Source organism: Xanthobacter lutulentifluminis (assembly GCF_043194675.2).
Lineage (GTDB): Bacteria > Pseudomonadota > Alphaproteobacteria > Rhizobiales > Xanthobacteraceae > Xanthobacter.
The window spans coordinates 1807580-1918577 of sequence record NZ_CM195525.1 but is presented as its reverse complement, the minus strand read 5'-3'; the positions used below and the strand labels follow the sequence as shown (position 1 = coordinate 1918577).

General features: G+C 70.5%; 103 protein-coding genes and 1 other RNA gene (2 of these 104 cut by a window edge). 35 read left to right on the top strand and 69 right to left on the bottom strand.

Annotated elements, in window-relative coordinates:
• On the bottom strand, positions 1–101 hold the 5' end (the start) of the coding sequence (gene rpmA / locus V5F49_RS08680) for a 50S ribosomal protein L27 (protein ID WP_394118185.1). It extends 172 nt beyond the left edge of the window; 101 of the gene's 273 nt are visible here — the first part of the coding sequence; its start codon is at positions 99–101; its stop codon lies off the left edge, out of view.
• A 21-nt stretch (positions 102–122) separates the two neighbouring features.
• Positions 123–470 carry a 50S ribosomal protein L21 gene (rplU, locus tag V5F49_RS08675; RefSeq protein WP_394118184.1) on the bottom strand — a complete coding sequence of 116 codons (348 nt, stop codon included), beginning with the start codon at positions 468–470 and terminating at the stop codon, positions 123–125.
• Between the two features lie 801 nt (positions 471–1271).
• Here rplU and V5F49_RS08670 point away from each other — a divergent pair.
• Both V5F49_RS08670 and V5F49_RS08665 read left to right on the top strand, forming a co-directional pair.
• Entirely contained in the window at positions 1272–2402 is a 1131-nt protein-coding gene (locus V5F49_RS08670; protein ID WP_394118183.1) for a type III PLP-dependent enzyme, read from the top strand.
• 259 nt (positions 2403–2661) lie between these two features.
• On the top strand, positions 2662–3216 hold the full coding sequence (locus tag V5F49_RS08665; protein ID WP_394118182.1) for a GNAT family N-acetyltransferase: 555 nt from the start codon (positions 2662–2664) through the stop codon (positions 3214–3216).
• Between the two features lie 47 nt (positions 3217–3263).
• Here V5F49_RS08665 and V5F49_RS08660 read toward each other — a convergent pair whose 3' ends face one another.
• Positions 3264–4019 (bottom strand): SDR family NAD(P)-dependent oxidoreductase, encoded by a 756-nt coding sequence (locus tag V5F49_RS08660; protein ID WP_394118181.1) that lies wholly within the window; start codon positions 4017–4019, stop codon positions 3264–3266.
• 132 nt (positions 4020–4151) lie between these two features.
• Between V5F49_RS08660 and V5F49_RS08655 the strand changes: the two genes are divergently transcribed.
• Positions 4152–5042, top strand: a complete 891-nt coding sequence (locus tag V5F49_RS08655; RefSeq protein WP_394118180.1) for an AraC family transcriptional regulator — start codon at positions 4152–4154, stop codon at positions 5040–5042.
• Between the two features lie 54 nt (positions 5043–5096).
• On the opposite strand, the gene V5F49_RS08650 is transcribed toward V5F49_RS08655, so the two are convergent.
• The 3 genes from V5F49_RS08650 to V5F49_RS08640 all read right to left on the bottom strand — a co-directional run bounded on the left by V5F49_RS08650 (position 5097) and on the right by V5F49_RS08640 (position 9322).
• Positions 5097–6527, bottom strand: coding sequence for a homospermidine synthase (locus V5F49_RS08650; protein WP_394118179.1), 1431 nt, complete (start codon positions 6525–6527; stop codon positions 5097–5099).
• A gap of 232 nt (positions 6528–6759) precedes the next feature.
• On the bottom strand, positions 6760–8013 hold the full coding sequence (locus tag V5F49_RS08645) for an MFS transporter (protein ID WP_394118178.1): 1254 nt from the start codon (positions 8011–8013) through the stop codon (positions 6760–6762).
• A 91-nt stretch (positions 8014–8104) separates the two neighbouring features.
• Entirely contained in the window at positions 8105–9322 is a 1218-nt protein-coding gene (locus tag V5F49_RS08640) for a polyhydroxyalkanoate depolymerase (RefSeq protein WP_394118177.1), read from the bottom strand.
• A 373-nt stretch (positions 9323–9695) separates the two neighbouring features.
• Between V5F49_RS08640 and V5F49_RS08635 the strand changes: the two genes are divergently transcribed.
• Entirely contained in the window at positions 9696–10346 is a 651-nt protein-coding gene (locus V5F49_RS08635; RefSeq protein WP_394118176.1) for a glutathione S-transferase family protein, read from the top strand.
• A gap of 61 nt (positions 10347–10407) precedes the next feature.
• Positions 10408–11112, top strand: a complete 705-nt coding sequence (locus V5F49_RS08630) for a TSUP family transporter (RefSeq protein WP_509210781.1) — start codon at positions 10408–10410, stop codon at positions 11110–11112.
• A gap of 79 nt (positions 11113–11191) precedes the next feature.
• Here the strand turns inward: V5F49_RS08630 and V5F49_RS08625 are convergent, their stop codons facing one another.
• From V5F49_RS08625 to V5F49_RS08610, 4 genes are all read right to left on the bottom strand, one after another.
• Complete coding sequence (locus tag V5F49_RS08625; RefSeq protein WP_394118174.1) at positions 11192–12352, bottom strand: patatin-like phospholipase family protein; 1161 nt, start codon at positions 12350–12352, stop codon at positions 11192–11194.
• Between the two features lie 79 nt (positions 12353–12431).
• The gene (locus V5F49_RS08620; RefSeq protein ID WP_394118173.1) at positions 12432–13181 is read right to left on the bottom strand and encodes an acetoacetate decarboxylase; all 750 of its coding nucleotides are present in this window, start codon (positions 13179–13181) and stop codon (positions 12432–12434) included.
• A 166-nt stretch (positions 13182–13347) separates the two neighbouring features.
• Positions 13348–14352, bottom strand: a complete 1005-nt coding sequence (locus V5F49_RS08615) for a WD40 repeat domain-containing protein (protein ID WP_394118172.1) — start codon at positions 14350–14352, stop codon at positions 13348–13350.
• Between the two features lie 130 nt (positions 14353–14482).
• Entirely contained in the window at positions 14483–15685 is a 1203-nt protein-coding gene (locus V5F49_RS08610) for an ABC transporter substrate-binding protein (protein ID WP_394118171.1), read from the bottom strand.
• 144 nt (positions 15686–15829) lie between these two features.
• On the opposite strand from V5F49_RS08610, the gene hrpB reads away from it, so the two are divergent.
• The gene (hrpB, locus tag V5F49_RS08605) at positions 15830–18541 is read left to right on the top strand and encodes an ATP-dependent helicase HrpB (protein ID WP_394118170.1); all 2712 of its coding nucleotides are present in this window, start codon (positions 15830–15832) and stop codon (positions 18539–18541) included.
• A gap of 51 nt (positions 18542–18592) precedes the next feature.
• Here the strand turns inward: hrpB and V5F49_RS08600 are convergent, their stop codons facing one another.
• A complete protein-coding gene (locus tag V5F49_RS08600; protein ID WP_394118169.1) occupies positions 18593–18997 on the bottom strand; it encodes an acyl-CoA thioesterase in 405 nt (134 codons plus the stop codon).
• Between the two features lie 298 nt (positions 18998–19295).
• On the opposite strand from V5F49_RS08600, the gene V5F49_RS08595 reads away from it, so the two are divergent.
• The 3 genes from V5F49_RS08595 (at position 19296) to V5F49_RS08585 (ending at position 22773) form a co-directional block, all read left to right on the top strand.
• Positions 19296–20444 (top strand): linear amide C-N hydrolase, encoded by a 1149-nt coding sequence (locus tag V5F49_RS08595; protein WP_394118168.1) that lies wholly within the window; start codon positions 19296–19298, stop codon positions 20442–20444.
• 242 nt (positions 20445–20686) lie between these two features.
• A complete protein-coding gene (hemA, locus tag V5F49_RS08590) occupies positions 20687–21970 on the top strand; it encodes a 5-aminolevulinate synthase (RefSeq protein WP_394118167.1) in 1284 nt (427 codons plus the stop codon).
• A gap of 23 nt (positions 21971–21993) precedes the next feature.
• Complete coding sequence (locus tag V5F49_RS08585; protein WP_394118166.1) at positions 21994–22773, top strand: HAD family hydrolase; 780 nt, start codon at positions 21994–21996, stop codon at positions 22771–22773.
• A gap of 16 nt (positions 22774–22789) precedes the next feature.
• Here V5F49_RS08585 and V5F49_RS08580 read toward each other — a convergent pair whose 3' ends face one another.
• The 14 genes from V5F49_RS08580 to V5F49_RS08515 all read right to left on the bottom strand — a co-directional run bounded on the left by V5F49_RS08580 (position 22790) and on the right by V5F49_RS08515 (position 34357).
• Positions 22790–23614 (bottom strand): phosphodiesterase, encoded by an 825-nt coding sequence (locus V5F49_RS08580; RefSeq protein ID WP_394118165.1) that lies wholly within the window; start codon positions 23612–23614, stop codon positions 22790–22792.
• Positions 23615–23619: 5 nt separating this feature from the next.
• Positions 23620–24690: an ABC transporter ATP-binding protein gene (locus V5F49_RS08575; protein ID WP_394118164.1), complete on the bottom strand. Its 1071-nt coding sequence runs from the start codon at positions 24688–24690 to the stop codon at positions 23620–23622.
• The gene (locus tag V5F49_RS08570) at positions 24687–25493 is read right to left on the bottom strand and encodes an ABC transporter permease (RefSeq protein WP_394118163.1); all 807 of its coding nucleotides are present in this window, start codon (positions 25491–25493) and stop codon (positions 24687–24689) included. Before V5F49_RS08570 ends, V5F49_RS08575 begins: the two co-directional genes overlap by 4 nt.
• Before the next feature lie 4 nt (positions 25494–25497).
• Positions 25498–26316, bottom strand: a complete 819-nt coding sequence (locus V5F49_RS08565) for an ABC transporter permease (RefSeq protein WP_394118162.1) — start codon at positions 26314–26316, stop codon at positions 25498–25500.
• Positions 26317–26467: 151 nt separating this feature from the next.
• Positions 26468–27490, bottom strand: coding sequence for an ABC transporter substrate-binding protein (locus V5F49_RS08560; RefSeq protein WP_394118161.1), 1023 nt, complete (start codon positions 27488–27490; stop codon positions 26468–26470).
• Positions 27491–27500: 10 nt separating this feature from the next.
• Positions 27501–28559, bottom strand: coding sequence for a substrate-binding domain-containing protein (locus V5F49_RS08555; RefSeq protein ID WP_394118160.1), 1059 nt, complete (start codon positions 28557–28559; stop codon positions 27501–27503).
• Between the two features lie 212 nt (positions 28560–28771).
• Complete coding sequence (locus tag V5F49_RS08550; RefSeq protein WP_394118159.1) at positions 28772–29653, bottom strand: 3-hydroxybutyryl-CoA dehydrogenase; 882 nt, start codon at positions 29651–29653, stop codon at positions 28772–28774.
• A 195-nt stretch (positions 29654–29848) separates the two neighbouring features.
• Complete coding sequence (locus V5F49_RS08545) at positions 29849–30793, bottom strand: FAD-binding protein (protein ID WP_509210686.1); 945 nt, start codon at positions 30791–30793, stop codon at positions 29849–29851.
• Positions 30793–31542, bottom strand: a complete 750-nt coding sequence (locus tag V5F49_RS08540; RefSeq protein WP_394118571.1) for an electron transfer flavoprotein subunit beta/FixA family protein — start codon at positions 31540–31542, stop codon at positions 30793–30795. Before V5F49_RS08540 ends, V5F49_RS08545 begins: the two co-directional genes overlap by 1 nt.
• Positions 31543–31674: 132 nt before the next feature.
• Positions 31675–32406, bottom strand: a complete 732-nt coding sequence (locus V5F49_RS08535; protein ID WP_394118481.1) for a rhomboid family intramembrane serine protease — start codon at positions 32404–32406, stop codon at positions 31675–31677.
• A gap of 113 nt (positions 32407–32519) precedes the next feature.
• Positions 32520–33101 carry a cob(I)yrinic acid a,c-diamide adenosyltransferase gene (locus tag V5F49_RS08530; protein WP_394118482.1) on the bottom strand — a complete coding sequence of 194 codons (582 nt, stop codon included), beginning with the start codon at positions 33099–33101 and terminating at the stop codon, positions 32520–32522.
• Between the two features lie 8 nt (positions 33102–33109).
• Complete coding sequence (locus tag V5F49_RS08525) at positions 33110–33304, bottom strand: twin transmembrane helix small protein (RefSeq protein ID WP_394118483.1); 195 nt, start codon at positions 33302–33304, stop codon at positions 33110–33112.
• Positions 33305–33339: 35 nt separating this feature from the next.
• Positions 33340–33846 (bottom strand): TspO/MBR family protein, encoded by a 507-nt coding sequence (locus V5F49_RS08520; protein ID WP_394118484.1) that lies wholly within the window; start codon positions 33844–33846, stop codon positions 33340–33342.
• Positions 33847–33910: 64 nt separating this feature from the next.
• On the bottom strand, positions 33911–34357 hold the full coding sequence (locus V5F49_RS08515; protein WP_394118485.1) for a host attachment protein: 447 nt from the start codon (positions 34355–34357) through the stop codon (positions 33911–33913).
• A 260-nt stretch (positions 34358–34617) separates the two neighbouring features.
• Here V5F49_RS08515 and V5F49_RS08510 point away from each other — a divergent pair, with 260 nt between their 5' ends.
• A complete protein-coding gene (locus tag V5F49_RS08510; RefSeq protein ID WP_394118486.1) occupies positions 34618–34938 on the top strand; it encodes a hypothetical protein in 321 nt (106 codons plus the stop codon).
• A 109-nt stretch (positions 34939–35047) separates the two neighbouring features.
• Here V5F49_RS08510 and V5F49_RS08505 read toward each other — a convergent pair whose 3' ends face one another.
• The 18 genes from V5F49_RS08505 to V5F49_RS08420 all read right to left on the bottom strand — a co-directional run bounded on the left by V5F49_RS08505 (position 35048) and on the right by V5F49_RS08420 (position 53196).
• A complete protein-coding gene (locus V5F49_RS08505) occupies positions 35048–37417 on the bottom strand; it encodes a Tex family protein (protein WP_394118487.1) in 2370 nt (789 codons plus the stop codon).
• Positions 37418–37595: 178 nt separating this feature from the next.
• A complete protein-coding gene (locus V5F49_RS08500; protein WP_394118488.1) occupies positions 37596–38195 on the bottom strand; it encodes a HupE/UreJ family protein in 600 nt (199 codons plus the stop codon).
• A 42-nt stretch (positions 38196–38237) separates the two neighbouring features.
• Positions 38238–39305, bottom strand: coding sequence for a hydrogenase expression/formation protein HypE (hypE, locus tag V5F49_RS08495; RefSeq protein ID WP_394118489.1), 1068 nt, complete (start codon positions 39303–39305; stop codon positions 38238–38240).
• Positions 39302–40426 (bottom strand): hydrogenase formation protein HypD, encoded by a 1125-nt coding sequence (gene hypD, locus V5F49_RS08490; protein WP_394118490.1) that lies wholly within the window; start codon positions 40424–40426, stop codon positions 39302–39304. The genes hypE and hypD overlap by 4 nt, the downstream gene beginning before the upstream one ends.
• An 11-nt stretch (positions 40427–40437) precedes the next feature.
• Positions 40438–40740, bottom strand: coding sequence for a HypC/HybG/HupF family hydrogenase formation chaperone (locus V5F49_RS08485; RefSeq protein ID WP_394118491.1), 303 nt, complete (start codon positions 40738–40740; stop codon positions 40438–40440).
• Between the two features lie 11 nt (positions 40741–40751).
• Positions 40752–42227, bottom strand: a complete 1476-nt coding sequence (locus V5F49_RS08480; protein WP_394118492.1) for a sigma-54-dependent transcriptional regulator — start codon at positions 42225–42227, stop codon at positions 40752–40754.
• Entirely contained in the window at positions 42224–43258 is a 1035-nt protein-coding gene (hypB, locus tag V5F49_RS08475) for a hydrogenase nickel incorporation protein HypB (protein WP_394118493.1), read from the bottom strand. Before hypB ends, V5F49_RS08480 begins: the two co-directional genes overlap by 4 nt.
• Positions 43258–43599: a hydrogenase maturation nickel metallochaperone HypA gene (gene hypA / locus V5F49_RS08470; protein ID WP_394118494.1), complete on the bottom strand. Its 342-nt coding sequence runs from the start codon at positions 43597–43599 to the stop codon at positions 43258–43260. The genes hypB and hypA overlap by 1 nt, the downstream gene beginning before the upstream one ends.
• Positions 43592–44743, bottom strand: coding sequence for a nickel-dependent hydrogenase large subunit (locus V5F49_RS08465; RefSeq protein WP_394118495.1), 1152 nt, complete (start codon positions 44741–44743; stop codon positions 43592–43594). Before V5F49_RS08465 ends, hypA begins: the two co-directional genes overlap by 8 nt.
• Complete coding sequence (locus tag V5F49_RS08460) at positions 44740–45651, bottom strand: [NiFe]-hydrogenase assembly chaperone HybE (RefSeq protein ID WP_394118496.1); 912 nt, start codon at positions 45649–45651, stop codon at positions 44740–44742. Before V5F49_RS08460 ends, V5F49_RS08465 begins: the two co-directional genes overlap by 4 nt.
• Positions 45652–45659: 8 nt before the next feature.
• A complete protein-coding gene (locus V5F49_RS08455) occupies positions 45660–46517 on the bottom strand; it encodes a hydrogenase expression/formation protein (RefSeq protein ID WP_394118497.1) in 858 nt (285 codons plus the stop codon).
• A gap of 10 nt (positions 46518–46527) precedes the next feature.
• Positions 46528–46932: a thioredoxin domain-containing protein gene (locus V5F49_RS08450; RefSeq protein WP_394118498.1), complete on the bottom strand. Its 405-nt coding sequence runs from the start codon at positions 46930–46932 to the stop codon at positions 46528–46530.
• Positions 46932–47273 carry a HypC/HybG/HupF family hydrogenase formation chaperone gene (locus tag V5F49_RS08445; RefSeq protein WP_394118499.1) on the bottom strand — a complete coding sequence of 114 codons (342 nt, stop codon included), beginning with the start codon at positions 47271–47273 and terminating at the stop codon, positions 46932–46934. The genes V5F49_RS08450 and V5F49_RS08445 overlap by 1 nt, the downstream gene beginning before the upstream one ends.
• A 3-nt stretch (positions 47274–47276) precedes the next feature.
• Entirely contained in the window at positions 47277–47900 is a 624-nt protein-coding gene (locus V5F49_RS08440; protein ID WP_394118500.1) for a HyaD/HybD family hydrogenase maturation endopeptidase, read from the bottom strand.
• Between the two features lie 406 nt (positions 47901–48306).
• Positions 48307–49056: a Ni/Fe-hydrogenase, b-type cytochrome subunit gene (gene cybH / locus V5F49_RS08435; protein WP_394118501.1), complete on the bottom strand. Its 750-nt coding sequence runs from the start codon at positions 49054–49056 to the stop codon at positions 48307–48309.
• A gap of 13 nt (positions 49057–49069) precedes the next feature.
• Positions 49070–50884 (bottom strand): nickel-dependent hydrogenase large subunit, encoded by a 1815-nt coding sequence (locus V5F49_RS08430; RefSeq protein WP_394118502.1) that lies wholly within the window; start codon positions 50882–50884, stop codon positions 49070–49072.
• A complete protein-coding gene (locus tag V5F49_RS08425; RefSeq protein ID WP_394118503.1) occupies positions 50881–51999 on the bottom strand; it encodes a hydrogenase small subunit in 1119 nt (372 codons plus the stop codon). Before V5F49_RS08425 ends, V5F49_RS08430 begins: the two co-directional genes overlap by 4 nt.
• Before the next feature lie 225 nt (positions 52000–52224).
• Positions 52225–53196, bottom strand: a complete 972-nt coding sequence (locus tag V5F49_RS08420) for a DUF4917 family protein (protein WP_394118504.1) — start codon at positions 53194–53196, stop codon at positions 52225–52227.
• A gap of 116 nt (positions 53197–53312) precedes the next feature.
• Between V5F49_RS08420 and ffs the strand changes: the two genes are divergently transcribed.
• From ffs to V5F49_RS08395, 5 genes are all read left to right on the top strand, one after another.
• Positions 53313–53411, top strand: an RNA gene (gene ffs / locus V5F49_RS08415) — signal recognition particle sRNA small type.
• Between the two features lie 194 nt (positions 53412–53605).
• Positions 53606–53890, top strand: a complete 285-nt coding sequence (locus V5F49_RS08410; RefSeq protein WP_394118505.1) for a hypothetical protein — start codon at positions 53606–53608, stop codon at positions 53888–53890.
• A 216-nt stretch (positions 53891–54106) separates the two neighbouring features.
• Positions 54107–54673 carry a hypothetical protein gene (locus V5F49_RS08405; RefSeq protein WP_394118506.1) on the top strand — a complete coding sequence of 189 codons (567 nt, stop codon included), beginning with the start codon at positions 54107–54109 and terminating at the stop codon, positions 54671–54673.
• Between the two features lie 108 nt (positions 54674–54781).
• A complete protein-coding gene (locus V5F49_RS08400; RefSeq protein ID WP_394118507.1) occupies positions 54782–56662 on the top strand; it encodes a DNA polymerase III subunit gamma/tau in 1881 nt (626 codons plus the stop codon).
• A gap of 90 nt (positions 56663–56752) precedes the next feature.
• A complete protein-coding gene (locus V5F49_RS08395) occupies positions 56753–57073 on the top strand; it encodes a YbaB/EbfC family nucleoid-associated protein (RefSeq protein ID WP_394118508.1) in 321 nt (106 codons plus the stop codon).
• Positions 57074–57084: 11 nt separating this feature from the next.
• Here V5F49_RS08395 and V5F49_RS08390 read toward each other — a convergent pair whose 3' ends face one another.
• From V5F49_RS08390 to V5F49_RS08335, 12 genes are all read right to left on the bottom strand, one after another.
• Positions 57085–57579 (bottom strand): DUF6790 family protein, encoded by a 495-nt coding sequence (locus V5F49_RS08390; protein WP_394118509.1) that lies wholly within the window; start codon positions 57577–57579, stop codon positions 57085–57087.
• Positions 57580–57768: 189 nt separating this feature from the next.
• Positions 57769–59952: a polyribonucleotide nucleotidyltransferase gene (pnp, locus tag V5F49_RS08385; RefSeq protein ID WP_394118510.1), complete on the bottom strand. Its 2184-nt coding sequence runs from the start codon at positions 59950–59952 to the stop codon at positions 57769–57771.
• Between the two features lie 233 nt (positions 59953–60185).
• The gene (gene rpsO / locus V5F49_RS08380) at positions 60186–60455 is read right to left on the bottom strand and encodes a 30S ribosomal protein S15 (RefSeq protein ID WP_282891333.1); all 270 of its coding nucleotides are present in this window, start codon (positions 60453–60455) and stop codon (positions 60186–60188) included.
• A 333-nt stretch (positions 60456–60788) separates the two neighbouring features.
• Positions 60789–62396: an ABC transporter substrate-binding protein gene (locus V5F49_RS08375; RefSeq protein ID WP_394118511.1), complete on the bottom strand. Its 1608-nt coding sequence runs from the start codon at positions 62394–62396 to the stop codon at positions 60789–60791.
• 163 nt (positions 62397–62559) lie between these two features.
• A complete protein-coding gene (gene truB / locus V5F49_RS08370) occupies positions 62560–63684 on the bottom strand; it encodes a tRNA pseudouridine(55) synthase TruB (RefSeq protein ID WP_394118512.1) in 1125 nt (374 codons plus the stop codon).
• Positions 63681–64130, bottom strand: a complete 450-nt coding sequence (gene rbfA, locus V5F49_RS08365) for a 30S ribosome-binding factor RbfA (RefSeq protein WP_394118513.1) — start codon at positions 64128–64130, stop codon at positions 63681–63683. The genes truB and rbfA overlap by 4 nt, the downstream gene beginning before the upstream one ends.
• Before the next feature lie 16 nt (positions 64131–64146).
• Complete coding sequence (locus V5F49_RS08360; RefSeq protein WP_394118514.1) at positions 64147–64740, bottom strand: YcxB family protein; 594 nt, start codon at positions 64738–64740, stop codon at positions 64147–64149.
• A gap of 239 nt (positions 64741–64979) precedes the next feature.
• Positions 64980–68213, bottom strand: a complete 3234-nt coding sequence (gene infB, locus V5F49_RS08355; RefSeq protein ID WP_509210764.1) for a translation initiation factor IF-2 — start codon at positions 68211–68213, stop codon at positions 64980–64982.
• The gene (locus V5F49_RS08350) at positions 68210–68962 is read right to left on the bottom strand and encodes an RNA-binding protein (RefSeq protein WP_394117800.1); all 753 of its coding nucleotides are present in this window, start codon (positions 68960–68962) and stop codon (positions 68210–68212) included. Before V5F49_RS08350 ends, infB begins: the two co-directional genes overlap by 4 nt.
• 31 nt (positions 68963–68993) lie before the next feature.
• A complete protein-coding gene (gene nusA, locus V5F49_RS08345) occupies positions 68994–70589 on the bottom strand; it encodes a transcription termination factor NusA (RefSeq protein WP_394117799.1) in 1596 nt (531 codons plus the stop codon).
• Positions 70589–71416 (bottom strand): ribosome maturation factor RimP, encoded by an 828-nt coding sequence (rimP, locus tag V5F49_RS08340; protein ID WP_394117798.1) that lies wholly within the window; start codon positions 71414–71416, stop codon positions 70589–70591. The genes nusA and rimP overlap by 1 nt, the downstream gene beginning before the upstream one ends.
• Positions 71417–71961: 545 nt before the next feature.
• A complete protein-coding gene (locus V5F49_RS08335) occupies positions 71962–72465 on the bottom strand; it encodes a universal stress protein (RefSeq protein ID WP_394117797.1) in 504 nt (167 codons plus the stop codon).
• Between the two features lie 241 nt (positions 72466–72706).
• On the opposite strand from V5F49_RS08335, the gene V5F49_RS08330 reads away from it, so the two are divergent.
• On the top strand, positions 72707–73162 hold the full coding sequence (locus tag V5F49_RS08330; RefSeq protein WP_394117796.1) for a GlcG/HbpS family heme-binding protein: 456 nt from the start codon (positions 72707–72709) through the stop codon (positions 73160–73162).
• A gap of 77 nt (positions 73163–73239) precedes the next feature.
• Here the strand turns inward: V5F49_RS08330 and V5F49_RS08325 are convergent, their stop codons facing one another.
• Positions 73240–73830, bottom strand: a complete 591-nt coding sequence (locus tag V5F49_RS08325; RefSeq protein WP_394117795.1) for a malonic semialdehyde reductase — start codon at positions 73828–73830, stop codon at positions 73240–73242.
• A gap of 240 nt (positions 73831–74070) precedes the next feature.
• Here V5F49_RS08325 and V5F49_RS08320 point away from each other — a divergent pair, with 240 nt between their 5' ends.
• From V5F49_RS08320 to V5F49_RS08310, 3 genes are all read left to right on the top strand, one after another.
• Entirely contained in the window at positions 74071–75294 is a 1224-nt protein-coding gene (locus V5F49_RS08320; protein WP_394117794.1) for a pyridoxal phosphate-dependent aminotransferase, read from the top strand.
• Positions 75291–76382, top strand: a complete 1092-nt coding sequence (locus tag V5F49_RS08315; protein WP_394117793.1) for an AbrB family protein — start codon at positions 75291–75293, stop codon at positions 76380–76382. Before V5F49_RS08320 ends, V5F49_RS08315 begins: the two co-directional genes overlap by 4 nt.
• Before the next feature lie 96 nt (positions 76383–76478).
• A complete protein-coding gene (locus V5F49_RS08310) occupies positions 76479–76889 on the top strand; it encodes a DoxX family protein (RefSeq protein WP_394117792.1) in 411 nt (136 codons plus the stop codon).
• A 50-nt stretch (positions 76890–76939) separates the two neighbouring features.
• Here the strand turns inward: V5F49_RS08310 and V5F49_RS08305 are convergent, their stop codons facing one another.
• Both V5F49_RS08305 and V5F49_RS08300 read right to left on the bottom strand, forming a co-directional pair.
• Positions 76940–77713 (bottom strand): M48 family metallopeptidase, encoded by a 774-nt coding sequence (locus V5F49_RS08305; RefSeq protein WP_394117791.1) that lies wholly within the window; start codon positions 77711–77713, stop codon positions 76940–76942.
• 60 nt (positions 77714–77773) lie between these two features.
• Positions 77774–79201, bottom strand: a complete 1428-nt coding sequence (locus tag V5F49_RS08300) for a polyhydroxyalkanoate depolymerase (RefSeq protein ID WP_394117790.1) — start codon at positions 79199–79201, stop codon at positions 77774–77776.
• A gap of 186 nt (positions 79202–79387) precedes the next feature.
• Between V5F49_RS08300 and V5F49_RS08295 the strand changes: the two genes are divergently transcribed.
• On the top strand, positions 79388–80737 hold the full coding sequence (locus V5F49_RS08295; protein ID WP_394117789.1) for an ActS/PrrB/RegB family redox-sensitive histidine kinase: 1350 nt from the start codon (positions 79388–79390) through the stop codon (positions 80735–80737).
• Between the two features lie 85 nt (positions 80738–80822).
• A complete protein-coding gene (locus V5F49_RS08290; protein WP_394117788.1) occupies positions 80823–81377 on the top strand; it encodes an ActR/PrrA/RegA family redox response regulator transcription factor in 555 nt (184 codons plus the stop codon).
• Between the two features lie 281 nt (positions 81378–81658).
• Here V5F49_RS08290 and V5F49_RS08285 read toward each other — a convergent pair whose 3' ends face one another.
• Positions 81659–82135: an MmcB family DNA repair protein gene (locus V5F49_RS08285; RefSeq protein WP_394117787.1), complete on the bottom strand. Its 477-nt coding sequence runs from the start codon at positions 82133–82135 to the stop codon at positions 81659–81661.
• Positions 82132–83001, bottom strand: coding sequence for a YihY/virulence factor BrkB family protein (locus V5F49_RS08280; protein ID WP_394117786.1), 870 nt, complete (start codon positions 82999–83001; stop codon positions 82132–82134). Before V5F49_RS08280 ends, V5F49_RS08285 begins: the two co-directional genes overlap by 4 nt.
• A gap of 695 nt (positions 83002–83696) precedes the next feature.
• Between V5F49_RS08280 and V5F49_RS08275 the strand changes: the two genes are divergently transcribed.
• From V5F49_RS08275 to V5F49_RS08265, 3 genes are all read left to right on the top strand, one after another.
• A complete protein-coding gene (locus V5F49_RS08275; protein WP_394117785.1) occupies positions 83697–84821 on the top strand; it encodes an FUSC family protein in 1125 nt (374 codons plus the stop codon).
• A 241-nt stretch (positions 84822–85062) separates the two neighbouring features.
• Positions 85063–86754 (top strand): acyl-CoA dehydrogenase family protein, encoded by a 1692-nt coding sequence (locus tag V5F49_RS08270; RefSeq protein ID WP_394117784.1) that lies wholly within the window; start codon positions 85063–85065, stop codon positions 86752–86754.
• Positions 86755–86925: 171 nt separating this feature from the next.
• Positions 86926–87372: a GNAT family N-acetyltransferase gene (locus V5F49_RS08265; RefSeq protein ID WP_394117783.1), complete on the top strand. Its 447-nt coding sequence runs from the start codon at positions 86926–86928 to the stop codon at positions 87370–87372.
• Between the two features lie 47 nt (positions 87373–87419).
• On the opposite strand, the gene V5F49_RS08260 is transcribed toward V5F49_RS08265, so the two are convergent.
• Positions 87420–88256, bottom strand: a complete 837-nt coding sequence (locus V5F49_RS08260) for an SDR family oxidoreductase (RefSeq protein ID WP_394117782.1) — start codon at positions 88254–88256, stop codon at positions 87420–87422.
• 243 nt (positions 88257–88499) lie between these two features.
• Here V5F49_RS08260 and V5F49_RS08255 point away from each other — a divergent pair, with 243 nt between their 5' ends.
• Positions 88500–88832 carry a winged helix-turn-helix transcriptional regulator gene (locus tag V5F49_RS08255; protein WP_394117808.1) on the top strand — a complete coding sequence of 111 codons (333 nt, stop codon included), beginning with the start codon at positions 88500–88502 and terminating at the stop codon, positions 88830–88832.
• Between the two features lie 4 nt (positions 88833–88836).
• Here V5F49_RS08255 and V5F49_RS08250 read toward each other — a convergent pair whose 3' ends face one another.
• Together V5F49_RS08250 and V5F49_RS08245 are read right to left on the bottom strand one after the other, a co-directional pair.
• Positions 88837–89064 carry a helix-turn-helix domain-containing protein gene (locus V5F49_RS08250; RefSeq protein ID WP_394117781.1) on the bottom strand — a complete coding sequence of 76 codons (228 nt, stop codon included), beginning with the start codon at positions 89062–89064 and terminating at the stop codon, positions 88837–88839.
• A 22-nt stretch (positions 89065–89086) separates the two neighbouring features.
• Positions 89087–89671 (bottom strand): DUF2975 domain-containing protein, encoded by a 585-nt coding sequence (locus V5F49_RS08245; RefSeq protein WP_394117780.1) that lies wholly within the window; start codon positions 89669–89671, stop codon positions 89087–89089.
• A 72-nt stretch (positions 89672–89743) separates the two neighbouring features.
• On the opposite strand from V5F49_RS08245, the gene V5F49_RS08240 reads away from it, so the two are divergent.
• Complete coding sequence (locus V5F49_RS08240; protein WP_394117779.1) at positions 89744–90385, top strand: hypothetical protein; 642 nt, start codon at positions 89744–89746, stop codon at positions 90383–90385.
• A gap of 45 nt (positions 90386–90430) precedes the next feature.
• On the opposite strand, the gene V5F49_RS08235 is transcribed toward V5F49_RS08240, so the two are convergent.
• Complete coding sequence (locus V5F49_RS08235; RefSeq protein ID WP_394117778.1) at positions 90431–90955, bottom strand: prolyl-tRNA synthetase associated domain-containing protein; 525 nt, start codon at positions 90953–90955, stop codon at positions 90431–90433.
• Positions 90956–91347: 392 nt separating this feature from the next.
• Here V5F49_RS08235 and ppc point away from each other — a divergent pair, with 392 nt between their 5' ends.
• Positions 91348–94110: a phosphoenolpyruvate carboxylase gene (gene ppc, locus V5F49_RS08230; protein WP_394117777.1), complete on the top strand. Its 2763-nt coding sequence runs from the start codon at positions 91348–91350 to the stop codon at positions 94108–94110.
• Between the two features lie 112 nt (positions 94111–94222).
• The gene (gene otnK / locus V5F49_RS08225) at positions 94223–95512 is read left to right on the top strand and encodes a 3-oxo-tetronate kinase (protein ID WP_394117776.1); all 1290 of its coding nucleotides are present in this window, start codon (positions 94223–94225) and stop codon (positions 95510–95512) included.
• Between the two features lie 179 nt (positions 95513–95691).
• Here otnK and V5F49_RS08220 read toward each other — a convergent pair whose 3' ends face one another.
• From V5F49_RS08220 to V5F49_RS08205, 4 genes are all read right to left on the bottom strand, one after another.
• A complete protein-coding gene (locus tag V5F49_RS08220; RefSeq protein ID WP_394117775.1) occupies positions 95692–95970 on the bottom strand; it encodes a hypothetical protein in 279 nt (92 codons plus the stop codon).
• Positions 95971–96273: 303 nt separating this feature from the next.
• Positions 96274–99465, bottom strand: a complete 3192-nt coding sequence (locus V5F49_RS08215; RefSeq protein WP_394117774.1) for an efflux RND transporter permease subunit — start codon at positions 99463–99465, stop codon at positions 96274–96276.
• A gap of 239 nt (positions 99466–99704) precedes the next feature.
• Positions 99705–101003, bottom strand: a complete 1299-nt coding sequence (locus V5F49_RS08210; protein WP_394117773.1) for an efflux RND transporter periplasmic adaptor subunit — start codon at positions 101001–101003, stop codon at positions 99705–99707.
• A gap of 39 nt (positions 101004–101042) precedes the next feature.
• Positions 101043–101882 carry an alpha/beta hydrolase gene (locus V5F49_RS08205; protein ID WP_394117772.1) on the bottom strand — a complete coding sequence of 280 codons (840 nt, stop codon included), beginning with the start codon at positions 101880–101882 and terminating at the stop codon, positions 101043–101045.
• A 140-nt stretch (positions 101883–102022) separates the two neighbouring features.
• Here V5F49_RS08205 and V5F49_RS08200 point away from each other — a divergent pair, with 140 nt between their 5' ends.
• On the top strand, positions 102023–102991 hold the full coding sequence (locus V5F49_RS08200) for a LysR family transcriptional regulator (protein ID WP_394117771.1): 969 nt from the start codon (positions 102023–102025) through the stop codon (positions 102989–102991).
• On the opposite strand, the gene V5F49_RS08195 is transcribed toward V5F49_RS08200, so the two are convergent.
• A complete protein-coding gene (locus V5F49_RS08195) occupies positions 102976–103653 on the bottom strand; it encodes a sulfite oxidase-like oxidoreductase (RefSeq protein WP_394117770.1) in 678 nt (225 codons plus the stop codon). The two genes, V5F49_RS08200 and V5F49_RS08195, sit on opposite strands and share 16 nt — an antisense overlap.
• A 129-nt stretch (positions 103654–103782) precedes the next feature.
• Between V5F49_RS08195 and murB the strand changes: the two genes are divergently transcribed.
• The 6 genes from murB to lpxC all read left to right on the top strand — a co-directional run.
• Positions 103783–104742: a UDP-N-acetylmuramate dehydrogenase gene (gene murB / locus V5F49_RS08190; RefSeq protein WP_394117769.1), complete on the top strand. Its 960-nt coding sequence runs from the start codon at positions 103783–103785 to the stop codon at positions 104740–104742.
• Positions 104743–104855: 113 nt separating this feature from the next.
• On the top strand, positions 104856–105776 hold the full coding sequence (locus V5F49_RS08185) for a D-alanine--D-alanine ligase (RefSeq protein ID WP_394117768.1): 921 nt from the start codon (positions 104856–104858) through the stop codon (positions 105774–105776).
• Positions 105777–105841: 65 nt separating this feature from the next.
• A complete protein-coding gene (locus V5F49_RS08180) occupies positions 105842–106750 on the top strand; it encodes a cell division protein FtsQ/DivIB (RefSeq protein ID WP_394117767.1) in 909 nt (302 codons plus the stop codon).
• On the top strand, positions 106747–108072 hold the full coding sequence (gene ftsA / locus V5F49_RS08175; protein ID WP_394117766.1) for a cell division protein FtsA: 1326 nt from the start codon (positions 106747–106749) through the stop codon (positions 108070–108072). The genes V5F49_RS08180 and ftsA overlap by 4 nt, the downstream gene beginning before the upstream one ends.
• 85 nt (positions 108073–108157) lie before the next feature.
• Positions 108158–109939, top strand: coding sequence for a cell division protein FtsZ (gene ftsZ, locus V5F49_RS08170; protein ID WP_394117765.1), 1782 nt, complete (start codon positions 108158–108160; stop codon positions 109937–109939).
• 459 nt (positions 109940–110398) lie between these two features.
• Positions 110399–110998, top strand: the 5' portion of a protein-coding gene (gene lpxC, locus V5F49_RS08165; RefSeq protein ID WP_394117764.1) for a UDP-3-O-acyl-N-acetylglucosamine deacetylase. The gene runs 336 nt beyond the window's last position; the window shows 600 of its 936 coding nt (coding positions 1–600); it begins with the start codon at positions 110399–110401; its stop codon lies off the right edge, out of view.

The window sequence follows — 110998 nt, the reverse complement described above, 5'->3', positions numbered from 1 at the left end:
CCAGCCACCACGTCCTGGCCGCCGAAGCGCTTCACGCCAAGACGGCGACCATCGGAATCGCGACCGTTACGGGACGAGCCGCCTGCCTTTTTATGAGCCATTGTTGCTCTCCTCGTTCCTGATCAGGCGCCAGTGGCGGCCTCGGCCTTGGCGGTCTCGCCCAGGCCGGAAATCTCGGTGATGCGCACGACGGTGAGGTCGGCACGGAAGCCGCGCTTGCGGCGGGAATTCTGCCGGCGGCGCTTCTTGAAGGCGATCACCTTGTCGCCGCGGGTCTGCTCGACGATCTCGCCGGTGACGGTGGCGCCGTCCACGTGCGGGGCGCCGACGGCGACCTGCGAGGACGAGCCCAGCAGCAGCACCGGGAACGTGAAGATGGAGCCAACCTCGGCGTCGAGGTGGTCGATGGTGATCTCGTCGGCGGCGGCAACGCGATACTGCTTGCCGTTTGCCTTGATGACCGCGAACATTCTTGTCTCGCTTTCGTGTTCCGCCAGCCTCGAAGGGCGGGCTTCTTCCGGTCGGTCGGGGGATGCGGGCATCAGATACCCGCGCGAAGCGGACCCGATACACCAGGCATGCCGGCAAAGTCAATGTCGCCCGGGCCGGCGGCGCGGGGTGGAGCGGGTGCCGTGCCGCCTCCCGGCGCGCCTGTCGCCGCCTGCGCCGGCGGCGCGTGCGGGGTGCCGCTCGGGGAGGCAGATTCTGCGGCGCATTTTTCCTCAAGATGCCCCTTGCGTGGGCGGGTCGAATCCCCTACATCCCCGTTGCCCAAATTCGCACGTGCCTGTGGTCGCGTGTCGGTCGGTAGGATCTCCGGACAAGAGGCCGGAAAGCTGCCAGGACGATCGACAAGCCGGAGGGAACCGGCCCACCCCGCTCCTCAATGCGGGGGACGTGACTTGAAGCAACGACGTAAGGGCTTTTTTGGTCTCGGTCGCCCCTCCAAAGGGCGGCGTTACTGAAGAGGCACTACATCTTGCCGGCCGTGCGGAGCGGGATATCCCTCTCCAATCGTGCGCAGTTGTCTCGCCCCTGCTTCGGCTTGTCCGGATGCGGGCGCTTCGGCTGCCGTTCGGTCCGATGATGCGGCCGGGTTAGATGCCCGGCGAAGCGGGTACGGCCCGCAGGCGCGTCGGCGTGTCCACAACGCCGCGATCCTGCGCGCGCGTGCCCCGGCCAGCCCGCGTTTTGGGCTGCCGTCCCTGTCGTCGTGCTCCGGAATGCCCCCCGGCGCGCTTCACGAGGCTTCAGGTCACGGGGAGGACACCATGACCGATCGCATCCGCGAATTCCTGCGTACCCGACGTGAGGACGGCCCCTGCGTCGTCGTCGATCTCGATGTCGTGCGCCAGAATTACCAGACGTTCGCCCGCGCCCTGCCGGACACCCGCGTGTTCTACGCGGTGAAGGCCAACCCCGATGCCGCCATCCTGAAGGCGCTCGAGGAGCTCGGCTCGTCGTTCGACTGCGCCTCCACCGGCGAGATCGACATGGTGCTCGCCACCGGCGCGACCGCCGACCGCATCTCGTTCGGAAACACCATCAAGAAGGAGCGCGACATCGAGCGCGCCTACCGCGTGGGCGTGCGCCTGTTCGCGGTGGATTCCTACGAGGAGGTGGAGAAGATCGCCCGCGTGGCGCCGCGCGCCCGGGTGTTCTGCCGCATCCTGTGCGACGGCGCGGGCGCCGAATGGCCGCTCTCGCGCAAGTTCGGCTGCGAGCCGGAGATGGCCGCCGACGTGCTGGAGCACGCCCACCGCCTCGGCCTCGTGGCCCATGGCGTGTCCTTCCACGTGGGCTCCCAGCAGAAGAATGTGCACGCCTGGGATACGGCGCTCGCCTCGGCCGCGGCCATCTTCCGCGACTGCGCGCTGCGCGGCATCTCGCTGTCGATGGTGAACCTCGGCGGCGGCTTCCCCACGCGCTACCTGCAGGACGTGCCGGCGGCCCAGTCCTATGGCGAGGCGATCTTCTCCTCCCTGCGCAAGCACTTCGGCAACGCCATCCCGGAGACCATCATGGAGCCGGGCCGCGGCATGGTGGGCAACGCCGGCCTGATCGAGGCCGAGGTGGTGCTCATCTCCCGCAAGTCGGAGGCGGAAGCCCTGCGCTGGGTGTTCCTCGACATCGGCAAGTTCGGCGGCCTCGCCGAGACCATGGACGAGGCGATCCGCTACCCGTTCCGCACCCCGCGCGACGGCGACGACACCGCCCCGTGCGTGCTCGCCGGCCCGACCTGCGATTCGGCCGACGTGCTCTACGAGAAGACCCCGGTGGAGCTGCCGCTGTCGCTGTCCATCGGCGACAAGGTCATCATCGAGGCGTGCGGCGCCTATACCACCACCTATTCGGCGGTGGCGTTCAACGGCTTCCCGCCGCTGCGCTCGTATGTGATCTGAGGCGTTCGACGCCCTGGAGTCCGACCCGCGCGGCGTTTGAGCGAAGCCACGCGAGTTCTGCCCGCGCGGCGTCCGAGCGTTGATCCGCGACCCGGCCGCACAAGGTCCCCCCGGCACCGGCGATCCCGCCGTCCGGGGCCTGAGGAGGGGATTGTCCCCTCGTCTTCCGCACCCGTCCCCAGACCGGCTTTGAGCCTTGGCCGCCACGCGCGGCCGGGACGGGCTTCTTCACCTCTCAGCCTTGGCGCAGGAGCTGCCGATGACCGAGATCGTGCTGGAATCCGTGGAAGATATCGCCCCCCGCGAGGCCCTGCTGGACCTCTGCCTGGGGGAGCAGCGGCGCGCCAAGTCGTCGGAGCGCCTGCGGGAAGGTCGCCTGCCGGCGGACGGACTCGCGTTTTCCGCCCATGGGCCGGACGGGCGCCTCGTGGGCACCGTGCGGCTGTGGAACGTGGCGGCGGGGCCGGGCAAGCCGGCGCTGCTGCTCGGTCCGCTCGCGGTGCATCCGTGGTTCCAGGCCGGCGGGCTCGGGGCTAGGCTGATGCGCACGGCGCTTGCGGCAGCGCAGGCGCAGGGAAACGGCGCCGTAGTGCTGGTGGGTGACGCCGCCTATTACGAGCGCTTCGGCTTTTCCGCCCGCAAGACCTCCGGGCTCTGGATGCCTGGCCCCTACGATCGCGCCCGCCTGCTGGCGGTGGAGCTGGCGCCCGGCGCGCTCGACGGCGCCCGCGGCCTCATCAGCCCCACCGGCGCCCGCGTCGCGCAGCCTTCCCTTGCGGAGCTGGTGGCCGGCGAGCTGCGCCGCACCGCCTGAGACGAGCGCCCCGGCCGCATGCCGGCCGGGGCCTCTCCGGCGCGCGATCAGATCGCCTGACCGCCGGATACCTCGATGCGCTGGGCGGTGACCCAGCCGTTGCCCGGCCCCAGCAGGCTCGCGATCATCGGCCCGATATCGTCCGGCAGGCCGACGCGGCCGAGGGCGGTGATGGCGGCGATCTCGCGGTTGATCTGGGCATTGTCGCGCACCGCTCCGCCGCCGAAATCGGTCTCGATCGCGCCCGGGGCCACCGTGTTCACGCAGATGCCGCGCGGGCCCAGCTCCTTGGCGAGGTAGCGGGTGAGCACCTCCACGGCCCCCTTGGCGGCGGAATAGGCGGCATAGCCGGGCAGGGCGAAGCGGGTGAGGCCGGACGAGATGTTCACGATCCGCCCGCCGTCGGCGATCAGCGGCAGCAGCGCCTGGGTGAGGAAGAACACGCCCTTCACGTGCACGTCCATGAGCCGGTCGAACTGGACCTCGGTGGTGTCGGCGAACGCGGCGTAGTCGCCATGACCGGCATTGTTGACGAGGTGATCGAAGGTCTCGCGGCCGAAGCCGTCGCGCAGGGCCGCCTTGAGGCTGGCGGCGAAGGGCGGGAAGGCGGCGGTATCGCCGGTGTCCAGCTGCAGCGCCACGGCCTGTCGGCCCATTGCCTGAATCTCGCCCACCACCTCCGCCGCCTCGGCCGCGTTGGAGCGATAGGTGAGCGCCACATCGCCGCCCTGGCGCGCGACGGCGAGGGCGGTGTTGCGGCCGAGGCCTCGGCTGCCGCCGGTGATGAGGGTGATCGTGGTCATGTCCGTCTCCCGTGATCTGGTGGCGCCATATGGCACCGGTGGGGGCCGGCGGTGTTGCCGGAACCTCGCGAATGCTTGCCTGATCCTCCAGATGCCGGTGCAGACGCGCCGGCGATGGGTTAGGCTTGCCTTATGACTGCTCTTCTCGAGGCGGTGCGCCGCCACGTCCGCGCCGGGGGCGAGGCCCAGGGCCCTTCGCCCACCGCCATTCCCGGCCTGCAGACGGTCTGCGCCACCGCGCCGTCCGGTCTGCTGCATGCCATCTCGCGTCCGATGGTGTGCCTGGTGGTGCAGGGTGCCAAGCATGTCAGCATGGGCACGCAGGGCTTCTCCTTCGCCGCGGGGGATTCCCTGCTCATCACGGCGGACGTGCCCATCGTCAGCCAGATCACCAAAGCGAGCCCGGCCGCGCCCTATCTCTCGCTGGTGCTGGAGCTGGACCCGGCCGTGATCGAGGAATTGTCGGCGCAGATGCGGCCTGATCCGGCCGGCGACCATGCCGCCGTGCGCGTCGATCCCACCGATGCGGAGGTGGAGGAGGCGGCGCTGCGCCTGATGCGGCTCCTCGACCGGCCGGCCAGCCTGCCGGTTCTACAGGCGCAGATGGTGCGGGAGATGCACTACTGGCTGCTCGCCGGGCGGCACGGATCGGCCATCCGTCGCCTCGGCTGGTCGGATGGTCATGCGCAGAAGGTGGCGAAGGCGGTGAACCTGCTGCGGACGGAATTCGCCCGTTCCATCCCGGTGGAGCGCCTCGCCGCGATGGCGGGCATGAGCCTGTCCGCCTTCCACCACCACTTCCGGGCCGCGACGTCCCTGTCGCCGCTCCAGTTCCAGAAGCAGCTGCGCCTGATCGAGGCGCGCCGGCTGATGGTGTCGGAAGGGGTCTCGGCGGCGAATGCGGCGTTCGCGGTGGGCTACGAGAGCGTGCCCCAGTTCACCCGCGAGTACGGGCGCATGTTCGGCCTCTCCCCCGTGCGGGACATCAAGGCCCTGCGCGCCGGCGCCCAGGCCGCGGCCTGACCCCGGGCGGAAAGGCTGCCCCCGCCGCCTCTGCGACGGCGGGGGCGGGACGCATCAGCGCACGATGATGTTCTTGAACTGCCAGGGGTCCTCGAGGTCGATGTCCTCGGGGAACAGCTTCTGCCGGCCCGTCAGCGGGGTCCAGTCGGTGTAGGTGCCGATCATCGGGCCGAGATAGGGCAGCTGCACTTCGAGGCAACGGCGGAAGTCCATCTCGTCCGCCTCGACGATGCCCGCCTCGGGGTTCTCCAGCGCCCACACCATGCCGGCGAGCACGGCCGAGGTCACCTGCAGGCCGGTGGCGTTCTGGTAGGGGGCGAGCTCGCGCGTCTCCTCGATGGAGAGCTGCGAGCCGAACCAGTAGGCGTTCTTCGCGTGGCCGTAGAGCAGCACGCCCAGCTCGTCGATGCCGTCGACGATCTCGTGCTCGTCGAGGATCTTCCACTTCTCCTGGAAGTGCCCGCCATTGCCGAACATCTCGTGCAGCGACAGCACCGCGTCGTTGGCCGGATGATAGGCATAGTGGCAGGTCGGGCGGTAGACCACCTCGTTGCCGTCGCGCACCGTCAGGTAGTCGGCGATGGAGATGGCCTCGTTGTGGGTCACGAGGAAGCCGTACTGGGCCTTGGGCGTGGGCGTCCAGGAGCGCACGCGGGTGGCGGCGCCGGGGGAGAGCAGGTAGATGGCCGCGCCGCAGCCGGCCTCATGGGTGCGCGCGTCCGGCGGCAGGGTCTTCTCGTGGGTGCCCCAGCCCAGCTCGGCCGGCTGCAGGCCCTCGGAGACGAAGCCCTCCACCGACCAGGTGTTCCAGAACTCGCCCATCACCTTGGGCTCGCGGGCGCGCTGGGTGTCGCGCTCGGCGATGTGGATGCCCTTCACGCCGACCGCGCGGGCGAGCTGCGCCCATTCCTCGCGGGAGGTGGGCTCGGGCCGGTCGAGGCCGGTGTCGTGGGCGACGTTCAGCAGCGCCTGCTTCACGAACCAGGACACCATGCCCGGATTGGCGCCGCAGGTGGATACGGCGGTGGGCCCGCCCGGATTGCGGCGGCGGGCGGCGAGCAGGCTCTCGCGCAGCGCATAGTTGGTGCGCGCGGCGGTGGGCATGGCCTCGTCGAAATAGAAGCCCTTCCACGGCTCGACGACGGTGTCGATGTAGAGCGCGCCGAGCTCGCGGCACAGCTCCATCACCGCCACCGAGGACACGTCCACGGAAAGGTTCACGCAGAAACCCTGGCCGCCGCCATTGGTGAGCAGGGGGGTGAGCAGGTCGCGGTAGCTCTCGGCGGTCACTTCCGCCTGGATGAAGCGGATGCCGCGGGCATCCAGCAGCTTGCGGTGCGTGTCCACCGGGTCGATGACCACCATGCGCTCAAGATCGAAATCGAAATGACGCTCGATCAGCGGCAGGGTGCCCCGGCCGATGGATCCGAAACCGATCATCACGATGGGGCCGTCGATCTTCGCGTGGACCGGCCAGTCGCTCATGGTGCACAACTCCTCGTCGGGCGCGGCGCGATCCGCGCTTCAGGGCGGCGCGCCGTGGCTTCATGGTCCCGGGCAGGGGCGCGCGGCCGGAATGCGCTGGGCATCGCGTCCTCGCCGCCGGCTCGGGGCAGGTGCCCGCCGGGGGCGGGCGGGGCACCATGGGAAAAGCGTGGCCGCGCGTCAACAAAAGACGCATGCGGAAGCCGGCAAACCAAATGCCTGCCGCGCTTTTTCAGCCGCGGCGGGTCTCGCGCGCCGGCATCCGGTCCACCCGCAGCAGGCCGGGGAACAGCCGGGTCCAGGCGAGGGCCACCAGAAGCGTGCCGATGCCGCCCAGCACCCCCGCGCCCACCGGGCCCAGCAGCGCGGCGGCCATGCCGGATTCGAACTCGCCCAGCTGGTTGGAGGTGCCGACGAACAGGGAGTTCACCGCGCTCACCCTCCCGCGCATCTCGTCCGGGGTGGAGAGCTGCACCAGCGAGGAGCGGATCACCACGCTCACATTGTCCGCCGCCCCCAGCACGAACAGGGCGCCGAGCGACAGGCCGAAGCTGCGCGACAGCGAGAACACGACGGTGGCGAGGCCGAATGCCGCAACGGCGGCGAACATCTTGGCTCCCACCCGCCGGTCGAGCGGCACCCGCGCCAGCACCACCGACATGAGCACCGCCCCCACGGCCGGCGCGGCGCGCAGGGCGCCGAGCCCTTCCGCGCCCACGTGCAGGATGTCGTGGGCGAAGATGGGCAGCAGCGCCGTCACCCCGCCGAGCAGCACCGCGAACAGGTCAAGCGAGATGGAGCCGAGCACCACCGGATGGGCGCGGATGAAGGCGAGCCCCTGCAGCAGCGTCCTCAGGCGCGGCCCGCCGCCCCCCGCGGCGCGCGTAGGCGCATGGACGTGGCGGATGGCGGCCATGGCGAGGGCCGCGCAGGCATAGCAGGCGGCGGCGCCGGCCAGCGGCACGGTCGGCCCGAGCACATAGGCGAAGCCGCCCGCCGCCGGGCCGGCGATGGTGGCCATCTGCATGGCGCTGGAGGAGACCGCCAGCGCGCGCGGCAGCACCGGCCCGGGCACGAGGCGCGGCAGCAGGGCGGCCATGGTGGGGTGCTCGAAGGCGCGGCAGGCGCCGATCATCGTCACCGCGGCGTAGATGGCGACGATGCCGGCCGCCTCGCGCGCGATGCCGAGGGCCAGCAGCGCCAGCGTGAAGGCGGCGAGCGCCTGGCACGCCAGCACGATGCGGCGGCGGTCGAGGGTATCGGCCGCGTGGCCGGCCAGCAGCGTCAGCAGCAGGATGGGCAGGAACTGCGCCAGCCCCACCAGCCCGAGCGCCACGGCGCTGCCGGTGAGGGCATAGATGAGCCAGCCCACCGCCACCCCCAGCATCTGGAAGGCGAGGGCGGAGGCGACCCGGCTGATCCAGAACAGCAGGAAGGCGGGATGGTCCCGCAGCCGGTCGGCGGCATGGGATGGGGATGCGGTCACGGGCGGTCACGAGCGGGGGGAGGGGCCCCGCTGCCTACCTGCGGCGCCGGGGGGCCGCAAGGCTTTCCCCTGCGGCGCCCGTCCCGCCGGCTCAGTCGCTGGCGAGAATGTGATTGCGGACGATGGGATAGACCTGTCCCGCCCATTTGCGGCCGGAGAAGACGCCGTAATGGCCGACGCCGGCCTGCATGTGGTGGCGCTTCTTGTGCGGCCTGAGGCCGGAGCAGATGTCCTGCGCCGCCATGGTCTGGCCGATGGAGCAGATATCGTCCCGCTCGCCCTCCACCGTCAGCAGCGCGGTCTTGCGGATGGCGTGGAAATCCACCGGCTCGCCGCGGAAGGTCAGCTCGCCCTTGGGCAGACGGTATTCCTGGAACACGTAGCGCACGGTCTCCAGGTAGAAGTCCGCCGAGAGGTCCAGCACGGCGAAATATTCGTCGTAGAAGGTCTTGGTGGCCTCGGCCTTCTCCTCGTCGCCCTCGGCGAGGGCGTTGTAGAGGTCGAAGTGCGCCCGGATGTGCCGGCCGAGGTTCATGCTGACGAAGGCGGTCAGCTGCATGAAGCCGGGATACACGCGGCGCCCGGCGCCGGCGAAGCCCTTGGGCACGGTGGTGATCAGGTTGCGCTCGAACCAGGAGATGGGCTTCGAGGTGGCGAGTTCGTTCACCTTGGTGGGGTTGCTGCGACAGTCGATGGGGCCGGCCATCAGCGTCATGGAGCTGGGAGCGGCCGGGTTCTTGGTCTGGGCCATCACCGCCGCGGCCACCAGCGACTGCACGCAGGGCTGGCAGACGGCGACCAGATGCGCGCCGGGTCCCATGATCTCGAGGAAGCGGATCACGTGGTCCACATAATCGTCGAAGGCGAACGGGCCGGCGTCCAGCGGCACGTCGCGGGCGTTGTGCCAGTCCGTGATGTAGACGTCATGATCCGGCAGCATCGTCTTCACGGTGTTGACGAGCAGCGTCGCGAAATGGCCGGAGAGGGGCGCCACCACCAGCACGCGGGGCTGGGGCACGTCCACGTCCTTCTTGAAGCGCAGCAGGGTGCCGAACGGCAGGACCGCGGTCTTTTCCTCGGTGACCTGCACCTCGCGGTTACCGACCTCCACCGAGCGGATGCCGAAATCGGGCCGGCCATGGCTGAGGCCGGCGCGCTCCACCAGCTCGTAGGCGGCGGCGAGGTGGCGCAGCCCGGCGTGGCCATAACCGTTGACGAGGGGGCCGGTGAGGGTCTGCCGTGCGAGCCCCGCCAGCAGGCGGATGGGCCCCATCAGGTCGGACTGGGTCTGGTACGCCCAATACATCATGGCTGCCCGTGACGAGAGACGCGGCCGCTGGGCCGCCGGGTGGAGGACTGGAGAGATGTCTGCAGCATGATGCCGTAAGGTCCTTTCGTTCCGCGTCCCCCGACAGCCGACGCCCCCCACGGACGGCGGAACCCGATAAGTAGTTGTCGCAGGCCCGGCTTTCCGCTTTGCAGCAGGCCCGAAGAATTGTACCTGTTATGGATATTGGAGCGGCGCGTGGTGCATTGCAACACGCATCCTTATGTAGAATGCGGGTGGCGCGTGTCGCCGACGGCATTTGCCGCCGGTGCAGGCACGCCCCGCCGGCTGGCGGGCGGCGTCACGGCCGCCGGAACGATATCCGAGGCGCAGGACAGGCATACGGACATCAGGCATGGCGACACTCACCATCTCCAGCAAGAACTACTCCTCATGGTCGCTGCGCGGCTGGCTCCTGTGCAAGATGGCCGGCCTCGTCTTCGACGAAGAGCGCGTCCCCCTCGACGACCCGGACATGAAGGCGGAGCTGCTGCTGCTGTCCCCGTCGTTCCTGGTGCCGCGCCTCGTCCATGAGGACGTGACCGTCTGGGATACCCTCGCCATCGCCGCCTTCCTCAACGAGATCTTCCCCCAGGCCGGCCTGCTTCCGGCCGACCGGGCCGTGCGCGCGCACTGCCTGTCCATCTCCGGCGAGATGCACCAGGGCTTCTCGAACCTGCGCTCCGCCCTGCCCATGAACATCCGCGCCCATTATCCCGACTTCAAGGTCTATGCCGGCGCTCAGGCCGACATCGACCGGATCGTCGCCATCTGGCGCGGCTGCTTCACCGCCCACGGCGGCCCGTTCCTGATGGGTCCGACGCCCACCCTGGCGGATGCCATGTACGCCCCCGTGTGCTCGCGCTTCACCACCTACGACGTGAAGCTCGACGCCGAGTGCGAGGCTTACCGCGCGCGCATCATGGGCCTGCCGCTGATGCAGGAATGGATCGGGGGCGCTCTCGCCGAGCCGGAGGAGCTGGAGGAGCTCGGCGCCGAGTTCTGAGCCGGTGACCTCTTCCCTGACCCTGCTGGTGGCGGGGGGCGCGATCCTGCTCCTCGCCGGCATGGTCAAGGGTCTCGTCGGCATGGGCCTGCCCACCGTGGGCATCGGCCTCCTGAGCCTGATGCTGCCGCCCGCCGAGGCGGCAGCCGTGCTGATCCTGCCCGCCGCCGTCACCAATGTCTGGCAGTACGCCACCGGCCCGAACCCGGTGGCGACCGCGCGCCGCTTCGGCTGGATGATGGCGGGCGTCGCCGCCGGGACGATCGCGGGTGGAATGCTGCTGGGCGGCCTCACCTCGCCGCTGGCGGTGCCGGCCCTCGGCGCGACCCTCCTTGCCTATGGCGCGCTTGGCCTGTCCGCCGTGCCGCTGCGCCTTCCCGCCGCGGCCGAGCGGCCCCTGTCACCGCTGATGGGCGTGCTCACCGGTCTGGTCACCGGCACCACCGGCGTGTCGGTGATGCCCTCCGCCCCCTACCTTCAGGCCCTCGGGCTGGGGCGCGACGAGCTGGTGCAGGCGCTGGGCCTGACGTTCACCGTCTCCACCTTCGCCCTGGCCGTCGTGCTGGCGGGGCCGGGCGCGGGCGGCACGGTGCTGGCCAATCCGGCGCTGGTGCTGGCTTCGGTGGCGGCACTCGCGCCAGCCTTCCTCGGCATGGAGATCGGCCGGCGGGTTCGCGGGGCGGTGTCTCCACAGGTGTTCCGCCGCGTCTTCTTCGCCGGCCTCGGCCTGCTCGGCGCCTACATGCTGGCGCGCGGCTTCCTCTGACCGGCGTGGAAGGTCCCGCCGCCAAAGGCGGGACGGGCGATCCGGTTCGCCGCCCTGCCGAGATGCCGCGACCGGCGCCTCACTCGGAGAGGCGGTGGATGTCGTGGACCACGATGCCGATGGAATCGTCCGGCTTCTTGAGCCAGTCGCCGCGACGCAGGGTCTTCACCGTGTCCTCGTAGCCGGTCTGCCAGTGCTCGCGCATGGAGGTGGCGGAGAACTCATAGTCCTTGGATTCCCGCTCGTAGGTCTTCTCCTGATAGATCAGGTGGCAGATGTTGACCGGGCCGGAGGCGCTGTAGTCGTCGATGAGGCCCTGGTCCTCGGGGGTGCGCAGCTGCTCGGGAATGCGCAGGAGCGTGTCGTAGAGCTTGGAGCGCAGCTCCTGCACCCGGCGGAACACGTCCGTGGTGTAGCGGGTGCGGCTGGAATAGGTGATGTCCTTCTGCCGCTCGCTCACGTCGAACATGTCGCGCGGGAGCGCGCCGCGGGCGCTGAACAGGTCCACCTGGAACACCAGCGCGCTGGGATGGTCCGGCTGGTCCAGCAGGAACTGGAGCGGGGTGTTGGAGACCACGCCGCCGTCCCAGTAATACTCGCCGTCGATCTTGATGGCCGGGAAGCCGGGCGGTAGCGCGCCGGAGGCCATCACATGCTCCGGCGCGATGGTGTGCTCCCGGTTGTCGAAATAGATGAAGTTGCCGGTGCGCACGTTCACCGCGCCCACCGAGAAGCGCTTCTCGCCGGAATTGATGCGGTCGAAGTCCACCAGGCGCAGCAGCGTCTCGCGCAGGGGCGAGGTGTCGTAGAACGAGGTGGCCCCGGCGGCGCCGGCGGGCATCAGCCACGGGTTGGGGAAGCGCGGCTTGAAGAAGCCGGGCTGGCCCTGAAGGATGGTGCGGCTGGCGGAGAGCTGGTTGCGCCACTGCCGGAAGACGTCGCCCTCCAGATCGAGCGGAAGGATCCGGTGCGAGGTGATGGTCTCCCAGAACTCCTTGAGGCGCGGCACCCGGTCCTGCGGGGCGTTGCCGGCGATGATGGCGGAGTTGATGGCGCCGATGGAGACGCCGGAAATCCAGTTGGGATCGCAGCCCACCTCGGAGAGCGCCTCATAGACGCCGGCCTGATAGGCCCCGAGCGCGCCGCCGCCCTGGAAGACCAGCGCGATGCGCTTGTACTCGTTGATCATGTCGCACAGGTTGTCAGGCAGATGGGTGGCGCGCACGGTCGTAAACCTCATCGCTGGGTTCTGGCCTGGCGGCCGGGCGGGAAGGCCCGGCGCCGGGAGGCGGACGGGGCGGACTGCGCCGCCCCCGGGCTCAGCCTTCGCCTTCCTTCATGTAGTCGAAGATCACCTCGCCCATGCCCAGGGTGAGGTCGGCGCGCAGGTGCAGCGCGGAGATCACCTCCAGCACCGGCAGCTGCGACACGTTGCACAGGGCGTGGGGGAACAGGCCGAGGGCGGCGGGGCCGGTCCAGGCTTCCTTGAGGGTGATGTCCTCCAGGAAGTAGCGCACCAGCTCGCAGATACGCGGCTTGGCGTCCACGTCCGGGATGATCTTGAGCAGGTAGTTCGGGGTGCGCAGCGCCGCCAGCACCTTCTCCTGGTCCACCGGCACGTGCTTGTAGCCCATGGTGGCGGAGGCGCAGAGCACGCTGCCGTAGTGCAGGGTGCCGACCAGCGTGTCGGTCTCCACCTGCAGCTTCGGCTTGGCGAACTTCTTGGGGAAGCCCCAGAGCTCGCGGCCGCCGGCGATGGGGGATTCGTCATCGAGGTACATGGCGTGGCAGTAGCCGCCCTCGACCCCGTTGAACCGCACCGGGATCACCTGTCCGGTCTCGGTATAGTCGCCGAAGCCGGTGGAATCCGGCATGCGGATGAACTCGTACTTCACGATCGGCTCGACGATCTCGAGCGGCTCGGGCACCACCTTGGCGAGCGCCTCGGGATCGGTGCGATAGGTGATGATGAGGAATTCGCGGTCGATGAAGCGGTAGGGGCCCGGCGGATAGGACGGGTTCACGAGGGGCATCGAATAGGCTGTGCGGCGAACGTCGGCGATCTTCATCGTCTGTCTCTCGTGCAGCAGGCCGCTTCGCACCTGCGAAGGGTGTGGTCACGTTAGGGCCTGCCGGCCCGCGTGAAAAGTCGGGCCTTTACCGGGACACGGCGCGGCTGCGGGCCTCTTCGCCCGCGCCGGTGACGCGAGGATGACGCCTCGTCTCCTGACGGCTTCAGAACGCCAGGAGCCCCGCCGCGCCGGTGGCGGTGGCGAAGGCCACCGCGCCGCCGGCCCCATGCCAGGCGATGGCGCTCGCGGCCGCGCCGTCGGGCGCGCGCAGCAGGATCTCGGCGCCATCGGTGATGCGCGCCATCATCACCATGCCGTCCTCGTAGCCGATGGCAACCACCGGGTCCTTGGGATGCGGCGCCACCACCGTCACCCGCGAGGTCGGGGAGGGGGCGAGCATGGCGGGCTGCTTGCCCATGGGCCCGTCCTTGGCCTGGAACGGCCACAGGATGGCCTCGCCCGAGCCGGAGGTGGCGAGCCACTTGCCGTCGGCGGTGAAGGCGAACGACTTCACCCGCGAGGGATAGCCGGTCATGCGCATGTGCGCGCCGTCCACCACCCGCCAGCCGTGCAGCGCCGGCTCCTGCATGGTGGAGACGAGGAAGCGGCCATCCGGGGAGAAGGTGACGCCGAGGTGCGAGCCCTTCCAGCCGAACAGCTCCGGCTTGGCGCCGGCGGCATTGGGGAACCACAGCGTCACGCCGCCGTAATGGGCGATGGCGAGCCGCAGCCCCTTGGGGGCGAAGGCGAGGCCGCCGACGGTGGACGCGACGTCGAGGCTCTTCTCCTCGCCCTTGGGGGGCAGGACCCAGGCGGTCTTGCCGGCCGAGTAGGCCAGCACGCCCTCGGGCGAGAGCGCCACGCGGTCGATCCAGCGGCCCTTGCGTTCGGCCAGCGTGCGCACGGTGCCGTCCGGGAGGGTCTCCGCGACCCGCCCGTCGTCGCCGCCGGTGACGATGCGGCGGCCGTCGCTGACGGTGGAGAGGACCGCGCCGTCGTGCGCCTGCGCGGTGGTGGTGCTGCCGCCGGTCAGGCCGCCGGCGAGGTGCACGCTGCCGTCCGCACCGACGAAGGCGGGCGTCGCGCCGAGGAAGGCGGCGGCCATGATCCCGGTGTCGAAGGCGAGCGGCTGGACCTTGCTGGTGAGGCTGGACGGGGCGGAGGACATGAGGGCGGCGATCCCGGTTGCGGCGTCGGCGCCCTCATAAGGCACCGAACGCCCGCGACCGCAAGCCGGCCCGCCGCAGGTCCGCCCCGCGCGCTGAGTGCGGGGCGGGGACCGGACCGTCCGGCGGCGGTCAGTTGCTGGCCTTCACCAGCGGGCAGCCGCCCTCGGCGAGCGGGCGGAACGCCTCGTCGCCGGGGATGACGCGGATGAGCTTGAGATAGTCCCACGGATACTGCTGCTCGGACGGCGCCTTCACCTGCAGCAGATAGAGGTCGTGGACCATGCGGCCGTCCTCGCGGATGCGCCCGCCGTGGGAGAAGAAGTCATCCACCGGCGTCGCCTTCATCTGCGCCACCACGGTGGCGGTATCGGTGGTGCCGGCGGCCTTCACCGCCTTCAGATAATGCAGGATGGACGAATAGGTGCCGGCCTGGCCCATGGTGGGCATCGCCTTGTGGCGCTCGTAGAAGCGCTTGGACCAGGCGCGGGTCTCGTCATTCAGGTCCCAGTAGAAGCCCTGGGTGAGGATGAGGCCCTGCGCCGTCTTCAGGCCGATGGCGTGGATGTCGGTGATGTGCAGGTAGAGGCCGGCCAGCTTCACGCCCGACTGGGGAATGCCGAACTCGTTGGCCTGCTTGATGGCGTTCACCTGGTCCGCGCCCGAGTTGGCGAAGGCGATCAGCTTGGCGCCGGCGCCCTGGGCCTGCAGCAGGTAGGAGGAGAAATCGGTGGTGCCCTGGGGGTGCTTCACCGCGCCCACCACCTTGCCGCCGCCCTTGGCCACGGCCGCCGCCGTGTCGCGCTCCAGCGCCGCGCCGAAGGCATAATCGGCGGTGATGAAGAACCACGGCCCGTCCTTGGCGAGCGAGGCGCCGGTGCCGGCGGCCAGCGCGTAGGTGTCGTAGGTCCAGTGGATGCCGGTGGGCGCGCAGGCCTTGCCGGTGAAGTCCGAGGAGCCGCCGGTGGAGGCGAGCACCAGCTTGTTCTTGCGCCGGCCGATCTCCTGCACCGCCAGAAGGACGGAGGAGGTGGGGATGTCGGCGATGACTTCCACATTGTCCTCGTCGATCCAGCGGTTCACCAGCGCCGAGCCGATGTCCGGCTTGTTCTGGTGGTCGCCGGCGATGATCTCGATGGGGCGGCCGAGCACGCTGCCGCCGAAATCCTCCACCGCCATCTGCGCCGCGATGACCGAGCCGGGGCCGGCCATGTCGGCATAGATGCCCGCCTGGTCGTTCAGCACGCCGATGCGCAGGGGCTTCTGGTCGGCCGCGGCGGCGGCGAGCGGAGCGGCCCAGGCGAGGAGGGCGGCAAGGAGCAAGGGGGCACGCATGAATGGGTCTCCGAAAATGTCGGCCTCCGGGTAATCAACAATTCCAAGTGATTCAATCAATAAAACGTCGCAGGGGTGTTGTTCAGATAAATTACGCCTGCGATGCGGAAATTGGAGCTTTGCCGCCACCCCGCATTCTGGCTTATGAGCGTCGGTCCGTTTCCACGCACGAGAACTGCCCTGTCCGACAGCCGTCCACCCGACCTTTCCAGCGCCGATCTGCCCGGGTTCGACCCGGCCAGGTTCGGCCCGCCGCTGCCCATCGATGCGGTGCTCGGCGACATCGCCCGCGCGCTTGCGGCCGGGCCGTGCGCGGTGCTGGTGGCGCCGCCGGGCGCGGGCAAGACGACGCGCGTGCCGCTGGCGCTGCTCGATGCGCCGTGGCGGCGGGAGGGGCGCAAGGACGGGCGCATCCTGGTGCTGGAGCCGCGCCGCCTCGCCGCCCGCGCCGCCGCCCGGCGCATGGCGCAGAGCCTCGGCGAGCGGGTGGGCGAGACGGTCGGCTATCGCACGCGCCTCGCCTCGGAGGTGTCCGCACGCACCCGCATCGAGGTGGTCACGGAGGGCATCTTCACCCGCATGGTGCTGGACGATCCGGAGCTGCCGGGCGTCGCCGCCGTGCTGTTCGACGAGTTCCACGAGCGCAGCCTCGATGCCGATCTCGGCCTTGCCCTCGCCCTCGATGCCCAGCGCGGGCTGCGCGAGGACCTGCGCCTGCTCGCCATGTCCGCCACCCTCGACGGCGCCCGCGTCGCTGCGCTGATGGGGACGGACGGCGCGCCGGCGCCGGTGGTGGAGAGCGAGGGCCGCGCCTTTCCGGTGGAGACCATCTATCTCGGCCGCGAGCCGCGGGTGCCGGTGGAGCGGCAGATGGCCGAGGCCATCCGCACCGCGCTCGCCCGCGAGGCCGGCTCGGTGCTGGCCTTCCTGCCCGGCGCGGCGGAGATCCGGCGCACCGAGGCGTTGCTGAACGAGCAGATCCGCGATCCGGCGGTGGAGGTGGTGCCGTTGTTCGGCGCGCTCGATGCAGCCGAGCAGGACCGCGCCGTGCTGCCCGCCCCGCCGGGCCGCCGCAAGGTGGTGCTGGCCACCTCCATCGCCGAGACATCGCTTACCATCGAGGGGGTGCGGGTGGTGGTGGATTGCGGCCTCGCCCGCGTGCCGCGCTTCGAGCCGGACGTGGGGCTGACGCGGCTCGAGACCGTGCGCGTCTCCCGCGCTGCCGCCGACCAGCGGCGCGGCCGGGCGGGGCGTACCGAGCCCGGCGTCTGCTACCGGCTGTGGGGGGAGGGGGAGACCGGCGCGCTGCCGGCCTTCGCCACGCCGGAGATCCTCTCCGCCGATCTCACCGGGCTGGTGCTGGACCTCGCCCGCGCCGGCATCCGCGAGCCGGCCTCGCTCGCTTTCCTCGATCCGCCGCCGGCGCCGGCGGTCAGCGAGGCGAAGGCGCTGCTGCGTCTGCTCGGCGCGCTCGACACCGCTGGCGCGGTGACGCCGCTCGGCGCCCGCATGGCGCGCCTGCCGCTGCCGCCGCGCCTCGCCCACATGGTGGCGGTGGGCGCCGATGCAGGTGCGGCCCAGCTTGCCGCCGAGATCGCCGCGCTGCTGGTGGAACGGGGGCTGGGCGGCGACGGCGTGGATCTGCTCCACCGTCTCGACGGCTTCCGCCGCGACCGCTCCCGCCGCGCCGAGGATGCCCGTCGCCTCGCCGCCCGCTGGGCGGACGCAGCCATGCGTGGGGTTGGACCGGGCAACGGTGCCCCCGAGGGCTCGGGTGTTGCGGGCGCCAAGGATGCCCCGGGCGCCAAGGATGCCTCGGGCGCGAAGACTGCTGCGGGCACAGGGCGCGCGCCGGTATCCAGGACCGTGCCGGGCGGAGACGGCGCGTTCTCGCCCGCCGCCCTGCTCGCCGCCGCATTCCCCGACCGGGTGGCCAGGGCGCGCGGCGACGGCACGCGCTTCCTGCTCGCCAACGGCCGCGGCGCGATGATGGACCCGGCCGCGGCGCTCGCCCGCGCACCGTTCCTTGCGGTGGCCGAGGCCGGAGGGCGGGCGGACGCCGCGCGCATCGGCCTCGCCGCCGCCCTCTCCGCAGAGGAGGTGGAGCGCCTGTTCGCCGCCGACATCACGAGCGGCATCGAGGTGGCCTTCGATCCGGAGGCGGCTGCGGTGCGGGCGCGGGAGGTGCGGCGGCTGAAGGCCATCGTTCTCGCCGCGAGCCCGCGCCCGGTGCCGGCCGGGGCCGAGACCGCCCGGGCGCTGGCGCGCGGCATCGCGGCGCTGGGCATCGAGCGGCTGCCGTTCAGCGCCGCCGCCGCCCAGTGGCGCGAGCGCGTCTCCTTCCTGCGCGCGGCGGAGGGCGACCCCTGGCCCGACCTGTCCGACGCGGCGCTGGCCGAGAGCGCGGAGGACTGGCTGGCGCCTTTCATCGAGGGAAAATCAGCGCTGGCGGAGGTGAGCGCGTCCAACGTGTCGGAGGCGCTGCACGCGCTGCTGCCCTATGCGCTCGCCGCGCGGCTGGAGGCGGAGGCGCCGACCCATTTCACCGCTCCCACCGGCTCGCGGCTGCCCATCGACTATGGCGCGGAAGGCGGGCCGCAGGTGCAGGTGCGGGTGCAGGAACTGTTCGGCCTCACCCGCCATCCCGCCATCGCGGGGGGGCGGGTGGCGCTGACACTGGCGCTGCTCTCCCCCGCGCACCGGCCGATCCAGGTGACGCGGGACCTGCCGCAGTTCTGGCAGGGCTCGTGGCGCGACGTGCGGGCCGAGATGCGCGGGCGCTATCCCAAGCATCCCTGGCCGGAAAACCCGGCCGAGGCGCCGCCCACCACCCGCGCCAAGCCGCGCGGGACGTGAACATAGCGCGGGGCGCCGGGTGGGGCGGCCCCGCGGTTCGATGAGCCCGCCTCAGCCGGGGCTCGCGTCGGCGGGGATCGGTCGGGGACGCCCGTCCTCGTCGATGGCGACGAAGGTGAAGACGGCCTCTGTCACCTTGGTGGTCTGCTCGCTGGCGCGGGCCCGGCGCCAGGCCTCCACCTCGATGCGCATGGAGGTGCGGCCCATCTTCACCACGCGGGCGAACAGGCTCACCTCGTCGCCCACCGCCACCGGGGAGAGGAAGCTCATGGCCTCCACCGCCACCGTGGCCGCGCGGCCACGCGAGCGGCGCGCCGCCACGTTGCCGGCGGCAAGGTCCATCTGCGACATGAGCCAGCCGCCGAAGATGTCGCCGTTGGGATTGGTGTCCGCCGGCATGGCGATGGTGCGGATCACCGGGATTCCGTCGGGCATCCGCGCTTCCTTGTCGTACATTCCTGCTCCTCCAGCCCCGGCTGAGCCGCGGGCCCCTCCCTTCGCATAGCAAAAAAATGCTCCGGCTCCGCCAAATTTGATCCATCTCAGAGAATCGGCCCGCAGGTGGTGCTTATCTCCCTCTTGTCCATGTCTTTTCGGGGCAGACAGGGCATGGATGACCGGCTCCGCCTTGCTGTGTGGGCGGAGCCGGTATCTCTTTTCAGCCGTCCCTATCCGGCGGGCGGCGCGTGATCTGCGGGTGGCCTGGCCCCGGCAGCGCGCATCTCGAAGGCTCGCCTAGTCGCGGAGGCCCTTGATGCGCATCAGGTTCCGGACCCCGTTTCATCTCCTGCTGAATCGCTCCCTCGGCGCCGTGTCGCGCCCAGGCCGCGCCGGTGCGCTGGCGGCTGCGCTCGCCGTGCTCGCCTCGAGCGCGGCGCCGGTCGCGGAGGCCTGCACCCGCGCCGTCTACCTCGGCTCGCAGGGCGTGGTCGTCACCGGACGCACCATGGACTGGGCGGAGGACATGCACACCAATCTGTGGGCGTTCCCCGCGGGCATTGCGCGCACCGGCGCGGCGGGCGCGAACACGCCGAAGTGGGTTTCGAAATACGGCAGCGTCATCGCCTCGGGCTATGACGTGGGCACCGCCGACGGCATGAACGAGAAGGGCCTCGTCGCCAACCTGCTCTATCTGGCCGAATCGGAATATGCGAAGCCGGACGGCAAGCCGGCCCTCTCCATCAGCCTGTGGGCGCAATACGTGCTCGACAATTTCGCCACCGTGGCCGAGGCGGTGGCGGGGCTGTCGGCCGAGCCGTTCGTGGTGGTGACCGCGGACCTGCCCAACGGCGCCGGCGCGCAGCTGCACCTCGCCATTTCCGATGCCTCCGGCGACAGCGCCATCTTCGAGTATCTCGGCGGCCGGCTGGTGGTGCATCACGGCCGGCAGTATCAGGTGATGACCAATTCCCCGGCGTACGACCAGCAGCTGGCGCTCAACGCCTACTGGGAGCAGATCGGCGGCACCGTGTTCCTGCCCGGCACCAACCGGGCGGCCGACCGCTTCGCCCGTGCGAGCTTCTTCATCAAGGCGATCCCGACCGAGGCGTCGCCGGCCATCATCACCGCCGTGCCGGACGGCACCTATGCCAACCAGGCGGTGGCGAGCGTCGCCAGCGTCATGCGCTCGGTCAGCGTGCCGCTGGGCCTGACCACCCCCGGCCAGCCGAACATCGCCTCCACCCTCTGGCGTACGGTGAGCGACCAGAAGGACCGCGTCTACTTCTTCGATTCCGCCACCAGCCCCAACAGCTTCTGGGTGCCGCTCTCGGGCCTCGACCTGAAGCCGGGCGCGCCGGTGCGCAAGTTGACGCTGACCGGCGGCAAGGTCTATTCGGGTGACGTCTCGGGCAAGTTCGAGCCGGCGACGCCCTTCACCTTCCTGCCGGTCAAGGTGGACTGAGCGGCGGCGCGGGGCGGCCGGCGCAGGCTCCGCGAGAGCCGGCCAGGGCATTGCTGCAGCGCACGAAATTGCCGCGGCGCCCGCGCTCCCCCCGCGCCGGATCGCCGCGCGTCGGCCTCGCCTCTTGATTGGTATCAATACAAGGAGCAAGGTGCCGCCATACATTATAACAGTGTGGAACTCCGGATGCGCCGGCGGTTCCGCCCACCGTGTGTAGCCGCCAAGTCGCCGCAGGGTCCGGAATGAACTACGACCACTTCTTCGCCGACGCCATCGACGCCCTGCGCAAGGAGCGCCGCTACCGTACCTTCGCCGAGATCGAGCGCGACGCCTCGCGCTTCCCGCGGGCGGTGTGGCACTCGCCCGGCGGCCCGCGCGACATCGTGGTGTGGTGCTCCAACGACTATCTCGGCATGGGTGCCCACCCCAAGGTGGTGGAGGCCATGTGCGCGGCCGCGCAGGCGCGCGGCGCCGGAGCCGGCGGCACCCGCAACATCTCCGGCAACAGCCATGAGATCGTGATGCTGGAGCGCGAGCTCGCCGATCTCCACGGCAAGGAGAGCGGCCTCGTCTTCACCTCCGGCTACATCTCCAATGCCACCGGCATCTCCACCATCATCAAGCTGATCCCGGATTGCGTGGTGATCTCCGACGAGCTCAACCACAATTCCATGATCGAGGGCGTGCGCCACGGCGGCCGGCAGAAGGCCATCTTCCGCCACAACGACCTCGGCCACCTGGAGGAGCTGCTGAAGGCCGCCGGTGACCGGCCGAAGCTGGTGGTGTTCGAGAGCGTCTATTCCATGGACGGCGACATCGCCCCCATTGGCGCCATCTGCGACCTCGCCGAGCGCTACGGCGCCATGACCTACCTGGACGAGGTCCATGCCGTGGGCATGTACGGCGACCGCGGCGCCGGCGTCGCCGAGCGCGACGGCGTGATGCATCGGGTGGACGTGATCGAGGGCACGCTCGGCAAGGCGTTCGGCGTGGTCGGCGGCTACATCACCGGCAAGCGCGTCATCATCGACGCGGTGCGCTCCTATGCGCCCGGCTTCATCTTCACCACCGCGCTGCCCCCGGCGGTCGCGGCCGCCGCCACCGCCTCGGTCAAGCATCTGAAGACCTCGCAGGCCGAGCGCGCCGGCCAGCGCGCCCAGGTGGCCAAGGTCAAGGCGGCGCTCGCCGCCGCCGGCCTGCCGCAGATGGAGACGCCCACCCACATCGTCCCGGTGATGGTGGGCGACGCCAAGGCCTGCAAGATGGCCTCGGACCTGCTCCTGGCCGAGTACGGCATCTACATCCAGCCCATCAACTACCCCACCGTGCCGCGTGGCACGGAACGTCTGCGCATCACCCCGACGCCCTTCCATGACGACGCGCTCATCGCCCACCTCGCCACCGCCCTGTCGGACGTGTGGGAGCGGCTGGAGCTGCCGTACGCGGACCGGGTTGCCGAGCGCACCGCCCTGCGCAGCACCGCGCTCGGCCCGGCGCCCATCCCGCTGCCGGTGGCTGGCGGCTGATCGCCCGACGCGACTGAGGCACCGTGCGCCCGCTGAGGGAGGCCGAGGCATCGGCCTTTCGCGACATCCGCTTCGTCCTGACCGACATGGACGAGACGCTCACCTTCCGGGGGCGTCTGTCCGCGCGCACCTATGATGCGCTCGATCGCCTGCAGCGCGGTGGCGTCGCTGTCGTGCCCGTCACCGCGGCGCCGGCCGGCTGGTGCGATCAGATGGCCCGCATGTGGCCGGTGGACGGGGTGATCGGCGAGAACGGCGGCTTCTTCTTCCGTCGCGCCGGCGGGCACAGCCTCGACCGGCTGTTCTGGCACGGCGAGGACGGACGCCGGGACGTCTTCCGCACCCTCGAGGCCATGGCGGCGCGGGTTGCGGCCCGGACCGGCGCGCAGCTCGCCGAGGATCAGCCCTTCCGTCTCACCAGCATCGCCTTCACGCAGCCCGAGACGCCGGAGGCGCGGGCCGCCCTCGTGGCGGCGCTGCGGGCCGAGGGGGCGGACGTCACCGTCAACAACCTGTGGGTGCTCGGCTGGCTCGGCGGCTACGACAAGCTCGCCATGGGCCGGCGCATCCTCGGCGATGCCTGCGGATTGTCCTGGGACCAGGCGCTCGAGCAGGTGCTGTACGTCGGCGACTCGGTGAACGACGCGCCCATGTTCGGCGCCTTCCGCCACACCGTGGGCGTCAGCACCGTCGTCCAGTATCGCGACGAGATCCCGGTGCTGCCCCGCTGGATCACCGAAGGTCCGGGCGGCGACGGCTTCGTGGAGGCGGCCGACGCCATCCTCGCAGCCCGCGCGGGCTGATCTGCGGACGCCGCGCCTAGCCGGGCGTGCCGATGGCCTTTCCGTCCGGCCCGAAGAAGGGGTGGGGTCCGGAGAAGGCGCCGATGAAGCTGCGGTGCGTGACCAGCCGCCCATCCGCGAACAGATGCAGCGACAGGCTCGGCGGCTCCATGTGGAAGCTGGGCGGCGCCGCGGGGTCGAGCGCGAGGCTCACCGAATGGGCGGGCGCCGGGGCGATGGTGGCGGCGACGCCGGCGAAGCTGGTGGTGACCGCGCGATGCACATGGCCGCAGGTGAAGCCCACCACCTGCGGATGGCGCCGCAGCACGGCCTCCAGCTCGGCGGCGTCGGCGAGGTTCTGCACATCCATGTGGCGGATGCCGGTGAGGAACGGCGGATGGTGGGCGGCCACCAGCGCCGGCCGATCGGGCGCGGCCTCGAGCGCGGCTTCGAGAAAGGCCAGCCCTTCGGCCCCGAGCATGCCGTGGGGGCGGCCGTAGACGGTGGAATCCAGCATCACCAGCCGCAGCGGGCCGTCCTCCACCACGTAGTTCACCCGCCCGCTTGCACAGCGCGCCGCGATCTCCGGGAAGGCGGCGAGCAGCCCGGCCGAGCTGTCGTGATTGCCCGGCACCGGATAGAGCGGCATGGGCAGAGCAGCCGTCAGCGCGCGGAAGCGGGCGAACTCGTGCGGATCGTCGAAGTCCGTCAGGTCGCCGGTGACGATCACCGCGTCGGGGCGCGGGTCGAGCGCCAGGATGTGGGCGACGGCGGCCTCCAGATGAATGGCCGTGTCCACCACATTGTAGGCGAGGGCGCCCGGTCGGCGGATGTGGGTGTCGGTGAGCTGCGCGATGAGCATGGCGATCAGACCAGCGTGATTCGGTCGGTGTCGAGGATGAGGCCCATGGCCGCGCCGGGGGCGAGGGCCTGCTCCGCCGGCGCCTCCACAACGATGCGCTGGCCCCCGGTATCCTTCAGAGTCACCTTCTGGCGCGGGCCGAGGAATTCCACCTGCGTCACCTCCAGCACCAGGGCGGCCTCGGCCGGGCTCGTGAGCCGCGCCGTCTCCGGCCGGAACAGGAGGCGGGCCTCGGCACGATCCGCCCCGGCGAGGCCGGCGGGAAGGGCGAGCACGCCGGCGGCGGTGTCGAAGCGCCCGGACTTCACCCGGCCGGCGAGCCGGTTGGTGATGCCCACGAAATCCGCGACGAAATCGTCGGCGGGGCGGAAATAGACGTCGCGCGGGGTGCCCGCCTGGGCGATGGCGCCGTTCTTCATCACCACCACCCGGTCGCCCAGCGCCAGCGCCTCGGCCTGATCGTGGGTGACATAGAGCGCGGTGATGGCGAGGCGCCGCAGCAGGGCGTCGATCTCGCCGCGCAGATGCTCGCGCAGGGCGGCGTCCAGCGCGGTGAGCGGCTCGTCCAGCAGCAGGGCGCGCGGGCGCACGGCAAGCGCGCGGGCGAGCGCGACGCGCTGGCGCTGGCCGCCGGAAAGCTGGTCGATGCGCCGCCCCGCCAGCGCGCCGATGCGCATCATCTCCAGCACGGCGGCCGCCTGCGCCTGCCGCTCGTCCCTGCCCATGCCGCGCACGCGCAGGCCGTAGGCCACGTTGTCGATGACGCTCATGTTGGGGAACAGGGCGTAGGACTGGAACACCATGCCCACGTTGCGCTTCTCGATGGGCAATGCGGTCACGTCCACCCCGTCGAACAGGATGCGGCCGCCCGCGTCGGGCGCCTCCAGCCCGGCGATGAGGCGCAGCAGGGTGGTCTTGCCGCAGCCGGAGGGGCCGAGAAGGACCACCGTTTCCCCGGCCTGCACCTGAAGATCGAGCGGCAGCAGGGCGCGGGTTCCGTCCGGATAGGTCTTGCCCACGCCGGCGACGGTGATGGCTGCGCCGGAGGGCGCGGTCGTGCGGTTCTCTGTGCTCACGGCGCCCTCCCGGGGCCGGCGCGGCCGAACAGCTGCAGGGCGACAAGCAAAGGCACGATCATGACGAAGAACACCAGCGTGTAGGCGCTCGCGATCTCGAGGCGCATGGAGGCGTAGCTGTCGGCAAGGCCCACCGGCAGCGTCTTGGTGAGGGGCGTGTGCAGCATCCAGGTGAGGTTGAACTCGCCGATGGAGAGGGTCACCACCATCAGCGCCCCGGCGAGGATGCCGCCGCGCGCATTGGGCACCACCACATGGAAGAAGCGCTGCAGCGGCGAGGCGCCGAGCGAGGCCGCGCCTTCCTCCAGCGTGCGCACGTCGATGGCGGCGAGCACCGCCATCACCGAGCGCAGCATGAAGGGCAGGGTGTAGAGCACATGCCCGGTGAGGATGAACAGCGGGCTCATGCGGAAGTCGCGCCAGCCGCCATAGGCGAGGATCAGCGCGAGGGCCAGCGCCAGGCCGGGGATGGCGACGGGCAGCGTCACCACCTCCTCCACCAGCCGGGTGAAGCGCGAGGGCCGCCGCGCCAGCGCCCAGGCCGCCGGCACGCCCAGCGCCAGGGTGACCGCGAGGGTGCCGAGTGCGATCATCACCGACAGCAGGATGGAGTCGGTATAGAGCGCCAGCACCTGCCGCACCCAGTCGAGGGTGAGGCCGGAGGACAGGCCGCGGAAATAATTGGCGGTGAAGCCGGCGAGGATGGAGGCGCCCGCCGGCACCATCAGGAAGGCGCAGGCGACGAGCGTCACCGCGAGCTGCAGCGCGAAGGTGAGGCGGTGGGGTGCGGATGCCGCGCGCATGGCCTCACCCCGCCGCCGCGACGCCGGAACCGGCGAGGTTGCGCGTCACCGCCAGCACCGCCCAGGTGATGAGGCCGAGGGCGATGGAAAGGGCCGCGGCCGTGGCGAAGTTCGCGTTGAGCGTGAACTCCGTGTAGATGGTCATGGCCAAGACGTCGATGCGGGTCGCCAGCGTGAAGGCGGTGCCGAACGCGCCCATGGCGGTGGCGAAGGCAATGGCGCCCGAGGCCATCAGCGCCGGGGCGATGCCGGGCAGCGTCACGTCGCGCAGCACCATGAGACGACCGGCGCCCAGCGAGCGCGCCGCCTCCTCCAGCGCCGGGTCCAGCTTCTCCACCGCCGCCATCAGGGTCACCAGCACGCGCGGCAGCGAGAAATAGACATAGCCCGCGAACAGGCCGGCCATGGAATAGGCGAACACCCACCGCCCCATGCCGAGCCCCATGGACAGGCTGGAGATGAGGCCCTGCCTCCCCGCCAGCAGGATGATCATGAAGCCCACCACCACGCCGGGAAACGCCAGCGGCAGGGTGAGCAGCGAGACGAGGATGGGGCGTCCGGGAAAGCGGTTGCGCGCCAGGAACAGCGCCACCACCGTGCCGATGGCGAGGGTCGCCGCCGTCACCGCCGCCGAGAGCAGCAGGGTGGCGATCAGGGTGGCGAGGTGGCGCGGATTGGTGAGGATGGCGAGATATTCCGCCATCCCGTTTGGCCCCGCGCCGGCCACCCCCACCAGCCGCACCAGCGGCAGCAGGAAGAAGGCCGCCACGAACAGCAGCAGCGGCACGAGGAACAGGCGGGCAAGGCGGTCGGCGCTGTGCATGGGGTCGGCCTGTGCTCCGGTTCCGGCATCATGCCGGCCTCGGCCGGTGGCATTGGAGGGCGCGCCGGCAACCGGCGCAAGGCGGGATGCGTCCCGTTCGGGCCGGGGCGCCGGCCGCGCCGTCGGGGCGGGCGGCCGGCGCCGGGCAGTCTTACTTCACGGTGTTGAGATAGGCCTCGGAGAAGCCCTTCTGGGCCGCCTCCATGCGGGCGTAGTCCACCGGCTTGGCGCGGGCGTAGTCAGCTGCGGGCAGGAAGCGGCTTTCCACCTCCGGCGGCAGGGCGACATTGCGGGCCGGGCGCAGATAGGCCTTGGCCCACATGGCCTGCCCCTTGTCGGACAGCACGTAGTCGAGGATCTTCTTGGCCGCCTCCGGATGCGGCGCGCCCTTCACCATGGTCATCACATAGGGCACCACCACCGTGCCCTCGCAGGGGATGACGAAGGCGAAGTCGCCCTTCTCCGAATACTTGGCCCGGTAGGCGTTGAAGTCATAGTCCAGCAGGATCGGGATCTCGCCGGAGACGACGCGGGCGTAGGAGGTCTGCTTGGGCACGATGGGCTGGTTGGCCTGCAGCTTCCTGAAATAGTCGAGGCCCGGCTTGAAGTCGTCGAGCGTGCCGCCCATGGCGCCGTTCACCGCCACCGCGCCCACATAGCCCACGAACGCGCTGGTGGGATCGAGGTAGCCCACGAGGCCCTTGTATTCGGGCTTCAAGAGGTCGGCCCAGCAGGCCGGCACCGGCGCGCCGCCCAGCGCTTCCTTGTTCACGAACAGGCCGAGCGTGCCCGAATGGATGGTGAACCAGTTGCCGTCCTTGTCTTTCAGGCCGGCGGGGATCTCCTCGAAGCCCTTGGGCTCGTAGGGCTGGGTGACGCCGGCGTCCTTGGCCTTGATGCCGAAGGTGACGCCCAGGTAGGCGACGTCCGCCACCGGGCTCGCCTTCTCGGCGATGATCTGGGTCAGCGACTGGCCGGAGTTCTTGTTGTCCTGCGGCACGTCGATGCCGAGATCGGCCTTGATGGCCTTCAGCATGGAGCCCCAGTCCGCCCATTCGGGCGGGCAGTTGTAGCAGATGGCATCGGCCGCGGCGGCGGGGCGGGCCGGCGCGACGGCGAGCGCCAGTGTCGCGACGGCGCTGGCGGCGAGGAATGCGGTCAGGGAGCGGCGCATGGCTTCGGCCTCATGGGTCGATGGGCTGGGGGGACGTGGAACGCGGAACATGGGCCTCGGGCGCGGCGGCAAGCGTGCCGCCGGGGCGCAGGGTGAAGGGCAGGCGCTCCACCTGGGGCGCGGCCGTCTCGGCGATAAGCGCGAACAGCAGCTCGACGGCGCGGGCGCCCATGTCGCGGGTGGGGGTGTCCACCGTGGCGAGGGTCGGGTTCATGGCGCGGCCCAGCGCGATACCGTCGAAGCCGGCGAGGGAGACATCGCCCGGCACGTCGAGCCCGAGGTCGCGCAGCGCGCCGGCCACGGAGAGGGCGAGCAGGTCGTTGGAGCACAGGGCGGCGGTCGGCCGCGCCTGGCCGGCGAACAGATCGGCGAGGGCGGCGGCATGGCCGGGGGTGTCGCCCAGATAATCCAGCTCCAGCGGGGCCTCCGGGGCAAGGCCGGCGGCCAGCATGGCGGCGCGATAGCCCTCGTGGCGGCGGCGGGAGCGGTCCGAGGTGGCGAAGCGGCCGGCGAGATAGGCGATGCGCCGGTGCCCTGCGGCGATCATGGCGCCGGTGAGGGCCGAGGTGGCGGCCGCGTTGTCGACGCAGACGGCGGCCCGGCCGGGCACCGTCGGCTCATTGTGGACCAGAACGTAGGGGATGCCCTCGGCGTCCAGGAGGTCGAGGGTGGGATTGTCGTCGGCATCGGCCACGGTGAGCAGCAGGCCGGCCACGTTCTGCGCCACCAGGGTCTGCACCAACTCGGCCTCGGCGCCGGGCTCGTAATCGGTGGCGGTGAGCAGCAGCACATGGCCGTGCGCGCGGGCGGCAGCCTGCATGCCGGCCACCGAGGCGGCGAACACCGGATTGGTGAGGCTGGGGATGACCACGCCGAGGGTGCGGGTGCGCAGCGTCTTCAGCGCGCGACCGATCTCGCTGGGGCGGAAGCCGAGCGCGTCGATGGCCGCGCGGACACGGGCTTCCACCTCGGCGCTGGTGGGGGCCGAGCGGTTGATGACGCGGCTCACCGTCGCGATGGAGCAGCCGGCTCGTTCGGCGACGGTCCTGATGGTGACGATGCGCGCCATGGCGGAGCCCCGCAACGGGAGGCCGAATGGAAGCTCGACCTGAAACCGTTTTCAAGAGGCATCATGACGATGCGCTGCAACAGCCGTATGACGGTGCGGGCGGCGTCCCGGAGGGGCACGGTATCGGGGAAATGTGCGCCGGCGGCGCCGGCAACGGGATGCCGGCAGGAGAGTGCCGGCAAAAGGGCGCCGCAGGTGCGGCGCCCGGAGCCTCAGCGGGTGGGGACGGGCTTCTCGCCGCGATAGTCGTAGAAGCCGCGCTGGGTCTTGCGGCCCAGCCAGCCGGCCTCGACATACTTCACCAGCAGCGGGCAGGGGCGGTACTTGGAATCGGCCAGCCCCTCGTGCAGCACCTGCATGATGGCGAGGCAGGTGTCGAGGCCGATGAAGTCGGCCAGCTGCAGCGGGCCCATGGGGTGGTTCGCGCCGAGCTTCATGGCCCGGTCGATGGCGTCCACGGAGCCGACGCCCTCATACAGGGTGTAGATGGCCTCGTTGATCATCGGCAGCAGGATGCGGTTGACGATGAAGGCCGGGAAGTCCTCGGCCACCGCATAGGTCTTGTGCAGGCGGGTGACGAACTGCTTCGAGCTTTCGAAGGTGTCGTCGTCGGTGGCGATGCCGCGCACCAGCTCCACCAGCTCCATCAGCGGCACCGGATTCATGAAGTGAATGCCGATGAAGCGCTCGGGCCGGTCGGTGGAGGCGGCGAGGCGGGTGATGGAGATGGACGAGGTGTTGGAGGCGAGCATGGCCTCCGGCTTCACCACCGTGCAGAGGTTGGCGAAGATCTTGCGCTTGACCTCCTCGCGCTCGGTGGCGGATTCGATCACGAGGTCGCAGTCCGCAAGGTCCTCGGTGCGCTCGGCCACGGCGATGCGGGAGAGGGCTTCCTGGCGGCCTTCCTCGGTCACCGAGCCCTTGGCCACCTGCTTGGCCATGTTGCCGTTGATGGTGGCGATGCCGGAGCGGATGCGATCGGCGTCCGCGTCGTGCAGCCACACGTCATAGCCGGCGAGGGCGCAGACGTGCGCGATGCCGTTTCCCATCTGGCCTGCGCCGATGACCCCGACCTTCTTGATCTCGAGCGGCATGTTTCTCTCGCTTCGCCTCGGACGCCGTCCCTCGACGGGGCGCCACACTATGCCCCGCGCGCGCGGCCCTGTCTTGGGAGTTCGGAACCGGATTCACCAGTCTTAAGTCGATGCCGGCAGGGCCGGATCGGTCCCCGTGCCGGGGCTGGCACAGGGTGCCGTCGCCGGCGGTTTTCCGCCGGCGACGTGTTTGGATCATCCCTTGATCTTGGCGACTTCGGCCTTGAGCTCTGGGACGGCCTGGAAGATGTCTGCGACGAGGCCGTAGTCGGCGACCTGGAAGATGGGGGCTTCCTCGTCCTTGTTGACGGCGACGATGACCTTGGAGTCCTTCATGCCGGCGAGGTGCTGGATGGCACCGGAGATTCCGAGCGCGATGTAGAGCTCGGGGGCCACCACCTTGCCGGTCTGGCCCACCTGCCAGTCGTTGGGGGCGTAGCCGGCGTCCACCGCCGCGCGCGAGGCGCCCACCGCCGCGCCGAGCGCATCGGCGAGCGGCTCGATCACCTCGGCGAACTTCTCCCGCGAGCCCACCGCGCGGCCGCCCGACACGATGATCTTGGCAGCGGTCAGCTCGGGACGGTCGGAGGCGGCGATGGCCTCCTCCACGAAGGTCGACACGCCGGGATCGGCCGCGGCCGCGACCGCCTCCACCGGGGCCGAGCCGCCCTCAGGCGTCGCGGCGAAGGACGCCGTGCGCACCGTGATGACCTTCTTCGGGTCGGAGGACTTCACCGTCTGGATGGCGTTGCCCGCATAGATGGGCCGCTCGAACGTGTCGGGCGCCGCCACCTTGATGATGTCGGACACCTGCATCACGTCGAGCAGGGCGGCCACGCGCGGCAGCACGTTCTTGGCGCTGGCGGTGGAGGGGCCGACGATGGCGTCGTAGCCGGGGGCCAGCGCCACGATCAGCGCCGCCAGCGGCTCGGCGAGGCGATGCGCATAGAGCGCGTCGTCGGCGAGGAGCACCTTCTCCACGCCCGAGAGCTTGGCCGCGGCCTCGGCCACCGCGCCGGCGCCCTGGCCGGCGACGAGGATGTGCACCGGGCCGCCGAGGGCGGCGGCAGCGGTCAGCGCCTTGGCGGTGACGCCGTTGAGCGCCGCATTGTCGTGTTCGGCGAGAAGCAAAGTCGCCATCAGATCACCCCCGCCTCATCCTTGAGCCTGGCCACCAGCTCGGAAACCGAGCCCACCTTCACGCCCGCCTTGCGGCCCGCCGGCTCCGCCGTCTTCAGCACGGCGAGGCGCGGGGCGACATCGACGCCGTAGTCGTCGGGCGTCTTCTCGGCGATGGGCTTCTTCTTGGCCTTCATGATGTTGGGCAGCGAGGCGTAGCGCGGCTCGTTGAGGCGCAGGTCGGTGGTGACCACCGCCGGGCCCTTGAGCGCCACCGTCTGCAGGCCGCCGTCGATCTCGCGGGTGATGGCGAAGCCGCCGTCGGCCACCTCCACCTTCGAGGCGAACGTGCCCTGCGGCCAGCCCAGGAGGGCGGCGAGCATCTGGCCGGTCTGGTTGCAGTCGTCGTCGATCGCCTGCTTGCCGAGGATGACGAGGCCGGGGGCCTCCTCGGCGATCACGCCCTTCAGGATCTTGGCCACCGCCAGCGGCTCCACCACCGCGTCGGTCTTCACCAGGATGCCGCGGTCGGCGCCCATGGCCAGCGCGGTGCGCAGCGTCTCGGAGGCCTGCGCCGGGCCGACGGACACCGCCACCACCTCGGTCGCCTTGCCCGCTTCCTTCAGCCGCAGCGCCTCTTCCACCGCGATCTCGTCGAACGGGTTCATCGACATCTTCACGTTCGCAAGCTCAACGCCCGAACCGTCCGACTTGACCCGCACCTTAACGTTGTAATCCACCACCCGCTTAACGGGCACCAGGATCTTCATAGAGGCGTGCTCCCCGTTCCCGAACCTGCTGCCGGCGTCCCGTCCGACGGGGCGGCAGCCATTCCATCCACGCAGTCCCTGCATTGCAGCATTTGATGCGGGCCGGCAACGTAGGAGGGGGCTGAAAGCGTGTCAACGCTCGCCCTTGCGTGCCACGTTCCGGCTCGGCACGCCGGACGGATCGCGATCGAGCAGCGCCACCCCGGGACGGCGCAGCACCGCCACCAGGACCGCTCCCGTCATGAACCCGCCCAGATGCGCCCACCAGGCGGTATCGCCGTCGCGGCTGGCGAGGATCTGCCACACCTGCAGCACGAACCAGGCGCCGATGACCCAGTAGGCCGGCACCCGCAGCGGGATCTTCATGAAGATGAGCGCCCACAGCCGGATGTTGGGGTGCAGCACCAGATAGGCCGCGATCACCCCCGCCACCGCGCCCGACGCCCCCACCAGCGGCGCCTCGGAGGCCGGATCGGCGAACACGTGGGCAAGCCCGGCGGCGAGGCCGCACAGCAGGTAGAACAGGATGAAGCGCACGTGCCCGAGCGCGTCCTCCACATTGTCGGCGAACACCCACAGGAAGGCCATGTTGCCGATCAGGTGCAGCCAGCCGCCGTGCAGGAACATGTAGGTGAGGAGGGTGAGCGTCGGCGGCACCCGCTCGAAGCCCGGCGGCAGCACCGCCTGGCCGCTGACCACCGCCGGAATGGTGCCGTAGCCGAGCACGCCGGCCTCGCTCACCGGCCCGAACGCGCCGCGCTCCACCACCAGGAAGACCAGCACGTTGATGGCCAGCAGCGCCCACGTGACGTAGGGGCGCCGCACATGCTCGAGCGGGTTGGCGTCGGCGATGGGAACGAACATGGCGGCGACATCCCCGGGGGTGGCACTCCACCACCTCCCGCACCGGAAGACTAGAGCAGGCTGCGGCCCGGCGGCAATGCGCCGGCGCCTTCAGCCCGATCCCGCGCGCCGCGTCAGCCCCGGCTGGCGCCCGGCACCCACAGCACGTCGTCGGCGCCGCGGGCGTTGGCATAGCGGCCGGCCACGAACAGCAGGTCCGACAGCCGGTTCACATACTGGATGGCCGGCTTGCCCACCGCTTCGCCCTCCTGGTGCGACAGCGCCACCATCGCCCGCTCGGCACGCCGGCAGATGGTGCGCGCGAGGTGCAGGTGGGCCGAGGCGGCGGTGCCGGCCGGCAGCACGAAGGAGGTGAGCGGCGACAGCTCGGCGTTGAGGGTGTCGATGTCCGCCTCCAGCCGCGTCACCTGCGCCGGAACCACCCGCAGGGCGGCGCCCTCCGCCTCGCCGGGAGCGGGCGGGACGCACAGGTCGGCGCCGAGATCGAACAGGTCGTTCTGCACGCGCATCAGCATGGCATCGAGCGCGGGCTCGCCGGCGAGATGCAGGCGGGCGACGCCGAGCGCGGCATTGGCCTCGTCCACCGCGCCGTAGGCTTCCACGCGCAGGTCGTACTTGGGCACCCGCGCGCCGGTGCCGAGCCCGGTGGTGCCGTCATCGCCGGTGCGCGTGTAGATCTTGTTCAGCTTCACCATGGCGCGCGTCACCGTCCCATGGCGAGAATGGTGATCATGACCAGCACCAGCGCCAGGAACTGGAACAGCACGCGCAGCTGCATCAGCCGCTGCGAGCGCTGCGGCGAGCCGCCCGAGGCGAAATTGAACAGGCCGAGGAACAGCACGCCCGCCACCAGGGCCAGCGCGACCGGGATGAAGAGATAGATGGACCAGTGAAGCATGGCAGCCTTCGTTTCGCCGTGCCGGTTCGCCCGCCTCAGTTGAGGGCGACGATCGCCGCATTGAGGGAAGAGGCGTAGCACACCCAGGCGAGATAGGGCACCAGCAGCCAGCCGGCGGGACGATCCACCCGGAAGGCCGCGCGCATGGCGAAGGCGAGCGTGACGACCAGCGCCAGCACGATGGCGAGCCCCGCCCGCGGCGCGTGCAGGCCGAAGAACACCGGTGACCAGATGGCGTTGAGCGCCAGCTGCGCCAGGAACAGGCCGATGGCGGAGCGCCGCTGCGGCGAGGGCGGCGCCCGGTCCCACAGCCGCCACAGCGCCAGCGCCATCAGGAGATAGAGCATCGTCCACGCCACCGGAAAGGCGGCGTCGGGCGGGGTCCAGTCCGGTTTGGCGAGGCCCCGGTACCAGCCGGGGATCGCCGGCGAGGTCACCGCCCCGCCGATGGCGGCCACCGCCGCCACCAGCGCGAGACAGGCAACGAGCCGCACCCGCCCCAGAGCGCAGGGCGAGCGGGCGAGGGACTGGATGAGCGACATGAAGGCCTCCGCTTTCGCATCCTTGTTCGAACGCGGATGGCCCGTGGATCGTTTCGCCCTCAGCTCAGGTCGCGATGTGGCGGCCGATCTCGTCCACCGGCAGCTTGACGAGATCCTTGGAGATTTCCCCGTCCACCAGCTGCCGGACCTTCTCGCTCAGCGCCTCGCGCAGGGTGCCCAGCGCGCGCGGCGGCGCCACCAGCAGGATGCGGCGGGGCGCCTCGCCGGCCTCCACCAGCGCCCCGAGCCGCTCGGCAAGGCGGCCGAGGAAGGCGGCCTCGGCCTGCGCGTGCAGGTCCGTCTCCTCCATGGCGCTGCGGGCGGTGGTGGCCGATTCGTGCACCCGCCCCGGCCGGTCGGTGCCCAGCTGGGCCGTCCCGGGGTGGGGCTCGGCGAAGCTCTCGATAACGCTCAGGCGCGGCGCCGGCGCGATGCCGGCATCCGCCAGAAGGATGGCCTTCGCGCCATCGCACACCACCACCAGACGGTTGGCCTTGTCGAGCTTGGTCATCATCGTCCTCCCTGTTCGTGAACGTGATCCCGCCCCTTCACATGGTATGGCCTTGAAGATTGTCACCCCGCCGGCGCCGCGCCTTGATCCGGCGCAGGTTCGGGATTGCGTCCCGGCGCCCGCGCCCGGACGATGCGACGTTGTGGCGGGCCGGCGCCCCTTGTCCCTGTCACGAGCGCGTGAGACGATTTTCTTTCAGGAACCCGGCCCCATGCGCGGGCCGTTCCATTCGGTGCATCCGGCACCGGAGGAGATGTGCCATGCCGTTTCTCGTCCGCTTTCTGGCGCGCCATGCCGCCATCGGCATCGGTGTGGCCACCCTGTTCGTCGCGCTGCTGGTCGCCTTCGACGTGGCGCGCCTTGGAACCCTGCTGTGGACCTCGCAGGACGGGCTGCTCGCCCTCATCGTCCTCACGCTCGCGCTGGGGGTCACCTTCGGCAGTGTGCAGATGGGCTTCGCCGTCATGCTTATGAGCGACACGGATGATGACAGCGGTGGCCGCAAGGTGCGCCTGAAGCGTCTCGTGCCCCGCTTCGCCCGCGTCCATGCCGGCCGGCATGGCGCCCGCATGTCGCACTGATCTTTCGCTGCAGTCAGGCAAGGGCCGAGGCGCGGGCGGCTCGATCCGCCCGGCGCCCCTCCTGTCGTGCTCCGGTCCGGCGCCCAGTCACCCATGCGCCGGTCGGCGCTCAGTCGCCTTTGCGCCGCATGGCCTCGGCGAGGGCCGCGCCGAACGCGCCCTGGCTCTGGCCGGCCTTGTCGCGGCCGGAACCGGGACGGCGGGCGTCGCCGGGACGGTTGTCGCCGGGGCGGGCGGCGTTCGGCCGTGGCTCCTGCGGCCGGCTGCCGGGGCGTGAACCCGCATCGTCCTTGCGCATGGAGAGGGCGATGCGCTTGCGCTTCACGTCCACCTCCAGCACGCGCACCTTCACCACGTCGCCGGCCTTGACCACCTCGTGCGGGTCCTTCACGAACCGGTCGGCCAGCGCCGAGACGTGGACCAGCCCGTCCTGGTGGACGCCGATGTCCACGAAGGCGCCGAAGGCCGCGACGTTGGTCACCGTGCCTTCGAGCACCATGCCGGGCTTGAGATCGCTCATCTCGTGGACGCCGTCCGCGAACGTGGCGGTCTTGAAGGCGGGGCGCGGGTCGCGGCCGGGCTTCTCCAGCTCGGTGAGGATGTCGCGCACGGTGGGCAGGCCGAAGCGCTCGTCCACGAAGGCGCGCGGGTCGAGCGCCTTCAGCGCCGCCGTGTCGCCCATGAGGGCGCGCACGTCGCGTCCGCAGGCGGCGACGATCTTCTTGGCCACCTCATAGGCTTCCGGATGCACCGCCGAGGCGTCCAGCGGCTCGGCCCCGTCCGGGATGCGCAGGAAGCCGGCGGAAAGCTCGAAGGTGCGCGGGCCGAGGCGGGCGACCTTCAGCAATTCCTTGCGGGTCCTGAACGCGCCCACCGAGTTGCGGTGCGCGACGATGGCCTCCGCCAGCGAGGCGCCGAGGCCGGACACGCGGGCGAGCAGCGAGGCGGACGCGGTGTTGAGGTCCACGCCCACCGCGTTCACCGCGTCCTCCACCACCGCGTCGAGCGCCTTGGCGAGGCGGGCCTGATCCACGTCGTGCTGGTACTGGCCGACGCCGATGGCCTTGGGCTCGATCTTCACCAGCTCCGCCAGCGGGTCCTGCAGGCGGCGGGCGATGGAGACGGCGCCGCGCAGGGAGACGTCGATGTCCGGCATCTCGGCGGCGGCGGTGGCCGAGGCGGAATAGACCGAGGCGCCGGCCTCGCTCACCACCACCTTGATGGGCTTCCGGCCCGACGCATCCGGCGGCAAGGCGGCGATGACGTCGGCGGCGAGCTTGTCGGTCTCGCGGCTCGCGGTGCCGTTGCCGATGGCGATCAGCTCCACATTGTGCCGGCGGATCAGCATCGCCAGTTCCGCCATGGCGCCCTGCACGTCGTTGCGCGGCTGGAAGGGATAGACGGTGCTCGTGGCGATCAGCTTGCCGGTGCCGTCCACCACCGCCACCTTCACGCCGGTGCGGATGCCGGGATCAAGCCCTATGGTCGCGCGCGAGCCGGCCGGGGCGGCGAGCAGCAGATCCTTGAGATTGCGGGCGAAGACGCGGATGGCCTCCTCTTCCGCCCGCTCGCGCATCTCGCCCATCAGCTCCACGGTGAGGTGGAGCGAGAGCTTCACCCGCCACGCCCAGCGGGCCACCTCCAGGAGGAAGCCGTCGGCCGGCGCGCCGTTGGCGAGGGGGATGTCATAGGCCTGCGCCACGATGCGCTCGGCCGGCTTCACCGGGGTGGTGGCGTCCTCGTCCACCACCAGGTCGAGGGTCAGCATCTCCTCGTTGCGCCCGCGCAGCATGGCGAGCACGCGGTGGCTCGGGGCGGTCGCCCACTTTTCCGAATGGTCGAAATAGTCGCGGAACTTGGCGCCGGCCTCCTCCTTGCCCTCGGCGACCTTCGCCTTGAGCACCGCGCCCGTCTTCATGTGCGCGCGCAGGCTGCCCACCAGCTCGGCATTCTCGGCGAAGGCCTCCACCAGAATATCGCGGGCGCCGTCGAGGGCCGCCTTGATGTCCGCCACCTGCTCGGTGAGGAAGGCCGCCGCGCGCTCGGCCGGGGCCACGGAGCGATCCGCCAGGATCGCGTCGGCAAGGGGCCCCAGGCCCTTTTCGCGGGCGATCTCCGCCTTGGTGCGGCGCTTGGGCTTGTAGGGGAGGTAGAGGTCCTCCAGCTCGGCCTTGGTGGTGGCCGCCTCGATCTTTCCGCGCAGCTCGTCGGAGAGCTTGCCCTGCCCGTCGATGGAGGTGAGCACGCTGGCGCGCCGGGCTTCCAGCTCGCGCAGATAGGAGAGGCGCTCTTCCAGCGTGCGCAGCTGGGTGTCGTCGAGGCCGTCCGTCACCTCCTTGCGGTAGCGGGCGATGAACGGAACGGTGGCGCCTTCGTCGATGAGGGAGACGGCGGCCGTCACCTGCGCCGGGCGGGCGCCGATCTCGGCGGCGATGATGCGGGCGATGGCTTCGGCATTTCCCTGCGGTGCGGCGGCCATGGGGTCTCCTTCCGGTCCGGTCCCCCTGCGGGTCCGGGGGCACGCCCATAGCCGAGCAAGACGGCGCTGTCACGGCCGCAGGACGGCTTCTTGGCCGATCGTGGTTCCGCAGCGGTAGCTGGGGCCGGAACGCAGAACGCCCGGGCGGCCGTGGCGCGCCCGGGCGTTTGAAGGTCGATCAGACGAGGCCGGCGAGGAGGCCGACACCGGCCACCGCCACCGCCGCCCCGGCGCCGCGCACGAACTTCTCGCCGTGGGCCTCGCCGAAGCGGCCGATGGCCATGCCGAGGCCGAGGCCGGCGAGGTGGAGAAGCGCCGTCGCCGACATGAAGCCGAGGCCGTAGGCGAGGCCGGAGGCATCGGCCGGCATTTCCGCGCCATGGGCGTGGCCGTGGAAGATAGCGAAGAAGCCGACGATGGCCAAGGCGGCCGCCAGCGGCGCCTTCACGCCGAACGCCACCGCCGCGCCCAGCACCACCACCGAGAGGGCGATGCCCAGCTCCACGAACGGCACGTCGATGCCGGAAATGCCCAGCGCGCCGCCCACCGCCATCAGCGCGACGAAGGTGGCCGGCACGGCCCACAGGGCGCGGCCGCCCAGCTGGTAGGCGAAGATGCCCACGGTGACCATGGCGAGCAGGTGATCGAGCCCGCCCATGGGATGGGCGAAGCCGGCATTGAAGCCGTGCACTGCGCCGACGCCGGTATGGGCGAACGCCAGCTGCGGCAGGAGGGTCAGGGCGGCAGCGGCGCCGGCGGTGCGGAGGATGCGGTGCATGAGGGAACTCCCCGGTGTTGGAAGGTTTGGGTTATTCAGGGTTCAGCAGATGCGGGGCAGTTGATCGCCGACCAGCATGTCGACGATCCGCTCGCCCCCGAAACGTGTCTTCATCACCACCCGGCCCGGCCGGGTGGAGGTGATCTCGCCGATCAGGGCAGCCTCGCGCCCCAGCGGATGGGCGCGCAGGGCCGCCAGAGCCCCCGCAGCCTCCGCCGCCGGCACCACGGCGACGATCTTGCCCTCGTTGGCGAGATAGAGCGGGTCGAGCCCGAGGATCTCGCAGAAACCGGTCACCTCCGGCCGCATGGGCATCGCCAGCTCGTCGAGGCGCACGCCGACGCCCGATGCCTCCGCCAGCTCGTTCACCACCGCCGCGACGCCGCCGCGGGTGGCGTCGCGCATCATGCGGATGCCGGGGGCGGCGGCGATGAGGGTGTCGATGAGGCCGTTCAGCGGCGCGCAGTCGGAGAGGATGTCGGCGTCCAGCGCCAGGTCGCCGCGGGCGTTGAGGATGGCGGCGCCATGGTCGCCCAGAAGCCCGTTCACCAGCACCACGTCGCCGGGCCGCGCCTTGCCGATGCCCACGTCGAGGCCGGCCCGCACCACGCCGATGCCGGTGGTGGTCACGAACAGCTTGTCGCACGCGCCGCGCGCCACCACCTTGGTGTCGCCGGTGGAGATGGCGACGCCCGCTTCCCGCGCGGTCTGCGCCATGGAGCGGGCGATGCGCCGCAGCGTCTCCACGGCCAGCCCCTCCTCGATGATGACGGCGCAGGACAGCGCCACCGGCCGCGCCCCGCCCACCGCGAGGTCGTTCACCGTGCCGCACACGGCGAGCTTGCCGATGTCGCCGCCGGGGAACTCCAGCGGGTCCACCACGAAGCCGTCGGTGGTGAAGGCGAGGCGGTCGCCGTGCGCCATCAGGGCGGAAAGGTCGAAGCGGGCCTGATCTTCCGGCGCGGCGCGGCCGTCTCCGGAGAAGGCGGAGAGGAACACGTCGTCGATCAGGTCGCGCATGGCGCTGCCGCCGCCGCCGTGGGCGAGCGTCACCGTCTTGTGCGCCAGCGGGCGGCGCGCGGCGGAGGGGGGCGTGAAGGGGATGGTCATGCGGCTTCTCCCCGCATTCCGCCATACTGATAGTAAGCCGCGCAAGAACCTTCCGACGACACCATCAGCGCACCCAGCGGCGTCTCCGGCGTGCAGCCCTTGCCGAACTCGGGGCAGGCCCACGGCTTCATGGCGCCGGTGAGCACCTCGCCGCAGCGGCAGGAGGCGGGATCGGCCACCTTCACGTCCGGCACGGCGAAGCGCTTCTCCGCGTCGAAGGCGGCATAGGGCGCGGTCAGCCGCACGCCCGAGCCGGCGATGGAGCCGAGGCCGCGCCATTCGAACGTCTCGCGCGGCTCGTACACCTCCTGCACGGCCTTCAGCGCGGCGGGATTGCCGTGCTCCGGCACCACGCGGGCATACTGGTTCTCGATGCGCGCGTGCCCGGCCTCGATCTGCTGCAGCACCATCAGCAGCGACTGCAACAGGTCGATGGGCTCGAAGCCGGAGACCACCAGCGGCTTGCCGAACTCCTCGGCGATGAAGCGGTACGGCGACGTGCCGATCACCATGGAGACATGCCCCGGCCCGATGAAGCCGTCGATGCCGCTGTCCCCCGGCTCCAGCAGCGCGCGCAGCGTGGGGATGATGGTGATGTGGTTGCAGAACAGGGAGAAGTTGCCGACGCCCTCGCGCGCCGCCCGCTGCACGGTAAGGGCGGTGGAGGGCATGGTGGTCTCGAAGCCAAGGCCGAAGAACACCACCTCGCGGTCGGGGTTGCGCCGCGCGAGAGCGAGCGCATCAAGAGGCGAATAGACCATGCGCACGTCGGCGCCGTCGGCCTTGGCCTGCAGGAGGCTCTTCTTCGATCCCGGCACGCGCATGGCATCGCCGAAGGTGGCGAAGATCACCTCCGGCTGCTCGGCGATGGCGACGCAGTCGTCCACCCGGCCCATCGGCAGAACGCACACCGGGCAGCCGGGTCCGTGGACGAACTCCACCAGATCCGGCAGCAGGCCTTCGAGGCCGTAGCGGAAGATGGCGTGGGTGTGCCCGCCGCACACCTCCATGATGGAGAACGGCCGGTCGCGCCCGCGCTCCAGCCGGGAGGCGATGGCGCCGATCTCCTTCACCAGCGCGGCGGCGAGGACGGGGTCGCGGAATTCGTCCACATAGCGCATGTCCGTCCTCCTCAGGCGGTGGGGGTGGCGATCAGCTCAATGCTGCCGTTCGTGAGCGCGTCCATCTCGGCCTGCGCCTCGCCGATCTCGGTCAGCACCTTGAGGGTGGCGGCGGCCTCTTCCTCGTCGATGCGGCTCATGGCGAAGCCCACATGGACAAGCACCCACGCGCCGACGAGGTCGTCGAGCGGGGCGCCCGGCTCGGCGACGCACACCACGTCCACCGTGCGGCGGACGCCGGAGACGTCCACCACGCACAGCATGGCGTCCGCGTCGGCGACGGCGACGATCTGTCCGGGAATGCCGAGGCACATGGCGTTTCTCCTCAGTGCGATTGGCCGAAGGCGCCGCCACGGGAGATCCCGTAGCGGTCCAGCTTGGCGCGCAGCCCGACGCGCGAGAGGCCGAGCTCCTCCGCCGCGCGGCTCTTGTTCCAGCGGCAGCGCACCAGCGTCTCGGTGAGGATGGTGGCCTCCATGCGCTCGATGCGGTCCTTCAGCGGCCCGCCATCCGGCAGCGCGAGGTTCTCCGGGGCGCGGATCTCGGTCAACCGCGTCTCGGCCGCCGCCCGCACCACGTGGGGCGAGAGCAGGTCGGCGGAGAGCGTGTCGCGGGCGGCGAGGACCAGCATGCGCGTCACCTCGTTCTGCAGCTCGCGCACGTTGCCGGGCCAGTCATAGGCCTGCATGCAGGCCAGGGCCTCGTCGGTGAAGCCCTTCACCCTCTTGCCGTGCTGGGCGCTCAGCGCATCGAGGATGGCGCGCGCCAGCACCGCGATGTCGCCCCGCCGCTCGCGCAGGGCGGGCAGGGTCAGCACCATGGCGGACAGGCGGTAGTAGAGGTCCTCGCGGAAGCGGGCGCGTCCCACCTCGCCGAAAAGGTCGCGGTGGGTGGCGGCCAGCACGCGCACGTTGACGCGCTTGGATTCGTTCGACCCCACCGGGCGGATCTCGCCCTCCTGGAGGAAGCGCAGCAGCTTCACCTGGAAGGCGGGGGAGACGTCGCCGATCTCGTCGAGGAAGATGGTGCCGCCGTCCGCCTGGTCGAGCAGGCCGATGCGGGTCACGTGGGCGCCGGTGAACGAGCCCTTCTTGTGGCCGAACAGCTCGGATTCCAAGAGCTCGTCCGGGATCGCCCCGCAGTTGACGGCGAAGAACGGCCGGTCCGAGCGCAGGCTCGAATAATGGATGGCGCGGGCGATCAGCTCCTTGCCGGTGCCGGTCTCGCCGTGGATCAGCACCGGCACGTCGAAGGCCGCCACCTGCGCGGCGCGGGCGCACACGTCCGACAGGGGGCTGCCGGCGGCGCGGACCAGCGTGTCGAAGTGGAAATTGCGCTTCACCCGCGCCTCCAGCACGCCGAGGCGGGCCTCGGCGGTGGCGGTGGTGAGCTTCATCTCCAGATTGAGGCGCTCATGGTCGCGCTGCAGCTGGAACAGGTGCGCGGCGTTGCGGGCGGCGAGCAGCAGCTGGTCCGGGTGCCAGGGCTTGGCGATGAACTGGTAGATGCCGGCGTCGTTGATGGCGCCGATCATGTCCTGCGGCTCGGTATAGCCGGTGACGATGATGCGCAGGATGTCAGGCCAGCGCTCGCGCACTTCGGTCAGGAGCGCGACGCCCGAGGTGTGGGGCATGCGCTGGTCGCAGAAGATCACCTGGATCCACTCGTTCTCCAGGATGCGCCGCGCCTCCTCCGCGTCGAGCGCGGTGAAGACATCGAACTCCTCGTCCAGCACCCGCGCGATGACCTCCACCGAGCGCGGCTCGTCATCCACCACGAGGATGGCGGGGCGGCGGTTCATCGTGCGCTCCCCGCCGCGGCGCGCAGGGCGGCGGCCTCGGCCTCGCGGGCGGCGGCGAGGGTGTCGAGCCGGGCGGCGCGCGCCGTCTCCAGCCAGCCGATGAAGCGGGCGAGCCCCACCTCGCCGCGCGACGACACGCGCAGGATCTCGGCGGTCGGGTTCACCCGGCGGATGTTGGCCTCCAGCGCCGCCATGTCCGCGTCCACGTGCGGGGCAAGGTCCGCCTTGGTGATGAGGACGAGGTCCGCGCCCTCGAAGATGTCGGGATATTTCAGCGGCTTGTCGTCGCCTTCCGCCACCGAGATCAGGGTGATGCGGCGCGTCTCCCCGAGATCGAACGCGGCGGGGCAGACGAGGTTGCCCACGTTCTCGATGAACAGGATGCCGCCGGGCGGCAGCGGCAGCTTCTCCAGCGCATGACCCACCATGTGCGCATCGAGGTGGCAGCCCTTGCCGGTGTTGATCTGCACCGCGGGGGTGCCCACGGCGCGGATGCGCGCGGCGTCATTGTCGGTCTGCTGGTCGCCTTCGATGACGGCGGCGGGGATGCGGCCGGAAAGCGCCTTCAGCGTCTCCACGAGCAGCGTGGTCTTGCCGGCGCCGGGGCCGGAGAGGAGGTTCAGCGCCAGCACGCCGGCGGCATCGAGCCGGGCGCGGTTGCGGGCGGCGTAGTCGTCGTTCTTGGCGAGGATGGAGGTCTCGATCTCCACCATGCGCGCCTGCGACAGGCCCGGCGCATGGGCGTGGGCGGGGCCGGTGCCATAGTCGAGCCGGTCGCTGTGGTCGTGGCTGTGGGGGTGAGCGTGAGCGTGCCGGTGGGCGTGGTGGTCATGCCCATGGTCATGATGATGCCCGTGCCCGGCGCCGTGCGATCCGTCCTCCCCATGGGCGTGCGGATGGCTGTGGGTCGTGCCGTCCGCGTGCGTGTGGACATGCCCGTGGTCGCGCGCATGGGAATCCGCGTGCGCATGCCCGCCCGTCGCGTCGGAAATGGTGGCGCCGTCGCCGCTGCAGCCGCAGACCGTGCACATCACAACACCTCCAGGTCCTTGATCTTCATGTCGGTGCCGCCGTTGGGCACGAGGCGCTCCCCGCCGCAGCGCGGACAGGGGGCGAGGCGGTGGGCGAGCGGCACGGTGTCCGAGCAGTCGAAGCACCAGGCGGTGCCGTCCTCCTCCAGCACCACCAGCTCGGCGCCGTCGGCAAGCGATCCCCGGGTCACCACGTCGAAGCCGAAGCGCAGCGCCTCCACCTCGATGCCGGCGAACCGGCCGATGGCGAGGCGCACGCGTGTGACGCGGGAGAAGTTCTGCGTCTTCGCCGCTTCCTCCATGGCGGAGAGCAGGCTTTCGCACACGGCCATCTCATGCATGGGCAGCCTCCGGCGCAAGGGCGAGGGTGACGGGCACGCAGGGATTGATGGCCGAGACCAGCAGCGGCGCAAGCCACGCGGCGTCCGGCCCCGACGGCAGCGTCGCGAACGCCTGCTCCAGCAGGCCGCCGGGCGCGAGGTTCCAGGCGCTGGGGGAGAGGATGCGATAGGCGGCGACGCGCCCGCCCTCCACCCGTGCCCCATGCCCCAGCAGCCCCCGCGCCGCCGGCGCGATGCCGACGCCCACGGGCGCGGTGAAGCCGGTGCCTTCGGCCGGGGAGCCCGCGGCGGAGCGAGCGGTTCCGTCGGTGCCCGAGGCCAGCGCGGCGATGGCCAGGAGGCAATCCACCAGCCGCGCCAGCAGGCGCACGAACAGGCTCGCCCCCTCCTGCGCCAGCAGGGCGGCAAACAGCGGGCGGTGCGCGACCCGGCCGAGCGCGCCGCTCTCGCGCAGGGGAGATGGCGCGCAGCGCGCGGCGGCCATGACGGGCGGAACCGGCATCGTCCCGGCGCGGGAGGCTTCGGGAGCCATGCCGGTGTTGACCGCAGCAGGTATCTGTGCGCCGGCGCAGGAGGATGTCGGGTGCGGAGCGGGCGGCCGCAGTGCCGCCGCGACGTCCTCGATCGTCAGCTCCAGCAGGCGCGCGCGTCCGTGGGCGGGGTCCACCGCGCGCCGGATCGAGGCGAGCAGCCGCGCGGTGGCGGTCGGCGCCTCGGACAGCCAGTTCTCCAGCGCGGCGAGCGAGAAATCGCCGAGGTCGCCGGCATCCGCCACCAGGGCAGGGCCGAGTGCGGCCGCGGCGTCCGGCCGGGACAGCAGCGCCAGTGTCGCGCGCTCCGGCGCCGTGCCGAGCGCGGCCGGCCAGGTGTGGAGGATGGCAAGGGCGTGGTCGCGCATGGTCTCCCGCGCCATCGCGCGGGTGTCCGGCCGTCCCGGCAGGCCGAGCGCCGCGGATGCGGCGGCCGCATGGGCCGCGCCGCACAGGTTGAACACCAGAGGCACCAGCCGGGACGCTTCGTCCGCCGTGCGGCCCACGAGGGCCTGCGCGGGGTCCGGCCCGGTCTCGCGCGTGACCCGCCACGGCCCCTCGCGCCCGGCGGGGGCGACGATGAGGCTGCAGAGCGTGGCGGGGGCGTGGATCATGCCGCGCCGTCCTCGAGGGAGGCGGCGGCCTCGCGGCCGGCCGGGGCGCCGGCATTGGGGCCGAGCAGCAGGGCGCGGCGGGAGAGGGGGCCGGCAGTGCCCGGGCGGGCGGTCTGGTCCTCCGGCGCGGCGGCTTCAGCCTCGGCGGCGGCGCGGGCGGCGGCCTCCGCTTCCGCCCGGCGGCGGATCTCGCCGGTACGGGTGCCGTCCTCGCGGTTGGCGGGATCGAGCAGGCCAGGCAGCACCGCCTGCGCCGTCTCCACCGCCTGCAGCATGGAGGAGAAGTCGAACATGGGGGAGAACAGGGAGCAGGCCTTGTAGGGCCCCGTCTCCGGCCGGTTGGCGGCAAGGAATTCGTAGGTGCCGGACGGGAAGTCGATCAGTTCCCGTTCGCCGGTGCGCAGGGCGGACCAGTCCTCGCCCTCCGTCGGCAGGAGCACGATGTTCATGAACCACGGCGTCACCAGCACGCCGATGACGCGGTCCTCGTGGATGCCGAAGCCCACCGCCTTCACGCCGAGGCTCTCGTTGACGAAGGGCACGCCCTTCATCTTGCCGGCATGGATCTCGCGGAATGCCACCTCGAACCGGGCCGGGGCCTCGGCCAGCTGGCGGGCGAGGAACGGATCCGTCGCAGGGAGGGCGGCGGGCGGCGGAGCCAGCGCGGAGAGCTCGGGCGCGCCGCCGTCGAGCACCATGAACTGGTCGCGCGCGCCGTCGCACACCGGGCAGCGCCAGTGGTCGGGCAGGGCGGTGAACGGCGTGCCGGCCGGGATCTGCCACGTCTCGCACCCTTCGGCGGGGTCGTAGACATGCCAGCAGACCTTGCATTCGAGCCGCGCCGTCGGGGCAAGGCGGGCGCGATCGCCGAGGTAGGAGCCTTCGAAGAAGCTGTGTGCGGTAGCCATGGGAGCTCCTAGCGGATCGCCGCCAGCACCTCGGTGAGGCGCTCGGCGGAATCGGCGATGTCCTCGGCGGCGGCGCAGGCCACTTCCGGCACCTCGACGATCTCGATGGTGTCGAGGATCAGCATGTCCTGCGAATTGTAGAAGCGCACCCGCCAGACGCCGCGGGTGCCGGCGGCGTCGATGCGGCAGTTGCCGTAGCCGCGCGACAGCACGGTGGTGGCGCCCGGGCCGAGCCGCGCGTCCAGCATGGCGAGATCTTCCGGCGTGTGCGGCAGCAGCGACAGGTTGATGACGTGGGGCGGGTCGCCCGGCGTGCGGGTGCCGGCGCGGTGGGCGATCTCGGTGAGCAGCGCCGGGGCGTTGAAGATGCCGGGGGCGGGCGCATCGAGGGCGGTCAGGTCCGGCCCGGTCGCGGCGCCGAAGGCGCGCACCAGCGCTCCGCGCGGAAAGGCGCCCACCTCCAGCAGTCCCGCGCCGGCCGGCCCGCGCACGCGCCACACGCCGGCGAAGGTCGCTTCCTGGATCTCCACCGCGCGCGTCTCGCCGGCGCCGGCCACCTTCACCGCCACCTCGCCCTCGCCCATGGCCTCGTCCACCAGCGCGCGGTTGGCGTCGTCGAGATGGGCAAGGGAGACGGCGGTCGACGTGCCGGGTGTCCAGCCCTGAAGGGCGGCGATCACCTCCTCCAGCACGGCGAAGGCGGGCGCGAGGCGCGCCTTGTCCTCCACCTCGGGCAGATGCGCCTCGAACGTGCGCATGCCCGAGGGCAGGGGGAGATAGGCGAGGCCGTCCTCGTCGCCGCCGGTCTGGCTGCCGGGGCCGAAGCCGACCGGGGGCTGCGTGGCGAAGGGGGAGGAGGAAGACATGGGGGCAGCCTCAGTGGGTGACGGCGCGCGCGCGGATGAGGGCGCCGAGGCGCTCGAGATATTCGTCCCAGTCGCGCATGCGGGAGATGGCGCCCACCGGCTGGCCGGCACGCAGCACCACGATGGCGGGCAGGGCGAGGCTCATGCTCTCGCGCAGCGCGGCTTCGGCCTTGGGCCCGGCGACGGCGCCGCCGATGGCGGCCTCGCCGCCCAGCGCGCTGACCAGCTCCGGCAGCACCACGGCGATGTCTGGGCTTTCCAGATGCGCCTTGCCGTGGGCGGGCAGGAACAGGAAGTGGTCGCGCGCATCGAGGGTGGCCGCGTCGTCCACGGCTTCCAGATAGGGCCAGGCCCGCTCCACGAGCAGGCGGCGGACCAGCGGGTGCAGCTGGGCGCGGGAATCAGCCTCGGGCATCAGGCTTCCTTTCGGCCGGCGGCATAGGCCGCGGCGAGATGGGGCGGGAGAGAGGGCTCGCGGTCCACGAGGTCGGCGAAGGCGGTGTCGATGGTGGCCGCATCGGCGGTGCCGGCCATGATGGCGGCGACGCCGGAGAGGGCTTCGGCGATGAGGCGGGCTTCCCCCGCTTCCAGCAGACGGCGGGCCGTGCCCTGGAACACCAGCACATGGTCGCCGGCGGCGGCTTCAGGCACCAGCGCGAGATCGACGCGGGCGGGGGCATCGGCGCCGGTTTCCGGCACGCACAGGGCGAACGTGCCCTCCACCCGTTCGATGCGCATGGGCAGGCCGAGGCACATGGCTCAGCTCCGGGCCGCGGCGAGGACGCGCGGGTCGCCGATGCGGCAGGCGTCCTCCGCGCTGGGGCGCTGGGATTCATAGGCGTCGCGCGTCACCGCGGCGGTGATGAGGCCGCCGGCGCCGCGCGCCTCGGGGACGATGCCGAACTCGCGGTCGAGGATCTCCAGCACCATGCGCGCGGCCGGCTCCACCCTCGCCGCGATGGTGTCGGTGAGGCCGCCGCCGTAATCGTCCAGCAGCTCCGGCTGCACGCCCACCAGCACGATGCGGCCGGGCGTGTGGCCGCGCAGGGCGAGCAGGCCGAGGATTTCCTGGAAGCCGGTCTGGTGCAGGCTCACCTTGCGGGCGGCGAGCACGGCCGGCACTTCCGCATCGGTCCGCAGGTGCAGCGTGCCGGGGGCGGAGCCGAAGTCCACCGCATCGACGATGACCACCGCCTCGGCTTCCTCGAGATAGGGCAGGAGGTAGAGGCCCTGGGTGCCGCCGTCGAGCAGGGTGACGGTTTCGGGGAAGGTGTGGGCGGCGTCCAGCGCCTCCAGGACGCGGACCCCGAAGCCCTCGTCCGCCCACAGGATGTTGCCGATCCCCAGCACGAGGATGCGCGCACTCGTCCGTTCGCCGTCCATGCGACGCATCCCTCCCGGTTACGGCCTCCCACGACGGTCTGCCGCCGTCTGATTTCGAGCTTCTCCAATTCAAGGAGCGTGCCAGCGGCTTGCGGAGCCGGCCAAGATGTTGATTCGGCCTGCGTCGGATGCATGCGCCGGACACGCGTTCAATCGCGCCATCTGGAAAGATTGTGATCAGTTTTTCCACAAGATGAAAGTCTGAAATCCATATTCCGTATCGTGGGAGCCAATTCCGGGGCCGCGGCGCGGCGTGGGGCGCTGGCCCGCCATGCGCCTGTCGTATGGCAGTGCGGCAAAAACTCGCTCCGTCGCGCTGCATCGCAATGCTGGCCGCCCAAACGAAAAGGGCGCGGCCGAAGCCGCGCCCTCTCGTCTCGTGCCCCTCGGCGGCGGCGCCCGGCACTCAGTTCGGATCGTCGTCCCGGAAGGTGCGGTAGCCGTTGGTGATGGCCGAGACCATGGACTGGCGGGACATGATGTCCTCCCGGATCACCGAATAGACGTGGATGATGATGAACAGGATGATCACCCACATGCCGATGTGATGCAGCGTGTGCACCTGCATCGACCCGCCGAGCAGCGGGATCACCCAGCCGAACAGCCTGTCCTGCCACGAGCCGAGGCCCGTGCCCTCCGAATAGAGGGCGAAGCCGGTGACGATCATGAAGATCATTCCCAGCACCATCACGAAGAACAGGAACACCTGCGCCAGCGGATTGTGGCCCACGAACTTCAGCGGCCGGGGCTTGAGGAAGGCATACCACTGCACCTCGGTGAAGAAGCCCTTCCAGAAGCTCACCCGCCAGAACGGGAAGGTGAACAGCTCGCGGGAATACTTGTTGCCCACGAACGCCCACAGGATCCGGCCGATGAACGCCACCGCGAGGATGTAGCCCGCGGAGAAATGCACGAACCGGATCGTCCCCATCAGGTAATGGGCGCTCGCCTCGCCCGAGAGCGTCGGGAACGGCGAGCCGATGAAATAACCGGTCACGCACAAGACCAGGATGCACAGGGCGTTCACCCAGTGCCACAGGCGCACCGGCGCCTCATAGACATAGACGGTGGTCAGCTTCTTTCCACCGTTGGCAGCCGGGGCCGCGGCGGGCGCCGCCGGAGGGGCGGCGCCGGGAGTGAGGGAGGCGTCCGTCATGGCGCGCCCTCCCTCAGCGGACGGTGACACGCGCCAGCTCGGCCCCGTCATCGGACATGACGTGGGTGGAGCAGGCGAGGCACGGGTCGAAGGAGTGGAGGGTGCGCAGGATCTCCACCGGCTCCTCGGGGCGCTGCATGGGCGTGTTCATGAGCGAGGCCTCGAACGCGCCGATGTTGCCCTTGGGATCGCGCGGACCGCCGTTCCAGGTGGTGGGCACCACGCACTGGTAGTTCTCGATCCGCCCGTCCTTGATCTTGATCCAGTGGCCGAGGCCGCCGCGCGGCGCCGCCACGGTGCCGACGCCCTTGGCCTCCTTCGGCCAGGTGGCGGGGTCCCACTTCTCCATGTTGGCGGTGGAGGTGTCGCCGGCCTTGATGTTGGCGATGAGGTGGTCGAAGTCGTCCAGCATCATCTTGGCGCAGTAATGCGCCTCGAGCGCCCGGGCGAGGGTGCGGCCGATGGTGGTCGGCAGCGCCTGCTTGGCGGTGAGCTGGGTGCCCGCGAGGGTGTTGAACTGGCCGAGCGCCTCGTCCACCTGCCCCTTCACATAGTCGACGCCCTGGGCATAGGCGAGGATGTAGCGGGCGAGCGGGCCCACCTCCACCGCATTGCCCTTCCAGCGCGGCGCCTTGATCCACGAATACTTGGCGCCCTCGTCCACCTGCTGGATATCGGTGCGCGTGCCCTTGGCATTGGGGCCGAGCTCGTAGTGGGGGTCGGTGATGCCGTCCCACGGATGCAGGCCCTTGTCCTTGTCCGCATCGCCGTAGGTGTACCAGGAGTGCGCCACGAATTCCTGCACCTGCGCCGGGTCGCGCGGGTCGATGGGATGCACCTCGTTCCAGTTGCCGTTGAGGATGACGCCGCCGGGCAAGCGGTCGGTCTTCTTCTGGCCCTGGATGGCTTCGTAGTCGCCATAGTCCATGACGTTCTGGCCGGAGAGGCCGCCGCCATAGAGCCAGCCCTTGTAGAAAGACGCGATGGCGATCACGTCCGGCACATAGACGTTCTGCGAGAACTCGAAGGCCTCCTGAAGCTTCAGCTTGACGAAGTTCAGCCGCTCCATGTTGAGCGGGGCGCCGGCGGCCATGTCGCCGTTCATGTTGATGGCGCAGGGCACGCCGCCCACCAGATAGTTCGGATGCGGGTTCTTGCCGCCGAAGATGGTGTGGACCTTCACGATCTCGCGCTGGAAGTCGAGCGCTTCCAGATAGTGCGTCACCGCCAGGAGATCCGCTTCCGGCGGCAGCAGATAGGCCGGGTTGTCCCAGTAGCCGTTCTTGAAGATGCCGAGCTGCCCGCTCTCGACGAACTTCTTCAGCCGGTTCTGCACATCGCGGAAATAGCCGGGCGAGGACTTGGAGTGCGCCGAGATGGACTGCTGCAGCACCGAGGTCGCCTTCGGGTCCGCCTTGAGCGCGTTGACCGGGTTCACCCAGTCGAGCGCGTGCAGGTGGTAGAAGTGGACCACGTGATCGTGCCACTGCAGCACCTTGGCCATGATCTCGCGGATCAGGAAGGCGTTGTTGGGAATCTTGATCTGCAGCGCATCTTCCACCGCGCGCACGCTGGTGAGCGCGTGGCAGCCGGTGCACACGCCGCAGATGCGCTCCACGAAGGCCCAGGCGTCGCGCGGGTCGCGACCCTTCAGGATCACTTCCAGCCCGCGCCACATGGTGCCGGTGGAGACCGCGTTGCGGATGACGTTGTTGGAATCCACATTCACCTCGCAGCGCATGTGGCCTTCGATGCGGGTGACCGGATCGACGACGATGCGCTTGCCGGAGGTGTCGAGGGAAAAGCCGTTCGGCGTCTGGATGGTCACTTCTCGCCTCCCTCGGTGGTGGTCGGGCCCTTGGTCGCGCCGTCGGTGTGCTTGTGCTGGGCGCGCTTCAGCGCGCTGATGGCGGCGTGGGCCGCGACGCCCGCGCCCACCGCGCCGGCGGCGATCAGGCCCACCCGGTCGGCGTTCGATTCAATGCCGAAGCCCGAGCCCTTCAGGTCCGCGAGGCGCGCGTACCACGAGCCCTTGTCCCAGAAGCCGTCCTCCGAGCAGCCGATGCAGCCGTGGCCGGCCTGGATGGGGAAGGACACGCCGTCGTTCCAGCGCACGGTGGAGCAGGCGTTGTAGGTGGTCGGACCCTTGCAGCCCACCTTGTAGAGGCAATAGCCCTTGCGCGCGCCCTCGTCGTCGAAGCTCTCCACATACTGGCCGGCGTCGAAATGCGGCCGGCGATAGCATTTGTCGTGGATGCGCTGGGAATAGAACATCAGCGGCCGGCCCTGCCGGTCGAGCGCGGGGAGCTGGTCGAAGGTGAGCATGTAGGTGATGACGCCGGTCATCACCTCGGCGATGGGCGGGCAGCCCGGCACCTTGATGATGGGCTTGTCGAAGATCACCTCGTGCACCGGCGTCGCGCGCGTGGGATTGGGGCGCGCGGCCTGCACGCAGCCATAGGAGGCGCAGGAGCCCCAGGAGATGATGGCCTTCGCGTCCTTGGCCACCTTCTTCAGCTGGTCCACGAACGGCTTGCCGCCGATGATGCAATACATGCCATCCTCGTTCAGCGGCGGGTTTCCTTCCACCGCGAGGATGTAATTGCCTTTGTACTTCTCCATCACCTCGTCGAGGATGGCTTCCGCCTGGTGGCCGGCGGAGGCCATCAGCGTGTCGTCATAGTCGAGCGAGATCATGGAGAGGACGACATCCTTGGCCAAAGGATGGGCCGAGCGGATGAAGCTCTCCGAGCAGCAGGTGCACTCAAGGCCATGCAGCCACAGCACCGGGGTGCGCGGCTTGGTCTCCATGGCATGGGCGATCTTGGGCGCGAACTCCGGCCCGAGGCCGAGCGCCGCCGCCGTGAGCGAGCAGTATTTCAGGAACGAACGGCGGGTAATGCCCTGCCGCCGCATGACCTCATAGAACGTCTCGAGGGCCATAAAGGCGTCCCCCCTTGGCTGACTTGTCCTCCCCACCGGCGTCGAGGCCGGGGGATTGGGGGAGGGTTCAGCAAGGGGTGTGCCAGAGGGGGAGGGCGAGGGATTTCAGGGGTTTGGGTGCGGTGGCGGGGCGGCGGGGGTGGATGGGGGGTGAGCGGTTTGCGGGGTGGGGTGGAAAGGGGGTTATCGGGGGATGTGCTCTGAATCGAACCGCAAATAATGAGATCAAACAATTCTCAGCGTTGGTGAACCTAGGGGATGGCTAATTGCGTTGAAGAAGTATATCTTTTCAGCCTTTGGTAGTTTCTTGTGGATATCAGCCTTTCGCATTGCCACGTCAGATCCCGGCAACATGGAGATGGCCAAGCGGCGCCCGCCGACTGAGCGAAGTGCCGCAGAAATGTGGTTATCGCTATCTCCCAATCCATGACCGAAAATTACCATGGGCGAATGGTCATCACGAAATGTCGATAGCATGAACGATAAATAATCAGATCTGTAGATCGATGAAATCTTTTCTTCAGAGTGTCCCTCTGAAATAAAAAGTGGAAGCGCGTTTCTGTACGGAGTTGCAAATAAATCTAGGAGGTTTGCACCGTCTTCAGCTCGGCGCTTTAGGGTTCCTCCATTTACATCTCTGTAAAGGTGGAGTCCGCCGTGCAGGTAATGAATCTTCGTAACTTCCCCCCAGATATCAGTGTTATTGATATCAAACCGTTCGCTAAAAAAATAATCTTTGAAAAAGGCGGGGCGCCTCATAATTGACCAATATATTATAAGATCGTAATTTGTTGAGTATACGGAATTGTATTTTGATAATTCGCTTGAGATTGAATCAAGAACTGAAGCCTGAGCCGCTGCCCACGGGATATGCACGCTATGAACCGCAGATATCAGGGCGCCTCTAATGCTGTTATAGCGTTCATTTATATCTGAGGAGTCTCTGCCGAGTATGTCGGTTACGATTTTTGAAGTCCAGAGCGCATTTAAAATAATCTCGAAATTGTGCGTATCGAACTTAGAAAATAATGACTTGTCGATAGACGAAAATCCAGATGCATCAGCCGTTTCGAAAAGTGATTTATATGCAAATGAGGGCCAAATATTTTGGCTAAATCCATTACCGACAAGCAGTGATGGTCGCTCGAATTGATCTTTAATTGTGTCCCAATCGGATAGGGTGTCATCAATTTGCATGCTTGCTCTCTCCAGGGTGTGGCGAAGAATAATGCACACGTCCGATTGTGGGAAGTGTCCCCTTGATCCGACGCCTCCCCCTTGCATCCCACCCCTCCCCCTGCCATATAGCGCGTGGGAGGTTGGCGGTGGACGAGCCACTCGCCAACCGGGTCAGGTCCGGAAGGAAGCAGCCCCAACGAGCCCGGTCTCGGGTCTTCGTCCAGCCTCCCACCTCATCCTTGCAAGCGAAGGACAGGTGAAGCCCGCCGCGCCGTCATCGGCCCGGCGCCGGCAGGGGCGCGGCCACGCGCCGTCCCCGTCCGCCGTCCTCTCGTCCGTCCCCGCCCGCCACAAAGCGCCGCCGTCCCGTCGCAATCCCGTACGGATCGGCGCATAGATAGAGCCCCACCGTTCCAGGGAGGGTTCCATGTGGGTCGTCGTCGTCCTCGTCCTCAGCGCGCTCGCCGTTCCCGATGCGAATGTGAACCGCGAGACCACCTACCAGACCGAGGATGCCTGCAAGGCGGCGGTCGCGAAGAATGTGCCGGCGCGCCTCGATGCCAAGCACAAGGAGGCGTTCGCCCAGGGCTACCGCCGCTACGTGTGCATCCGCGTCCCCGCCGCCGAGGCCCCCAAGGCGGAAGCGCCCAAGGCCGACGCCCCCAAGGTGGATGCCCCGAAGGCCGATCCCTCCGCCGCCAAGCCGAAGTAGCCGCCCGCTTCCCGACCCGATGGCGGTACCGGAAGGTGCGTTGCCGGCCCGGCACAACCCACTTATCCTGTGTGCACGCCTAGGGGGCGGGATACGGGGGCGTTGGCGGTGCTGGGAGCGACGAGGGGCGGCGTGCGTGCGGGCGCGCCGGGAAAGGCTGCGCGACGCGGCCGGCCGGACGTGCGGCAGGCGCGATGGCTCGCGCACGTCGCGGTCATGCTGGCGCTGGCTCTGCCGGCGCTGGTCCAGACGGCCCCGGCCCGCGCGCAGGCGGTGGACGAGCCCGTCGTCGGGCCGTCCGACCTTATGTTCTGGCTGCCCGATCTGCCGGCGGTGGTGGAGCGCGGCGGCAACGCGCTGCTGGTCACCGGCTACGCTTGGCACAATCCGTCCTCCTACGGCCACAACAACGGCCTCAACGCCTGGAGCTGGGGCGGCGGCTATTCGCGCTGGTTCGACCATGCGGACGGCCGTTCCGACATGCTGTTCGCCATGGGCTTCTCCGACAGCAACCGGAACTTCCAGTTCGCCGGCGGCGTCGGGCATTTCTGGCAGGTGGCGCGGGTGGAGACGACCTCGGTGTCGCTCGGCTACGCCGCCGGCTTCACCGCCCGGCAGGACATCTGGAACGGCGCGCCCTTCCCCTTCCTCCTGCCGGTGCTGGACCTGCGCCTGCTGGACCGGCTGGACATCTACTTCACATACATCCCCCCGCTGCCCACCGACCAGCTGAACGGCAACAAGGGCAACGTGGCCTTCATGTTCCTCGGCCTGCGCTTCTGAGCCTTCCCCATCGGCGTGGACGTCGGGGATTTGCCCTGCGCGCCCATCGACGCGCCCGCGCGCGGTGCTATGTATGGGGCTGGCCATCAGGGCCGCGAAGGCGGGCGCATGAGCGACGAGCAGCGTATCGAGGGAGACGACGCGGGGGATGATCAGGGGCCCGGCCTCGATCTCGGCCTTGCGCCTTCGGCCCCGCCGCCCGCCGTCGCGCCGGCTCCGCAACAGGCGCCCGGCGCCTATCGGGTGCTCGCCCGCAAGTATCGCCCGCAGGATTTCACGGACCTGATCGGCCAGGAGGCCATGGTCCGCACGCTCTCCAACGCCTTCGCCTCCGGCCGCATCGCGCAGGCCTATATCCTCACCGGCGTGCGCGGCGTGGGCAAGACCACCACCGCCCGCATCCTCGCCCGCGCCCTCAACTACGAGCCCATGGACGGCGCGCCCGGCGGCCCCAGCCTGGACCTGTCGGTGCCCGGCAAGCATTGCCGCGACATCATCGAATCCCGCCATGTGGACGTGATGGAGATGGACGCGGCGTCCAACACCTCCATCAACGACATCCGCGAGATCATCGAGAGCGCGCGCTACCGGCCGGTGATGGCGCGCTACAAGGTGTACATCATCGACGAGGTGCACATGCTCTCCACGGCAGCCTTCAACGGGCTGCTGAAGACGCTGGAGGAGCCGCCGGAGCATGTGAAGTTCATCTTCGCCACCACCGAGATCCGCAAGGTGCCCGTCACCGTGCTCTCGCGCTGCCAGCGCTTCGACCTGCGGCGCGTGGAGGCCGGCGCGCTCGCCGCCCACCTCTCCGGCATCTGCGCCCGGGAAGGGGTGACCATCGAGCCGGAGGCGCTCTCCATCGTCGCCCGGGCGGCCGAAGGCTCGGTGCGCGACAGCCTCTCGCTGCTCGACCAGTCCATCGCCCATGGCGGCGGCCGGGTGAGCGCGGAAGAGGTCCGCCGCCTGCTCGGCCTCGCCGACAAGGGGCGGGTGATCGATCTGTTCGAGGCGCTGATGAAGGGCGAGATGGCCCGCGCGCTGGCCGAGTTCCGCGACCAGTATGACGCCGGCGCGGACCCGGCGGTGATCCTCACCGACCTTGCCGAGTTCTCCCATCTCGTCACCCGGCTGAAGATCATGCCCGATGCGGCGGACGACGCCGCGCTGGTGGAGGCCGAGCGCGTGCGCGGCAGCGAGATGGCGCAGGGCCTGTCCATGCGCGTGCTGGCCCGGGCGTGGCAGATGCTGACCAAGGGCATCGCCGAGGTGCAGCAGGCGGCCAAGCCCGCGCAGGCGGCCGAGATGGTGCTGGTGCGCCTCGGCTATGCCGCCGACCTGCCGACCCCGGACGAGGCGCTGCGCCGCCTGAAGGACGCGCCCCGCAGCGAGGCCGCGCCGCCTGCGCCGTCCGCGCCTTCGTCCGGCGGCGGCGGGCCGCGCCTTGCGCTCGCTCCGGCCCCGCGCCCTGCGGCCGCGCCCGCCATTGCCCGGCCCGCCGCGCCGCCGCAGCCGGCAGCATCGCCCGCCGTTGCCGCCGGCCCGCGCCTCGCCAGCCTCGCCGACGTGGCGGCGCTGGCCGCCAGCCGGCGCGACCTGTCGCTGAAGCATGGCATCGAGACCGCGCTGCGCCCGGTGCATGTGGAAGAGGGCCGCATCGAGGTGGCGCTCGTGCCCGGCGCTTCGGCAAACGTCATCCAGGACCTGTCACGCAAGCTGTCCGACTGGACCGGCCGGCGCTGGCTGGTCTCGCTGTCCTCCCAGGCCGGCGGGCCGACGCTGGCGGAGGAGCAGGCGGCGGTGAAGGCCGAGCGGGAGGAGGGCATCAAGGCCCACCCGCTGGTGGCGGCCGTGCTCGCCCGCTTTCCGGGCGCCGAGGTGGTGGACGTCCGCACCCGCGAGGAGGTCGCCATCGACGCCGAGGTGCTGGCCCCCTCCGAGGAGGATCTGAACGCCGGCCCCGGCGAGGGCGACGAGATCGAATACTAGGGCGCGATCGGATCGGATCGCCCCCATGCGGCGGGCGCGTGCTCCAGGGCGCGCGGCGCCGGTTCCATCGAACGCGAGGAAGGAGAGATCATGCGCGACCTCATGGGCATGATGAAGCAGGCCAAGGAGCTTCAGGAGCGCATGCAGCAGATGCAGGCGGAGCTGGAGACCACCGAGGTGGAGGGCGCCTCCGGCGGCGGCCTCGTCACCGTGCGCGTCACCGCCAAGGGCGACTGCAAGGCCGTGCGCATCGACCCCTCCCTCGCCAAGCCGGACGAGGTGGAGATCCTGGAGGATCTGGTGGTGGCCGCCCTCGGCGACGCCCGCGCCAAGGCCGAGCGGGTGATGCAGGAGAAGATGCAGGCCCTCACCGGCGGCCTCGCCCTGCCGCCGGGCATGAAGCTGTTCTGAGGGGGACGGGTTCAGGGGCGCCGGGGCGCAGCCGTGCTCCGGCCCTGCCACCACAGGGCGATCATCACCACCGGCACCAGGACGGTGAGGATGAGCAGCATGCCGAAATTGCCCGGCGCATGGTCCCCGGTCGTCAGCACCTGACGCACGTGGCCAATGGCAAGGCCGACATAGGTGAGGCAGGTGATCAGCACCACCGCCGCCTTGAAGTCGCGGCTCTGCCAGAACGACACCACCGCGACGATGCCCAGCGCGAGGTCGGCGATGCCGATCTCGTATTGGAACGGGCTTGGCTGCCAGCCGATGAAGGCGGCGGCGGTCTGGGGCAGAAAGACGTGGGTGGTGCCGGCCCAGATGCCCTGGAAGCCGACGCTGAGAAGCAGGATCCAGGAGAGATAGTGCTCGGCCGGCGCCCCGCTGCGGGAGAGGCTGGCAAACACGAGCGCCAGCACGAACAACAGCACCGGCACGTTGGTCAGAACCAGATGGATGGCGTCGGCGATCATGTCGGCCCCTCGCGGCGGCGGCATATGCCGTCGCACCCCTAAGGCCAAGGATAGGGCGCGGGCCGGAGCCACTGAAGCCGTTTCTGGGGCGGCTGCGCGGGGCCCGGGGGGCGGACATGAAAAAGGCGGCCCTGCGGCCGCCTTCCCCTGTCTTGCGAACTTGCTTGCGGGATCACACCCGTCGCAAAATCACTCCGCGGCGCCGGCCTCGTCACCCGCCGCGGCGGCCTTGGCGGCCTCGCGCTCGGCCTTGGCCTTGGCTTCCAGGTCCTCGCCGGTGGCCTGGTCGACCACCTTCATGGACAGGCGGGTCTTGCCGCGCTCGTCGAAGCCCATGAGCTTCACCTTGACCTTGTCGCCCTCCTTGACCACGTCGGACGGCTTCGCCACCCGCTCGTTGGCCATCTGGGAGACGTGGACGAGGCCGTCCTTGGAGCCGAAGAAGTTCACGAAGGCGCCGAAGTCGACCACCTTCACCACCGTGCCCTCATAGATCTGGCCCACTTCCGGCTCGGAAGCGATGGACTTGATCCAGTTGATGGCGGCCTTGATCGAGTCGCCGTTGGCGGACGCGATCTTGATGGTGCCGTCGTCCTCGATGTTGATCTTGGCGCCGGTCTTCTCGACGATCTCGCGGATCACCTTGCCGCCGGAGCCGATCACTTCGCGGATCTTGTCCACGGCGATCTTCATCACCTCGATGCGCGGGGCATGCTCGCCGAGCTCCGCGCGGGCGGTGGTGAGCGCCTTCGCCATTTCGCCGAGGATGTGGGTGCGGCCATCCTTCGCCTGGGCGAGGGCGACCTTCATGATCTCCTCGGTGATGCCGGCGATCTTGATGTCCATCTGGAGCGAGGTCACGCCCTGCTCGGTGCCGGCCACCTTGAAGTCCATGTCGCCGAGGTGGTCCTCGTCGCCGAGGATGTCGGACAGCACGGCGAACTTCTCACCCTCGAGGATGAGGCCCATGGCGATGCCCGCCACCGGACGGCGCAGCGGCACGCCCGCATCCATCAGCGCCAGCGAGGAGCCGCAGACGGTGGCCATGGAGGACGAGCCGTTGGACTCGAGGATCTCGGAGACCACGCGCAGGGTGTAGGGGAACTCGTGCTTGGCGGGCAGCATCGGGTGGATGGCGCGCCAGGCGAGCTTGCCGTGGCCGATCTCGCGGCGGCCGGGCGAGCCCATGCGGCCGGTCTCGCCCACGGAGAAGGGCGGGAAGTTGTAGTGCAGCAGGAAGTGCTCCTTGTAGGTGCCTTCCAGGCTGTCGATGAACTGCTCGTCCTCGCCGGTGCCCAGCGTGGCGACCACGAGGGCCTGCGTCTCGCCGCGGGTGAACAGGGCGGAGCCGTGGGCGCGCGGCAGGATGCCGACCTCGGACACGATCGGGCGCACGGTGCGCACGTCGCGGCCGTCGATGCGGATGCCGTCGTCGAGGATGTTCCAGCGCACGATGGAGGCTTCGAGCGCCTTGAACACCTCGGAGACGACCTGCGGGTTCGGCACCGGGTTGCCGCCGATGGCGAGCTCCTCGTAGTACTTCTTCACCTTGGACTTGGCGGCGCCGACGGCGGCGTAGCGGTCCTGCTTCTGCTTGATCTTGTAGGCGGCGCGCAGATCGTGCTCGGCGATCTCCTTCACCTTGGCCTCGATCTCGGAGACGTCCTGCGGCTGGAAGGCGCGGGGCTCCTTGGCGGCCTTCTCGGCCAGCTTGATGATAGCCTCGATCACCGGCTGGAAGTGGCGGTGGCCGAACATCACCGCGCCGAGCATGATCTCCTCGGGCAGCTCCTTGGCCTCGGACTCCACCATCAGCACGGCGTCGGAGGTGCCGGCGACCACCAGGTCGAGGGCGCTTTCCTTCACCTCGTCAACGGTGGGGTTCAGCACGTACTCGTGGTCGATGAAGCCGACGCGGGCGGCGCCCACCGGGCCCATGAAGGGAATGCCGGAGAGGGTCAGCGCGGCGGAGGCGGCGACCATGGAGACCACGTCCGGGTCATTCTCCAGGTCATGCGCCAGCACGGTGATGATCACCTGCGTGTCGCACTTGTAGCCGTCCGGGAACAGGGGGCGGATCGGGCGGTCGATGAGGCGGGAGACCAGCGTCTCCTTCTCGGAGGGACGGCCCTCGCGCTTGAAGTAGCCGCCGGGGATGCGGCCGGCGGCGTAGGTCTTCTCCTGATAGTTGACCGTCAGGGGGAAGAAGTCCTGGCCGGGCTTCGGCTCCTTGGCGGAGACGACGGTGGCCAGCACCTTGGTGTCGCCGTAGGTGGCGAGCACGGAGCCGTCCGCCTGGCGGGCCATCTTGCCGGTCTCGAGGGTGAGCGTGCGGCCGCCCCAGTCCAGCTCTTCGCGATGGATATCGAACATGCGTATGTCTTTCGGTTCAGGCGCGAAGGAGAGGAGCCATGAGCAAGACGGCCGGACGCGCCGCGCGAAGCCATACCCTCACGAGGGGGCTCCGACGGTAGCGTCCGGCGATCCTGCCATGACTCGTCCTTGGTGCGCGGTCTCGCAGCAGGCCCCATGCCCGCTGCGCCTGCCGGGCCGCCCGAAGCGGCCCGCGCGGCGCCCGCCCGGTGGGCAGGCGCCGGGGGAGAGCGTCAGCGACGGATGCCGAGACGCTCGATGAGGGACTTGTAGCGCCCTTCGTCCTTCTTCTTCAGATAGTCGAGAAGGCTGCGGCGCTGGGAGACGAGCTTGAGCAGCCCGCGGCGCGAGTGATTGTCCTTGTGATGGGACTTGAAGTGCTCGGTGAGGTTCACGATCCGCTCGGTGAGGATCGCCACCTGCACTTCCGGCGAACCGGTGTCGCCGTCCTTCGCGCCATAGTCCTTGATGAGCGCCTGCTTGCGCTCGGCAGTGATCGACATCGGTCTATCCTTTCAACGAGAGAGAACAAGCCCGCTCCCCACGGCCGCCTGTCAGCGGCTGCGGAGGCACCCCTTGAAGGCGACCCTTGAAGGAGCCTTGCGGGCCTTCGCTCGGCCGGGCCGGGATGTCGTCCAGCGCGGTCGAGGCGAAACACGGAAAGCGGCACCCGAAAGGGTACCGTCCGCGCGCCGGACTATAGAGGGTTTTCCCCGTGAAACCAGAGGAATGTTTCCATCCGCCGGGGCACCCGGAGCGGGTGCGGCGCGGCACGGGGCAGGCTGGCGCTGGCGGCCGGGCGGGGGACGGGGCGGGCGCGGGCCCGCCCCGTTCCGTCACTGCGGGCCGATGGTGGTCAGGTCCTGGAACCAGTGCTGGGCCTGCACGAAGCTCTTCACCTTGGGCGAGAGCGCGTGCGGGTTCACGTCGTGCACCACCCACACCAGCACCGCGTCGTCCACCACCTGCTCGTGCACCTTGGCGAGCAGCTCGTCCTGCTTGGCGGTGTCGAACGTGCGCTTGGCCTCGTCGATCAGCGCGTCCACCTTGGGGTTGCCGTAATAGCCCCAGTTCACGCCCACCGGCGCCACCTGCCGGCTGTCGAAGAAGCGGATGAGCGCATAGAGCGGGTCGGAGGTGACATAGGCGATGTTGTTGGAGGTGATGCCCTCGTTCATGGGGTCCTTCGCCCCCTTGCGCCAGGCGGTGTAGAGCGCCTCCAGCTCCACCACCTTGAACTCCACGTCGATGCCGATCTCCTTGAAGCTCGCCTGCAGGAACTCGTTCATGGGCAAAGACAGCATCTGCCCGGTGCCGCCGGCGGCGATGATGAAGGTGGTCTTGAGCGGCTTCTCGGGAGAATAGCCCGCCTCCTTCACCAGCTTCTTGGCCGCCTCGGGGTCGTACTTCAGGTCGAAGGAGGGCTTGCCGAACCACGGGCTGGTCTTGTCCACCTGCCCCTTGGCCGGCTGGGCGAGGCCGTTCATCAGCGCCACCACGCTCTCGCGGTCCACGGCCAGGTTCAGCGCCTTGCGCAGGCGGATGTCGGTCCAGGGCGAGCCGGGCAGCACCGACAGGTGGTAGTTCCACACGTGCGGCGTGACGTTGGTGACGATCTTCATGCCCGCGCCCTTCAGCTGGGGCACGGCATCCGGCGCCGGGGTCTCGATCAGGTCCACCTGACCGGCGAGCAGCGCGTTGGTGCGGGTGAGCGCCTCCGGCATGGGGATGAGGATCATCCGGTCGGTCTTGGGCAGGCGGGTCTTGTCCCAGTAGTCGGGGTTCTTCACCAGCTCCAGCCGCTCGCGCGGCACCAGCTTGTCCTGCTTGAACGGGCCGGTGCCGGAGGGGCTCTGGGCGAACTTGTCCCAGTCCTTGCCGAGCTTCTCGTACTGGGCCGGGCTGGAGACCAGGAACCACAGCATCTGGTACGGGAAGAAGCTGTCCACGTCCTTGGTGGTGATCTCGACCGTGTAGTCGTCCACCTTGCGCCAGGAGGCGATGGAGGGCAGGCGGGTCTTCACCTGCGCCGACTGGCGCTTGTCGAAGTGCGGGGCCTTCTCGTCCAGCACCTTGTCGAGGTTCCAGACCACCGCGTCGGCGCTGAAGTCCGAGCCGTCGTGGAACTTCACGCCCTTGCGCAAGGTGAACAGCCACTTCTTCGGGTCGGCGGGGTCCACCTTCCATTCGGTGGCGAGGCCGGGCACCAGCTTGCCGGGCCTCTCCGCCACGTTCATCTCCCAGGCGACCAGCGGGTCGTAGAGGGTGTAGCCGGTGAATTGATAGGCACCTGCACCGCGATCAGGCTGACCGGTGGTCTGCGGAATGTCCGCCATGGAGATGCCGTAGCGGATCACGCTTTCGGCGCGGGCAGGCGCCGCAGCCGTCAACGCCGCCAGAAACGCAGCGGCAAGCGTGTGTCGAAGTCCCGGTAAACGCAGCATGAAGCGGTCCTTCCGTGGAGAGCCCCCACAGGACATGACGCAAGAGGCATGCCGGATTGTATGCAATATGCGCAGGGGGCTTCCCCTGCGCGAGAGCCGCCCGCGCGGCTCGCCTGAAGCTCCGGCGGCCGCTCGCGGCCGGCCGGATCGGGGCGCGCGGGCCTCAGCGGCCGCTGCGGCGGGGCGGGCGGCCGGAAGGCTTGCCCCAGTTGAACACGCGGTGGGGGAAGATCTCCCCGTTCTCGCCGTCGCCGATGGCGATCAGCCCACCCTGGCAGAACACGGCCACATGGCCCTCCACCACCGGGGCGTCGCGCCCGCGCAGGATGACGCCCTGGCCGCAGCGCAGGCGGTGGGCATCCGGCGGGGTGACGGTGATGTGCGGGATCTCCTCCAGCGCCAGCGCCACCGGGTCGAGCGCGTCCATCAGCGCCTCCTCGCCGGCCTCGGCGCGCTCGCGCAGCTCGTCGAGGGGCACCAGGTCCTCCTCCAGGAACGGGCCGACGCAGGCGCGGCGCAGGGCCGAGACATGGCCGCGCGCGCCGAGCATGCGGCCGAGGTCGCGGGCGATGGCGCGCACGTACGTGCCCTTGCCGCACTCGGCCTCCAGCACCGCATGGTCGGCGTCGGGACGCTCCACGAGCTCGATGCGGAAGATGGTGACGGGGCGGGGCTGGAGCACCACCTCCTCGCCGTCGCGCGCGAGGTCATAGGCCCGCTCGCCGCCGATCTTGAGGGCGGAATAGGCCGGCGGCACCTGCATGATCTCGCCGCGGAAGGCGTCCAGCGCGGCCACGATCTCCGCATCCGAGGGGCGCTCATCGGCGGTGGCGACGGGCTTGCCCTCGGAATCATCCGTGTCGGTCTCGACGCCGAAGCGCACGGTGAAGCGGTAGGTCTTGCGGCCGTCCATCACGTAGGGAACGGTCTTGGTCGCCTCGCCGAAGGCGATGGGCAGGCAGCCGGAGGCCAGGGGGTCCAGCGTCCCCGCATGACCGGCCTTGCGGGCGCCGAAGATGCGTTTCACCACGCTCACCGCCTGGGTGGAGGTCATGCCGGTGGGCTTGTCCAGCAGCACCCAGCCGTCGAGGTCGCGCTTGGGCGCGCGCGGACGGTTGTCCTGCTCGCGCGAGGCGCGGGGGCCGCGGCCGGTCTCGCCGGTGGCGGCGGGCGCATCGGCGGACGCCGCGGACTCGGCGGGGGCGGGGATGGCTTCGGCCTGCGAGGCGGTCTCGGAGGCGATCTCTGCCGCGAGGTGGGCGGCAGCGTTGGCGGCGGTGGCGGTCATTCGTCGTCGGTCTCTTTGTCGGTCCGGATGTCGTCGGGCGCGGCGTCGGTCTCGAGGTCGCGCATCACCTCGGGCGAGCGCAGCAGCGCATCGATGTGGGCGCCCTCGTCGAACGAGGTGTCCTTGCGGAAGCGCAGCTCGGGCACGCTCTTGAGCTCCACCCGGCGGGCGACCTCGCCGCGCAGGCGGCGGGCATTGTCGGCCAGCGCCTTGATCACGGGGGTGATGTCCTTGCCGCCGAGCGGCATGACATAGCAGGTGGCGATCTTGAGGTCCGGCGACATGCGCACCTCGGGCACGGTGATGATGTGCCCGGCCAGCACCGGATCGATATGGTCGCCGCGCTGGAGCACTTCGGCGAGGGCGTGGCGCACCAGCTCGCCCACCCGCAGCATGCGCTGGGAGGGACCGGCTGACGGCGAGCCGTGTTGGGAACCGCGTGTCATGGCGCTTGTCCTTGTTCTATGGCTTGCCGACGCGCTGCACCACCTGGGCGCGGGCGTCGGCGCGGGCGCTGTCCGCCTCCACCTGCGCGTCGGCAAAGGTGAAGAAGCGCAGCATGTGCTCATGGTCCGCGAATGCTCTCAGGGGCACGATGATGGCCTCCTGAGGTGCCGTGACGAGGAACACATGGGCATCTGCGAGGGTCACGGCGAGGATCTCGTCCCAGCCGAATGAATTGGTCCGCCCGGCGTGGGTCACGCGCACCCCGGCGCGGCTCGCGACGACGCGGATCTCCCCGGGCGGCACCGTCGCGAGGCGCAGGGTGCGCGTCCGCACCACGCTCATGAAAATCGTGACGAAGCCGTAGAGCGCCGCCACCGCCACGAACAGGACGGCGAGGCGTATCCACTGGTTGCCGAGGCCCAGGGCCTGACCGGCCGCGGTATCCTCAAGGTAGCCCAGAAGCGCACCGAAGCCGATGAGCGGGGCGAGCAAGGCCAGCTTGGCCGCACCGCGCAGCTCCATCCGCCGGCCGAGAAAGGCGGCGATATCGGCGCGGGTGAGCCGATAGGCGAGATCGAACGGGCCGTCCGCGACGGTGGTGGTGGACATCGGTCCTGGCTGCTCCTGTGCCGACGGGGCGCGCGGCCCGCGGGCGAGATGGTCAATCCGAGCCGATTGGAAGATGCCGGCGGCCGGCGAAGGCGGGCGCGCCTGCCGGACGGGTGCATCGACAACGCGGGCGCCGATAGGGTCGCCCTCGGATCACGCCGCCATGCGCGGGCTCGGACCGCGCATGCGGATTCGGGCAGGGCGCACGCCGTGGCGTCGCCCTGCCCGAAGACCTGTCCTCACAGCGAGCGCTGGATCACCTCGACGCGGAAGCACTCGATGACGTCGCCCGCGCGCATGTCCTGGTAGTTCTCGAAGGACATGCCGCAGTCCTGGCCGGCCACGACGGTGTTCACCGCATCCTTGTAGCGGTTGAGCGTGGCAAGCTTGCCCTCGTGGATCACCACGTTGTCGCGGATCAGGCGCACGTGCTGACCCTTCTCCACGGTACCGTCGGTGACCTGGCAACCCGCCACCTTGCCCACCTTGGAGACCAGGAAGATCTCCTTGATGAGGGCGTTGCCCAGCATGGTCTCGCGGTTGATGGGCGCGAGCAGGCCGCTCATGGCCTTCTTCACGTCATCCACGAGGTCGTAGATGATGTTGTAGTAGCGGATCTCGATGCCCGCCCGCTCGGCCGCGTCGCGCGCTTCCTTGTTGGCGCGCACGTTGAAGGCGATGATCGCGGCGCCGGACGTTTCCGCCAGCGTCACGTCGCTCTCGTTGATGCCGCCCGCGCCGGAATGGATGATGCGGGCCTGCACCTCGTCGTTGCCGACCTTCTCCAGCGCGCCGATGATGGCTTCCACCGAGCCGGACACGTCGCCCTTGATGATGAGGGGGAATTCCTTCCGCCCCGTCGACTTCGCCTGGTTCATCATCTGCTCCAGGGAGCCACGGATGGTGGCGGAACGGGCCGCCGCCTTCTCGCGCTTCTGGCGCTGGCGATAGTCGGTGATCTCGCGGGCGCGGGCCTCGTTCTCCACCACGGCGAGGCGGTCGCCCGCCTCCGGGGTGCCGTTGAAGCCCAGCACTTCCACCGGGAAGGACGGACCCGCCGTTTCCACGTTGGCGCCGGTATCGGAGATGAGGGCGCGCACGCGGCCCCACTCGGCGCCCGCCACCACGATGTCGCCCACGTGCAGGGTGCCGCGCTGGACCAGGACGGTGGCCACCGGGCCCCGGCCGCGATCGAGCTTGGCTTCCACCACGGTGCCTTCGGCGTCGCGGTCGGGATTGGCGCGCAGGTCGAGCAGCTCCGACTGCAGGGCGATGGCCTCGAGCAGCTTGTCGAGGTTGAGCTGCTCCTTGGCGGAGACCTCCACCTCGAGCGTCTCGCCGCCCATGCTTTCCACCTGCACCTCGTGCTGGAGCAGCTCGGTGCGCACGCGCTCGGGCTTGGCGCCGGGCTTGTCGATCTTGTTGATGGCCACGATCAGCGGCACGCGCGCGGCGCGGGCGTGGTTGATGGCCTCCACCGTCTGGGGCATCACGCCGTCATCGGCCGCCACCACCAGCACCACGATGTCCGTCACCTTGGCGCCGCGGGCGCGCATGGCGGTGAAGGCGGCGTGGCCGGGGGTGTCGATGAAGGTGATCTTCGAGCCGGACGGCGCGGTCACCTGGTAGGCGCCGATGTGCTGGGTGATGCCGCCGGCCTCGCCGGACACGACGTTCGCCTTGCGGATCGCATCGAGCAGCGAGGTCTTGCCGTGGTCGACGTGGCCCATGATGGTCACGACGGCCGGGCGCGGCAGCAGGGTCTCGGGCTCGTCCGGGGTGTCGAACAGGCCTTCCTCGACGTCCGATTCCGACACGCGGCGCACCGTGTGGCCGAGGTCCTCGGCGATCAACTCGGCGGTGTCGGCGTCGATCACGTCGGTGATCTTCACCATCTGCCCCTGCTTCATCAGCAGGCGGATCACGTCCACCGCCCGCTCCGACATGCGGTTGGCGAACTCCTGGATGGTGATGGTCTCGGGCAGGATCACCTCGCGGGAGATCTTTTCCTTGCTCTCCTGCGCGCGGTGGCCGGTCATGCGCTGGGTGCGGCGGCGGAACGACGCCACCGAGCGCTGACGCTCCTCCTCGCCCGACTGGGCGGTGACGAGGGTCAGGCGGCCGCGCTGCTTCTCCTGGCCGGCGGGGGCGCGGGGCACCTTGACCGGGGCGACCGGGCGGGCGCCCGGGCCACGGCGCGCGGCGCGGCGCTCCTCGTCCTCCTCGGCGGCGGTGCCGGCGGGACGGGGGGTGAGCGGACGGGCGGCGGTGGCAGCGCCGGCGCCTGCGCCAGCGCCGGCGGGACGGGCAGCGCCGCCCTGGTCCTCGCCGAAGCGCTTGCGCGCCTCCTGCTCGGCCTTGCGCTTCTTGTCCTCTTCCTGGGCGCGGCGGGCCTCTTCCTCGCGCTTGCGGGCCTCGGCGGCCTCACGCTCGGCGCGTTCGGCACGCTCGCGCTCGGCGCGGCGGCGGGCTTCCTCCTCGGCGGCGCGGCGCTCCTCGGCCATGCGCGCCTCTTCGACGGCACGGACGCGGGCATCGGCCAGCGCGCTGGCGCGGGCGTTGCGCTCATCCTCGGTCAGGGTGCGCAGCACCACGCCGGAGCCGCCGGGACGCTGCTGCTGGCCGGGACGGCCGGCCGGGCCGCCGGGGCGACGCTCGGGCGCGCCGCCGCCGGAGCGGGGCTGCTGCTGGCCGGGACGGGCCGGGGTGCCGGGGCGCTGGCCCTGCGGCGCGGACGAGCCGGGACGGCCGGCGGGACCGGAACCGCGCGCGGGCTCGCCCTGGCGGGACGCGCCGGACGCCGGCTGGGACGGACGGGCCGGGGCCGCCGGGGCGGCAGCGCGCGGCTCGGGCGCCTTGGGGGCGGCCGGGGCCGGAGCCTGGGCGGCGGGGGCCTGGGGTGCCGGGGCCTGGGGTGCGGGGGCGGCAGCCGCAGCGGTCGGGGTGGCCACGGGCTGGGCCGCGGGCGCCTCGGCGGCAGGGGTCTGCGCCGCAGGAGCCTGGGCCGCAGGAGCCTCGGGCGCCTGGGCAGCCGGAGCCGCGGGCTCTGCGGCGGGCGCCGGCGCGGGTTCAGGCGCGGCAGCCGAAGCGGTGGGCTCGGGCGCCTTCGGGGCGACGGGTTCCACCGGCGCGCTCACGGGCGCGGCCGGGGCCTTGGCCTCGACCGGAGCGGGCGCCACGGGGGCCTTCGCCTGAGGCGCGGCAGCTGCGGGAGAAGACGGGGCGGCAGGCGCAGCCGGGCGCGGCGCGGCGGGCGCCGCTGCCGGCGCTGCGGGCGCGGCCTGTCCAGCCTCGCGACCCGGCTCGCCAGGAGCGATGACGCGGCGCTTCACCTTCTCCACCACGACCGCCTTCGAGCGGCCGTGGCTGAAGCTCTGGCGCACCATGCCCTGCTCCACCGGACGCTTCAGCGTGAGCGTCTTGCCGGGGGCGGGATGCAGCGTCTTGTCGCCGGGGGTCTTCGTGTCGTTCATTCCGTATCCGTTCCTTGCATCCGGCCGGGGTCATGCGGGAGATCAGCACCATGGCTCAAATCGTTGCCATGGCTGGGGTTTGGACCCTGCCCAGGCGCCTCGCCGGGGGACGAACCCGTCCGCCAGCGCAAAAGCCTGTGGCAGCGCTCCAGAAACCCTTTGGCCGTCGGATGCGCGAGCAGCGCCGCATGTACCACATTTGACCGCCCTAACGCCAAGTCCAATTCGATGCCGTTGAAGCAATCGACGATGGCCGGCGGGGCGAGCCCCGCCGCCTCGGCCTGGCGCACGAGGGCATTGAGCTTGCGCACCCCGTCCGGGCGCGCGTCAGCGGCGTGCACGAGAACGCGCACGTCGCCGGAGGCGAGGGCCGCCTCCACCTTCATTGCGCCCGTGACCACGCGGCCCGCCTTGTTGGCGAGGCTGAGCGCGCTGCGGGCGTCCTTGTCGAGCAGGGTGTCCACGAGATCGGCGAGGCCGGGGTCTGAGGACCCCTTGCCCTTGAAGGCGCGGCCGAAGGCCTTGCGCTTCAGCGCCGTCTCCAGGTCGGCGCGGGTGGCGTTCACCCACGCGCCGCGTCCGGGCAGCTTACGGGCGAGGTCCGGGACGATCCTGCCGTCCGGCCCCACCACGAAGCGCAGCATCTGCGACACCGGGGTGACCCGCCGCGTGGCGAGGCACAGGCGCGACAGGGGCGCCCGCGCCGAGCCGATGCTCCGCGGTCCCGTGTCCGTCTCGTCCTCGTCCAATGCGGTGAGCACTCCGGGTCATCTCCTTGTCTCAGGCTTCGTCGGCCGGGGCGTCGTCATCGCCCTCCGGTCCGGCATCAGCCTCGATCCAGCCGGCGGCCACGCGCGCCTGCATGATGAGGGCCTCGGCGTCCTCGCGGGAGAACTCGAAGCCGTCGAGCGCGCCGGCATGGCGGACGGTCTCGCCGTCCTTGCGCTCGGTCCAACCGATGAGGTCGTCGGTGGCGCAGCCGGCGAGGTCCTCGACGGTCTTGATGTCGTTCTCACCGAACGCCACCAGCATCTTGGAGGTGACGCCGGCGACCTCCTTCAGCTCGTCCGCCACGCCCAGCTCGGTGCGGCGGGCGTCGAGCGCCTCCTCCACGTCGGCGAGGTGCTTGTTGGCGCGGGCCTGCAGCTCGGCGGCGGTGTCCTCGTCGAAGCCCTCGATGGAGGCGAGCTCCTGCAGGGGCACGTAGGCGATCTCCTCCACCGAGGTGAAGCCCTCGGAGGTGAGCAGCTGGCCCATCATCTCGTCGAGATCGAGCGCCTCGGAGAACATCTTGGTGCGCTCGGCGAATTCCTTCTGCCGCCGCTCGCTCTCCTCCTGCTCGGTCATGATGTCGATGTCCCAGCCGGTGAGCTGGGTGGCGAGGCGCACGTTCTGGCCGCGGCGGCCGATGGCCAGCGACAGCTGGGCGTCGGGCACCACCACCTCGATGCGCTCGCGATCCTCGTCGAGCACCACCTTCACCACCTCGGCGGGGGCAAGCGCGTTGACGATGAAGGTCGCGATGTCCGGGTTCCAAGGGATGATGTCGATCTTCTCGCCCTGCAGCTCGTTCACCACCGCCTGCACGCGCGAGCCGCGCATGCCGACGCAGGCGCCGACCGGGTCCACCGACTGGTCGCGGGAGATGACGGCGATCTTCGCGCGCGAGCCGGGATCGCGGGCCACGGCCTTGATCTCGACGATGCCGTCGTAGATCTCCGGCACTTCCTGCGCGAACAGCTTGGCCATGAACTGGGGATGGGTGCGGGACAGGAAGATCTGCGGGCCGCGCGGCTCGCGGCGCACGTCGTAGACGTAGGCGCGGATGCGGTCGCCGGTCTTCACCGTCTCGCGGGGCAGCAGCTCGTCGCGGCGCAGGATGCCTTCGCCACGGCCGAGGTCCACCACCACGTTGCCGTACTCGACCCGCTTGACGAGGCCGTTCACCACGTCGCCGATGCGGTCCTTGTACTCGTCATACTGCCGGTCGCGCTCGGCCTCGCGCACCTTCTGCACGATGACCTGCTTGGCGCTCTGCGCGGCGATGCGGCCGAAGTCGAAGGGCGGCAGGGTGTCGGCGATGGTGTCGCCGACCTGCGCCGCCGGGTTGTGGCGGCGGGCGCCGTCCAGCGTGATCTCGGTGGCGGTGTTCTCGACGTCGTCCACCACCAGCAGGTGGCGGGCGAGACGCAGCTCGCCGGTGCGCGGGTTGATGTCCGCGTGGATGTCCGTCTCCTGGCCGTAGCGCGAGCGTGCGGCCTTGGCGATGGCATCCTCCATCGCCGCGATCACGATGCCGCGGTCGATGGACTTCTCCCGCGCGACGGCGTCGGCGATCTGCAGCAGTTCCAGCCGGTTTGCGCTGACGGCGACCATCAGTGCGTCTCCTTCGAGGATTTGGGCGAGGCCTTCTTTGAGGCCTTCGCGGGGGTCGTCGGAGCCGGCGTCGAGATGCCGGCCTTGGCCTTGGCGTTGGACTTGGCGCGCGGCTTGGCGGCGCCCTTGGGCTTCAGGCCGCGATGGGGCGCCCTGGACAGGTCGCGGGCTGGGCCGGGCCGGGCGGCTTCCGCCTCGGCGGCGAGATCGGCGAGGTCGGCGAGCTCGTCCTCGGCCTCGTCCTCCTCGCCCATGGCGCGCAGGGCGGCCTTGGCGCGGCGCAGGGCCTCGGTGATGAGCGCATCGGTGAGCACGAGGCGGGCCTCGCCCATGTCGGCCACGGGCAGCTCCACCACCTCCGGCTCGTCCTCGCGGGCGTCGGCGCGCTTCACGCGCGCCATGTCGCCCGCGGTGCCGAGCAGCAGGCCGCGATAGCGCTTGCGCCCGCCCACGGGCACGGTCATCTCCACCTTCACCTCGTGGCCCGACCAGCGGGCGAAGTCGGAGAGGCGCACCAGCGGCCGGTCGATGCCGGGGGAGGACATCTCCAGCCGGTAGGCGCTGGCGATGGGGTCCTCCACGTCGAGCACCGGCGAGAGGGCGCGCGAGGCGGCCTCGCAATCGTCGATGGACATGGTGCCGTCGGGCCGCTCGGCCATGATCTGGACCGTGCCGCCGTCGCGGTTGGTCACCTTGACCCGCACAAGCCGATAGCCCAGCGCGCCGAGCACGCCGGAAGCGATGGCGGCCACGCGGGCGGCCACCCCGGTTTCGGTGATGAGGCGCGGCTCGTTCACATCGTCGAGCGCGGCTGGGATCTCGGTCATGTCCCTCCAGGACGGTGAGCGTCGAAGACTGGTCGCAAGGTCGGGCGCGCGGCGGTTCGGCACCGGCACCCGGATTGTTCGTATGCTCCACGCATCGGCAGCGAAGGCTCTGGATAAGCAGAAGCGGAGCGGGTCCCGGTGGGGGCCCACTCTCATCACCTTCGACTGCGATGGCGCTGAGGCATCCCCATGGGGGACGGCGCTAATATAGCCCGAAACGCCGAAGGTGCAAGCGCTTTGACGTCCCGGCCCGGATTCGGGGCGCGCCGCAATTGCGCCAAACAAACCCTGTTGAAGGGCGCCCCGTCCTGTCGCGCCCGCCGGATCATCCCGGGCCCGGACGAAAGCATGCCGCCCAGATCCGCGGTGTCCCACGTCTGAGGCGTCGCCCGGTGCGCGCTTCCGCCCGAACCGCTTGAGGCGGTGACGCGGGCCAAGGGCCGCAAGCCGATTTCCGATCGCCTTCCCCACGCGCAGCAAGTCGCCGCGTCGGCGCGGGGAAGCGAACCGCCGGGACGGACCTGTCCGTCCCGGCGGTCTATCCGTCACGCCAGCGCGTCGAGCTCGGCGTCGGTGAGCGCGCCCGGCACGATGGTGACGGGAATGGGAAAGCCGGCCGCGTGGCCGGCCGCGAGCCAGGCCACCAGCGGGCCCGGTCCCTCCTTCCCGGTGCCGGCCGCCAGCACCAGGATGGCCACGTCGCGATCCTCGTGGATGGTGGCGGCGATGGCGTCCGCCGGCGTCGCCTCGCGGATGACGGTCTCGGGCGTGATGCCCGCCACCTGCCGCGCCCGCGCGACATATTTGCCGAGGCGTGCCTCCATCTCCTCATGGGCTTCCGCGCGCATGAGGTCGGCGACGCCCAGCCACTGCTGGTTCACGCCCTCCAGCTCCAGCACCCCCAGCATCACCACGCCGCCGTCGGTGCCGGCCGCGCGCCGGCTGGCGTAATAGACGGCGCGGTCGCATTCGGGCGTGTCGTCCACCACCACCAGGAACTTGCGGCGATGGCCCGGCTCGCGGCTCAGGCGCGGGGCGACGGGGGTCATGGACGCGCGCCCGGGCAAAGGCGCGGTGCCGGACTGCGGGCGGGATGGCGCATGGCGGGGCTCCCCTTGGCGCGGGTCGGGCAGAGCGGCCATGCTGCCACGGCGGGGCCGGGGAGGGGGAGCGGAAAAATCGCGCCGCCCCCAGCCGCGCTCGGCCGCACGCCGCCTGCCCGGCGCCGGCGAAATGCTCTACAGACAGACCGGGATTCGCGCATCCACCGCGCCGGCAGGGAGAGCCTTCGTGACCACATCCACCGACACCATCGACCTCGGCCTCGCAGCCGCCCAGACCATCGTGGCCGGAGCCCTCGCCCATGCCCGGGGCAATGCCATGAACCCGCTGGCGGTCTGCGTGCTCGATGCGCGCGGCGCGCTGAAGGCGTTCGCGGCCGAGGACGGCACCAGCCTCAACCGTGGCGACATCGCCCGCGGCAAGGCCAATGGCGCGCTGGCGCTGGGCATGGGCTCGCGCTCGCTGTTCAAGCGGGCGAAGGAGCAGGCCTTCTTCATCGCCGCCGCCGCCACGACCATCGGCGGCTCGCTGGTGCCGGTGCCCGGCGGCGTGCTGGTGCGCACCGCCTCCGGACGCCTGATCGGCGTGGTGGGCATCTCCGGCGATACCTCGGACAATGACGAGGCCTGCGCCCTCGCCGGCATCGCGGCCGCGGGCCTCGCCGGCGATCCCGGCGCGGACTGACGCCTGAAACGACAGCGGCGGCCCTCGGGCCGCCGCGTCACGTGGGGAGGAGTGGTGCGCCCTCGGGCGAACGCGCCTCAGGCGATGCGCGCGGCTTCCTCGAAGTCGAGGCGCGGCAGGCGCGGCATCACCTTGGCGGGGTCGCCATGGCCGATGGCGGCGATGAAATTGGTCTTCACCGTGCCGCCGGGGAAGAATTCCGCATCCACCTTGGCCGCGTCGAAGCCGGACATGGGGCCGACATCCAGCCCCAGCGCCCGCGCCGCGAGGATCAGGTAGGCGCCCTGCAGCGAGGAGTTGCGGAAGGCGTGGGGCTCGATGGCCGCCGGATTGTTCACGAAGATGTCGCGGAAGCCCGGATTGTGCGGGAACACCTGCGGGATCTTGTCGTGGAAGGCGAGGTCATAGCCGATGATGGCGATCACCGGCGCGTCGAGCGACTTCACGTTGCCCGGCGAGAGGGCCGGGCGCAGGCGCTCCTTGCCCTCGGCGCTGGTGATGAAGACGAAGCGGGCCGGCTGGGTGTTGGCCGAGGTGGGGCCGAACTTCACCAGATCGTAGAGGGCGCGGATCTCCGCCTCGGTCACCGGCTGGTCGGTCCAGCCGTTCTGGGAGCGGGAGGCGAGGAAGAGGCGGTCGATGGCGGCCTGGTCGATCTTGGCGGTCATGGCATGTCCATTGGGAAGGCGCGGGCGGCGCGCGGATAGAAAAGGGCCATGCTCGACGTAGGCCGGCAGCGGCAGCGGTACAATGGCCCCGGCGTGCAAGCCGCGCTTGCATCCCTGCATGCGCACCGACCATCACGAACCCTGATCGATCCCCAACCGCAATTTATGGGCATTCGCGCGGCGAAGCCTCTATAACCCGGCCATCCCTCCGCCCGTCCGGAGCCGCCCAGGAATCCGCCCATGACGCCGCACGCCCTTCCCCTCGCCGTCGATGCCGGGACGGAAGATCCCTATCTGGAGCGGGTGCGCGATCATGTCCGCGCCCTGCCGGAGAGCGGCATCGTCGAGGTGATGAACTACGGCCGCTGCCGCCCGGGGATGATCCCGCTGTGGGCGGGCGAGGGCGACGTGCCCACCCCCGGCTTCATCTGCGAGGCGGCGGCCGCCGCCCTCCATGCGGGCGAGACCTTCTACACCTGGCAGCGCGGCCTGCCGGAGCTGCGCGCCGCTATCGCCCGCTACATGGCGGGCACCTACGCCATCCCCGAGAATCCGGACCGCTATTTCGTCACCGGCTCGGGCATGCAGGCCATCCACATCGCGCTCGCCATGGCGGTGGGGGCGGGGGATGAGGTCATCATTCCCTCCCCCTCCTGGCCCAATGCCGCCGCCGCCGCGCAGAAGGCAGGCGCGCGCCCGGTGTTCGTGCCCTTCACCTATGATTCCAACGGCTTCTCGCTGGACCACGACCGGCTCGCCGCGGCCATCACGCCGCGCACGCGCGCCATCTTCCTGAACACCCCGGCCAACCCCACCGGCTTCGTCGCCACCCGCGAGGATCTGGTGGCGGTGCTGGCGCTGGCCCGCCGCCACGGCCTGTGGATCATCGCCGACGAGATCTACGGCCGCTTCTATTACGGCGCCGCGCCGCGGGCGCCCTCCTTCCACGACGTGATGGAGGAGGACGACCACATCCTGTTCGTGCAGACCTTCTCCAAGAACTGGGCCATGACCGGCTGGCGCGTGGGATGGATCGAGGCGCATCCGCGCTTCGGCCAGATCATCGAAAATCTGATCCAGTATTCCACCTCCGGCGTCGCCGCCTTCATGCAGCGCGGCGCGGTGGCGGCGCTGGAGCAGGGGGAAGCGTTCGTGGCCGACCAGATCGCCCGCGCCCGCGCCGGCCGCGATCTCGTGGGCGATGCGCTCATCGGCACCGGGCGGGTGGATCTCGTGAAGCCGCCCGGCGCCTTCTATCTGTTCTTCCGCATCGACGGGCGCCCGGACGTGCGCAGCCTCGGCCTCACCCTGGTGGACGAGGCCAACGTGGGCCTTGCCCCCGGCACCGCCTTCGGGCCCGGCGGGGAGGGCTTCATGCGCCTGTGCTTCGCCCGTGGCGAGGCGCAGCTGGCCGAGGCGAGCCGGCGGCTGGTGGCCTGGCTCGAGGGACCCGGCGCCGCGTGACCGCCCTGTCGCTGCGCCTGAAGACCGCCGTCGCGGCGCTGGTGACGCTGGGCGCGGCGGGGCTCGGCGGCGGGGCCTTCGCCCTCGCCGGGCTGCCTGCCGCGTGGATCTCGGGCGCGCTGGTGGCCACCATCGGCCTCGCCCTCGCCGGGTTGAGGATGGAGGTGCCGGAATGGCTGCGCCTCGCCGCCTTCGTGGTGCTGGGCGCCTCCATGGGCACCGTGCTGTCGCCGGAGACGCTGGCTCGCGCCGCCACCTGGCCGGTGAGCATGGCCTGCCTCGGCGCCAGCGTGCTCGGCACCATGGCTGGCGCCACCGTCTTCCTCACGCGGGTGGCGGGATGGAGCCGGGAAACCGCCTTCTGGGCCTCCGCCCCCGGCGCCTTCGGCACGGTGATCGCCATGGCGGCCGACACTCCGGCCGACCTGCGCAAGGTGGCATTCGCCCAGACGCTGCGGCTGTTCCTGCTGGTGGCGGCGCTGCCCAACGTGCTGGGCGCGCTGGGCCTGAGCGGGGGAGGCGTGCCGCCGCCGCCCCATGTCTCCACCCCCGCCGAGGTCGCCCTGCTGCTGGCGGTCTGCGCCGGCGCCAGCCTTGCCGCCGCGCGGCTGCGCCTGCCGGGCGGGCTGATCCTCGGCGCGCTGGCGGGCAGCGCCCTGCTGCATGCCTCCGGCGCCTCGGATGCGGTGCTGCCGCCGGCGCTGCTGGTGCCGGCCTTCGTGGTGCTGGGCGCGAGCGTGGGGGTGCGCTTCGCCGGCACCACCTTCTCCGCCATCCGGGCCTATACGGTGGCCTCGCTCGGCGCCTTCGTGGTGGCGGTGGCCATCGCCACCGCATTCGCGCTCCTCGCCGCATGGCTGACCGGCGACGACACGGGCAAGCTCGTCACCGCCTTCGCCCCCGGCGCGCTGGAGGCCATGACGGCGCTGGGCTTCGCCATGGGCTACGACCCCGCCTTCATGAGCGCCCACCACCTGTTCCGCTTCGCCGGCCTGTCGGTGGCGCTGCCGGTTGCGGCTCGGCTGCTGTTCGCAGCCGCCGAAGAGGCGGATGAGGATACCGTTACGGAAGATGGGCACACGAAATAGTGTAGGGCTACCGCTCGCGCCCCTCTTGCACTGCAACATGGGCCTCTCCTAAGGACACCGGGCCCCGGCGGTCGGGGCGATGTGACGGAGGGGAACTTGCGTATCCTGGATGATCTCGCGCTTCTGGTCGGGCGCCTGTGCATGGCGGCGCTGTTCCTTCCGGCCGGCATCGGCAAGATCGACAACGTGGCCGGGTTCGCCGCCTCGCTGGCCGGAAAGGGCGTGCCCGCGCCGGAGCTGATGACCTATCTGACCATCCTGGTGGAAGTGGGCGGCGGCCTGCTGCTGATTCTCGGCCTGCTGCCGCGCATCACCGCCATCGTCCTGATCGGCTTCACCATCGTCGCCACCGCCACGTCGCATGTGTTCTGGACCATTCCGGACGCGGCGGCCGCGGCCGGCCAGCAGATCCATTTCGTCAAGAACGTGGGTCTCGTCGGCGGGCTGCTGTTCTACTTCGCCGCCGGCGCGGGCGCCTTCTCGGTGCCGTTCGGGCGCAAGGGCTGACGTCTCGGATCTGGCCGCGTCCGCCGCCCCGTGCGGTGGACCGGTCGGGCTCAGCCGGCCGAATCGGGCGCGGCGCCGTAGCGATGCAGGTCGGAGCCGTGGCGCCGCAGCCAGGCCTCCGCCTCCCGCCGGTGGGGGCAGACCTGCTCCACCAGCCGCCAGAAGCGCGGGCCGTGGTTCATCTCCAGCCGGTGGGCCACCTCGTGGGCCGCGAGATAATCGAGCACGAAGGGCGGCGCCATCACCAGCCGCCAGGAAAAGGAAAGATCGCCCCGCGCCGAGCACGAGCCCCAGCGGCTCGCCGTGTCGCGCAGGGTGAGGCGGCCGATGCTGACGCCGAGGGCCGCGGCATAACGGCGGACGGCTTCGGCAAGATCCTGCCGTGCGTCGCGCTTGAGGAAATCCTGAACCCGGCGCGCCACATGGGGCGCCTCCCCCGCCACGCAGAGCGTGGGCGTGCCGTCGGCGCCGGATGCGGTCCAGACCGTGCCGCGCGCGTCCGGGCAATGGGCAATGCGGTGAGGGATGCCGCGCACCGGCACCAGCGCGTCCGCGCCGAACGGCACGGGCTGGGGCAGGCGCACGAGCCGCACGCGCACCCATTCGCGGTGCCGCTCCACGAAATCGCGGGCAAAGCCGATGGGGACGTGGGGCGGGGCGGTGAGGGTGACGTCGCGCGCCGCGGCACGGACCCGGAGCGTCAGGCGCCGCGCCTGCGGATGCCGCCGCACGGTGACGCGCAGCGGTCCGTCATCGAGCAGGAGCTCGATCCATTCCGCCGCCCGGGGCGCGGGCGGCGTGCGGTCACGGCGGCGAAACAGCATGGGGCGACCGGGGCGAGGTTACCTCCATATCTTCACCGGAATTGCGCCGGCCTGCCAGTGCTAAGTGGGAGCAATCCGGGGATAAAAGGCAGTCACATTCTTGTTGAGAGCGAACACGTCCGGCTCCTCTTCGCCCGAAATGGGGGCCGGAGCGGGCCGGTCATCGCCCGCTGGCCGAGCAGCGCCGCGCGGAAACTCCTGGTTCAGGATGAAATCCGAGATGCGCGGCGCGATTTCCGAGCGGAAGCGCGAGCCGTTGAACACGCCATAGTGACCGACGCCCGGCTGCTCCCAGTGGGCGCGCTTGTCCTCGGGGATGTTCGGGCAGATCTTGTGCGCCGCCTTGGTCTGGCCGATGCCGGAGATGTCGTCCTTCTCGCCCTCCACCGTCATCAGCGCCACGCGGTGGATGGCCTCCGGCTTCACGAGCTGGGAATGGTGCAGGATCTCGCCCTTGGGCAGCGCGTGGGTGATGAACACGTTCTCCACGGTCTGCAGGTAGAAGTCGGCAGTCAGGTCCATCACGGCGAGGTATTCGTCGTAGAAGTCGCGATGCTTCTCGGCCGAATCGCCGTCGCCCTCCACCAGGTGGCGGAACAGGTCCCAGTGGGCCTGCAGGTGCCGGTCCAGGTTCATGGACATGAAGCCGTTCAGCTGCAGGAAGCCGGGATACACCTCGCGCATGGCGCCGGAGTGCGGCCACGGCACGGTGGTGATGACGTTGCGGCGGAACCACTCGATGCCGCGGTCCTTGGCCAGCGCGTTCACCGCCGTGGGCGCCTCGCGCGTGTCGATGGGGCCGCCCATGAGGATCATGGACTTGGGGACGAAGGGGTCCTCCTCCGCCTCCATGCGGGCCACCGCCATCATCACCGGCACGGCCGGCTGGCACACCGCCATCACGTGGCAGTCGCCGCCCATGCGATGGAAGATGGAGATGAGGTAGTCCACATAGTCCGACAGGTTGAACGAGCCTTCGGCCAGCGGCACCAGCTTGGCGTCGATCCAGTCGGTGACGTAGACGTCATGGGTGGGGAGCATGGCCTCCACGGTGCCGCGCAGCAGCGTGGCATGGTGGCCGGACACCGGCGCCACGATCAGCAGGCGCGGCTGGGGGCGGCGCGGGGGATGCTCGAACGCGCGCTCGAAATGCAGCAGGTTGCAGAAGGGACGCTGCCAGACGGTATTGACGTGCACCGGCACGTGCTGGCCGCCCACCGAGGTGTGGGTGATGCCCCAGTCGGGCTTGCCATAGCGGCGGGTGGTGCGCTCGAACAGCTCGCAGGCGGCCGCCATGGACTTGCCGAGCGTGGTGTGGGCCACCGGATTGATGGGGTTCTTCAGGAACATGCGGCCCGCGTCCGCCATGTGGCGGGACGGGTTGAGCGCGGCGTAGCCCATCTCGTACAGCCAGTAGAGCGGCGTCGAGAGGCCGATGTCGCCCTGGCGCTGCAGACGCGAGGCGCCCGCGAATTCACCGATTGCCATCTGCGCTCCTCACCATTAGTGCGCTCCATTACGTTCGCGCCTTGTGAAAACGTGGGCGCAGTCGCAGGTTTGGTCAATGCCGACAAAAGACATAGATGGCGCTTCCCGAGGCCCTATGGCCGTCATGTCACTCTTCCGTAAGGGAATGGCAGGCGGTAAGAAAGTATTCGGCAGGGGAGGAGACCGGTGAGCACCGCGTTTGTCACGCCCCCGCACGGGCGCTCGTTCGGCCTTCGGCTCGACACTATCATCCGCCTGCGCTGGCTGGCCGTGTCGGGCCAGATCGCGGCGCTGGTGGCGGTCAATCTCGGCCTGGGCTTTCCCCTGCCGCTGACGCCCTGCCTCGCGGTGGTGGGGCTTTCGGCGCTGGTGAACGTGCTGCTGCGGCTGAAGTATCCCGGCGCGCACCGGCTCGGCGATGCCGCCGCCGGCCCGCTGCTGGCCTATGACGTGCTGCAGCTGACCGCGCTGCTCTATCTCACCGGCGGGCTGAAGAACCCGTTCGTGCTGCTCTATCTGGCGCCGGTGATGATCTCGGCCACCGCGCTCTCCTGGAGCACGACGGTGCTGCTGGGCATCCTCGCCGTGGCCTGCGCCGGGGCGGTCGGCCTGTGGGCGCGGCCGCTGCCGTGGGCCGGGACCGACCTGCCGGTGCTGCCGGATCTCTATCTCGCCGGCATCTGGGTGTCGCTGACGGTGGCGGTGGGCTTCATCGGCCTGCATGCGTGGCGGGTGGCCGAGGAGGCGCGCGAGCTGGCGGACGCCCTCGCCGCCACCGAGCTGGTGCTGGCGCGCGAGCAGCACCTGTCCGCCATCGACGGCCTCGCCGCCGCCGCCGCGCACGAGCTGGGCACGCCGCTCTCCACCATCGCGCTGGTGGTGAAGGAGATGCAGCGCTCCATGGATGCCTCCAGCCCCTATGCCGAGGACGTGGCCCTGCTGCGCGATCAGGTGAACCGCTGCCGCGACATCCTGCAGACCCTCACCTCGCTGCAGGCCGGCGATGCCCCGTTCGACCGCATGCCGCTGGCGCTGCTGCTGGAGGAGGTGGTGGAGCCGCACCGCAATTTCGGCATCACCATCGACGTGGCGGTGAAGGAGGACCCGGACGCGCCGGTGATCGCGCGCAATCCGGGCCTGCTCTACGGCCTCGGCAATCTGGTGGAGAATGCGGTGGACTTCGCCGCCACCCGCGTGGACATCGCCGCCCAGTGGAGCCCCGCCGGCCTCGACATCGTGGTGGCGGACAACGGCCCCGGCTTCTCGCCGGAGGTCAGCGGCCGCATCGGCCAGCCCTACGTGACCTCCCGCGCGCGGGACCGGCAGGAGGGCGAGCTCGACCAGCAGGACGGGGAGAGCGGGCTCGGCCTCGGCTTCTTCATCGCCAAGACCCTGCTGGAGCGTACCGGCGCCACGCTGACGTTCCAGAACCGCTTCCCGCCCGAAACCGGGGCGGTTATCCGGATCCACTGGCCACGCAAGGCGTTGGCCATCGAGACGGATGGAGGCGCGACAAAGGGACGCGGATCGGATTAATCTCGGGGGCAGGTGACGTATGCAGTCAGAGGCCCTTGCGTTCATGACCGGCACGGCCGGAGCCCGCATTGTTGAGGAAGACGCGATGAATGAGACGACGCCGCCAGAAGCGGGGGATGACCGGTCGGTTCTGATCGTGGACGACGACCGTTCCTTCCTCCAGCGCCTCGCGCGGGCCATGGAAGCCCGCGGCTTCGAGGTGGCCACGGCGGAGACGGTGGCCGACGGCCTCGCCCGGGTGGAGGCGTCCGCGCCCGCCTATGCGGTGGTGGACATGCGGCTCGGCGACGGCACCGGCCTCGACGTCATCTCGGCGCTGAAGCGCCACCGCCCCGGCGCGCGGGCCATCGTGCTCACCGGCTACGGCAACATCGCCACGGCGGTGACGGCGGTGAAGCTCGGCGCGGTGGATTATCTCGCCAAGCCGGCCGACGCCGACGACGTGGTGGCGGCCCTGCTCGCCAATGCGGACCACAAGCCGACCCCGCCGGAGAACCCCATGTCCGCCGACCGGGTGCGGTGGGAGCATATCCAGCGCGTGTACGAATTGTGCGGCCGCAACGTCTCGGAGACCGCCCGCCGCCTCTCCATGCACCGCCGCACGCTCCAGCGCATCCTGGCCAAACGCGCGCCGCGGTAGCGGCTCGCGTTCACGGGGAAACCTCCGCGCGCCGCGGTAGCGGCTCGCGTTCAGGGGGAACCTCCCGCGCGCCGCGGTAGCGGCTCGCGTTCAGGGGAGAAGCCGCGCGTGGGGCCCGGACCAGCGTGGGCGCCGCGTGGTCGGAATCATCGTTACGCGCCGCGTCGATGGTCGGCGGCGCGGCATCTCGGCTTGTCCGCGCGGGTGTCGAAGTGGCGCGTCGCCGCGCGCGGAGCCGGCCGTGCGCGGGGCGTGGTCGGGCCGGCGCGGATGCACCGCGCTCAGGCGAGGCCGCGCAGCAGGTCCGGGTCGTAGAGCAGGCCGAGGCGGGTGGCGGCGGCGCGGGCGAAGCGCAGCGTCAGGGCCTTGCGCGTCGCTCCGGCCATGGGATGCAGCGGGGCCTCGCGCAGGCATTCCGCGCCGAACGCGTCCGCCACCAGCAGGCCGGCATCCTCCGGCAGGATCTCGAGCGGAAAATCCAGCGGCACGGCGAACAGCAGCCGGTCGCAGAAGGCGCGGTATTCCGGCCACTTGGCGTCGGCGCGGAAGTCCGCGACCGAGGACTTGATCTCGATGATGGTCACCTCGCCGCGGCCGGAGAGGGCGAGCACGTCCGCCCGCCGCCCCGAGACCAGCGAGAATTCCGGCACGGCCGCGAGCCCCACCTGGGCGAGATGGCGCAGGACACCTCTCTGCACGGCCCGGGCGGTGTCCGACTGGCGGCCGTCGGGCCGGGGATCGGGCAGCAGGTCCCTCACGGGGCGGCCCCGGCGGCGCTCTCGGCGGCCGGGGCGGGCGGGGCGAAGCCGCGCTTGATGGCGGCGTTGATCTCCCCGCCGAACACGAAGATGGTCGCGGTGAGATAGAGGAACACCAGCGCGATCATCACCGACGCGAGGCCGGCATAGGTGGTGACGTAATTGGCGGGGAACTCGGCGAGGTAGAAGCCGAACGCGGTGGCCGCCACCAGCCACAGCACCAGCGTCAGCAGGATGCCGGGCGCCACCTCGCCGAGCGTGCGCCGGCCGGCGGGCAGCCACAGGTGGGCCACCACCAGCGACACCACGAGGATGATGGAGGTGGCGCCGAAGCGGATCAGGGTGATGGCGCCGGCGAAGGGCTTCAGCGCCGGCAGCTGCGCCACCGCCGCCTGCCACAGCAGCGGCCCCAGCACCACCAGGAACGACAGGGCCAGCATGGAGACTGCCGCCAGCAGCACGTAGCCGATGGATTCGAGCCGCAGCCAGTACCAGCGGCGCATCTCCTTCACCCCGTAGGCGCGGTTGAGGCCGATGCGCAGGCTCTCGATGCCGTTGGAGGAGAAGTAGATGGCGAGCACCACGCCATAGGTGAGCACGTCGGTGCGCACCTGGTTCACCACGTTGTAGATCTCGCGGGAGATGGGGCCGGAGACCTGCTCGGGCCAGGTCTCGAGAATCAGCTGGATGGTCTCCGCCGCCAGCGGCCGCAGATCGAGGAAGCCGGCGAGCGCGGTCACGAAGATGAGGAAGGGAAACAGCGACATCAGCGCGGACAGCGCGATGTGGCTGGCGATGGCCCAGCCGTCATCGGCGGAAAAGGTCCACACCGCATCCATCATGATGTTGAACAGGCGCCGCAGCATGATCGCTCCGTTGTCCCGGGTGACATCGGGCTTTCCGGCCGGAATGGCAAGCACGCACCGCCGGGCGCAGGGCAGGCCGCCGCGGGGCGGTGTCGCGGCCGGGGCCTGCGCTCCGCCCGGGCGGGCCGTGAGCCGATCCCACGGACGGGAGGGCAGGGAAGCGGCGCGGGGAGGGAGAACGAGCAGGCTCGCTCCCTGTCACTCACCGGCCGCGGGCGGGAGCCCTTCCAGCCGCTGCCGGCGGGAGCGCAACCGCGCTCAGGAGATCGTCGCGCCCCGGAAGGTCCCTCCCATCCGGGCGCGGATGCCCCTGCCGCGGGAAGAGACGACCACCTGCTCGGCGATGAACTCGCTTCCGGGTGCGCGTGCCCATCTCCACGCGCCGGCGAAAGGGCGGATGCTCCACGGATCACGGCCGGTCTCCCGCCCTATCGCCGTCCCTTGGGCAACCTCCGGACGGTCGTGGCGCGCGCGGCTTCCCCGCGCCAGAGCAGGGCCGGGACGGCAAATGCCCGTGCCACTCGCCGTGGCTGAAGGCGGAAGCTGTTCCGTGCCACCGGGGCCGGCGAGGCCGGCCCGGCCACACTCGGGGCGGGCAGCCGCGCGTGCGCTGGCGGGGCGGCCGGCCTTGGGATAGGAACGGACGGCGGCTCCTCCCGCCGCGCCCAGCCTCCTTCCCCAGCGGAGCCATGCGCATGTCGCTGCCCGAACCCGCCCCTGCCGCTCCGCGCCTGTGGGACCGGCTGACGGCGCTCATCGCCCCTGCGCATTTCAAGCTGGGGCTGCGCGCCGCGCTCGCCGGACTGGTCGCCTACGTGGTGGGCTTCGGGCTCGACCTGCCGAACGCCTACTGGGCGGTGCTGACCGCGGTGCTGGTGGTGCAGGCGACCATCGGCGCCAGCCTCTCGGTGGCGTTGGACCGGGCGCTGGGCACGGTGGCGGGCGGCGTCATCGGCGTGCTGGCGGCAACCCTCGCCGGCGTGCGCGAGCCCTATCTCCTCATCGGCCTCGGCATCGCCCTGTTCCTCGCCTCCTCGCTGTCGGCGCGCTCGGCCAGCTTCAAGCTGGCGCCGCCCACGGTGGCCATCGTCATGCTGACGGACCCCGGCCATGTGGAGCCGTGGGTCTCGGGCCTGCACCGCATCATGGAGATCGGCGTCGGCGGGGTGATCGGCATGGCCTGCTCGCTGCTGATCCTGCCGGAGCGGGCGCTGCTGCGGCTGTTTCCCCATTGCGCCACCGCGCTGCGCATCTGCGGCCAGCTCACGGACATCGGCGGCGCCGGCATCCTTGGCCGGGGGGTGGACGCGGGCGCCATCGACCGGCTGAATTCCGGCGCGCGGGTCGCGCTCAGGGCCGCCGATGCCCGCATCACCGAGGCGCTGCGCGAGCAGGTGGGGCGCTTTTCCGGCACCGCCGATCCCGCTCCGGTGGTGCGCTCGTGCCGGCGGCTGTGGCATTCCGTCATCATCCTGCTGCGCTCGGCCGACCGGCCCATGGCGGCGACGGTGGCGGAGCGGTTCGGGCCGGCGGTGGATGCGGCGGTGACCGCGCTGTCGGCCCAGATGGGCGCCATGGCCGACCGGCTGGAGGGCGTGGCGGTAGCTGATTACAAGGCTCGCGCCGCTGCCGTCCGCGATGCGGTCGCCGCGCTGGAGGCCCAGGCCGAGCGGCTGAACGCGGAAGGCGGCCTGGAAGCCGCCGGCGCCGACACGCTCACCGCCGTGTTCACCGCCGTTTCCGCCTGCAACCACATGGCCGAGAACCTGGAAGACGTGGCCGCCCGCTTCGACGAGCTGCAGGCGGCGCTGCGGCTCTGAGCGCGCCGGGGGCCTGCCCGCGCGCGGCGCAGCATCGCCCGAAGGTCGGATCGACCGGGCCGGCGATTGCGTATTCAGTCCGTGCCGCGCCGGCGGGCGCCCCGGCCGTCGCCTGCCGCGCGATGCCGCATGCGCGGGCCCGTCCGGGCCGGCGCGCCGGCCGTAAACAGGCGTTGCCTTGCGCCGGTTCCGGGGGCAAGGATAAGCCAATTCTGCAACGCACAATCGGGGAACGACCTTCATGTCTGCCAGCGCCGCCCTCCAGCCCGTGGAAGCCGAGACCTTCGACGCCGTCGCGCTCGGCCGCGCCGCGACCGACAGCCTCGAGAAGCTGCTGGCCGAGGCCACCTCGCTGGTGAAGGCGAAGGTGACCGAGGGCGGCCGCATCTCCTCGGCGCTGCTGGAGAAGGAGCAGCGCGCCACCCACGGCCTCGCCTGGCTCGCAACCTACGTGTTCTCCGTGCGCGAGCTGGTGCATTACGCCGACCGCCTGACCGAGATGGGCAAGTTCGGCGACACCGAGAAGCTGATCGTCCAGATCGGCCTCGGCGAGTATGTGGCGCAGATCCTCGGCGGCATTCCCATGAGCCAGGGCGAGATCGTGCGCCTCGCCGACCTCTACGTGCCCGCCTCGACCGCCGCCGCGCTCGCCGCCGACCCGGCCATCGCCGCGCTGGCGGAGAAGGGCAACACCGCCGCCAGCCGCGCCGCCCTCGCCGACATCATCCGTGAGGCGCATCTGGCCGGCACCATCGGCGAGGCCGGCCTCGACGAGACCATGGAGGCGATGCGCACCGAGATGCACCGCTTCGTGGAGGCGGAGGTCGCCCCCCACGCCCACGAGTGGCACCTGAAGAACGAATACATCCCGCTGGAGATCATTTCCCAGCTGTCCGAGATGGGCGTGTTCGGCCTCACCATCCCGGAGGAGTTCGGCGGCCTCGGCCTGCCCAAGGAGGCCATGTGCGTGGTCACCGAGGAGCTCTCGCGCGGCTATATCGGCGTCGGCTCGCTCGGCACCCGCTCGGAGATCGCGGCCGAGCTCATCCTCGCCGGCGGCACGGATGACCAGAAGGCGCATTTCCTGCCCAAGATCGCCTCGGGCGAGATCCTGCCCACGGCCGTCTTCACCGAGCCCAACACCGGCTCCGACCTGGCCTCGCTCCGCACCCGCGCGGTGAAGGACGGCGACGTCTACAAGGTCAACGGCAACAAGACCTGGATCACCCATCCGGTCCGCGCCGACATCATGACCCTGCTGGTGCGCACCAATCCGGCCGAGCCCGGCTACAAGGGCCTCTCCATCCTCATCGGCGAGAAGCCGCGCGGCTCGGACGAGAACCCGTTCCCCGCCGAGGGCATGACCGGCGGCGAGATCGAGGTGCTCGGCTATCGCGGCATGAAGGAATACGAGATCGGCTTCGACGGCTTCACCGTGCCGGCCAAGAACCTGCTCGGCGGCGAGGAGGGGCAGGGCTTCAAGCAGCTCATGACCACGTTCGAGAGCGCCCGCATCCAGACCGCCGCCCGCGCCGTGGGCGTGGCCCAGGCCGCCATGGAGGTGGGCCTGAAGTATGCCGAGGAGCGCATCCAGTTCGGCAAGGCGCTCATCACCTTCCCCCGCGTCGCCGACAAGATCGTGATGATGGCGGTGGAGACCATGATCGCCCGCCAGATCACCTATTTCGCCGCCCGCGCCAAGGACGAGGGGCGTCGCACGGATCTGGAGGCCGGCATGGCCAAGCTGCTTGGCGCCCGCGTCGCCTGGGCGGCGGCGGACAATGCCCTGCAGATCCACGGCGGCAACGGCTTCGCGCTGGAATATCCGGTGTCGCGCCTTCTGTGCGACGCGCGCATCCTCAACATCTTCGAGGGCGCGGCGGAGATCCAGGCGCAGGTGATCGCCCGCCGCGTGCTCGACGGCGGCAACTGAGCCCGCGCGCCCCGGCCTGCGCCGGGGCATCCCACCGGGAGGCGTCGCCCCCCGCGTCGCCCATCCCGCCCGCACGGGCCGGGATGGGCCGCGGCGGCGGGGGCTTCCCGGGCGTCCCATCACCGAACCGGGGAGGAGGGCAAGTGCGCCTCCTCCAGCCCGGAGGGGCACATGAGCGCTGCGGTGGTCATCACCGATGCCGGTCCGGCGGACGAGGCGGCGTGGCGCCGGCTCTGGGCCGGCTACAATGCCTTCTACGAGGCGGACGTCGCGCCGCAGGTCACCGCCCGCACCTGGGCCCGCATCCTCGATCCCGCGTCGCCGATCTTCTGCCGCCTCGCGTGGCATGAGGGGGAGGCGGTGGGGTTCACCATCGGCGTGCTGCACGAGGGCACCTGGGTCACCGCGCCCATCTGCTATCTGGAAGACCTGTTCGTCGATCCCGCCCGGCGCGGGCTGGGGCTCGGCCGGGCGCTGATCGCGGATCTCGTCGCGCAGGGGCGGGAGGCCGGCTGGTCGCGCCTCTACTGGCACACCCGCGCCGACAACCCGGCCCGCAAGCTCTACGACACCTTCGTCGCGGCCGACGATTTCGTGCGCTACCGCATGGACCTGTGAGCGCGCACGGCGGCACCCGCCGCGCGCAGGGCCTCGAAGGTCGCAGGTCAGCCGAGCCGCGCGGCATTGTCCCGCGCGTAGGTCTCGAGCGAGCGGGGGGCGACGCCCGTCAACGTCTCCACATCGCCCGTGACACGGGCCGTCCAGCCCTCGCGGACGGGATGGAACAGCGAGGCGAGAAAGCGCGCATAGGCCTCGTCCACCCCCGCGCCGGTCAGGATGGCAACGAACGCATCGTCGCTCACCGGCGTGTAGGCGACGGGCTTGCCGGTGACCTGCGCGAGGAGGGCGGCGGCCGCGCCATAATCCAGCGCCTGCGGCCCCGTGAGGTTGAAGGCGCGGCCGTCGAAGCGGTCCGTGGTCAGGGCGGCGGCGGCGCTCGCGGCGATGTCGCGGGCGTCGATGAAGCTGGTCTTGCCCTGCGCCGCCGGCAGCGCGATCTGCCCGTGGTCGATGCCGGCCTTCCAGAAGGTGTGGAAATTGTCGGCGAACCAGTTGGGCCGCACGATCACGAACGCCGTGCCCGACCGCTCCAGCGCCAGCTCCGCCTGCCGGTAGGGGATGGCCTCGTCGGCGTCCACGCCGAGCGCGGTCATCAGCACCACCTTCACCTTGCGGGCGGCGGCGGCCTCGATCACCGGCAGCAGGCGGGCGAGCACGTCCACCGAGCCGGTGGGCGCGAGCACGAAGACGCGGTCCACGCCGTCGAAGGCGGCAGCGAAGCCGGAGGGGTCGTCGAGATCGAACGCGACGCCGGGCGCCCCCTCCACCGGCGCGCCGGAGCGCGAGGCGGCGCGCACCTGTTCGCCCTTGGCGAGGAGGGCGCGCACCAGCGGGCGGCCGACGTTGCCGTTGGCGGCCAATACGAGAATCCGACCGGACATGTTCATTCTCCTTCGTGCCGCGCGGCGGGGCAGGCGTGCCGCACCATCGCCGGGGGATAGGTATCTGTTGGAAACCATGTTCCGATCGGATACATACTGTGGCTGTGAACGGCCCGAAAGAGAGCACCTGAATCTCACATGGTCACGTCCAGGAAACCGCCCGTGGCGGCGGATACGGAAGGCGCGGCGGACTGCGCGTTCGTCTGGCCGTATGACGTCTACGAGGAGCGCTGCCCGACGCGGATGGTGCTCGACCGCATCGCCGACAAGTGGGCGCTGCTCATCCTCGACCGGCTGCGCGAGGGGCCGGTGCGCTTCAATCACCTGCGGCGGGACATCAAGGGCATCTCGCAGAAGGTGCTGTCGCAGACGCTGAAGAAGCTGGAGCGCGACGGGCTCGTCTCGCGGGCGGTCTTTCCCACCGTTCCGGTGACGGTGGAATACGCCCTGACCCCGCTCGGCCGCACGCTCACCGATGCGGTGGCCGCCATCGCCCACTGGGCGGAGCGGAACATGGACGAGGTGCTCGCCGCCCAGGCCGCCTACGACGCGCGCGGGGCTGCCGGCGCGCGCTGATCCCTCAGTCCTCCGCCTCCGGCTCGTCGCCGGGCACATATTCGAGGATGTCGCCCGGCTGGCAGGAGAGCACGTCGCAGATGCGCGCCAGCGTGTCGAAGCGCACGCCGCGCACCTTGCCGGATTTCAGCAGGGACACGTTCTGCTCGGTGATGCCGATGCGCTCGGCCAGCTCGCGCGAGCGCATCTTGCGGCGCGCGAGCATCACGTCGAGGTTGACGATGATGGGCATGTCGCAGCCTTAGCCTTCCCGCTCAGACGAAGCCCGCATTTTCTTCGGCGATGCGCGCCGCCTCGCGCATGACGGCGCCGATGCCGATCACCAGCAGCCCCACGATCACCGCCACCACGTCGTGGCTCGACACGGAAAGGGCGATGGCGCGCCCGCCCGGCCGGTTGCCGAGGGTCAGCGCGATGCTCAGCGCCGCGCCCACCAGCGGGCTGATGAGCCCCTGCAGCGCCACCGCCGCGCCGAAGCGCTCCAGGCGCAGCGCCAGCATGGGCGAGATGATCTCGCCCCGCCCGAAATCGCGGAAGATCTGGCGCACCTGCAGCAGCCCGTAGGCGAGGATGCCGAGCGGCACCGCCGAGATGACGAGGCCGGCGCACAGGCTCGCCCCGTCGAGCACCACGGCGTGCCCGACAAGGCCGATGCGCGGCACGATGATCTGCCCCACCAGCGTCGGCGACAGCCAGATGCCGAGGCCGGACGCCACCAGCAGCAGCACGATCACGAGGGTGGCCACGGACAGGATGCGGCCGAGCCGCACGATGCGGCGCAGGCGCGGGTCCAGCGGCTCGGCGGCGGCAGGCGAACGGGCAGGGACAGGGCGAGGCATGCAGAGGCTTTCCTTGACGCATTCAAATTTTATCGTAAAACAGCAAACATTCAACCTGAAATGAGATCATACATGCGTCTCGGTCGTTGCTTCGTCCGCCGCTTCCTGTCCCGGCTCCTGCTGGCGCTCGCCGTGCCGGCGCTGGCCTTGTCGGTCGGCGCCTGCTCGCACGTGCCCGTCGGCAGCCTGCCGCAGCTTGCGAGCCTTGATCTGGACACGGCGGACCTCTCGGTGCTGCGCGCCGCCGTCCGCGCGCCGAAGGAGATCGTCGCGGTGCCCGGCGGGGCGTTCGTCATCATGTCCTACTGGCGCCCGGGGGAGGAGGGCCGCAAGACCACCATCCAGGCCGCGCTGGAGGTGGAGGTCGACGCGAAGGCGCTCGCCGCGCTGAAGGAGGAGGAGCGCGAGGGCATGCGCATCACCGTGTTCCGCCTGACCGACGAAGGCCGGCGCAAGCTCGAGGCCGCCCGCAGCGAGGCGCTGGCCATCAAGTCCGAGGAGCTGGCGAAGGGCCGGCGGCTCGCCGGCTCGCTCGCCGTCTCCGCCGAGGGGTGCGTGCGCGGCACGCTGCCGTCGGGGCCGCTGCCGCTCAGCACCTACCTGCGGCTGAAGCCGGGCGGCAATTTCGTGCCGCTGATCCAGGACATGGACCTGCGCACCCTCCTCGCCCAGGCCGGCTCCGGCACGGATGCCATGAAGCCATGCGGAAGCTGAACCTTCCCGCGGGCTGATCCCGGTCGCTGATCCCGGTCAGCGCGCTCACGCCTGCGGATCGGGCGGGGGGATCTCCACCTCCGTCACCGCGTGGCCGGTGAGGCGGAAGAAGGCGCGCAGCGCGTCCGGGGGCAGCACGGTGGTGCGATCATTGGTGAGGGGATGGCACCCCACCGCCTCGGCCCGCATCAGCGCCGCATCGACGACGACGCGCACCTGCCGGCCGGCATCATTGGCGGCCGCCAGCAGCGTCACCGATCCCGGCGCCACGCCCAGCAGCTCCATCAGCGCCTCCGCCGAGCCGAACGAGAGCGAGCCGCGCGCCCCCAGCGGCCCCTTCAGCGCCTTGAGGCTGACCGGCGTATCCTCGGCGATGGTGACGAGGAAATAGGTCTTCTTCCCGTCGCGCAGGAACAGGTTCTTGGTGTGGGCGCCGGGAATGTCGCCGCGCAGCGCCTGCGACTGCGCCACCGTATGCACGGCCGGATGCGCGTAGGTGGTGGCCTCGATGCCGTTGGCGGCGAGGAAGGCGAGGAGGGCGTCGGGCGTGAGCGGCGGTGTGGCTGTCATGGTGCGTGGTGTCATGGCGGGCGGTGTCATGGCCGGGGTGTCATGGCCGGTGGTGCGGCGGCCGGCGTCGTGCGTGTCGGGATCGGCAGCGCGGGAGAGCGCCGGGCGGGCAAGGCATAGCCCCGCCGTGGCGGGGCCTGCAAGCACCTGCCGCGACGCGGTGCGCAAGCACCCGTTGCCGGGGACTGGCCCCGTGCCCTTGGCCGTCCCGGCCCCCCGAACGCGCCGATCCCCTCTATTCCCCGTCCCGCCTCCCCTCCGCCCGCCGGGAGGCGCGCCCTCGCGGTCATTGCGCCGCGCGAATGCAGCTTTGCCGCTTCGGGATCTTTCGCTTGCGCACAATTTCCCCGACACTGGCCCACGGTGCGGTGCGGCATGGGGAGTTCCGGGGGATGAAGAGCGCGGTCGTGTCCATGGAATCCTCAAGCAACGCAGACGTGAAGGACCAGCCGCTCCGCGACGACATCCGCCTGCTCGGCCGCATCCTCGGCGATACGGTGCGCGAGCAGGAGGGCGATGCGGTCTTCGATCTGGTGGAGCGGGTGCGCCAGACCTCGATCCGCTTCCATCGCGACGACGAGGAGGCCGCCCGCGAGGAGCTGGGCGCGCTCCTGGATGGCCTCTCCCCCGACCGCGCCGTCGATATCATCCGCGCCTTCAGCTATTTCTCGCACCTCGCCAACATCGCCGAGGACGAGCACCACATCCGGCGCAACCGCGCCCATGCCATCGCCGGCTCGGCCCCGCGCGCCGGCAGCCTCGCCTATTCCTTCGCCCGCGCGGCGGCGCAGGGCATCGACGCGCAGACCCTCGCCGGCTTCTTCTCCGGCGCGCGCATGAGCCCGGTGCTCACCGCCCATCCCACCGAGGTGCGCCGCAAGAGCACGCTGAACCGCGAGATGGAGATCGCCGCCCTGCTCGATCGCCGCGAGCGCGTGGTGCCCACCCCCGAGGAGCAGGCGCAGGACGAGGAGACGCTGCGCCGCGCCGTGCTCACCCTGTGGCAGACCGCCCTGTTGCGGCGGATCAAGCTGACGGTTCTGGACGAGGTGGCGAACGGCCTGTCCTATTACGACTACACCTTCCTCACCGAGCTGCCGCGCCTCTACTGCGCCATCGAGGACCAGCTCTCGCAGGACGGGGCGGAGGTGGCGCTGCCGTCCTTCCTGCGCATCGGCAGCTGGATCGGCGGCGACCGCGACGGCAATCCGTTCGTCACCGCCGAGGTGCTGCGCGAGGCCACCCGCCTGCACCGCGACCGCATCCTCGCCCATTACGAGGAACAGCTGCACCAGCTCGGGGCGGAGCTGTCCCTCGCGGCACGGCTGGTCACCGTCTCCGACGAGCTGGCCGAGCTCGCCGCGCGCTCGCCCGACCGCTCGCAGGAGCATCGCGAGGAGCCCTACCGGCTGGCGCTCGCCTATGTGCTCGGCCGGGTGCGGGCCACCGCCCGCCAGCTGCGGGAGGAGGAGCCGGAGGCGGGCGCCCTCGAGCCCTATGGTGCCGCCGCCGAGCTCGGCGCCGACCTCGACGTGATCAACGCCTCCCTGTGCGCCAACGGCTCGAAGGTGCTGGCGCGCGGGCGCCTGCGCCTGCTGCGGCGCGCGGTGGACTGCTTCGGCTTCCATCTCGCCTGCCTCGACCTCAGGCAGAATTCGGACGTGCACGAGCGCACGGTGGCCGAGCTGCTGGAACAGGCCATGCCCGGCACCGGCTATGCCGCCCTCGACGAGGAGGGCCGCATCGCGCTCCTCCTGCGCGAGCTGGCGAGCCCACGCCCGCTGGCCTCGCCCTTCCTCGCCTATTCGGACGAGACGCGCTCGGAGCTGGACATCCTGCGCAGCGCCGCCGAGGTGCATCGCGCGCTGGGGCGCGAGGCCATCCCCAACGCCATCATCTCCAAGGCCGAGGGCGTCTCCGACCTGCTGGAAGTGGCGCTGCTCCTGAAGGAGGTGGGCCTCGTCTCCGCCGAGGGGACGTCCGGGGTCAACATCATCCCGCTGTTCGAGACCATCCCGGACCTGAAGGCCTGCGCCAAGGTGATGGAACGGGCCTTCTCCATCCCCGCCTATCGCAAGCTGGTGGCGAGCCGTGGAGACGAGCAGGAGGTGATGCTCGGCTATTCGGACTCCAACAAGGACGGCGGCTTCGTCACCTCCGGCTGGGAATTGTACAAGGCGGAGATCGGCCTCATCGAGGTGTTCCGCGCCCACGGCGTGCGCCTGCGCCTGTTCCACGGCCGCGGCGGCTCGGTGGGCCGCGGCGGCGGGCCGAGCTACGACGCCATCCTCGCCCAGCCGGGCGGCGCGGTGAACGGGCAGATCCGCATCACCGAGCAGGGCGAGATCATCGCCTCCAAGTATTCGAACCCGGACGGCGGCCGGCGTAACCTTGAAATACTTGTCTCGGCGACGCTGGAAGCCTCCCTGCTCCAGCCCCAGCACAACGCGCCGCGCACCGAGTTCCTCACCGCCATGGAGGAGATTTCGGACACGGCGTTCGCCGCCTACCGCAACCTCGTCTACGAGACCGAGGGGTTCGAGGAGTATTTCTGGTCCTCCACCGTCATCAGCGAGATCGCGACCCTGAACATCGGCTCGCGCCCGGCCTCGCGGGCGAAGTCGCGGGCCATCACCTCGCTGCGGGCGATCCCGTGGGTGTTCTCCTGGGCCCAGTGCCGGCTGATGCTGCCGGCGTGGTACGGCTTCGGCGCCGCGGTGGAGGCGTTCGTGGAGCGGCGGCCGGATTACGGCCTGTCCTTCCTCAATGCCATGTACCGGGAGTGGCCGTTCTTCCGCACCCAGCTGTCCAACATGGACATGGTGCTGGCCAAGAGCTCGCTCGCCATCGCCTCGCGCTATGCCGAGCTGGTGCCGGACGAGGCGCTGCGCGTCGCCATCTTCGGCCGCATCCGCGCCGAGTACGAGCGCACGCTCACCCACCTCAACGCCATCATGGGGCAGGAGCGGCTGCTGGAGGGCAACGCGCTGCTCGACCGCTCCATCCGCAATCGCTTCCCCTACCTCGACCCGCTGAACCACCTGCAGGTCGAGCTGCTGCGCCGGCACCGCGCCAACCCCGGGGACGACAAGGTGCTGCACGGCATCCAATTGTCCATCAACGGCATCTCGGCGGGACTGCGCAACTCGGGCTGAGGGCGCGGGGTCTTCCCCCGCAGCCCCGTTCGCGCTCTAATCAAAACGATTAAAACGAAGCGGGAGCCGCCAGACGCGCGGCCAGCCGCCGGGCGCGCAAGGAGGAAAGCCGATGCCCCTCACCCTCGGCGTGATCGCCGACGACTACACCGGCGCGTCCGACCTCGCGAACACCCTCACCCGCGAGGGCGTGCGCACGGTGCAGACCATCGGCGTCCCGGACGATGCGCTCGCCCTGCCGGAGGCGGATGCGGTGGTGGTGTCGCTCAAGAGCCGCTCCATCCCCGCCGCCGAGGCGGTGGAGCAATCGCTTGCGGCGTGGCGCTGGATGGCGGCGCGCGGCGCCTCCCACATCCTGTTCAAGGTGTGCTCCACCTTCGATTCCACCGACGCCGGCAACATCGGCCCGGTCACCGATGCGCTGCGGGCGGCGACCGGCGCCGCCATCGTGCCGGTGACGCCGGCATTTCCGGAGACCGGGCGCACCGTCTACATGGGCCACCTGTTCGTGGGCGATGTGCCGCTGGATGAAAGCCCGCTGCGCCATCACCCCCTCAACCCCATGACCGATGCCGACCTGCGCCGCGTGCTGGCGCGCCAGAGCGACGGCCGGGTGGGGCTGGTGCCGCTGCGCACGGTGGTGGCGGGAGCCGGGGCCATCTCGGCGCGGCTCGACCAGCTGGCGGGCGAAGGGCGTACCGCCGCTATCGTGGATGCGGTGTTCGATCAGGATCTGGAGGCCATCGGCACGGCGGTGGCGCCGCTGCCGCTCTCCACCGGTGCCTCCGGGCTCGGGCTCGGGCTGGCGCGGGCGCTGGTGGCGGCAGGCCGGGTGCTGCGGCGCGCGGGCGCGGGGCCGGATCTGGTGCAGGGCATCGGCGGCCATGCAGCGGTGGTCGCGGGCAGCTGCTCGGCCGCGACGCTGGAGCAGATCGCGGCGGCGGAGCGGGACATGCCGGTGCTGCGGCTCGATGCCGGACGCCTCGTCACCCACGGCTCGGCCGAGGTCGCGGCGGCGCTCGACTGGGCGCGCGCCCACCTTCGCGACGGGCCGGTGCTGATCGCCGCGAGCGATGATCCGCAGAAGGTGGCGCAGGTGCAGGCGCAGTTCGGCCGGGTGGAGGCGGGCCGGGCGGTGGAGCATGCCACCGCGGCCATTTCCGAGGGGCTGGTGGTGGCCGGTGTCCGCCGCCTCGTGATCGCGGGCGGGGAGACTTCCGGGGCAAGCGTGGACCGCCTGCGCCTGCCCGCCTTCCTGGTGGGGCCGGAGATCGCGCCCGGCGTGCCGCTGCTGCGCACCGCAGGGCAGGCGGGCCCGCCCATGCTGCTGGCGCTGAAATCCGGCAATTTCGGCGGCCCGGATTTCTTCGCCCGTGCCCTCTCCATGATGGGCGAAATCTGACGGGCGGCTGCTGACGGGCGGGTGCCGAGCGCAGCCCGGCGGAACGCAAAAAAAGCCCGGCCTGGACGCTGGGGGGGCAAATGCGTCCGGGCCGGGCCTCTGCCGCGCCTTGGAAGCGCGGGTCCTTTCGCCGTGGTGCCCCCGGCCGCGCGGGCCGGGGTCGCCATCGGCGTGTCGCGTCAGTTCTGGGCGGGACCCCAGTGGGGGTTGGTGTCGTCGGTCTGGGTCGAAGCCGCCGGCGCGCGGTGCGCCGGGGTGCGGGCATTGCGCTCGTAGCTGGTGGCGGCGGCCCCGAACGGCAGCTCGGCCTGGTCGTCCAGCTGGCCGGCGGCCACCGCGTGCTGCTCCTTGTTCTGCGCCGTCACGTATTCGTCCGCGCGGGCGGCAGTCGTCGCAGCGGAGAGACCAGCCGCAAGCAGGGCGGCAGCAAGAATGTGAGTGCGGATCTTGGTATTCATGATGTTGACTCCTGTCCATCACACCAGTTTAGCGGTGGAGGAAGACGGCGCTCTGTGGCGCTTCGTCATGATTTCAATTTAGTCAGCCTTGTTGCACTTTCAAGTAACGAGCGCGTGTGCATCTACGTCTTCAAAATGTAATTGCATGAATGCAGGGCGAAGTGTGCATGCGTGCATGAGCGGCACGGGGAATTTTTCATCACTTCGGAGAGTCTATACTTGTCGAGATATGAGATCGTCTGGGCGTGAACACGCACGGGCGCGCCGCTCCCGCGGGGGAGGGCGCGCCCGGCATCCGTCGTGTCATTCGCCCGGCTGGGGCACCCCGGCCGCCGGCGCCACGTGGGTGCCGTGCTGGGTGAGGGGGCGGTTTCCGCTCAGCGCCCGCAGCATCACGTAGAACACCGGCGTCAGGAACAGGCCGAACACGGTCACGCCGATCATGCCCGCGAACACCGCGATGCCCATGGCCTGGCGCATCTCCGCGCCGGCGCCGATGGAGGTGACCAGCGGCACCACGCCCATGATGAAGGCGAGCGAGGTCATGAGGATCGGCCGCAGCCTGAGCCGGCTCGCCTCGATGGCGGCGGCAAGCGGCGTGCGCCCGGCGAACTCCAGCTCGCGCGCGAACTCCACGATCAGGATGGCGTTCTTGGCCGAGAGGCCCACCAGCACCACCAGGCCGATCTGGGTGAACACGTTGTTGTCACCGCCCGCCAGCCACACCCCGGTCATGGCCGCGAGCAGGCCCGTGGGCACGATCATGATGATGGCGAGCGGCAGGACGAGGCTCTCGTACTGCGCCGCCAGCACCAGGAAGACGAGCAGGATCGCCAGCGGGAACACCCACACCGCCGAGTTGCCGGCGAGGATGTCCTGATAGGTCAGCTCGGTCCATTCGAAGGAGAAGCCCTTGGGCAGGGTCTCCTTGGCGATGCGCTCCACCGCCTGCTGCGCCTCGCCCGAGGAGAAGCCGGGCGCGGCCCCGCCGTTCACGTCGGCCGAGAGGAAGCCGTTGTAGCGCATGGCCCGCTCCGGCCCCGCCGCCTGGCGCACCTTGAGCAGCGCCGAGAGCGGGATCATCTCGCCCGACTGCGAGCGCACCTTGAGGGTGCCGATGTCCTCCGCCCGGGCGCGGAACGGCGCATCCGCCTGCACCCGCACCGTGTAGGTGCGGCCGAAGGCGTTGAAGTCGTTCACATAGGCCGAGCCCAGATAGATCTGCATGGTCTCGAACACATCGGTGACCGCCACGCCCAGCTGGCGCGCCTTCACCCGGTCGATGTCGGCGAACAGCTGCGGCACGTTCACCTGATAGGAGGAGAACAGGCCGGCGAGCTCCGGCGCCTTCATGGCGGCGCCGAGGAACGCCTTGGTCGCCGCGTCGAGCGCCTCGTAGCCGAGGCCGGCGCGATCCTCGATCTGGAACTTGAACCCGCCGATGGTGCCGAGCCCCTGCACCGGCGGGGGCGGGAACATGGCGATCATCGCATCCGGGATCACCGAGAATTTCTTGTTGAGCTCCAAGGCGATGGCGTTACCTCCAAGGGCCGGGTCGCGGCGGTTCTCGAACTCGTCGAGACCGACGAAGACGATGCCCGAATTGGAGGAGTTCGTGAACCCGTTGATGCTGAGGCCCGGGAAGGCGATGGCCGACTTCACGCCCGGCTGGGCAAGCGCGATGTCGCTCATCCGGCGGATCACCTCCTCCGTCCGGTCGAGGGTGGCGCCGTCGGGAAGTTGAGCAAAACCAACAAGATACTGCTTGTCCTGCCCCGGCACGAAGCCGGGCGGCACGGCGCGGAACAGCACCCCGGTCATGGCCACCAGCACGAGGTAGAGGCCGAACATCACGATCCGCCGCGAGATCACCCGCCGCACGATCCCGCCATACACCTCCGAGCCCTTGCGGAAGGCCGTGTTGAAGCGGCGGAAGAACCAGCCGAGGCCGATGTCCATGATGCGGGTCAGAAGGTCCTTCGGCGCCCCGTGGCCCTTCAGCAGCAAGGCCGCGAGGGCGGGGGAAAGGGTGAGCGAGTTGATGGCGGAGATCACCGTGGAGATGGCGATGGTCAGCGCGAACTGCTTGTAGAACTGGCCCGTCAGGCCGCTGATGAAGGCGAGCGGCACGAACACCGCCACCAGCACCAGAGCGATGGCGATGATGGGGCCGGACACCTCCTGCATGGCCCGGTAGGTGGCCTCACGCGGCGAGAGCCCGGCCTCGATGTTGCGCTCCACGTTCTCCACCACGACGATGGCGTCATCCACCACGATGCCGATGGCGAGCACCAGCCCGAACAGGGTCAAGGCATTGATAGAGAAGCCGAACAGGTGCATCACCGCGAACGTGCCGACGATGGAGACCGGCACCGCGATGAGCGGGATGATGGACGCCCGCCAGGTCTGCAGGAAGATGATCACCACCAGCACCACGAGGGCGACCGCCTCGAGCAGCGTGTGGACCACGGCATCGATGGAGGCGCGCACGAACTGGGTGGTGTCGTAGACGATGGAGTAATCCACCCCCTCCGGCATGTTCTGCTTGATCTCCTCCATCACCCGGCGAGTGTCGTCGGCGATGCGGATGGCGTTGGAGCCGGGGGCCTGGAAGATCGGCACCGCCACGGCCTGGGTGTTGTTCAGCAACGAGCGCAGAGCGTATTCGGAGGCGCCGAGCTCGATGCGCGCGACGTCTTTCAGCAGCACGATTTCACCATTCGTGCCGCTCTTGACGACGATGTTGCCGAACTCCTCCTCGCTGGCGAGGCGGCCCTGCGCGTTCACCGAGAGCTGCAGGTCGAGGCCCTTCAGGCCCGGCGAGGCGCCGACCACGCCGGCGGCGGCCTGCACGTTCTGCGCCTGGATCTCCCGCACCACGTCGGTGGCGGAGAGCCCATGCTCGGCCACCTTCTGCGGATCGAGCCAGATGCGCATGGAATAGTCGCCGGCACCGAACAATTGCACCTGCCCGACGCCCTCGATACGGGCGAGGCGGTCCTTGACGTTCAAGACCGCATAGTTGCGCAGGTAGGTGGTGTCGTAGCGGTTGTTGGGGGAAATGAGGTGGACCACCATGGTGAGGTCCGGCGAGGACTTCACCGTGGTCACGCCAAGGCGCCGCACTTCTTCCGGCAGGCGCGGCTCTGCCTGGGAGATGCGGTTCTGCACCAGCTGCTGTGCCTTGTCCGGATCGGTGCCGAGGCGGAAGGTGACGGTCAGGGTCATGATGCCGTCGGTGGTCGCCTGGCTGGACATGTAGAGCATGTCCTCGACGCCGTTGATGGCCTCTTCCAGCGGGGTCGAGACCGTCTGCGCGATCACCTTGGGATTGGCGCCGGGATAGGTGGCGCGCACCACCACCTGCGGCGGCACCACCTCGGGATATTCGGAGATGGGCATGGCCGGGATGGCGATGAGGCCGGCCAGGAAGATCATGACCGAAAGGACGCCCGCGAAGATGGGGCGGTCGATGAAGAACTTGGACAGGTTCATGTGACCCTCCCCATGGGGGCGTCTGGATTGGGGCGGCGGGCCGGATCGCTCGGAAGCGGGCGCGCGCAAGGCTTCATCCCTGACGCGCTCGGGCGCAGGGCGGCGGCGGATCTATGGGTGAGGGGCGTCGGCGGACGTGGGGGCGATACGTCCGGCGAGCCCCTCACCCGCCCGCCCGAAAAGGGCGGGATCTCGAAGGGAGCGAACCGCTCCGGCCGGGCCGGGGCGGGAGGGGCGGGCTAGTTCGCCCGCGGCGCGGTCACCGCCTCGGTGACCCGCATGGGCACCGCCTCCGGCGTGACGACGGCGCCGGGCCTCACCCGGTGCAGGCCGTTGACGACGACGCGCTCGCCGGCGGAAAGACCGCTCGTCACCACGCGCAGGCCTTCAACCGGCGCGCCGAGGGTGACGGCACGCCACTCGGCCTTGTTGCCCTCGCCGACGACGAAGACGAACTTCTTGTCCTGGTCGGTGCCGACCGCCCGCTCGCTCACGAGCAGGGCCTTGCCGGCGCCGGGCTGGCCCATCTCCACCCGCGCGAACTGGCCCGGGAGGAGCCGCCCGTCCGGGTTGGCGAAGCGGGCGCGCACCCGCACGGTGCCGGTGCGCGCGTCCACCTGATTGTCCACCAGCTGCATCTCGCCGGAGATGGGCGCGCCGCCATCGGCGGTGGTCATGCGCACCGGGATGCGGTCGAGGTGGTCGGTCACGTCGCCGTTGCCGCTGAGCGAGGCAAGGGCGCGGCCGACCGTGCCCTCGTCGGCGCTGAAGCTGGCGTAGATGGGGTCAACGGAAACCAGCGTCGTCAGCACCGGCGCGCCGGGGCCGGCCGCCACCAGGTTGCCGACGGTGATCTCGGACTTGCCCACGCGGCCCGAGACGGGGGCGCGGATGCGTGTGTAGGAGAGGCTCAGCTTGGCCGAGGCGAGCTTGGCCTCGGTCGCGCGCAGGGTCGCCTCGGCGGCGCGGCGGGCGTTGACGCGCTCGTCCAGGTCGCGCTGGGAGACGGTGCGGGAGTTGAACAGGCGCTCGCCGCGCTCCAGCTCGTTGCGGGTGAGCTCGACGCGGGCCTGCGCGGCGGCCACCTGCGCGTCCGCTTCCTCCACCTCGGCCTCGAACGGCTCCGGATCGATGGAGACGAGGAGGTCGCCCTCCTTCACCAGCGCGCCTTCGCGGAAGTGGACGGCCTTCACGGCGCCGGCGACGCGCGAGCGCACCTCCACCCGCTCCACCGCCTCGAGGCGGCCCGAGAAGGTGTCGAACAGGCGGGCCTCGCGCGGCTCCACCGTCGCCACCGAGACGCTCACGGGCGCGGCGGCGCCGGCGGGCTTCTCGGCATGCGCGCCCTGCTGGGGGCCGCCGTAGAGCAGGACGAAGGCGGTGCCGGCCGCCACAGTGGCGACCAGCAGGGCGCCGCGCAGGCGGGTGAGCACCCCGCGGGGAGGCGCCTCCGGGCTGGGGGACAGGCGCGGACCGGGCGGCGTCTGCGCGGTTTCGGGGGGGCTGGCGGTCTGGAGGTCGGTCTCGGGAGCGGTCATTGGGGGCAGGTCCTGGATCGGGGCAGACAGGGCAATGGGTCAGGCGGCCGGCGCCGGCGCGCGCCGGCGGGGTCGCGTGGTCTCGAAGAAGCGGGCGAACACCGCGCGCAGGCCATCGGCCCAGCCGGTGCGGGGGGCCGGCGGACGCGCGACGCTGTCGGGCCAGCCGGTGGGGCCGTCGATGAGGTGCAGCTCGGCCGGAACGCCCGCATGGGCGAGCGCCTCGGCGTAGCGCACGCTCTCGTCGCGCAGGGGGCAGTCCTCGGCGCTCACCACCAGCGCGGGGGCAAGGCCCTGAAGGCGCGACGACTGGAGCGGCGCGGCATAGGGATGGGCCGCCTTGTCCGGCGAGCCCAGATAGCGTTGCCAGCCGTCGGCCCACTTGCAGCCGCAGCTGCCGGCCTCGGCCTCGCGCAGGGAATTGGTGGCGAGGCACGGGTCGAGCATGGGTGAGATCAGGATCTGCCCGGCAAGCGGCACGGACTGCTGGTCGCGCGCCATCATGGCGAGCCCCGCGGCGATGTTGCCGCCCGCCTCCTCGCCGGCCACGTACAGAGGCGCGCCGCGCCCGGCGAGCTCGGTGCGGCGGCGGTGCAGGGCCGCGAGCGCGCCCATGGCGGCGGTCAGCGCGTAAGGAAAGGGATTGGTGCAGGCCAGGGGATAGTCCAGCGAGACCACCACCGCGCCGGCCTGCGCCAGCAGCGTCGCCATGCAGGCGCCGCACTCCAGCGTGCCGCCGGTGAAAGCCCCGCCATGCAGGTGCAGCACCAGCGGCGCCGTCCCCTTCGCCGGCCGCGCGCCATAGACGCGCGCCGGCAGGGAGCCGGCTTCGGTCTCGATCAGCGTGTCGGGGCAGGGGGCGGACGTCACGGCGGACATGGGACTGAGCCTTGAAAGAGCGATGTCGCAGCTTGGGTGCGATGCGGCAACGATATTGATGTGCTTTGATGTGATAAACAGGTTCAATGTGATATCATTGTTCACCAATGTGAATAATGCTGCGTTTGATGGAGGGTCGTATGGACCAGCTTGCTGCAATGCGGGCGTTCGTGCGGGTGGTGGAGGCGGGCAGCTTCACGCGCGCGTCGGACCGCCTGGACATGCCCAAGGCCACATTGACCAAGCATATCCAGAGCCTTGAGACCCATTTGCGCACGCGCCTGCTGAACCGCACCACCCGTCGCGTCACGGTCACGCCCGACGGCGCGGCCTATTACGAGCGGGCGCTGGCCATCCTGAACGACATCGACGAGCTCGACGGCTCGCTGTCCTCGGCACAGGCGGCGCCGCGCGGGCACCTGCGGATCGACCTGTCGCCGTCGCTGGCGACGCAGGTGCTCATTCCCGAGCTGCCCGACTTCCTCGCCCGCTTCCCCGACATCTCGCTGGACGTGGGCTGCACCGACCGACCGGTGGATCTCCTGAGCGAGAACGTGGATTGCGTGATCCGCGTCGGCACCATCACCGATCCCGGCCTCGTCGCCCGGCGGGTCGGGGAGCTGCATTTCATGGCGGCGGCCGCGCCGTCCTATGTCGCCCGCCACGGCCTGCCCGCGCACCCGCGCGACTTCGAGCGCGACCATCGCATGGTGCGCTATTTCAGCGCCCAGACCGGACGCTATTACCCGTTCGAGTTCACCCGCGGCGAGGAGGTCATCGAGGTGATCGGTCGCGACGGCGTCGCCATCAACGAGGGCAACGCCTACATCGCCGCGGGTCTCGCCGGGCTCGGGGTCGTCCAGTCACCGCTGTTCCAGATCGAGCAGCATCTGGCCGCCGGACGGCTGGTGCCGGTGCTGACCGAATGGGAAGCGGGCTCCATGCCGATCCACGTGGTCTATCCGCCGAGCCGGCATCTCTCCAACCGCCTGCGCGTGTTCGTGGACTGGGTCGCGGAGCTGTTCGCCCGCGCCGACATCTCGCGCGCGCCGGTCCTGACGCGCTTCCTGCCGAGCGCCGCGCCCACGCCGGCTCAGTCGTCGGAATAGCGCTGCTCGGCCCAGGGGTCGCCGCGCATGTGGTAGCCGCGCTCCTCCCAGAATCCGGCCTTGTCGCGGGCGATGAACTCGATGCCCTTCAGCCACTTGGCGCTCTTCCAGAAGTAGAGATGCGGCACCACCAGCCGCGCCGGCCCGCCGTGCTCGCGGGTGAGCGGGGCGCCCTCCCACGCATGGGCGATCATGGCGTCTTCCGCCGCGAAGTCCTCCAGCAGCAGGTTGGTGGTGTAGCCGTCATAGGAATGCAGCATCACCGCCGCCACGTGGGGCGCGGGATTGACCATCGCCAGCAGGTCGCGGGTGGAGACGCCCTCGAACGCATTGTCGTAGCGCGACCAGGTGGTGACGCAGTGGATGTCCCGCACCATGCGGGTCTGCGGCAGGGCGCTGAAGGCGTCCCAGTCCAGCGACAGGGCATTCTCCACGGCGCCCGAGACGTCGAGGCGGAAGCGGTGCGGCGTCACCATGGGGGTGATGCCGAGATCCAGCACCGGCCAGTCCTTCACAAGATGCTGGCCCGGCGGCAAGCGCTCCGCCTCGGGCCGGGCGACCCGGCCGGTAAGGAAGCGGCCTTCCTGCGCCCAGCGCTGCTTGGTGGTGGTGAGCTTGGTGTCTGGCGGCGGGGTGTCGCCGCGGGTCGTGGGTTCGCTCATGGGGGGCAGCTCCAGTCGAGCGGGGAGAGCCATGATGGCACGGCATGGCGGCTGCGCAAACGCGCCCCGCGCTTGCCCTCGCGCCCTTGTTATGGGACAGGCACGGCCGAAACGTGCGGACGGGACAAGATGGACGCGGGCGAGACGGGCAGGGCGGGAACTGCGGGCTTCGAGGATCTGGTGCCGGCGCTGGCCGCGCGCCTGCCGGAGCTGCGCGGCAGCCTCACCGCCAATGCCTCCCTCGCCGACCTCACCTGGTTCCGCACCGGCGGGCCGGCGCAGGTGCTGTTCCTGCCGGCCGACGCGGACGATCTCGCCTATCTCCTGGCGGGGCTGCCGGCGGAGATTCCGGTCACGGTCATCGGCCTCGGCTCCAACCTCGTCGTGCGGGACGGCGGCGTGCCGGGGGTGGTGATCCGCCTCGGGCGTGGCTTCACGGATCTCGCCGTGGAAGGCTGCCGCATCACCGCCGGTGCCGGCGTGCCGGACGTGAAGGTGGCGCGCGCGGCGGCGGATGCGGGCATCGCCGGCTTTTCCTTCCTGCGCGGCATCCCCGGCGCCATCGGCGGCGCCCTGCGCATGAACGGCGGCGCCTATGGCGGGGAAACCAAGGACGTGCTGGTCGAGGCCGAGGCGGTGACGCGGGCCGGCGAGAAGGTCGTCTTCTCCAACGCCGGCATGGGCTTCACCTACCGCCATTGCGCGGTGCCGGCGGATGTCGTCTTCACCCGCGCGGTGTTCGAAGGGCGGCCGGGCGATCCCGCCGTCATCGCCGCCGAGATGGCGAAGATCACCGAGAGCCGGGAGGCGACCCAGCCCATCAAGAGCCGCACCGGCGGCTCCACCTTCAAGAACCCGCCCGGCACTAGCGCCTGGAAGCTGGTGGACGCGGCCGGCTGCCGCGGCCTCACCATCGGCCGTGCGCAGGTGTCTGAGCTGCACACCAACTTCCTCATCAACCTCGGCGGCGCCACGGCGGCGGAGATCGAGGGGCTCGGCGAGGAGGTGCGCCGGCGGGTGAAGGCGCAGAGCGGCATCGAGCTCGAATGGGAAATCAAGCGGATCGGCCTGCCCGCCGGCCCGCATTAGCAAAGGCGCAAGGCTCGCCCGCCATCTTGGTCGCAGGACGGGCGGGCGCAGCGATGCGACGCGCGCCGGCGCGCCCTTGTGGCCGCGCGCGTGAACAGAACGGGAATAGGCTCATGGCGAAACATGTGGCGGTGCTCATGGGCGGCTGGTCGTCCGAGCGCGAGGTCTCCCTGCGCTCCGGCGCCGCCTGCGCCGCGGCACTGGAAGGGGCGGGCTATCGCGTGACCCGCGTGGACGTGGGCCGCGACGTGGCCGAGGTGCTGGCGCGCGTGAAGCCGGACGTGGCATTCAACGTGCTGCACGGCTGCCCGGGCGAGGACGGCACCATCCAGGGCATCCTGGAAATCCTGCAGATCCCCTATTCCCACTCGGGCGTGCTCGCCTCGGCGCTGGCCATGGACAAGGCGCAGGCGCGAAACATGCTCGCTGCGGCCGGCGTTCCGGTGGCGAAGGGCGGGCTGGTGCAGCGCCTCGCCGCGGCCCGGGAGCACGTGCTGCCCCGGCCCTACGTGCTGAAGCCCAACGCCGGCGGCTCCAGCGTCGGCGTGTTCATCGTGCGCGAGGATCACGAGCATCCTCCACAGGAATTGCTGCGGGAGGACTGGACCCATGGCGAAGTCCTGCTTGCGGAAGAATTCATCGCCGGGCTCGAGCTGACCTGCGCGGTGATGGGCGATACTGCGCTGGGCGTGATCGAGATCGAGTCCACGCAGAAGTTTTACGATTACGAAAGCAAGTATGCGCCGGGCGGCTCGCGCCACATCCTTCCTGCCCGCATTTTACCTGAAATTTACCAACGGGTGCAGATGTTAAGCGTCACGGCGCACCGAGCACTCGGCTGCCGGGGGGTGTCGCGCAGCGACTTCCGGTTCGACCCTTCGAGAAGCGACGGCTTCGGCCTGGTCTGCCTCGAGGTGAACACCCAGCCCGGCATGACCGAGACGTCTCTGGTGCCAGAACTGGCGGCCCACGCGGGCATCTCATTCGGCGAGCTTGTGACATGGATGGTGGAGGACGCGTCGCTGGAGCGTTGAGACCCCACCGCGGCGCGGGGACGAGGGCGCCGAAGCGGCCTGACGGCGGGCCGCGTTCCGCCCCGGTGCCGCCGCCCGGCCGGCACAAGCGGCTGGCGATCGAGCCGCGGCCTGCAAGCCGGCTCCAGCTGCTGCTGCGCCGCCTGACCGTCCGCATGGCCGGCTCGCGCCTCGGCCGGCGCAGCGCCAGCCTCCTCACGGTCGCGGTCATCGGCGGTTTCACCGCCTACGGCACCGTGCTCGGTGGCCATGTGGAGGAAGCCAAGGGCATCGTGCTCGACGTGGCGGACGCCGCCGGCAACATCGCGGGCTTCAAGGTCAAGGAAGTCAACATCGCCGGGCACAACCACATGACCCCGGCGCAGATTCTGGATGCGGCGGGCATCAAGTCGTCCACCTCCATCCTGTTCCTGAACGCCGACGAGATGCGCGCGCGCCTGGAGCAGATGCCGTGGATCGCCTCGGCCACCGTGCGCAAGTTCTACCCCGACCGGATCGACATCTCGGTCGCCGAGCGGCAGGCCTTCGCCCTATGGCAGGTGAATGGCGAGCTGAAGGTGATCGCCCGCGACGGCATCCCCATCGCGCCCTATTCGGATGATCCGCGCTATGTGAGCCTGCCCATCGTGGTGGGCGAGGGGGCGGAGAAGCGGGTGGGCGACATCGTCGACGCCCTCGCCCGCCTGCCGACGCTGCGCGACCAGGTGCGCGCGGCGATCCTGGTCGCCGACCGGCGGTGGACGCTGAAGATGCGCAACGGCGTCGACGTGCGCCTGCCGGAGCAGGGCATGGACACCGCGCTGGTCGCGCTCATGGATCTCGACCGCGACAAGAAGATTCTCAGCCGCGACATCACCATCGTCGACCTGCGCCTGCCGGATCGCGTGGTGGTCCGGCTTTCCGATGCCGCCGCCGATGCCCGCGCCCAGATGCTGAAGGCGCGCGCCAAGGCAAAGAAGGGAGGCCCCGCATGAGGGGACGGCTCGCACAGGGCTTCGCGCCGAAGATGCGTCCGCTGCCGCCGAAGAAGAGCGGCATCGTGGGCGTGCTCGACATCGGCACCAGCAAGGTGGTGTGCGCCATCGCCCGGCTGAAGCCGCGCGGCGCCTCCGACGTGCTCACCCGCCGCACCCATGCCATCGACGTTCTGGGCATCGGCCACACCCGCGCCCACGGCATCAAGGGCGGCGCGGTGGTGGACATGGCCAAGGCGGAGCTCGCCATCCGCCAGGCGGTGGACATGGCCGAGCGCGCCTCCGGCGTGCAGATCGCCTCGGTGGTGGTGGGCGTCTCCGGCGGCCGGCTCGCCTCGCAGCACTATGAGGCAGCGGTGCGCCTCTCCGCTCCGGCGGTGGAGGAGTTCGACATCCGCCGCGTGCTGGAAGCCGCGTCCACCTATGCGGTCGGCGACGGCCGCGCCGTGATGCACGCGCTCCCCGTGGGCTATTCGCTGGACGGCCGGCGCGGCATCGGCGAGCCGTGCGGCATGCTGGGCCGCCAGCTCGGCGCCGACATGCATGTCATCACCGCCGACCTGACGGCGCTGAAGAATCTCGTGCTGTGCGTGGAGCGGTGCCACCTCTCCATCGAGGCCATGGTGGCGGCGCCCTATGCGGCGGCGCTCTCCTCGCTCACCGACGACGAGATGGAGCTGGGCGTCACCCTGATCGACATGGGCGCCGGCACCACCACCTTCTCCATCGTCGCCGGCGGCCACTGCCTCTATGTGGACGGCGTGGCGCTGGGCGGCCAGCACATCACCAACGACGTGGCCCGCGGCCTGCCCGCGCGCCTCAACGACGCCGAGCGCATGAAGGCGCTGCATGGCGCCGTGGTCGCGGTCTCCTCGGACGACCACGACATGCTCACCGTGCCCCCGCTCTCGGGGGATTCGCGCGATCAGCCGCACATGGTGCCGAAATCGCGCCTCGTCACCATCGTCCGCCCGCGGGCGGAGGAGATCGTCGAGCTGGTGCGCGACCGCCTGAAGGCCTCGGGCCACGCGGGCGATGCCGGCCGGCGCATCGTGCTCACCGGCGGCGCGGCGCAATTGCAGGGGCTTGCGGATCTCGTGGCGCGGATGATCGGGCCGCAGGTGCGCATCGGCCGCCCGCTGGGCGTCTCGCGCCTGCCGGAAGCCGCGCGCGGGGCGGCCTTCGCCGTCACCGCCGGGCTGCTGGTCTACCCGCAGGTGGCCGGGCTGGAGCACTTCGAGCCCCGCCGCCGGCAGGCGGTTGCCGGTGAGTCACCGACATATTTCGGCCGCGTGGGACGCTGGCTGAAGGACAGCTTTTAGACATGGTTAACGAAAGCTGCCGTAACAAAGAGGTCATCAAGGATTCGCGAGCGGCGGACAGGGCCGATCGGGACGGAGCAAAATCATGACGATCAACCTTCAGATGCCTGACATTCGTGAGCTTCGTCCCCGGATCACGGTGTTCGGCGTGGGCGGCGCCGGGGGCAACGCGGTTAACAACATGATCTCCTCGGGCCTGCATGGCGTGGAGTTCGTGGTGGCCAACACCGACGCGCAGGCCCTCGCCCTCACCAAGGCCGAGCGGGTGGTGCAGATGGGCGTGGCGGTGACCGAGGGACTCGGCGCCGGCTCCCAGCCCGAGGTCGGCCGCGCCGCCGCCGAGGAAGTCATCGACGAGATCCGCGATCACCTGTCCGGCTCGCACATGGTGTTCATCACCGCCGGCATGGGCGGCGGCACCGGCACCGGCGCCGCCCCCGTGGTGGCCCGCGCCGCCCGCGAGCTCGGCATCCTCACCGTGGGCGTGGTGACCAAGCCCTTCCACTTCGAGGGCGCCCGCCGCATGCGCGTCGCCGAGCACGGCATCAGCGAGCTGCAGAAGAGCGTCGACACCCTCATCGTCATCCCGAACCAGAACCTGTTCCGGGTCGCCAACGAGAAGACCACCTTCGCCGATGCCTTCGCCATGGCGGACCAGGTGCTCTACTCGGGCGTCGCCTGCATCACCGACCTGATGGTGAAGGAAGGCCTCATCAACCTCGACTTCGCCGACGTGCGCGCCGTGATGCGCGACATGGGCAAGGCGATGATGGGCACGGGCGAGGCCTCCGGCGACAAGCGCGCCCTGCAGGCGGCCGAAGCCGCCATCGCCAACCCGCTGCTGGACGAGACCTCCATGCGCGGCGCTGGCGGCCTGCTGATCTCCATCACCGGCGGCAAGGACATGACGCTGTTCGAGGTGGACGAGGCCGCGACCCGCATCCGCGAGGAAGTGGACCCCGACGCCAACATCATCCTCGGCGCCACCTTCGACGAGGTGCTGGACGGCATCATCCGCGTGTCCGTGGTGGCCACCGGCATCGACCCGGCCGTGATCCCGGAGCAGATCGCCCCGGTCGCCGACCGCTTCCCCGAGCTCGCCGGCCGCAAGATCTCCAACGCCGGCCGCGCCGCCGTCGAGGCCACCCGCGAGGCGCAGATCCGCTCTGCAACCGCCTCCATCTCGGTGGAGGACCTGATCGGCCTCGAGGACGCCCAGGCGTCCCAGATGGCCCCGGCCCAGCCGGCCCCGATGCAGCACGAGGCGCCCCGCGGCTACGCCCCCCAGGCGCCGCAGCCCGCGCCCCAGCAGGCTGATCGCGGCGTCGCCATCGACGACGTGACCATCCGCACCGCTGCCCCGAAGCAGCCCGCCTATTATGCCGAGCCGGAGCCCGCCGCCCCGCCCGCGCCCATGGTGGAGGACGAGTTCGCCCCCTACATCCCGCCGCAGAGCCAGCGTCCGCGCTCGCCGCGCATGCCCCGCGTGGACGAGCTGCCGCTGCCGGCGCAGAACCAGATCCGCGCCCAGCGTGGCGAGCCGCCGGTTGAGCAGCCCCAGCCGGACAAGAAGCGCATGACCCTCCTGCAGCGTCTCGCCCATGTGGGCCGTCGCGAGGAGGAGCCGGAGCCCGCGCGCCGCGAGCAGCCCTCCATGCGGGCGCCCGAGCGTCGTCCCGACCCCCGCGCCGAGGGCCGCGACGTGCGTCCGACCCTGCCGGGCCGTGCCGGCGAGCCGCCGGTGTCCGAGTTCGCCAAGCGTCCGCCCATGCGTCCGGCGGCCGAGGTTCCCTCCCGTCCGGGCCCCCACGCCCATGAGGACGACCAGCTGGAGATCCCGGCCTTCCTGCGTCGCCAGGCGAACTGATCTGCGGATCTGAACCCACATCGAAGGCGCGTCGGACCCCGGTCCGGCGCGCCTTCACATTTCAGGCGGCGATGGGGCGGGCGCGCGGCGCCTCCCCGCCGCAGGGATGCCGCGTCCATGACGGGCGGAATCTCCCGCCGATTCGTGTGCAATGCACGCGGAAGGGCCTCACGCGGGCTGTAACACACGCCGCCGGCCGGTCATGGTGAACGCCTGTAAACTATTGATAGTTAATCAGAAATTGAGCTGTTCACTTGGTAACAGAGGGTAAGCAAGCGTGATTTGGCGTCGCGTCGTGCGGCGACTAGGGTGCGTCCATCCACAAGGGTTCCACACGCTCCACGTTGACGGTTTGTTGGTACAACCGGGGCGAAAGTGGGATCGGAAGGTGAAGGTTTGAGGGATGGGACATGGCAGCCTCGCGGCGGCCAACCCTCCCCGAAGCGGGACGACACCGAAATGCAGACGACTCTGGCTCGCGAGATCACGCTGAAGGGTGCAGGGGTCCACGCCGCCGTCGAGGCGACCCTCACCCTGAAGCCGGCCTCCGCGGGCACGGGCATCGTCTTCATCCGTTCCTTCGCCGATCAGGCCCCCCGCAAGGCCACCGTCTCCCGCCAGTCGGTCCAGGCCACCGATCTTGCCACCGTGCTCGGCGACCGCTCGGGCGCCCTCGTGTCCACGGTGGAGCATCTGCTGGCGGCCTTCACCGGCCTCGGCATCGACAATGCGGTGGTGGAGATCGACGGCCCCGAGGTTCCGATCCTCGACGGCAGCGCCGCCGATTTCGTCGCCGCCATCGACGCCGCCGGCATCTCCGAGGTGCGCGGCAAGCGCAAGTATCTCAAGGTGCTGAAGCCGGTGCGCGTCGAGAACGGCGCCTCCTTCGGCGAGCTCCTGCCCTACGATGCCGGCTTCCGCCTCGAGGTGGAGATCGAGTTCGCCCACGACGCCATCGGCCGGCAGCGCTTCGCCGCCACCATGTCGCCGGCGGTGTTCCGCCGCGAGCTGGCCTCGGCCCGCACCTTCGGCTTCCTCAAGGACGTGGAGCGCCTGCGC

Bases quoted from the DNA above. Each gene is read 5' to 3' on its own strand.
- rplU (WP_394118184.1), bottom strand. From the start codon at position 470: ATGTTCGCGGTCATCAAGGCAAACGGCAAGCAGTATCGCGTTGCCGCC.
- V5F49_RS08670 (WP_394118183.1), top strand. From the start codon at position 1,272: ATGACCGATCGCATCCGCGAATTCCTGCGTACCCGACGTGAGGACGGC.
- V5F49_RS08665 (WP_394118182.1), top strand. From the start codon at position 2,662: ATGACCGAGATCGTGCTGGAATCCGTGGAAGATATCGCCCCCCGCGAG.
- V5F49_RS08660 (WP_394118181.1), bottom strand. From the start codon at position 4,019: ATGACCACGATCACCCTCATCACCGGCGGCAGCCGAGGCCTCGGCCGC.
- V5F49_RS08655 (WP_394118180.1), top strand. From the start codon at position 4,152: ATGACTGCTCTTCTCGAGGCGGTGCGCCGCCACGTCCGCGCCGGGGGC.
- V5F49_RS08650 (WP_394118179.1), bottom strand. From the start codon at position 6,527: ATGAGCGACTGGCCGGTCCACGCGAAGATCGACGGCCCCATCGTGATG.
- V5F49_RS08640 (WP_394118177.1), bottom strand. From the start codon at position 9,322: ATGATGTATTGGGCGTACCAGACCCAGTCCGACCTGATGGGGCCCATC.
- V5F49_RS08635 (WP_394118176.1), top strand. From the start codon at position 9,696: ATGGCGACACTCACCATCTCCAGCAAGAACTACTCCTCATGGTCGCTG.
- V5F49_RS08630 (WP_509210781.1), top strand. From the start codon at position 10,408: ATGGTCAAGGGTCTCGTCGGCATGGGCCTGCCCACCGTGGGCATCGGC.
- V5F49_RS08625 (WP_394118174.1), bottom strand. From the start codon at position 12,352: ATGAGGTTTACGACCGTGCGCGCCACCCATCTGCCTGACAACCTGTGC.
- V5F49_RS08620 (WP_394118173.1), bottom strand. From the start codon at position 13,181: ATGAAGATCGCCGACGTTCGCCGCACAGCCTATTCGATGCCCCTCGTG.
- V5F49_RS08615 (WP_394118172.1), bottom strand. From the start codon at position 14,352: ATGTCCTCCGCCCCGTCCAGCCTCACCAGCAAGGTCCAGCCGCTCGCC.
- V5F49_RS08610 (WP_394118171.1), bottom strand. From the start codon at position 15,685: ATGCGTGCCCCCTTGCTCCTTGCCGCCCTCCTCGCCTGGGCCGCTCCG.
- hrpB (WP_394118170.1), top strand. From the start codon at position 15,830: ATGAGCGTCGGTCCGTTTCCACGCACGAGAACTGCCCTGTCCGACAGC.
- V5F49_RS08600 (WP_394118169.1), bottom strand. From the start codon at position 18,997: ATGTACGACAAGGAAGCGCGGATGCCCGACGGAATCCCGGTGATCCGC.
- V5F49_RS08595 (WP_394118168.1), top strand. From the start codon at position 19,296: ATGCGCATCAGGTTCCGGACCCCGTTTCATCTCCTGCTGAATCGCTCC.
- hemA (WP_394118167.1), top strand. From the start codon at position 20,687: ATGAACTACGACCACTTCTTCGCCGACGCCATCGACGCCCTGCGCAAG.
- V5F49_RS08580 (WP_394118165.1), bottom strand. From the start codon at position 23,614: ATGCTCATCGCGCAGCTCACCGACACCCACATCCGCCGACCGGGCGCC.
- V5F49_RS08570 (WP_394118163.1), bottom strand. From the start codon at position 25,493: ATGCGCGCGGCATCCGCACCCCACCGCCTCACCTTCGCGCTGCAGCTC.
- V5F49_RS08565 (WP_394118162.1), bottom strand. From the start codon at position 26,316: ATGCACAGCGCCGACCGCCTTGCCCGCCTGTTCCTCGTGCCGCTGCTG.
- V5F49_RS08560 (WP_394118161.1), bottom strand. From the start codon at position 27,490: ATGCGCCGCTCCCTGACCGCATTCCTCGCCGCCAGCGCCGTCGCGACA.
- V5F49_RS08555 (WP_394118160.1), bottom strand. From the start codon at position 28,559: ATGGCGCGCATCGTCACCATCAGGACCGTCGCCGAACGAGCCGGCTGC.
- V5F49_RS08550 (WP_394118159.1), bottom strand. From the start codon at position 29,653: ATGCCGCTCGAGATCAAGAAGGTCGGGGTCATCGGCGCAGGCCAGATG.
- V5F49_RS08545 (WP_509210686.1), bottom strand. From the start codon at position 30,793: ATGGCGACTTTGCTTCTCGCCGAACACGACAATGCGGCGCTCAACGGC.
- V5F49_RS08540 (WP_394118571.1), bottom strand. From the start codon at position 31,542: ATGAAGATCCTGGTGCCCGTTAAGCGGGTGGTGGATTACAACGTTAAG.
- V5F49_RS08535 (WP_394118481.1), bottom strand. From the start codon at position 32,406: ATGTTCGTTCCCATCGCCGACGCCAACCCGCTCGAGCATGTGCGGCGC.
- V5F49_RS08530 (WP_394118482.1), bottom strand. From the start codon at position 33,101: ATGGTGAAGCTGAACAAGATCTACACGCGCACCGGCGATGACGGCACC.
- V5F49_RS08525 (WP_394118483.1), bottom strand. From the start codon at position 33,304: ATGCTTCACTGGTCCATCTATCTCTTCATCCCGGTCGCGCTGGCCCTG.
- V5F49_RS08520 (WP_394118484.1), bottom strand. From the start codon at position 33,846: ATGTCGCTCATCCAGTCCCTCGCCCGCTCGCCCTGCGCTCTGGGGCGG.
- V5F49_RS08515 (WP_394118485.1), bottom strand. From the start codon at position 34,357: ATGACCAAGCTCGACAAGGCCAACCGTCTGGTGGTGGTGTGCGATGGC.
- V5F49_RS08510 (WP_394118486.1), top strand. From the start codon at position 34,618: ATGCCGTTTCTCGTCCGCTTTCTGGCGCGCCATGCCGCCATCGGCATC.
- V5F49_RS08505 (WP_394118487.1), bottom strand. From the start codon at position 37,417: ATGGCCGCCGCACCGCAGGGAAATGCCGAAGCCATCGCCCGCATCATC.
- V5F49_RS08500 (WP_394118488.1), bottom strand. From the start codon at position 38,195: ATGCACCGCATCCTCCGCACCGCCGGCGCCGCTGCCGCCCTGACCCTC.
- hypE (WP_394118489.1), bottom strand. From the start codon at position 39,305: ATGACCATCCCCTTCACGCCCCCCTCCGCCGCGCGCCGCCCGCTGGCG.
- hypD (WP_394118490.1), bottom strand. From the start codon at position 40,426: ATGCGCTATGTGGACGAATTCCGCGACCCCGTCCTCGCCGCCGCGCTG.
- V5F49_RS08485 (WP_394118491.1), bottom strand. From the start codon at position 40,740: ATGTGCCTCGGCATTCCCGGACAGATCGTCGCCGTCGCCGACGCGGAC.
- V5F49_RS08480 (WP_394118492.1), bottom strand. From the start codon at position 42,227: ATGAACCGCCGCCCCGCCATCCTCGTGGTGGATGACGAGCCGCGCTCG.
- hypB (WP_394118493.1), bottom strand. From the start codon at position 43,258: ATGTGCACGGTCTGCGGCTGCAGCGGCGACGGCGCCACCATTTCCGAC.
- hypA (WP_394118494.1), bottom strand. From the start codon at position 43,599: ATGCATGAGATGGCCGTGTGCGAAAGCCTGCTCTCCGCCATGGAGGAA.
- V5F49_RS08465 (WP_394118495.1), bottom strand. From the start codon at position 44,743: ATGATCCACGCCCCCGCCACGCTCTGCAGCCTCATCGTCGCCCCCGCC.
- V5F49_RS08460 (WP_394118496.1), bottom strand. From the start codon at position 45,651: ATGGCTACCGCACACAGCTTCTTCGAAGGCTCCTACCTCGGCGATCGC.
- V5F49_RS08455 (WP_394118497.1), bottom strand. From the start codon at position 46,517: ATGTCTTCCTCCTCCCCCTTCGCCACGCAGCCCCCGGTCGGCTTCGGC.
- V5F49_RS08450 (WP_394118498.1), bottom strand. From the start codon at position 46,932: ATGCCCGAGGCTGATTCCCGCGCCCAGCTGCACCCGCTGGTCCGCCGC.
- V5F49_RS08445 (WP_394118499.1), bottom strand. From the start codon at position 47,273: ATGTGCCTCGGCCTGCCCATGCGCATCGAACGGGTGGAGGGCACGTTC.
- V5F49_RS08440 (WP_394118500.1), bottom strand. From the start codon at position 47,900: ATGGACGGCGAACGGACGAGTGCGCGCATCCTCGTGCTGGGGATCGGC.
- cybH (WP_394118501.1), bottom strand. From the start codon at position 49,056: ATGACGGACGCCTCCCTCACTCCCGGCGCCGCCCCTCCGGCGGCGCCC.
- V5F49_RS08425 (WP_394118503.1), bottom strand. From the start codon at position 51,999: ATGGCCCTCGAGACGTTCTATGAGGTCATGCGGCGGCAGGGCATTACC.
- V5F49_RS08420 (WP_394118504.1), bottom strand. From the start codon at position 53,196: ATGCAAATTGATGACACCCTATCCGATTGGGACACAATTAAAGATCAA.
- V5F49_RS08410 (WP_394118505.1), top strand. From the start codon at position 53,606: ATGTGGGTCGTCGTCGTCCTCGTCCTCAGCGCGCTCGCCGTTCCCGAT.
- V5F49_RS08405 (WP_394118506.1), top strand. From the start codon at position 54,107: ATGCTGGCGCTGGCTCTGCCGGCGCTGGTCCAGACGGCCCCGGCCCGC.
- V5F49_RS08400 (WP_394118507.1), top strand. From the start codon at position 54,782: ATGAGCGACGAGCAGCGTATCGAGGGAGACGACGCGGGGGATGATCAG.
- V5F49_RS08395 (WP_394118508.1), top strand. From the start codon at position 56,753: ATGCGCGACCTCATGGGCATGATGAAGCAGGCCAAGGAGCTTCAGGAG.
- V5F49_RS08390 (WP_394118509.1), bottom strand. From the start codon at position 57,579: ATGATCGCCGACGCCATCCATCTGGTTCTGACCAACGTGCCGGTGCTG.
- pnp (WP_394118510.1), bottom strand. From the start codon at position 59,952: ATGTTCGATATCCATCGCGAAGAGCTGGACTGGGGCGGCCGCACGCTC.
- rpsO (WP_282891333.1), bottom strand. From the start codon at position 60,455: ATGTCGATCACTGCCGAGCGCAAGCAGGCGCTCATCAAGGACTATGGC.
- V5F49_RS08375 (WP_394118511.1), bottom strand. From the start codon at position 62,396: ATGCTGCGTTTACCGGGACTTCGACACACGCTTGCCGCTGCGTTTCTG.
- truB (WP_394118512.1), bottom strand. From the start codon at position 63,684: ATGACCGCCACCGCCGCCAACGCTGCCGCCCACCTCGCGGCAGAGATC.
- rbfA (WP_394118513.1), bottom strand. From the start codon at position 64,130: ATGACACGCGGTTCCCAACACGGCTCGCCGTCAGCCGGTCCCTCCCAG.
- V5F49_RS08360 (WP_394118514.1), bottom strand. From the start codon at position 64,740: ATGTCCACCACCACCGTCGCGGACGGCCCGTTCGATCTCGCCTATCGG.
- infB (WP_509210764.1), bottom strand. From the start codon at position 68,213: ATGAACGACACGAAGACCCCCGGCGACAAGACGCTGCATCCCGCCCCC.
- nusA (WP_394117799.1), bottom strand. From the start codon at position 70,589: ATGGTCGCCGTCAGCGCAAACCGGCTGGAACTGCTGCAGATCGCCGAC.
- rimP (WP_394117798.1), bottom strand. From the start codon at position 71,416: ATGACCGAGATCCCAGCCGCGCTCGACGATGTGAACGAGCCGCGCCTC.
- V5F49_RS08335 (WP_394117797.1), bottom strand. From the start codon at position 72,465: ATGACCCCCGTCGCCCCGCGCCTGAGCCGCGAGCCGGGCCATCGCCGC.
- V5F49_RS08325 (WP_394117795.1), bottom strand. From the start codon at position 73,830: ATGACCGCCAAGATCGACCAGGCCGCCATCGACCGCCTCTTCCTCGCC.
- V5F49_RS08320 (WP_394117794.1), top strand. From the start codon at position 74,071: ATGACGCCGCACGCCCTTCCCCTCGCCGTCGATGCCGGGACGGAAGAT.
- V5F49_RS08305 (WP_394117791.1), bottom strand. From the start codon at position 77,713: ATGCTGTTTCGCCGCCGTGACCGCACGCCGCCCGCGCCCCGGGCGGCG.
- V5F49_RS08300 (WP_394117790.1), bottom strand. From the start codon at position 79,201: ATGGCAATCGGTGAATTCGCGGGCGCCTCGCGTCTGCAGCGCCAGGGC.
- V5F49_RS08290 (WP_394117788.1), top strand. From the start codon at position 80,823: ATGAATGAGACGACGCCGCCAGAAGCGGGGGATGACCGGTCGGTTCTG.
- V5F49_RS08280 (WP_394117786.1), bottom strand. From the start codon at position 83,001: ATGCTGCGGCGCCTGTTCAACATCATGATGGATGCGGTGTGGACCTTT.
- V5F49_RS08275 (WP_394117785.1), top strand. From the start codon at position 83,697: ATGTCGCTGCCCGAACCCGCCCCTGCCGCTCCGCGCCTGTGGGACCGG.
- V5F49_RS08270 (WP_394117784.1), top strand. From the start codon at position 85,063: ATGTCTGCCAGCGCCGCCCTCCAGCCCGTGGAAGCCGAGACCTTCGAC.
- V5F49_RS08265 (WP_394117783.1), top strand. From the start codon at position 86,926: ATGAGCGCTGCGGTGGTCATCACCGATGCCGGTCCGGCGGACGAGGCG.
- V5F49_RS08260 (WP_394117782.1), bottom strand. From the start codon at position 88,256: ATGTCCGGTCGGATTCTCGTATTGGCCGCCAACGGCAACGTCGGCCGC.
- V5F49_RS08255 (WP_394117808.1), top strand. From the start codon at position 88,500: ATGGTGCTCGACCGCATCGCCGACAAGTGGGCGCTGCTCATCCTCGAC.
- V5F49_RS08250 (WP_394117781.1), bottom strand. From the start codon at position 89,064: ATGCCCATCATCGTCAACCTCGACGTGATGCTCGCGCGCCGCAAGATG.
- V5F49_RS08245 (WP_394117780.1), bottom strand. From the start codon at position 89,671: ATGCCTCGCCCTGTCCCTGCCCGTTCGCCTGCCGCCGCCGAGCCGCTG.
- V5F49_RS08240 (WP_394117779.1), top strand. From the start codon at position 89,744: ATGCGTCTCGGTCGTTGCTTCGTCCGCCGCTTCCTGTCCCGGCTCCTG.
- V5F49_RS08235 (WP_394117778.1), bottom strand. From the start codon at position 90,955: ATGACAGCCACACCGCCGCTCACGCCCGACGCCCTCCTCGCCTTCCTC.
- ppc (WP_394117777.1), top strand. From the start codon at position 91,348: ATGAAGAGCGCGGTCGTGTCCATGGAATCCTCAAGCAACGCAGACGTG.
- otnK (WP_394117776.1), top strand. From the start codon at position 94,223: ATGCCCCTCACCCTCGGCGTGATCGCCGACGACTACACCGGCGCGTCC.
- V5F49_RS08220 (WP_394117775.1), bottom strand. From the start codon at position 95,970: ATGAATACCAAGATCCGCACTCACATTCTTGCTGCCGCCCTGCTTGCG.
- V5F49_RS08215 (WP_394117774.1), bottom strand. From the start codon at position 99,465: ATGAACCTGTCCAAGTTCTTCATCGACCGCCCCATCTTCGCGGGCGTC.
- V5F49_RS08210 (WP_394117773.1), bottom strand. From the start codon at position 101,003: ATGACCGCTCCCGAGACCGACCTCCAGACCGCCAGCCCCCCCGAAACC.
- V5F49_RS08205 (WP_394117772.1), bottom strand. From the start codon at position 101,882: ATGTCCGCCGTGACGTCCGCCCCCTGCCCCGACACGCTGATCGAGACC.
- V5F49_RS08200 (WP_394117771.1), top strand. From the start codon at position 102,023: ATGGACCAGCTTGCTGCAATGCGGGCGTTCGTGCGGGTGGTGGAGGCG.
- V5F49_RS08195 (WP_394117770.1), bottom strand. From the start codon at position 103,653: ATGAGCGAACCCACGACCCGCGGCGACACCCCGCCGCCAGACACCAAG.
- murB (WP_394117769.1), top strand. From the start codon at position 103,783: ATGGACGCGGGCGAGACGGGCAGGGCGGGAACTGCGGGCTTCGAGGAT.
- V5F49_RS08185 (WP_394117768.1), top strand. From the start codon at position 104,856: ATGGCGAAACATGTGGCGGTGCTCATGGGCGGCTGGTCGTCCGAGCGC.
- ftsA (WP_394117766.1), top strand. From the start codon at position 106,747: ATGAGGGGACGGCTCGCACAGGGCTTCGCGCCGAAGATGCGTCCGCTG.
- ftsZ (WP_394117765.1), top strand. From the start codon at position 108,158: ATGACGATCAACCTTCAGATGCCTGACATTCGTGAGCTTCGTCCCCGG.